93 protein-coding genes, 1 tRNA gene, 1 pseudogene and 2 riboswitches (2 of these 97 cut by a window edge) are annotated in these 115,343 nt (G+C 66.7%); of the genes and pseudogenes, 45 read left to right on the plus strand and 50 right to left on the minus strand.

Annotated features, from left to right (window positions below):
• On the minus strand, positions 1 to 810 hold the beginning of the coding sequence (locus AC6JAM_RS09875) for an FAD/NAD(P)-binding protein (RefSeq protein ID WP_497934561.1). It extends 1,140 nt beyond the left edge of the window; the window shows 810 of its 1,950 coding nt (coding positions 1-810); it begins with the start codon at positions 808 to 810; the stop codon falls past the left edge of the window.
• A 321-nt stretch (positions 811 to 1,131) separates the two neighbouring features.
• Between AC6JAM_RS09875 and AC6JAM_RS09880 the strand changes: the two genes are divergently transcribed.
• The 7 genes from AC6JAM_RS09880 to AC6JAM_RS09910 are packed head-to-tail and all read left to right on the plus strand — an operon-like array spanning position 1,132 to position 7,508.
• Positions 1,132 to 2,166: an amino acid ABC transporter permease gene (locus tag AC6JAM_RS09880; protein ID WP_497935949.1), complete on the plus strand. Its 1,035-nt coding sequence runs from the start codon at positions 1,132 to 1,134 to the stop codon at positions 2,164 to 2,166.
• The gene (locus tag AC6JAM_RS09885; RefSeq protein WP_018772070.1) at positions 2,166 to 2,975 is read left to right on the plus strand and encodes an amino acid ABC transporter ATP-binding protein; all 810 of its coding nucleotides are present in this window, start codon (positions 2,166 to 2,168) and stop codon (positions 2,973 to 2,975) included. Before AC6JAM_RS09880 ends, AC6JAM_RS09885 begins: the two co-directional genes overlap by 1 nt.
• A gap of 10 nt (positions 2,976 to 2,985) precedes the next feature.
• Positions 2,986 to 4,047, plus strand: coding sequence for a transporter substrate-binding domain-containing protein (locus AC6JAM_RS09890; RefSeq protein ID WP_497934563.1), 1,062 nt, complete (start codon positions 2,986 to 2,988; stop codon positions 4,045 to 4,047).
• Positions 4,044 to 4,880, plus strand: a complete 837-nt coding sequence (locus tag AC6JAM_RS09895; RefSeq protein WP_497934564.1) for a DUF1684 domain-containing protein — start codon at positions 4,044 to 4,046, stop codon at positions 4,878 to 4,880. The genes AC6JAM_RS09890 and AC6JAM_RS09895 overlap by 4 nt, the downstream gene beginning before the upstream one ends.
• The gene (locus AC6JAM_RS09900; protein WP_497934565.1) at positions 4,877 to 5,968 is read left to right on the plus strand and encodes an LLM class flavin-dependent oxidoreductase; all 1,092 of its coding nucleotides are present in this window, start codon (positions 4,877 to 4,879) and stop codon (positions 5,966 to 5,968) included. Before AC6JAM_RS09895 ends, AC6JAM_RS09900 begins: the two co-directional genes overlap by 4 nt.
• Positions 5,969 to 5,979: 11 nt before the next feature.
• Positions 5,980 to 7,353, plus strand: a complete 1,374-nt coding sequence (locus tag AC6JAM_RS09905; RefSeq protein ID WP_497934567.1) for an NtaA/DmoA family FMN-dependent monooxygenase — start codon at positions 5,980 to 5,982, stop codon at positions 7,351 to 7,353.
• Entirely contained in the window at positions 7,350 to 7,508 is a 159-nt protein-coding gene (locus AC6JAM_RS09910) for a hypothetical protein (protein WP_166673101.1), read from the plus strand. Before AC6JAM_RS09905 ends, AC6JAM_RS09910 begins: the two co-directional genes overlap by 4 nt.
• 256 nt (positions 7,509 to 7,764) lie before the next feature.
• Here AC6JAM_RS09910 and dctA read toward each other — a convergent pair whose 3' ends face one another.
• Positions 7,765 to 9,075, minus strand: coding sequence for a C4-dicarboxylate transporter DctA (gene dctA, locus AC6JAM_RS09915; protein ID WP_134164971.1), 1,311 nt, complete (start codon positions 9,073 to 9,075; stop codon positions 7,765 to 7,767).
• A 56-nt stretch (positions 9,076 to 9,131) separates the two neighbouring features.
• Entirely contained in the window at positions 9,132 to 10,274 is a 1,143-nt protein-coding gene (locus AC6JAM_RS09920) for a PrpF domain-containing protein (protein WP_497934568.1), read from the minus strand.
• A gap of 128 nt (positions 10,275 to 10,402) precedes the next feature.
• Here AC6JAM_RS09920 and AC6JAM_RS09925 point away from each other — a divergent pair, with 128 nt between their 5' ends.
• Positions 10,403 to 11,308 (plus strand): LysR family transcriptional regulator, encoded by a 906-nt coding sequence (locus AC6JAM_RS09925; protein WP_056392023.1) that lies wholly within the window; start codon positions 10,403 to 10,405, stop codon positions 11,306 to 11,308.
• A 41-nt stretch (positions 11,309 to 11,349) separates the two neighbouring features.
• On the opposite strand, the gene AC6JAM_RS09930 is transcribed toward AC6JAM_RS09925, so the two are convergent.
• The 5 genes from AC6JAM_RS09930 to AC6JAM_RS09950 form a co-directional block, all read right to left on the minus strand.
• Positions 11,350 to 12,321 carry a serine hydrolase domain-containing protein gene (locus tag AC6JAM_RS09930; protein WP_497934569.1) on the minus strand — a complete coding sequence of 324 codons (972 nt, stop codon included), beginning with the start codon at positions 12,319 to 12,321 and terminating at the stop codon, positions 11,350 to 11,352.
• A 78-nt stretch (positions 12,322 to 12,399) separates the two neighbouring features.
• The gene (locus AC6JAM_RS09935; RefSeq protein WP_056392020.1) at positions 12,400 to 13,518 is read right to left on the minus strand and encodes an ABC transporter substrate-binding protein; all 1,119 of its coding nucleotides are present in this window, start codon (positions 13,516 to 13,518) and stop codon (positions 12,400 to 12,402) included.
• A 30-nt stretch (positions 13,519 to 13,548) separates the two neighbouring features.
• Positions 13,549 to 15,333, minus strand: coding sequence for an ABC transporter permease (locus AC6JAM_RS09940; protein ID WP_134164973.1), 1,785 nt, complete (start codon positions 15,331 to 15,333; stop codon positions 13,549 to 13,551).
• Positions 15,330 to 16,427 carry an ABC transporter ATP-binding protein gene (locus tag AC6JAM_RS09945; RefSeq protein WP_134164974.1) on the minus strand — a complete coding sequence of 366 codons (1,098 nt, stop codon included), beginning with the start codon at positions 16,425 to 16,427 and terminating at the stop codon, positions 15,330 to 15,332. The genes AC6JAM_RS09940 and AC6JAM_RS09945 overlap by 4 nt, the downstream gene beginning before the upstream one ends.
• A 39-nt stretch (positions 16,428 to 16,466) precedes the next feature.
• Positions 16,467 to 17,558, minus strand: a complete 1,092-nt coding sequence (locus AC6JAM_RS09950; RefSeq protein WP_497934570.1) for a PrpF domain-containing protein — start codon at positions 17,556 to 17,558, stop codon at positions 16,467 to 16,469.
• Between the two features lie 321 nt (positions 17,559 to 17,879).
• On the opposite strand from AC6JAM_RS09950, the gene AC6JAM_RS09955 reads away from it, so the two are divergent.
• The 5 genes from AC6JAM_RS09955 to AC6JAM_RS09975 all read left to right on the plus strand — a co-directional run bounded on the left by AC6JAM_RS09955 (position 17,880) and on the right by AC6JAM_RS09975 (position 23,625).
• Entirely contained in the window at positions 17,880 to 18,548 is a 669-nt protein-coding gene (locus tag AC6JAM_RS09955; protein WP_223992974.1) for a GntR family transcriptional regulator, read from the plus strand.
• Between the two features lie 120 nt (positions 18,549 to 18,668).
• Positions 18,669 to 20,132 carry an FAD-dependent tricarballylate dehydrogenase TcuA gene (tcuA, locus tag AC6JAM_RS09960; RefSeq protein ID WP_497934571.1) on the plus strand — a complete coding sequence of 488 codons (1,464 nt, stop codon included), beginning with the start codon at positions 18,669 to 18,671 and terminating at the stop codon, positions 20,130 to 20,132.
• A gap of 40 nt (positions 20,133 to 20,172) precedes the next feature.
• Entirely contained in the window at positions 20,173 to 20,808 is a 636-nt protein-coding gene (locus AC6JAM_RS09965) for a GntR family transcriptional regulator (protein WP_488315443.1), read from the plus strand.
• A gap of 328 nt (positions 20,809 to 21,136) precedes the next feature.
• Entirely contained in the window at positions 21,137 to 22,048 is a 912-nt protein-coding gene (locus AC6JAM_RS09970; RefSeq protein WP_497934572.1) for an intradiol ring-cleavage dioxygenase, read from the plus strand.
• A gap of 275 nt (positions 22,049 to 22,323) precedes the next feature.
• Positions 22,324 to 23,625 carry a polysaccharide deacetylase family protein gene (locus tag AC6JAM_RS09975; RefSeq protein WP_497934573.1) on the plus strand — a complete coding sequence of 434 codons (1,302 nt, stop codon included), beginning with the start codon at positions 22,324 to 22,326 and terminating at the stop codon, positions 23,623 to 23,625.
• 344 nt (positions 23,626 to 23,969) lie between these two features.
• Here AC6JAM_RS09975 and AC6JAM_RS09980 read toward each other — a convergent pair whose 3' ends face one another.
• Positions 23,970 to 25,073: a LacI family DNA-binding transcriptional regulator gene (locus AC6JAM_RS09980; RefSeq protein WP_223995313.1), complete on the minus strand. Its 1,104-nt coding sequence runs from the start codon at positions 25,071 to 25,073 to the stop codon at positions 23,970 to 23,972.
• 167 nt (positions 25,074 to 25,240) lie between these two features.
• On the opposite strand from AC6JAM_RS09980, the gene AC6JAM_RS09985 reads away from it, so the two are divergent.
• The 6 genes from AC6JAM_RS09985 to AC6JAM_RS10010 all read left to right on the plus strand — a co-directional run bounded on the left by AC6JAM_RS09985 (position 25,241) and on the right by AC6JAM_RS10010 (position 31,422).
• Positions 25,241 to 26,593: an NAD(P)H-dependent oxidoreductase gene (locus AC6JAM_RS09985; protein WP_018769920.1), complete on the plus strand. Its 1,353-nt coding sequence runs from the start codon at positions 25,241 to 25,243 to the stop codon at positions 26,591 to 26,593.
• Positions 26,594 to 26,633: 40 nt separating this feature from the next.
• Positions 26,634 to 27,665 carry a DctP family TRAP transporter solute-binding subunit gene (locus tag AC6JAM_RS09990; protein ID WP_497934574.1) on the plus strand — a complete coding sequence of 344 codons (1,032 nt, stop codon included), beginning with the start codon at positions 26,634 to 26,636 and terminating at the stop codon, positions 27,663 to 27,665.
• A gap of 96 nt (positions 27,666 to 27,761) precedes the next feature.
• Complete coding sequence (locus AC6JAM_RS09995; RefSeq protein WP_018769922.1) at positions 27,762 to 29,681, plus strand: TRAP transporter large permease; 1,920 nt, start codon at positions 27,762 to 27,764, stop codon at positions 29,679 to 29,681.
• A 3-nt stretch (positions 29,682 to 29,684) separates the two neighbouring features.
• Positions 29,685 to 30,608, plus strand: a complete 924-nt coding sequence (locus AC6JAM_RS10000; RefSeq protein ID WP_497934575.1) for an NAD(P)-dependent oxidoreductase — start codon at positions 29,685 to 29,687, stop codon at positions 30,606 to 30,608.
• Complete coding sequence (locus AC6JAM_RS10005; RefSeq protein WP_497934576.1) at positions 30,605 to 30,916, plus strand: putative quinol monooxygenase; 312 nt, start codon at positions 30,605 to 30,607, stop codon at positions 30,914 to 30,916. The genes AC6JAM_RS10000 and AC6JAM_RS10005 overlap by 4 nt, the downstream gene beginning before the upstream one ends.
• Entirely contained in the window at positions 30,916 to 31,422 is a 507-nt protein-coding gene (locus tag AC6JAM_RS10010) for a gluconokinase (protein ID WP_497934577.1), read from the plus strand. Before AC6JAM_RS10005 ends, AC6JAM_RS10010 begins: the two co-directional genes overlap by 1 nt.
• Positions 31,423 to 31,507: 85 nt before the next feature.
• Here AC6JAM_RS10010 and AC6JAM_RS10015 read toward each other — a convergent pair whose 3' ends face one another.
• Positions 31,508 to 32,482, minus strand: a complete 975-nt coding sequence (locus AC6JAM_RS10015; RefSeq protein WP_497934579.1) for an alpha/beta fold hydrolase — start codon at positions 32,480 to 32,482, stop codon at positions 31,508 to 31,510.
• A 143-nt stretch (positions 32,483 to 32,625) separates the two neighbouring features.
• Between AC6JAM_RS10015 and AC6JAM_RS10020 the strand changes: the two genes are divergently transcribed.
• Positions 32,626 to 33,675 (plus strand): LLM class flavin-dependent oxidoreductase, encoded by a 1,050-nt coding sequence (locus AC6JAM_RS10020; RefSeq protein WP_497934580.1) that lies wholly within the window; start codon positions 32,626 to 32,628, stop codon positions 33,673 to 33,675.
• Positions 33,676 to 33,935: 260 nt separating this feature from the next.
• Here the strand turns inward: AC6JAM_RS10020 and AC6JAM_RS10025 are convergent, their stop codons facing one another.
• Positions 33,936 to 35,474, minus strand: a complete 1,539-nt coding sequence (locus AC6JAM_RS10025; RefSeq protein WP_497934581.1) for an ATP-dependent nuclease — start codon at positions 35,472 to 35,474, stop codon at positions 33,936 to 33,938.
• 486 nt (positions 35,475 to 35,960) lie between these two features.
• On the opposite strand from AC6JAM_RS10025, the gene metH reads away from it, so the two are divergent.
• Complete coding sequence (metH, locus tag AC6JAM_RS10030; RefSeq protein ID WP_497934582.1) at positions 35,961 to 39,605, plus strand: methionine synthase; 3,645 nt, start codon at positions 35,961 to 35,963, stop codon at positions 39,603 to 39,605.
• A 29-nt stretch (positions 39,606 to 39,634) separates the two neighbouring features.
• Here the strand turns inward: metH and AC6JAM_RS10035 are convergent, their stop codons facing one another.
• The 8 genes from AC6JAM_RS10035 to AC6JAM_RS10070 form a co-directional block, all read right to left on the minus strand.
• On the minus strand, positions 39,635 to 41,254 hold the full coding sequence (locus tag AC6JAM_RS10035; protein ID WP_497934583.1) for an ABC-F family ATP-binding cassette domain-containing protein: 1,620 nt from the start codon (positions 41,252 to 41,254) through the stop codon (positions 39,635 to 39,637).
• A 366-nt stretch (positions 41,255 to 41,620) separates the two neighbouring features.
• Positions 41,621 to 44,497 (minus strand): ATP-binding cassette domain-containing protein, encoded by a 2,877-nt coding sequence (locus AC6JAM_RS10040; protein ID WP_497934584.1) that lies wholly within the window; start codon positions 44,495 to 44,497, stop codon positions 41,621 to 41,623.
• Positions 44,494 to 45,054 (minus strand): hypothetical protein, encoded by a 561-nt coding sequence (locus tag AC6JAM_RS10045; RefSeq protein WP_051081384.1) that lies wholly within the window; start codon positions 45,052 to 45,054, stop codon positions 44,494 to 44,496. Before AC6JAM_RS10045 ends, AC6JAM_RS10040 begins: the two co-directional genes overlap by 4 nt.
• 180 nt (positions 45,055 to 45,234) lie before the next feature.
• Positions 45,235 to 46,797: an APC family permease gene (locus AC6JAM_RS10050; protein ID WP_268003448.1), complete on the minus strand. Its 1,563-nt coding sequence runs from the start codon at positions 46,795 to 46,797 to the stop codon at positions 45,235 to 45,237.
• Positions 46,798 to 46,943: 146 nt separating this feature from the next.
• Positions 46,944 to 48,584 (minus strand): GMC family oxidoreductase, encoded by a 1,641-nt coding sequence (locus tag AC6JAM_RS10055; protein ID WP_497934585.1) that lies wholly within the window; start codon positions 48,582 to 48,584, stop codon positions 46,944 to 46,946.
• Positions 48,585 to 50,123, minus strand: a complete 1,539-nt coding sequence (locus tag AC6JAM_RS10060) for an aldehyde dehydrogenase family protein (RefSeq protein WP_497934586.1) — start codon at positions 50,121 to 50,123, stop codon at positions 48,585 to 48,587.
• Positions 50,124 to 50,220: 97 nt separating this feature from the next.
• On the minus strand, positions 50,221 to 50,847 hold the full coding sequence (locus AC6JAM_RS10065) for a TetR/AcrR family transcriptional regulator (RefSeq protein WP_056391959.1): 627 nt from the start codon (positions 50,845 to 50,847) through the stop codon (positions 50,221 to 50,223).
• Between the two features lie 115 nt (positions 50,848 to 50,962).
• Positions 50,963 to 51,940, minus strand: a complete 978-nt coding sequence (locus tag AC6JAM_RS10070) for an ABC transporter substrate-binding protein (RefSeq protein WP_018769948.1) — start codon at positions 51,938 to 51,940, stop codon at positions 50,963 to 50,965.
• 436 nt (positions 51,941 to 52,376) lie between these two features.
• Here AC6JAM_RS10070 and AC6JAM_RS10075 point away from each other — a divergent pair, with 436 nt between their 5' ends.
• Positions 52,377 to 54,797: a PxKF domain-containing protein gene (locus AC6JAM_RS10075; RefSeq protein ID WP_497934587.1), complete on the plus strand. Its 2,421-nt coding sequence runs from the start codon at positions 52,377 to 52,379 to the stop codon at positions 54,795 to 54,797.
• 96 nt (positions 54,798 to 54,893) lie between these two features.
• On the opposite strand, the gene AC6JAM_RS10080 is transcribed toward AC6JAM_RS10075, so the two are convergent.
• Both AC6JAM_RS10080 and AC6JAM_RS10085 read right to left on the minus strand, forming a co-directional pair.
• On the minus strand, positions 54,894 to 55,592 hold the full coding sequence (locus AC6JAM_RS10080) for a type 1 glutamine amidotransferase domain-containing protein (RefSeq protein ID WP_497934588.1): 699 nt from the start codon (positions 55,590 to 55,592) through the stop codon (positions 54,894 to 54,896).
• A gap of 24 nt (positions 55,593 to 55,616) precedes the next feature.
• A complete protein-coding gene (locus tag AC6JAM_RS10085) occupies positions 55,617 to 56,489 on the minus strand; it encodes an aldo/keto reductase (RefSeq protein ID WP_018769950.1) in 873 nt (290 codons plus the stop codon).
• A 143-nt stretch (positions 56,490 to 56,632) separates the two neighbouring features.
• Here AC6JAM_RS10085 and AC6JAM_RS10090 point away from each other — a divergent pair.
• From AC6JAM_RS10090 to AC6JAM_RS10100, 3 genes and pseudogenes are all read left to right on the plus strand, one after another.
• A pseudogene (locus AC6JAM_RS10090) lies at positions 56,633 to 57,623 on the plus strand (LLM class flavin-dependent oxidoreductase).
• Positions 57,624 to 57,842: 219 nt separating this feature from the next.
• Entirely contained in the window at positions 57,843 to 60,473 is a 2,631-nt protein-coding gene (locus AC6JAM_RS10095) for a trehalase-like domain-containing protein (protein ID WP_497934589.1), read from the plus strand.
• A gap of 64 nt (positions 60,474 to 60,537) precedes the next feature.
• Positions 60,538 to 62,040, plus strand: a complete 1,503-nt coding sequence (locus AC6JAM_RS10100; protein WP_495634955.1) for an MFS transporter — start codon at positions 60,538 to 60,540, stop codon at positions 62,038 to 62,040.
• 37 nt (positions 62,041 to 62,077) lie between these two features.
• On the opposite strand, the gene AC6JAM_RS10105 is transcribed toward AC6JAM_RS10100, so the two are convergent.
• The 4 genes from AC6JAM_RS10105 to AC6JAM_RS10120 all read right to left on the minus strand — a co-directional run bounded on the left by AC6JAM_RS10105 (position 62,078) and on the right by AC6JAM_RS10120 (position 65,751).
• Complete coding sequence (locus tag AC6JAM_RS10105) at positions 62,078 to 63,223, minus strand: FAD-dependent oxidoreductase (protein WP_497934591.1); 1,146 nt, start codon at positions 63,221 to 63,223, stop codon at positions 62,078 to 62,080.
• A 42-nt stretch (positions 63,224 to 63,265) separates the two neighbouring features.
• Positions 63,266 to 64,192, minus strand: a complete 927-nt coding sequence (locus AC6JAM_RS10110; RefSeq protein WP_026265877.1) for an AEC family transporter — start codon at positions 64,190 to 64,192, stop codon at positions 63,266 to 63,268.
• Between the two features lie 51 nt (positions 64,193 to 64,243).
• A complete protein-coding gene (gene panD, locus AC6JAM_RS10115) occupies positions 64,244 to 64,669 on the minus strand; it encodes an aspartate 1-decarboxylase (RefSeq protein WP_026265878.1) in 426 nt (141 codons plus the stop codon).
• 167 nt (positions 64,670 to 64,836) lie between these two features.
• The gene (locus AC6JAM_RS10120; protein WP_018769957.1) at positions 64,837 to 65,751 is read right to left on the minus strand and encodes a LysR substrate-binding domain-containing protein; all 915 of its coding nucleotides are present in this window, start codon (positions 65,749 to 65,751) and stop codon (positions 64,837 to 64,839) included.
• Positions 65,752 to 65,906: 155 nt separating this feature from the next.
• Here AC6JAM_RS10120 and AC6JAM_RS10125 point away from each other — a divergent pair, with 155 nt between their 5' ends.
• Entirely contained in the window at positions 65,907 to 67,370 is a 1,464-nt protein-coding gene (locus AC6JAM_RS10125; RefSeq protein WP_026265879.1) for an amino acid permease, read from the plus strand.
• A gap of 272 nt (positions 67,371 to 67,642) precedes the next feature.
• Positions 67,643 to 71,149: a bifunctional proline dehydrogenase/L-glutamate gamma-semialdehyde dehydrogenase gene (locus AC6JAM_RS10130; protein ID WP_134165001.1), complete on the plus strand. Its 3,507-nt coding sequence runs from the start codon at positions 67,643 to 67,645 to the stop codon at positions 71,147 to 71,149.
• A gap of 156 nt (positions 71,150 to 71,305) precedes the next feature.
• On the opposite strand, the gene AC6JAM_RS10135 is transcribed toward AC6JAM_RS10130, so the two are convergent.
• Together AC6JAM_RS10135 and AC6JAM_RS10140 are read right to left on the minus strand one after the other, a co-directional pair.
• On the minus strand, positions 71,306 to 71,620 hold the full coding sequence (locus AC6JAM_RS10135) for a hypothetical protein (RefSeq protein WP_018769960.1): 315 nt from the start codon (positions 71,618 to 71,620) through the stop codon (positions 71,306 to 71,308).
• A gap of 167 nt (positions 71,621 to 71,787) precedes the next feature.
• The gene (locus tag AC6JAM_RS10140) at positions 71,788 to 72,642 is read right to left on the minus strand and encodes a LysR substrate-binding domain-containing protein (RefSeq protein WP_134165003.1); all 855 of its coding nucleotides are present in this window, start codon (positions 72,640 to 72,642) and stop codon (positions 71,788 to 71,790) included.
• Between the two features lie 140 nt (positions 72,643 to 72,782).
• Here AC6JAM_RS10140 and AC6JAM_RS10145 point away from each other — a divergent pair, with 140 nt between their 5' ends.
• Complete coding sequence (locus AC6JAM_RS10145; protein WP_134165004.1) at positions 72,783 to 74,162, plus strand: MFS transporter; 1,380 nt, start codon at positions 72,783 to 72,785, stop codon at positions 74,160 to 74,162.
• Here the strand turns inward: AC6JAM_RS10145 and AC6JAM_RS10150 are convergent.
• The 4 genes from AC6JAM_RS10150 to AC6JAM_RS10165 form a co-directional block, all read right to left on the minus strand.
• The gene (locus AC6JAM_RS10150; RefSeq protein ID WP_497934593.1) at positions 74,159 to 75,340 is read right to left on the minus strand and encodes a N(5)-(carboxyethyl)ornithine synthase; all 1,182 of its coding nucleotides are present in this window, start codon (positions 75,338 to 75,340) and stop codon (positions 74,159 to 74,161) included. The two genes, AC6JAM_RS10145 and AC6JAM_RS10150, sit on opposite strands and share 4 nt — an antisense overlap.
• A complete protein-coding gene (locus tag AC6JAM_RS10155) occupies positions 75,337 to 75,477 on the minus strand; it encodes a hypothetical protein (RefSeq protein WP_497934594.1) in 141 nt (46 codons plus the stop codon). The genes AC6JAM_RS10150 and AC6JAM_RS10155 overlap by 4 nt, the downstream gene beginning before the upstream one ends.
• A gap of 93 nt (positions 75,478 to 75,570) precedes the next feature.
• On the minus strand, positions 75,571 to 76,770 hold the full coding sequence (locus AC6JAM_RS10160) for an IS110 family RNA-guided transposase (protein WP_497934595.1): 1,200 nt from the start codon (positions 76,768 to 76,770) through the stop codon (positions 75,571 to 75,573).
• Positions 76,771 to 77,032: 262 nt separating this feature from the next.
• Positions 77,033 to 77,103: transfer RNA gene (locus AC6JAM_RS10165), tRNA-Gly, on the minus strand.
• Positions 77,104 to 77,342: 239 nt separating this feature from the next.
• Between AC6JAM_RS10165 and AC6JAM_RS10170 the strand changes: the two genes are divergently transcribed.
• Positions 77,343 to 77,804: an SRPBCC family protein gene (locus tag AC6JAM_RS10170; RefSeq protein WP_018769965.1), complete on the plus strand. Its 462-nt coding sequence runs from the start codon at positions 77,343 to 77,345 to the stop codon at positions 77,802 to 77,804.
• A gap of 21 nt (positions 77,805 to 77,825) precedes the next feature.
• Here the strand turns inward: AC6JAM_RS10170 and AC6JAM_RS10175 are convergent, their stop codons facing one another.
• On the minus strand, positions 77,826 to 79,556 hold the full coding sequence (locus AC6JAM_RS10175) for a CAP domain-containing protein (RefSeq protein WP_497934597.1): 1,731 nt from the start codon (positions 79,554 to 79,556) through the stop codon (positions 77,826 to 77,828).
• Positions 79,557 to 79,681: 125 nt separating this feature from the next.
• Between AC6JAM_RS10175 and dcd the strand changes: the two genes are divergently transcribed.
• Complete coding sequence (dcd, locus tag AC6JAM_RS10180) at positions 79,682 to 80,257, plus strand: dCTP deaminase (protein WP_018769967.1); 576 nt, start codon at positions 79,682 to 79,684, stop codon at positions 80,255 to 80,257.
• Positions 80,258 to 80,324: 67 nt separating this feature from the next.
• Here dcd and AC6JAM_RS10185 read toward each other — a convergent pair whose 3' ends face one another.
• From AC6JAM_RS10185 to AC6JAM_RS10195, 3 genes are all read right to left on the minus strand, one after another.
• Positions 80,325 to 81,506: a cation:proton antiporter gene (locus AC6JAM_RS10185; protein ID WP_026265881.1), complete on the minus strand. Its 1,182-nt coding sequence runs from the start codon at positions 81,504 to 81,506 to the stop codon at positions 80,325 to 80,327.
• A 5-nt stretch (positions 81,507 to 81,511) separates the two neighbouring features.
• Positions 81,512 to 81,994 carry a cation:proton antiporter regulatory subunit gene (locus AC6JAM_RS10190; protein WP_018769969.1) on the minus strand — a complete coding sequence of 161 codons (483 nt, stop codon included), beginning with the start codon at positions 81,992 to 81,994 and terminating at the stop codon, positions 81,512 to 81,514.
• A 64-nt stretch (positions 81,995 to 82,058) separates the two neighbouring features.
• Complete coding sequence (locus tag AC6JAM_RS10195) at positions 82,059 to 83,462, minus strand: MFS transporter (protein WP_497934599.1); 1,404 nt, start codon at positions 83,460 to 83,462, stop codon at positions 82,059 to 82,061.
• Between the two features lie 194 nt (positions 83,463 to 83,656).
• Here AC6JAM_RS10195 and AC6JAM_RS10200 point away from each other — a divergent pair, with 194 nt between their 5' ends.
• The 6 genes from AC6JAM_RS10200 to mnhG are packed head-to-tail and all read left to right on the plus strand — an operon-like array spanning position 83,657 to position 90,154.
• Positions 83,657 to 86,743, plus strand: coding sequence for a Na+/H+ antiporter subunit A (locus AC6JAM_RS10200; RefSeq protein WP_497934601.1), 3,087 nt, complete (start codon positions 83,657 to 83,659; stop codon positions 86,741 to 86,743).
• Positions 86,740 to 87,345, plus strand: coding sequence for a Na(+)/H(+) antiporter subunit C (locus tag AC6JAM_RS10205; protein ID WP_018769972.1), 606 nt, complete (start codon positions 86,740 to 86,742; stop codon positions 87,343 to 87,345). Before AC6JAM_RS10200 ends, AC6JAM_RS10205 begins: the two co-directional genes overlap by 4 nt.
• On the plus strand, positions 87,342 to 88,943 hold the full coding sequence (locus AC6JAM_RS10210; protein WP_018769973.1) for a Na+/H+ antiporter subunit D: 1,602 nt from the start codon (positions 87,342 to 87,344) through the stop codon (positions 88,941 to 88,943). The genes AC6JAM_RS10205 and AC6JAM_RS10210 overlap by 4 nt, the downstream gene beginning before the upstream one ends.
• On the plus strand, positions 88,940 to 89,485 hold the full coding sequence (locus tag AC6JAM_RS10215; RefSeq protein WP_268002121.1) for a Na+/H+ antiporter subunit E: 546 nt from the start codon (positions 88,940 to 88,942) through the stop codon (positions 89,483 to 89,485). The genes AC6JAM_RS10210 and AC6JAM_RS10215 overlap by 4 nt, the downstream gene beginning before the upstream one ends.
• Complete coding sequence (locus AC6JAM_RS10220) at positions 89,485 to 89,760, plus strand: MrpF/PhaF family protein (protein WP_018769975.1); 276 nt, start codon at positions 89,485 to 89,487, stop codon at positions 89,758 to 89,760. Before AC6JAM_RS10215 ends, AC6JAM_RS10220 begins: the two co-directional genes overlap by 1 nt.
• A complete protein-coding gene (mnhG, locus tag AC6JAM_RS10225; RefSeq protein WP_018769976.1) occupies positions 89,750 to 90,154 on the plus strand; it encodes a monovalent cation/H(+) antiporter subunit G in 405 nt (134 codons plus the stop codon). Before AC6JAM_RS10220 ends, mnhG begins: the two co-directional genes overlap by 11 nt.
• A gap of 9 nt (positions 90,155 to 90,163) precedes the next feature.
• Here mnhG and AC6JAM_RS10230 read toward each other — a convergent pair whose 3' ends face one another.
• From AC6JAM_RS10230 to AC6JAM_RS10245, 4 genes are all read right to left on the minus strand, one after another.
• Entirely contained in the window at positions 90,164 to 90,427 is a 264-nt protein-coding gene (locus tag AC6JAM_RS10230) for a DUF4235 domain-containing protein (RefSeq protein WP_018769977.1), read from the minus strand.
• A 119-nt stretch (positions 90,428 to 90,546) separates the two neighbouring features.
• Positions 90,547 to 90,762: a CDGSH iron-sulfur domain-containing protein gene (locus AC6JAM_RS10235; RefSeq protein WP_056391927.1), complete on the minus strand. Its 216-nt coding sequence runs from the start codon at positions 90,760 to 90,762 to the stop codon at positions 90,547 to 90,549.
• A 55-nt stretch (positions 90,763 to 90,817) separates the two neighbouring features.
• Entirely contained in the window at positions 90,818 to 91,870 is a 1,053-nt protein-coding gene (locus AC6JAM_RS10240; protein WP_497934602.1) for an iron-containing redox enzyme family protein, read from the minus strand.
• Between the two features lie 159 nt (positions 91,871 to 92,029).
• Positions 92,030 to 92,572: a heme-degrading domain-containing protein gene (locus tag AC6JAM_RS10245; protein ID WP_497934603.1), complete on the minus strand. Its 543-nt coding sequence runs from the start codon at positions 92,570 to 92,572 to the stop codon at positions 92,030 to 92,032.
• An 85-nt stretch (positions 92,573 to 92,657) separates the two neighbouring features.
• Positions 92,658 to 92,798, plus strand: a riboswitch (TPP riboswitch).
• Positions 92,799 to 92,864: 66 nt separating this feature from the next.
• On the opposite strand from AC6JAM_RS10245, the gene AC6JAM_RS10250 reads away from it, so the two are divergent.
• From AC6JAM_RS10250 to AC6JAM_RS10270, 5 genes are all read left to right on the plus strand, one after another.
• On the plus strand, positions 92,865 to 93,488 hold the full coding sequence (locus tag AC6JAM_RS10250) for an ECF transporter S component (RefSeq protein WP_018769981.1): 624 nt from the start codon (positions 92,865 to 92,867) through the stop codon (positions 93,486 to 93,488).
• Positions 93,488 to 95,038 (plus strand): ABC transporter ATP-binding protein, encoded by a 1,551-nt coding sequence (locus tag AC6JAM_RS10255; RefSeq protein ID WP_497934604.1) that lies wholly within the window; start codon positions 93,488 to 93,490, stop codon positions 95,036 to 95,038. Before AC6JAM_RS10250 ends, AC6JAM_RS10255 begins: the two co-directional genes overlap by 1 nt.
• Positions 95,035 to 95,835: an energy-coupling factor transporter transmembrane component T family protein gene (locus AC6JAM_RS10260; RefSeq protein WP_018769983.1), complete on the plus strand. Its 801-nt coding sequence runs from the start codon at positions 95,035 to 95,037 to the stop codon at positions 95,833 to 95,835. Before AC6JAM_RS10255 ends, AC6JAM_RS10260 begins: the two co-directional genes overlap by 4 nt.
• 117 nt (positions 95,836 to 95,952) lie before the next feature.
• The gene (locus AC6JAM_RS10265) at positions 95,953 to 97,476 is read left to right on the plus strand and encodes a UDP-N-acetylglucosamine 1-carboxyvinyltransferase (protein WP_142070475.1); all 1,524 of its coding nucleotides are present in this window, start codon (positions 95,953 to 95,955) and stop codon (positions 97,474 to 97,476) included.
• A gap of 66 nt (positions 97,477 to 97,542) precedes the next feature.
• A complete protein-coding gene (locus AC6JAM_RS10270) occupies positions 97,543 to 98,769 on the plus strand; it encodes a glutamate--cysteine ligase 2 (protein ID WP_056391918.1) in 1,227 nt (408 codons plus the stop codon).
• A gap of 135 nt (positions 98,770 to 98,904) precedes the next feature.
• Here AC6JAM_RS10270 and AC6JAM_RS10275 read toward each other — a convergent pair whose 3' ends face one another.
• The 3 genes from AC6JAM_RS10275 to AC6JAM_RS10285 are packed head-to-tail and all read right to left on the minus strand — an operon-like array spanning position 98,905 to position 100,796.
• Positions 98,905 to 100,113, minus strand: coding sequence for an O-succinylhomoserine sulfhydrylase (locus AC6JAM_RS10275; protein WP_497934605.1), 1,209 nt, complete (start codon positions 100,111 to 100,113; stop codon positions 98,905 to 98,907).
• Entirely contained in the window at positions 100,114 to 100,524 is a 411-nt protein-coding gene (locus AC6JAM_RS10280; protein WP_018769987.1) for a rhodanese-like domain-containing protein, read from the minus strand.
• Complete coding sequence (locus tag AC6JAM_RS10285; protein WP_018769988.1) at positions 100,521 to 100,796, minus strand: DUF1737 domain-containing protein; 276 nt, start codon at positions 100,794 to 100,796, stop codon at positions 100,521 to 100,523. Before AC6JAM_RS10285 ends, AC6JAM_RS10280 begins: the two co-directional genes overlap by 4 nt.
• 13 nt (positions 100,797 to 100,809) lie before the next feature.
• Positions 100,810 to 100,925: riboswitch (SAM riboswitch) on the minus strand.
• A gap of 225 nt (positions 100,926 to 101,150) precedes the next feature.
• Here AC6JAM_RS10285 and opgC point away from each other — a divergent pair.
• Entirely contained in the window at positions 101,151 to 103,616 is a 2,466-nt protein-coding gene (gene opgC, locus AC6JAM_RS10290) for an OpgC domain-containing protein (protein WP_497934606.1), read from the plus strand.
• Positions 103,617 to 103,710: 94 nt separating this feature from the next.
• Here opgC and AC6JAM_RS10295 read toward each other — a convergent pair whose 3' ends face one another.
• Positions 103,711 to 103,965, minus strand: a complete 255-nt coding sequence (locus AC6JAM_RS10295; protein WP_018769990.1) for a hypothetical protein — start codon at positions 103,963 to 103,965, stop codon at positions 103,711 to 103,713.
• 224 nt (positions 103,966 to 104,189) lie between these two features.
• Here AC6JAM_RS10295 and AC6JAM_RS10300 point away from each other — a divergent pair, with 224 nt between their 5' ends.
• Positions 104,190 to 104,894, plus strand: coding sequence for a TetR/AcrR family transcriptional regulator C-terminal domain-containing protein (locus AC6JAM_RS10300; RefSeq protein WP_056391914.1), 705 nt, complete (start codon positions 104,190 to 104,192; stop codon positions 104,892 to 104,894).
• A 38-nt stretch (positions 104,895 to 104,932) separates the two neighbouring features.
• On the opposite strand, the gene AC6JAM_RS10305 is transcribed toward AC6JAM_RS10300, so the two are convergent.
• Both AC6JAM_RS10305 and AC6JAM_RS10310 read right to left on the minus strand, forming a co-directional pair.
• The gene (locus tag AC6JAM_RS10305; protein ID WP_018769992.1) at positions 104,933 to 105,397 is read right to left on the minus strand and encodes a pyridoxamine 5'-phosphate oxidase family protein; all 465 of its coding nucleotides are present in this window, start codon (positions 105,395 to 105,397) and stop codon (positions 104,933 to 104,935) included.
• Positions 105,398 to 105,456: 59 nt separating this feature from the next.
• Entirely contained in the window at positions 105,457 to 106,386 is a 930-nt protein-coding gene (locus AC6JAM_RS10310) for an aminodeoxychorismate lyase (RefSeq protein WP_056391913.1), read from the minus strand.
• A gap of 94 nt (positions 106,387 to 106,480) precedes the next feature.
• Here AC6JAM_RS10310 and cls point away from each other — a divergent pair, with 94 nt between their 5' ends.
• A complete protein-coding gene (gene cls / locus AC6JAM_RS10315) occupies positions 106,481 to 107,956 on the plus strand; it encodes a cardiolipin synthase (protein ID WP_026265885.1) in 1,476 nt (491 codons plus the stop codon).
• 26 nt (positions 107,957 to 107,982) lie between these two features.
• On the opposite strand, the gene pabB is transcribed toward cls, so the two are convergent.
• From pabB to AC6JAM_RS10335, 4 genes are all read right to left on the minus strand, one after another.
• Positions 107,983 to 110,052 carry an aminodeoxychorismate synthase component I gene (gene pabB / locus AC6JAM_RS10320; RefSeq protein WP_497934607.1) on the minus strand — a complete coding sequence of 690 codons (2,070 nt, stop codon included), beginning with the start codon at positions 110,050 to 110,052 and terminating at the stop codon, positions 107,983 to 107,985.
• A gap of 341 nt (positions 110,053 to 110,393) precedes the next feature.
• Positions 110,394 to 110,927 (minus strand): arsenate reductase/protein-tyrosine-phosphatase family protein, encoded by a 534-nt coding sequence (locus tag AC6JAM_RS10325; protein WP_495634945.1) that lies wholly within the window; start codon positions 110,925 to 110,927, stop codon positions 110,394 to 110,396.
• 135 nt (positions 110,928 to 111,062) lie between these two features.
• Entirely contained in the window at positions 111,063 to 111,686 is a 624-nt protein-coding gene (locus AC6JAM_RS10330) for a LysE family transporter (protein ID WP_018769997.1), read from the minus strand.
• 70 nt (positions 111,687 to 111,756) lie between these two features.
• The gene (locus AC6JAM_RS10335; protein WP_018769998.1) at positions 111,757 to 112,575 is read right to left on the minus strand and encodes a methyltransferase domain-containing protein; all 819 of its coding nucleotides are present in this window, start codon (positions 112,573 to 112,575) and stop codon (positions 111,757 to 111,759) included.
• Positions 112,576 to 112,803: 228 nt separating this feature from the next.
• Here AC6JAM_RS10335 and AC6JAM_RS10340 point away from each other — a divergent pair, with 228 nt between their 5' ends.
• Positions 112,804 to 114,837 (plus strand): phytase, encoded by a 2,034-nt coding sequence (locus AC6JAM_RS10340; RefSeq protein ID WP_488315485.1) that lies wholly within the window; start codon positions 112,804 to 112,806, stop codon positions 114,835 to 114,837.
• A 90-nt stretch (positions 114,838 to 114,927) separates the two neighbouring features.
• On the opposite strand, the gene AC6JAM_RS10345 is transcribed toward AC6JAM_RS10340, so the two are convergent.
• Positions 114,928 to 115,343 carry the 3' portion of a MarR family winged helix-turn-helix transcriptional regulator gene (locus tag AC6JAM_RS10345; RefSeq protein ID WP_488315486.1) on the minus strand. It continues 97 nt past the right edge of the window, so the window shows 416 of its 513 coding nt (coding positions 98-513); the start codon falls outside the window, past its right edge; it ends in the stop codon at positions 114,928 to 114,930.

Here is a 115,343-nt window from a genome sequence, read left to right on the forward strand (position 1 = left end):
TTCCCGTCCGGACGGAAGGTAGCGCAGCCCGCCGTCGGACGTTTCCTGGAACCTGCCGCCGCGCCCTTCCATCAGGAGGACCAGCAGGTCCACGAACGCCAGGCCCATCCCGGCGACGATGACGTCCTGTCCGGGGGCAATGGGGGAGTAGTCGACGTCGGTGGTGTAGCTGGGTGCCGCGTGGCAGCCGCCGTGCCGGGCGGCGAAGTCCGTGAAGCCGGCGGACACGGCGTCCGGGAGGGAATCGGTGTGGCCCAGGGCGGTCACCACGATGTCCGCGTGCAGGGTCCGGCCGTTGGCCAGCCCAACCTGGTGGCCGCCGCCTTTCAGTTCCGTAATGCCCACTGCGGTGGTCCGGTGGACCGTGACGCTGCGGCCCAGGGACCTGGCGGCGCGGCGGAAGAACCACTCCAGGTACTGGCTCTGCAGCTGGCGGGTGGGAAAGGTGGTGCCGGTCAGGGACCGCAGCTGGTCCCACAGCGGCTGGGGAAAATCCGGGACGTCGATGATGGAGGCGTCCAGGACGCCGGCGGCCCATTCGGCCAGCGCCGGACCCGGCGCGGCGGGGCCCTGGCAGTCCACCGACTGGTCCGTGAACATGGTGATGTCCGCGGCCATGGAGTTGAGGAGGAGCCCGGGGTCCTGGTCGTACCGCCAGACGCGGCCCGAGCCCGGGATGTGCGGCTCCACCACGTGGATCTGCAGCGGCCCGGCGAAGACGTCCGGCCGGTTGGCGGCGATCCGTTCCAGCACACCTGCCGTGCGCGGCCCGCCGCCGATGAAGACGATGGCCGGGATGGTGGCTGGCATGGGCTCTCCTGACGGCGAGTGGGTGCGGGGACGGCGCGGAAGTGGCCGTCGGAGTGCCCATGCTAGGCAGCCGTGACGACGGCGGTCGAGCGCTTGGTCACGGCCGTTAACTCCGCGTCACGGCGCGTTAAGGGACGCAAAAAACCGACTCATGACGCCGTGCGAAGCCCCGTGAAGTATTGCAACCATGCGCCTTGCTGGCCCGTTCCGGCCGGTCCTAGATTTGCAGCCAGCACCCGGGGCGAGCCGCCCCGACGCCGGGCAGTCCGGCTCCAGTCCAGGAATGAGAAGTGAGGTGGCCCCGTGAGTTCAGCAACCAGGGTGGCGCAGTCAAAGCAGCCGCAACCGGCACAGCCGCAACAGGAACAGCCCGCGGCAGCGTCACCGGCGGTGCCACCGGCAGCGCGACCGGGCAGGGCCGGCGTCCCGGAACGGGTCCCCGCGGACTATTCGTCGTACCGCGTGGTGGCCGCCAAGCATCCGTGGCGCTGGGTGGGGACTGCCGTCGTCGCCCTGGGTGTCCTGGCCGTGGCATGGTCGCTGGCCACCAACCCGCGCTGGGAGTGGGGTGTGGTGGCGCAGTGGTTCACCGCCCAGTCCGTGGTCAACGGCCTGCTGGAAACGCTGAAGCTGACCGCCATCTCCGGCGTCCTGGGGTTCGTGCTCGGCTTCATCCTGGCGCTCATGCGGCTCTCCGCGTCGCCGCTGCTGGTCTCCGTGTCCTGGACGTTCTCCTGGATCTTCCGGTCCACGCCGCTGCTGGTGCAGATGCTCCTTTGGTACAACCTGGGCTACCTGTACGAGAAGATCAGCCTGGGGATCCCCTTCACGGACGTCCGGTTCTTCGAGGTCCAGACCACCACACTGATCAGCCAGTTTGCGGCAGCAGTGCTGGGCCTGACCCTGAACCAGGCCGCCTACTCGGCTGAGATCATCCGCGGCGGCATCCTGTCCGTGGACCAGGGACAGCTGGAGGCCGCAGCCGCCCTGGGCATCCCGGCCTGGCGCCGCTCCACGCGGATCGTGCTGCCGCAGGCCATGCGCGCCATCCTGCCCACCGCGTTCAACGAGATCATCGGCCTGGTCAAGGGCACCTCGATCGTCTACGTGCTGGCCTACTCGGAGCTGTTCTACACCGTCCAGGTCATCTACAACCGCACCCAGCAGGTCCTGCCGCTGCTGCTGGTGGCCACGCTCTGGTACATCGTGATCACCTCCGTGCTGAGCGTCTTCCAGTACTACATCGAACGGCACTACTCCAGGGGCGCGGTGCGGAGCCTGCCGCTGACGCCCCTGCAGAAGGCCCGTAAATTCTTCGCCACCCACGCGGCAGTGCCCACCCGGAGGAACCCCTGATGACTGAGACCCTTACCGCCCCCACAGCCACCCGCGGCCTGGTGGAAATCACCGGCGTCCGCAAATCCTTCGGCGCCACCGAAGTCCTCAAAGGTGTCAGCCTCACCGTGGAACCGGGCGGGGTGGCCGTGATCGTGGGCCCCTCCGGCTCCGGAAAATCCACCCTGCTGCGCACCATCAACCACCTGGAAAAGGTGGACGGCGGCCACATCACCATCGACGGACAGCTGGTGGGCTACAGACTCCGCGGCGACCGCCTGCACGAGCTGCGGGAAAAGGAGATCCTGAAACAGCGCACCGACATCGGCATGGTGTTCCAGAACTTCAACCTGTTCCCGCACCTCACTGCCCTGGAGAACGTGGCGGAAGCACCCGTCGTGGCCCAGGGGCGGTCCAGGGAGGAGGCCCGCCGCCGCGGCCTGGAACTGCTGGACCGGGTGGGGCTCAAGGACCGGGCCGACGCCTACCCCCGCCAGCTCTCCGGCGGCCAGCAGCAGCGCGTCGCCATCGCCCGGGCCCTGGCCCTGGACCCCAAGATCCTGCTGTTCGACGAGCCCACCTCCGCCCTGGATCCCGAGCTGGTCAACGAAGTGCTGGACGTGATCCGCGAACTGGCCACGTCCGGCACCACGCTGATCATCGTCACGCACGAGATGGGCTTTGCCCGCGACGTGGCGGACACCGTGGTGTTCATGGACCAGGGCCAGATCGTGGAACAGGGCACCCCCAAGGAAATTTTCAGCAACCCCCAGGAACCGCGCACCCGGAGCTTCTTCTCCAAGGTGCTGGAACCGGCCTTCAACATCTAAGGACCACCCCATGGCTTTCCCCACCCGCGGCCTCCGCCGCAGCCGCGCCCTCGCGGCGCGTCCCGCCGTCGTACTCCTCGGCACCGCACTCCTTGGCACCGCCGCGCTCGCCGGCTGCGCCGACCCCGGCGCCTCCGCCGCCGGCAACCCCAGCGGAGGAGCGCAGACGACGGCGGCACGCAACGGCGTGGTCTACAACACCTCACCGGACCAGCAGCGGATCCGGGGCGAGAAGGACGCGGCGCTCGCCGCCAAGGTCCCCGGGCTGATCGGCAGGGACGGCAAGCTGACGGTGGCCACCACCGCCGGGTCCATCCCGCTGTCCTTCCACGCCACCGACGACAAGACGCCGATCGGCTCCGAACTGGACATCGCCCAGCTGGTGGCGGACAAGCTGGGCCTGGAGCTGGACGTGCAGGTGACGTCCTGGGAGAACTGGCCGCTGAAGACCCAGTCCGGCGACTTTGAGGCTGTGTTCTCCAACGTGGGCGTGAACAAGGACCGGGTGAAGCTGTTCGACTTCGCCAGCTACCGGGCCGCGTACATGGGTTTCGAGGCCAAAAAGTCCGCCACGTACAGCATCAAGGGGGCGGACGACATCTCCGGCCTGAAGATCTCCGTGGGGTCCGGGACCAACCAGGAGAAGATCCTGCTGGCGTGGAACAAGGAGCTCGAGGGCAAGGGCAAGGCGCCGGCCACGCTGCAGTACTACTCCTCCGATGCGGACACCATCCTGGCGCTGTCCTCCGGCCGGACGGACCTGAACATCGCCCCCTACCCGTCCACCGTGTACCGCGAGAACACCCGGGACGACGTGAAGGTGGTGGGCAAGGTCAACGCCGGCTGGCCCTCCGAGACCTTGGTGGCCGCCACCACCCTCCGCGGCAACGGGCTGGCACCGGTCATTTCCGAGGCCCTCAATGCCGTCATCAAGGACGGCTCCTACGGCAAGGTGCTGGAGCGCTGGGGCCTGTCCGAGGAAGCGCTGCCGGAATCCAAGACCATCACCGAAGAGAACTTCGCGGCCACGCAGGCATCGGCCGGCGCGGCCCCGTCAGGGAAGGCATCATGACCGCACAATCCACCGGAACCGCCCTCGAATCCTTCGACGCCGACTGGCAGGAATGGCACGCCGCCCACGAACAGCACCGCGCCCACCCGCACGGCTTCCTGGCGGTGACCCACCTGCACTGGCTGGGCAGCGAACCCGCCCGGCTGGAAGGCGCCCCGGGCACCTGGAGCGTGGCGGCCGACGTCGTCCGCGTCCTTTTGGAGCCGGGCGACAGCCTGCAGCAGGACGGCAGGGAGCTGAACACTGCGTCCGGGGCCACCGTTGAGCTTGGCCCCATCGAGGAGCGCGGCGGCATCAACCTGGTGTCCGGCGAGACCGTCATTGAGCTGGCCAAGCGCGGCGGCGAATACATCGTCCGGCCCCGTCATCCGGAAAACCCGCTGTTGCAGGCCTACCAGGGCACGCCCGCCTACTCGAACGATGCCGCGTATGCCGTGCGCGGAACCTATGTGCCGTTCGAAGCGCCGAGGTCCACCACGGTGGGCGCCGCCGTCGAGGGCATCCAGCATGTGTATGAGGCGCCGGGCGAGATCCGCTTCAAGCTGGCCGGCCGGGAGCTGGCGCTGACCGCATTCAACGGCCACGCCCCCGGCGCCCTGTCCGTGCTGTTCACAGACCAGACCTCCGGCAAGACCACTTATGCCGCCAACCGCTCGCTGTCCGTGGTGCCGGCCGCAGACGGGTCCGTGCTGCTGGACTTCAACCGGGCCGTGAACCTGCCGTGCGCGTACACGGACCTGGCCACCTGCCCGCTGCCGCCGGCGGAGAACCGGCTGCCGGTGGCCATCGAGGCCGGCGAAAAGATTCCCTACGAACGTCAGGACCAGCAGTGAGCATCTCTTCAACCCGCCAGGGAGGGTTCCTTGCCCTTGAGCTCGACGGCGCCGGCTGGGACGGCGCGCACCTCACCCGGGCCGTGCTGGCAGCAGAGTCCGCGGGCTTCCATGCAGCAACCTTCACCGACGCACCCGCTCCGGGCCGCGCCAACGCGCTGCAGCGGGCGGCCTTCGCCGGGCCCGCCACCCGGACCATCGCCCTGGTACCCGAGGTGGACACCGTCTACACCGAGCCGTTCCACATCTCCACCCAGCTGGCCAGCCTGGACTACGTGTCCGGCGGCCGGGCCGGGTGGATCGTGACGGCAGCCGAATCGCCGGAGGCTGCTGCCGCCGTCGGACGCCCGTCCGTGACCGGCGCTGCACTGGGTCAGGAGGCCGCGGCGTCCATCGAGGTGTCCCGGCGGCTGTGGGATTCGTGGGAGGACGACGCCGTGATCCGCGACGTGGCCACCGGCCGGTACATCGACGTGGACAAGCTGCACTATGTCGATTTTAATACGGCGGTCGATTTCGAGACTCGTGCCGATTTTGCCGGCGCCGGCTATTCCGTGAAGGGACCGTCCATCATTCCGCGGCCGCTGCAGGGGCAGCTGCCCGTGCTGGCGCCCGCGTCCCTGCTGGGGGAGGTTCCCGCGGACGCCGTGGATGCCGTCCTGGTGTCCGCACCTGCCGCCGAACTGCTGGCGGCAGAGGTCCGCGATGTGCGGTCTCGGGTGGGGGCATCCGTTGCGGTGGTCGCCGAGCTCGACGTCGTCCTGGACTCCCGCGGGCAGGCCGCGGCGGGGCGGGTGGCTGGCTTTGGCTCCGGCCGTGCTAACTACGCCGGTTCCGCCGCCGGTCTCACGGACTTCCTCACGGAACTCCTGAAGGAGGCCGACGGCGTGCGCCTGCACCCGGCGTCGCTCTTTGTCGACCTGGAGGAACTGGGCCGCCTGGTCCTGCCGGAACTGCGCCGCCGCGGAGTCCTCCGCCCGCTGGTGCAGGACGGCACCTTCCGCGACCTGCTGGGGCTTTCACGCCCGGTGAGCCGCTACGCCACCGCCGCATCCAACGCCGCTGCGCCCGCCGGCGCGGGAAAGTAAGGGGAACCACCGTGACACAGCACAACCGTGCTAAATCCGATGTCTTTGTGCCGTCGGGCCAGATCCAGTTTGGGGTCTTCTTCCAGGGCGTGAACTCCGGCACCATCTGGAAGGCCGCCGAATCGGGCTCGCAGACGGACTTCGAATCGTTCCGCCGCATCGCCCACACCGCCGAGCGGGGGCTGTTCGCCGCGTTCTTCCTGGGCGAGGGGCTCCGCCTCCGTGAACACCTGGGCCGCCCGCACGCGCTGGACGTGGTGGGCCGGCCGGACGCGCAGACCATGCTGGCCGCGCTGGCCTCGGTGACCACAAACATCGGGCTGGTGGCCACCCAGAACACCACGTACAACGATCCCGCCGACCTGGCGCACCGGCTCGCGTCGCTGGACCTGATCTCGGGCGGGCGTGCCGCGTGGAACATCGTGACCACTGACAACGCCTGGACCGGGGCCAACTTCCGCCGCGGGGGATACCTTGACCACGCTGACCGGTACAAGCACGCCGAGGCGTTCGTGGAGACGGCCAAGCGGATCTGGGATTCGTGGGAAACCCCGGACGGTCCTGCTCGGCGGGTGGTGCACCAGGGCCAGCACTACACGGTGGACGTGACGCCGCGGCTGCCGCGGAGCGCCCAGTACCGCCCGGTGCTGTTCCAGGCCGGCGACTCGCCCGAGGGCCGCAACTTTGCCGCCCGGCAGGCTGATGTGATTTTCTCCGCGCACCCCAAGTTCGACGACGCCGTGGAGTTCCGCAAGGACCTCGTGGAGCGGTCCCTGGCCGCTGGCCGGGGTGCCAACGCCGTGCAGATCATGCCGGCCAGTGAGTTCATCCTGGCGCCCACCGCTGCGGAGGCGGCGGAGAAGAAGGAGTGGGTGCGGAGCCTGCAGATCGGCCCGCAGCAGGCCATCGCCTACCTGGAGCAGTTCTGGGGCCGCGAGCTGTCGTCGTACGATCCGGACGGACCGCTGCCGGAGATCGATCCGGTGGTGGAGGAAACGTCCGAGACCCGCGGCAGCGGCTTCCACGGCGCCAAGGCGCGGCAGCTGGCGGACCAGTGGCGGGCCGAGGCCAAGGACAAGGGGCTGTCCATCCGGCAGTTCGTCACCTCCCGCACTGCACGGGTGGATTCCACCTTCACGGGTTCGTATGTTGAGGTGGCGGACCAGCTGGCCGAGTTCGCGCGGGTGGGGGCGGTGGACGGATTCAACATCTCGCCGTGGCTCATTCCCTCCGGCCTGGACGACATCGTCAACCACCTGGTGCCGGAGCTGCAGGAACGCGGGGTGTACCCCACGGAGTACCGCGGGAACACCCTGCGGGAAAACCTTGGGCTGGAGACGCCCGTGCGTTCTTCGGATGCGGCTGCTGAGGCGGTCCGGGCGTGATGCGGCTGATGCGGCTGGCTGTTTTTGCTGGAAGGGACGACGACGGCGGCAACGTGGGTGCCGTCGTCGACCCTTCCGCGGGGGCCGGTTCCGTTGTGGCTGGTTCGTCCGGGACCGTCAGCCTGCAGCTGACGCTGTGGGAGCAGTGGGTCTAGGGCCTGTTGCCGCCCTGCCTCGCAATGCCCAGGCTGACGGCGTGGCCCGAGGGCTGGGGCGCTAGTCGGTTTCCGGGCTCTGGCAGTAGAAGCAGGTGCCGGCGTCGCAGTCTTCTGCAGTTTCCTGTTCCGTTTGGCGCTCACTCATTTCGGGTCCTTTCCGTGCGGATTGTGAAGTAGTACCCCTTGCAGGGGTTTGCCCGGGACCCCTGCTGGGATCCCGGGCAAACGCTGGTGGTGGTGGCCTGGCGGCCGGTTAGTGGGCCAGGGCCGGTTCGGCCAGCTGAACCTTCTCCGCCTCGGTGGGCACGAAGCCCGCCTGGAGCTCGGAGCGGAGCTTGACCATGTCCAGCTCACCCTGCCACTTGGCGATTGCCACGCAGGAGACGATGTTGCAGACCGTGCTGGTGAGGGCACGGGCCTCGCTCATGAAGCGGTCGATGCCCACGATGAGGGCCACGCCGGCCACCGGCAGGGTGGGCATGACCGTCAGCGTCGCCACCAGGGCCACGAAACCACTTCCGGTGACGCCCGCCGCGCCCTTGGAGGTCAGCAGCATCATGCCGAGCATCAGCAGGATCTGGCCCCAGCTGAGGTGGATGTCGCAGGCCTGGGCGATGAACATGGAGGCGAGGGTGAGGTAGATGGCCGTTCCGGTCAGGTTGAAGGAGTAGCCGGTGGGGACCACCAGGCCCACAACGCTGCGGTCGCAGCCGATCCGTTCGAGCTTGGACAGCAGGCGCGGCAGGACCGGTTCGCTGGAGGACGTCGCGAGGACGATCAGGAATTCATCCTTGAAGTAGCGCAGGATCTGCCACAGGCTGAAGCCGGTCACCTTGGCCAGGATGCCCAGGCCGACCACCACGAAGACGATGCAGGCGGCGTAGAAGGCAAGGATCAGCATGCCGAGGTTTCCGATGGAGTGGGCGCCGTACTTGCCCACCGTGAAGGCCATGGCCCCAAAGGCTCCCAGCGGAGCCACCTTCATGATGTAGCCGAACATGATGAAAAGCAGCTTGTTGAAGCTGTTGACCACGTTCAGGGCCAGCTGGCCCGGTGCGCCGAGCTTGCTGAAGGCGAAGCCGCACAGCATTGCAATGACCAGCACGGGCAGGACCTCACCGTCGGCGAAGGCGCCAACGAAGGTGGTGGGGATGATGCTGAGGATGAAGTCCACGGGGTTGCTGCTGGGCAGTTGCGTGGTGTACTTCTGCGCCACCGAGGAGTCCAGGTGCGTGGGATCGATGTGCATCCCGGCGCCGGGCTGGAACAGCGTCACCGCGGCCAGGCCCAGGGCCAGGGCGAGTGCCGTCAGCGCGTAGAAGAGGCCAAGCGAACGGATCAGGGTGGGGCCCACCTTCTTGGTGTCCCGCAGCGAGGTGATGCCTCCGACGATGGTGCAGAAGACGATGGGGGCGATCATGAACTTCACGAGTTTCACGAAGCCGTCGCCGATGGGCTTGAGGGACGAACCGAGGTCGGGCCACAGTGCGCCCACAACGACGCCGAGGGCGACTCCGATGAGTACCTGGACATACAGGTGTCCGAGGATGGATTTGATCTTCATTGAACAACTTCCTGGTTGGTGCGGCCCCTTAATGATGGGGCAAAGAGATAGGGGTGTTAGGCAGACAGCTCGGCGGCCGGGGCCACGTCGATATCTGCGGTGGCGATGTGGCGGGCTGCCCGGTGGAGGGCCACTTCGCTGACGGCGCCGGTGTCATCGGTGATGATTTCGGCGGTGATCACGCCGGCGGGCGTCCCGACCCGCAGCAAGCGGGGAGTTCCGGTGCCGGTGGAGGGTGATTGCCCTGTTGCGTTGGCTACGACCGATGACTGCAGCGAGGATGCAAGGGCAACTGCCACGGCTGAGGTCAGGCCGATGGCCGGGTGGGGTGCGAGCATGGACAGCATCCGCACCCGCACGTCGTGGCTGCCGGCGGTGATGGTTGTTCCGTCCGCGGCGATGTAGTCGCCGGCTGGCGCCACAACCCCGACTTTCGGGACAGCGTTCTGCGGCGGATCCTCAGGCTTCCGCAGCCCCATGATGAGGCCGGCTGATGCCCGTGCCGCGATGAGGTCCGGCAGCTGGGCAGTGAGGTTGTCCGTCATTGAGGAAAGATCGACGCCGGCCTGGTCGGCTGCGAGGAGCACGGCAGGGGCCCCGGCGTCCACCATCGTTGCGCCCAGCGTCCTGCCGTTGACCTGGAGTTGGTCCACGGTGTTGCCGGTAGGCAGGAGTGCACCGGTGTTCTGGCCCCAGGGGCCGTGGAACGAGAGGCTGACGGGAACACCGGCGGCGCTGCTGCCCGGAACCCGTGCCAGGCCGGACTTGGGAATGTGGCCGCCGGGAGTTGGAACCGCTCCGCTGAGCACGGCGCCGGAAGTGACGTGGCGCATGCGGACCTTGGTCATGCCGTCCCGGGCGGGAACGATGCCCGTCTGGACGGCGAACAGGGCAATGGCGGTGGCGCAGTTGCCGCAGTTGGAACCCAGCTCAACGGTGGGGTCACCGATCCCCACCTGGGCGAAAAGGTAGTCGAGGTCTGCCTCGGCACCAGGGGTTGCCCAGATGACCGCAGCCTTTGACGTGGTGGACGTTCCGCCCCCGACGCCGTCCAGCTGCCGCGCATCCGCTGCGCCGAAAGCGGCTGACAGCAGTGCGGGGATTTCCTCGCGGGCGGGGGCGTGGAGGGCCACGTCCCTGGCATCGAAGAGCCAGCACTTGCTGGTGCCGCCCCGGTACCAATGTCCTTTGAGTCCCACTGTATTTCTCCCTCGTAACTTGCAGGTGCTCTACTTCACAGCACCTTGTACTTCTACGATCCGGGATGGGAGCCTTCAGCACAATCGCAAATAAATGGACGACTATCTACTTTTGCTAAACTCAGCGCATGGCAATCCTCGATCTCCACCGGCTCCATGTGCTCCGTGAGGTGGGCCGTTCCGGCTCCCTGACCTCGGCTGCTGCCGCCCTTTCCTTCACCACCTCGGCGGTGTCGCAGCAGATAGCCAAACTCGAGCAGGAGATGGGCGTGGTCCTCATCGAGCGCCATCCCCGGGGCGTGGTCCTGACCGAGGCGGGGCACGCCCTGCTGCACTACGCCGACGACATCGACAGGACCGTTGAAGCCGCCCGTGCCGAAATGGGGGAGTTCGCGGGCCTTCGGCGGGGCCAGCTCCGGCTTGGAACCTTTCCCACCGGCGGGGCCTCCCTGATGCCCGACGTTGTGCTTGCGTTCCGCGCCCGCCACCCGGAGGTGGCAGTGACGGTTGTCAGTGCCCGCCGGGACGGCCTGCTGGAACGGCTGCGGCGGCGGGAAATCGAACTGACGCTGCTGTGGGACTATCCCTGGCAGCAGATCGAGGACCCTGACCTGGCCCTGGTCAGGCTGATGAACGATCCAACAGTGCTGCTGGTACCGCGGGAGCACCCCATTGCGAAACTGGGCTCGGTCCGCATCGGCGCCTTGAGCGACCAGGAATGGGTGGTGCGCGACGAGCACCCCGTGGCCGACGTCCTCAGCCGGGTATGCCGCGACGCCGGGTTCGAACCGCGGATCGCCTTCGCCGCCAACGATTACCAGGAGACACAGGGCATGGTGGCGGCCGGTATCGGGATCGCCCTGGCACCCAGGCTGGCGCTGACGGCCCTGCGGCCCGACGTCGTGGCGGTCCCGCTCGCCGGATCGCCGAAGCGCCGGATCCTCCTGGCCCACCTGGCAAACCGGCGGCTCAGCCCCGCGGCGCAGCAGGCAACCAAGGTGTTCCGTTCCATCGCCAAGGGCGCAGCTTCCTGACAAAGGAGGGTGCCGCCGTCGTACGGTGCCTTTCCTGACGCCTACCGGGCCAGGGGCCTGGCAACCAGCGCCCGGGCAAGGTCCATGAATTCGGCGTGGGTCACCGGAGCGGGGCCTGCCGTCGAGGCAGCTGCCGTGTGGGTGTTCCGGGCGACGGCGAAGCTGTCGCTGACGAAGCGCCGGTGCACAATGACGCTCCCGATCGCCGGCAGGACCAGCAGGAACTGGCCGTAGTTGCCCTCCGCCAGGAACGCCCCCTCCCACTGCGGGCCGGATTCCCGGGGGAGCCACCACAGGTAGCCGTAGTCGCAGTTGCCAAAACCGGTGGCCGGCGCCATGTCTGCGCGCCTGACATAGGTGGCCACGCTGTCCCGGACCCACTCCCGGGGGACATGCTGCCGTCCCTCCCACTGGCCGCCGGCAGCCATCAGCATCCCGATCTTGGCCAGGTCCCGGGCGGAGAGGAAGAGGTGGTAGGCAGGGAAGGCGGACTTTCCGGCGTCCCCGAGCATTCGCTGGCGTGTGGGGTCGTAGTCGTCGAACCCCAGCGGACCGGCCAGGTGCTTCTGGAACGCTTCGAAGACGGTCAGGCCGCTGGCCTTCTCGAAGATCGCGCCGGCGGCGTTGAAATCCCAGTTGTTGTAGAGGAAATACTGCCCCGGTGCTTTTGTGCCGCGTGAAGGGAAGACATCCTCGTCACTGCCCGGGCTGGAGGGCGGATGGTAGACGCCCGAACGCGACGTCAGCAGGTCACGGAGCCGGGCCGTCCGCTCGATGGGCAGCAGGCCGCCAACATCATCAACACCGAACTCATCGAGTGTGGCGTCGAGGCTGACCGTGCCGGCGTCCACCTGGATTCCGAACAGGATCGAGAGCAGGCTTTTGCGCACGGAGGCGACGTAACTGGCGCGGGTGGTGTCGCCGAGTTCAAGGATGGTCCTGCCGTCCTGGCGGACCAGCAGGGACGAGGTGTTCCGGGGCACCGGAAGTGCGGGGACGTGGACGGCGGTCACGGGGCTCCTGGTGGCGGGTGAATGAAAAAAGCCTGGGGACCCGGCGGAGGCCGGGTCCCCAGGCACGGGATTGCGGGGTTACTTGGTGTAGCCGAAGACCTGGTTCCACTTGGCAAGGTCGTCCTTGCCGTAGGTCACGGCGTCGGTGTTCTGCATGCGGTAGACCTTGCCGGAATCGACGGCGGGGAGCGTCACGCCCATGATGGTGGGCGGTGCCACGTCGGTGCGGACCGGGTATTCACCGATCTGCGCAAAGACCTGCTGGCCCTGCTTGGAAAGGTTGTAGTTCATGAAGACCTTCGCGGCTTCCACGTTCGTGGCGGTGCCCGTCATGCCCAGGTAATAGTCGTACGAGACGAGTCCTTCCTCGGGGACGATGAACTTGACCGGGGCCTTGTCCTGGACGGCCGAGATGTTGGTGCCGCTGATGGTGACCGTGCCCACGGCCACTTCACCGCGGGCCAGCGCCGTGGCCTCAGCACCCAGGGAGTCGTAGATCTTGGGCTTCTGCGCAGCGTACTTGGCGAAGTAGTCGCCGCCCATCTTGGTTTCCATGAACCTGTTCAGCGCAGCGGTGCTGCCGCCCGAGCCGCCCTGGACGATGCCCAGCTTGCCCTGCCACTTGCCGCCGACGGCATCCGCCCAGGACTTGGGGGCATCGGCTTCCTTCACCAGCTGGGTGTTGTAGCCCAGGGTGTAGACGGAGTTGAACATGCGGGTGAACTGGCCGCCGTCCACGGAAACGTCCTTGAGGGCCGAGGCGCCGGGTACGTCATAGGCCTTCCAGACCTTGGCGTCCTCCATGGACTTGGCAATCCGGTAGTCGGAGGTGCGGATGACGTCGGCGCTGAGCTTGCCGGCGCCCTGTTCGGAGAGAACGCGTTCGGAGAGCTTGTTCGGGGTGAGCCGGACGACGTTGACCTTGATGCCGGTGTCCTTGGTGAAGGCGTCAACCAGCGCGCTTTCAGAGGAATCGGTGTAGCCGGAGTAGAGGGACAGGGTCTGGGTCTTGGCCTTCTCGTAGGTGTCCTTGTCCGCGATGGATTCGCCGTTGATCACCAGTCCGTTGTCGGTGTTCACAGCTGCGGTGGCAGTGACCACGCCGGCACTCTGGGCGGGGCTTCCGCACCCGGCCAGGCTGAGGGCGAGCAGCACTCCGGCTGCGGTGAAGGCGGGAAGTTTGGACGCTAACTTCATTGTGGGTGTCCCTTTCAAAGGTGGGTGAGGTCAGTTCTTGGTCTTGCGTTCGCCGCCGACTTTTTGGGCGATGACGGCGAGGATTCCGATGACGAGGCAGTACAGGACGCTGACGGCGGCAGCTGCCTGGCTCTGGCCGTTGTCGAAGTTGTCGAACACGAGGATGGACAGGATCCGGGTGTTCGAGGTGAAGAGGAAGATGGAGGCGCTGAGCTCACGCATGGACAGCATGAGGAACAGCAGGAACGAGGACATGATGCCGACGCGCATCAGGGGCAGGGTGACGTCCAGGACGGACCGGGTCCGTCCGGCGCCAAGCATGACCGCGCTGTCCTCGAGGTCCTGGTCCATCTGGAGCATCGATGCGGAGACGCCGCGGTAGCCCTGGGGCATGAACACTGCAACGCAGGCGACGGCGAGGATCGCCAGGGTGCCGTAGATGGGCAGGGGCAGCAGCAGCCAGGTCCAGAGCAGTCCGATGCCCATCACGATGGCGGGGACGGCAAGGGGGGTCATGGCGACCAGTTCGATCAGCCGTCCCACCTTGGACTTGGTGCGGTAGCGGATGTACGAGGCGATGAAGCTGAGGGTGGTGCCGGCGAATGCCGCGATCAGGGCCACCAGGACACTGTTCTTGAGGGCGAGCTGGAAATCGTTGGATCCGAGGACTTCGATCAGCTTGGCGAAGCTGAGGGAATTGGCCTCCAGCAGCTGCGACATCGAGGACACGAAGGGGGTGGCCTGCATGGACGCGGCGAGCAGTGCGAGCATGGGCAGGACGACGGACACCGCGAAGTAGGCCAGTGCCAGGATGGTGAAGGGCCAGCGCATCTTGCGCAGCGGCACCTGCCGGGGACGGTTGCCCTTGCCGGTCATGGTGGTGAATTTGCGCTTGTTGATGATGCGCTGCTGGATGAGGGTCACGGCCATCAGCGCAACGGTCAGGATCACGGCGACGCTGGCAGCCTGGTTGCTCTTGGCCGGAGTGGCACTCATGAGGCGGTAGATATAGGTGGGCAGCGTGTCCACGCCGGCGGGGTTGCCGATGACCTGGGCCACGGGGAAGTTTTCCATCGTCAGCGCGAAGACCAGGACGGCGGAGCCCAGGATGGCCGGCAGGGCCAGGGGCAGGGTGACGGTCCGCAGCATGGTGCGGAGCGGAGCCCCGTGGACGGTGGCAGCCTCCTCGAGGTCGGCGTTCATCATCGACAGCGAGCTGTGCAGCAGCAGGAAGGCGTACGGGGCGTAGAAGATTCCCAGCACGAACACCAGGCCCGGGAGGCTGTAGATGTTGATGGCGGCGTCAATGCCCAGGTCGCGGAGGAAGATGTTGATGTAGCCGGCGCTGGGCGAGCAGAGCAGGGACCAGGCCAGGGCGCCCACCAGGGCGGGGATGAACATCGGCGCCATGCCGATGAAGAAGATGAACTTCCGCCACGGCGCATCGGAGCGGGCGCACACGAAGGCCAGGAATGCGCCGATCAGCAGGGCGATGAGTGCCGAGCCTGCGCCGACCATGAGCGAGTTGACCAGGGCCCCGAGTGCTTCCGGGGTGGCCAGCAGCGCCAGGTTGGACAGCGTCAGGCCGCCCAGGGAGATGCTGCCCGGCCGGGGAACGCTGTCCGAGAACGCGGCGAGCAGGACCAGGGCAAGGGGGAGGACGATGAGGACGCCGAGGATGACCAGGACGATCAGGCCCGACGTGTTCTTCCGGAGGCCGGCAAGGGTCCGGGCAGAGCGGTAGTTCCGGGGTTCGGGCTTCGGTGCCAGGCGGGCCTCGACGCGGCTGGCCGCCTCGGTGGTCTTGAGGCTCATGCGAGGACCTCAGCCGGCAGGATCTGGACTTCGCGGGGGTTGACGGTGACCCACACGCGGTCCCCCACCTTGTGCTGTTCGCCGCGCCTCAGCCCGCCCAGTGCGTCCAGTTCGGGCCCGGATTCCAGCTGGATCGCGTACCGGATGTCGTTCCCCTGGAAGCCCGCCACGCGTACCGTCCCCGGCCACGAGTTGGGGTGTTCGGTGGGCATGGCAGTGATCTGCAGGTCCTCGGCCCGGATGCAGACCTTGGGGGATGCGCCCGCATCACTGGCCTGCTGCGCCGACTGGATGGTGAGCTCACTGTTGGCGATGCGTGCCGTGGTGGCGCCGGTGGCCGTGCCCTCCGGGGTGCAGTCCATGATGTTGGAAACACCCAGGAAGTGGGCGATCGAGGCGCTGGCGGGTGCCTCGTACATGTGCTGCGGGGCGCCCATCTGCACAATCCGGCCGCCCTGGAGCAAGGCGATGCGGTCTGCCAGGGCGAAGGCTTCGTGCTGGTCGTGGGTGACGTACACGCAGGTGAGCCCCAACTGGAGCTGGATCTCACGCAGTTCAACCCGGAGCCGGTCACGCAGGCGGGCGTCAAGGTTGGAGAGCGGTTCGTCGAGCATGAGCACGCTGGGCCGCATGACCAGGCTGCGTGCCAGGGCCACGCGCTGCATCTGGCCACCGCTGAGCAGGCTGGCGCCGCGGTCGGCGTAGGGCTCCAGGCCGACCAGCGTGAGCGCCTCCATGACGCGCTCATCGATTTCGCTCTTGGAGAGTTTCTTCTGCTTGAGCGAATAGGCAACGTTCTGGGCAACCGTCATGTGCGGCCATACCGCGTAGGACTGGAAGACCATGCCGACGTTGCGCTTGTTCGGGGGCAGGTTGATGCCCTTTTCGGAGTCGAAGACCACAACGTCGTCGATGATGATCCGCCCCGAGGTGGGCTCCTCCAGGCCAGCGATGCAGCGCATCGTGCTGGTCTTGCCGCAGCCCGACTGGCCCAGGAGGACCAGTGCCTCGCCGTCTTCAATGTCGAGGTTGAGGTTTTCGATGGCAGTGAAGCTTCCGTACTTCAGCTGCAGGTTTTGAATGCTGATTTTCATGGCTGATTCCTTGGGCTGGCTTTTCCTGTAGGGGTTTCTTCAGTCACTTGGCACCAGGATGGTGCTTTCGCTGATGACGCGGGCCGAGCGTTGAAAGGAGACTTCAGCGGGATCGGCTGCATCCAATGCCAGCGCCGTCTTGCCTTTCAGTAAGTGGATAAAGAGTCCGGCCTCCGCCGCCGGAACCACGTTGCGCTGCACCACGCTGCCTGCGGTCCCCGAAGCAGCCGCGACGGCGACCGCGCTGGTGAGGCCGATGGCGGGGTGCAACGCGCTCATCGAGATCATCCGGACCGAAACGCCGGTTGCGCCTGCGGGCGGAGGCCCCACGACGCCAACCTTCGGAATGGAGCTGAGGTTCTGCGGCAGCCCCATCCGGCGTGCGGCCGCAGCGCGCAACTGCGGAGCGATCCGGACCAGTGCCTCCAAGGCTTCCTCGCTGGCGGTTGCGTCCAGCCCCAGGTCCTGTGCGGCAAAGAGTGCAGCCGGGGCGCCCGCGTCGATCAGTGTCGCCTGGTACCGCTTCCCGTCGACCTCGATGTCATCCGTGGGGTTGCCTGTGGGGAACTGTGCACCGTAGCTGGACCAGGAGGACTTCTGGAAGATGACGTCGATGGGGACGCCGGGGTAGTGCTGGCCGTCGAGGCGCCGCCCGCCGTAGGCCGGTACCTGCGCCCCCGGTGTGGGGATCTCGCAAACGAGGCGCAGCCCGGTCACGGTGTTCAGGATGGGGACCCGGGTGACTTCCCCGGTGGGAGCGACCAGCCCGGCATGGAGCGCGTAGAGGCCCAGCGCTGTTGCGCAGTTGCCGCAGTTGCTGGCCCACTCGACTGCCGGCTTGTCGATGGCCACCTGGGCGAACCGGTAGCGGACCGTTCCGTCCCGGTCGGTGCCGGCCACGGTGATCGCCTTGCTGGTGGTCGACGAGGCGCCGCCTACTCCGTCGATCTGGCGGAGATCCGGCGAACCGAAGGTGCGGATGAGGAGACGGTCCGTCTCCAGGGCGTCAGCCGGAAGGTCCTCGTCCCGGAATATCCAGCACTTGCTGGTGCCGCCACGGACGAGGGTGGCCGGCACCGGGGTGACCGGGAGGGTGCCGGCGTGCGGCTCTTCCCTGAATAGAAGCGTCATTGGTTCTCCTGAAAAACCCCGGGCTACCGTGTGCAGTTGCCGGGTAAATGTTGAAAGCGGGGCCAACCGGAATCCGGGTTTCGGCCTGCTGTATGGCGTTGGTCACAAACGGTATACCGTTCATATGACTTAAGCAACAGTCTTCAAAAGATGAATACAGGAAGGGCATTATGGGTGCCTGGCGCTTTTCGGGAGAGTGTGCGGAATATCGGCACGGTGTTCACAGCCCGCCGGAACGGTATGCAGTGCGCTAGAATTGCGGCTAAAGGTATGGCGCCGGCGCGTCCTGCCGCTTGTTTGCATGAAGACCGGAGGCCGCCCGTGGCGTCGCAACCAGAGACAAGCCCCTACCTGATGATCAGGAACGCCATCATCTCGCAGGAGCTGCCTCCCCGTGCCCAGCTCGTTGAAAGCGCCCTGGCCAAGAAGTACAACGTCTCCCGGACGCCCATCAGGGAAGCCTTGCGGCGCCTCGAAACCGAGGGGCTCGTGGAGCGCTACGGTTCACGCATGCAGGTGCGGGAGTACCGCCCGGAGGAGATGCTGGACCTCTATGAGGTGCGGACCTTCCTGGAGGAGGCGGCCGCAAAAACTGCGGCTCTCCGGCACACGGACATGGACCTGATGCTGATCGACCGCGCGCACCAGGCCATGGTCACCCTTGATTTCGATGCTGCCACTCCGGCTGAACTGGCCGCCGCCAACCGCACCTTCCATGAGCGCATCTGGGCCGCCAGCCACAGCGCCGCCCTCCTTGACCTGCTCGACCGGATCCTGGTCCACTTCATCCGCTACCCCGGCACCACGCTCTCCACCAAGGAGCGCTGGGACCGCGTGCTGAAGGAGCACGAGGAGCTGCTGGTTGCCATCCGCGCACGGAACGCGGAGGAGGCCGGCCGCATCGCCAGCGCCCACATGGACGAAGCAAAGAACATCCGCATCCAGATGTACATCGACGCCCAGGAAATCAGCCACCCGCGCCTGGGGTAGCCACCACCTCCGGCACTCACCCTCTCCTGCCATGCCCCCAAGGCATGTGCCGCCACCCCATTGCATGCGACGGCATACTTATGTATACAATCGTGTACAGCGATGGAGCTGAGGAGATTGATGATGATCAAGAGCGACGTTTTGGTAGTGGGCGGCGGCAACGCCGGATTTGCGGCAGCACTTGCAGCCGCCGAGCGTGGACGCAAAGTTGTCCTGCTGGAAAAGGCGCGGAAAGCCGCCTCGGGAGGCAACAGCTTCTACACCGCCGGTGCCACGCGCATCTCCCACGACGGGCTCCAGGAGCTCATCGAATTCGTGGAACCGGATGAGCGGCACGCCGCCAGCGAAGTCCCCGCGTACACCGCTGCCGAATACCTTGCCGATCTGTCCAAGGTCGCTGAAGGGCGCAACGACCCCGAACTGTCCGCTGTCCTGGTCAACGAAAGCAACCCGACCTTGCGCTGGCTTCAGGGCATGGGACTCAAATACCGCCTGATGTATGAGCGCCAGGCGTACCGGACCCAGGACGGCGGGTATCTGTTCTGGGGCGGACTGCACGTGGGCAACGTGGGCGGCGGCAAGGGACTCATGGCCGACCACCGCGCCGCCGCGGAGCGCATGGGCGTGGAGGTCATCTACGACTGCGCAGCCACCGGCCTCATCCAGGAGGACGGCCGCGTGCGCGGCGTCCGGTACCGCACGTCAACCGGGGAAGGCGAGCTCCGGGCCGAGTCGGTCATCCTCGCCTCGGGAGGGTTCGAAGCCTCGCCTGAACTGCGCCGCCGGCACCTGGGGGAGGGCTGGCAGAACGCGAAGGTACGCGGCACGCCGGGCAACACGGGGGAGATGATCCTCGCTGCGCTGGACGCCGGGGCGGCCAGGGGCGGCGATTGGTCCACCTGCCACAGCGTGGCCTGGGACGCCTGGCACCCGGAGAACGAGAGCAACCTGGCGCTTACCAACCAGCTCACCCGCGGGGGGTACCCGCTGGGCATCGTGGTGAACAGCGACGGCAAGCGGTTCGTGGACGAGGGCGCCGACTACCGCAACTACACCTACGCGAAGTACGGCCGGGACATCCTTGCCCAGCCGGGCTCGGCCGCCTTCCAGATCTTTGACGCTTCTTCCCGCCCCATGCTGCGGGCCGAGGAGTACGACATGCCGGGCGTCTCGGTGGTCACCGCTCCAACCCTCGCCGAGCTGGCCCAAAAGGCCGGTATCAGCCCCGAGGGTTTGGAGGAGACGGTGCACAACTTCAATGCTTCGATCACCGGCAGCTCGCCCTTCGACCCCAACGTCAAGGACGGACGCCGGGCCGACACCCAGCCGCCGAAGAGCAACTGGGCCCGCAGCATCGCCACCGGCCCGTTCTACGCTTTCCCGGTGACCTGCGGCATCACCTTCACCTTCGGTGGCCTCAAGACGGACACCTGGGGCCGCGTGCTCACCGAAGACGCGGAGCCGCTCGAAGGGCTGTATGCCTGCGGGGAAGCGCTGGGCGGACTGTTCAGCGGAAACTACCCCGGCGGCTCCGGGCTTGCGGCGGGCGCCGTCTTCGGCCGCCGGGCCGGCTCCATCGCCTAAGCAACCCAGCAGCCCCACCAGCAACGGAAAAGAGGAAAAAGTGGCCAGTCCCATCCATCAGCGGCTCCGCGAGGACGTTCTCGCGAGCGTCTTTGCCCCTGACGAGCCGCTCACGGAGGCCAAGCTCACCGAGCGCTACGGGGCTTCCCGGACGCCCGTGCGGGAGGCGCTGCAGCGGCTGGAGCAGGACGGGCTGGTGGAACGGCGCGGCAAGGCGGTGGTGGTCCGCACGCATTCGGCCGAGGAGATCATCGACATCTACGAGTCGAGGATCATCCTGGAGCAGGCCGCGGCTGCCAAGGCCGCCGTCAAGGCAACCGCCCTGGACCGCCAGCTGCTCGCGGGGCTGCTGACGCAGATGCAGCAGCTGGACCCCAGCGACGGCCGGGCGCTCGCCGAAACCAACCGCGCCTTCCACGCCCAGCTGTGGCACGCCACCCACAGCCCGTCGCTGATCGGACTGCTGGAACGCCTTGACCAGCAGGTGCGCCGGTACACCCTCACCACCCTGACCTACCCGGGAAGGTGGCCGGTGGTGCTGGCGGACTACGCCGAGCTGCTGGACGCCATCGGGGAAGGCGACTCCGAGCGCGCGGGTGAGATCGCCGCCCGCCACATGTCCGACGCCTTGAACATCAGGCTGAAGATGTACGCCGACGATCCCAGGACGCTCTAGGCCGCCGGCGACCGCGGGCGGCCGCACCAGACCCGCCGGCAGATGTTCCTGCATACTCCATCGCAACAGGAAACCCGAAAGTCGGGCGCAGGGCGTCAGCCGGTGCAAAGAGGCGGGGCAGGCTCCAATGGGCCTGCCCCGCCTCGCTTTTCCGGCGCCTTATGCGCCGGGCCGGCTTCGCTGGAACGGACGACGACGGCGCCGGGCGAGTGCCGCCGTCGTACTATCTGCGGGGCTGGTTTCGTGCGGGGAAGCGCGCGTCCGGACGCACAGGAACGGCACAGCAGCAACCGGCCCACGGCATAGCCCCGTGCGGTTTCCTTGCATCATGACCACTTCACGCACACCCCGCCAGCCCGACCTTGACCAGCCGCACCCCGACCACGACCGGGGGCTGGAGTTCGACTTGAACACCCTGGTAAGCCGCAGGTCCCTGGGACTGTTCCTGGGCGCAGGCGGTGCTGTGGCCGCGCTCGCCGCCTGCACGCCGGCCGGAACCTCTGGCTCTGTCTCCCCGGCATCAAGCACGGCGGCGGCCGCCACATCCTCCGCGTCTGCCACGACCACTGACTCCGCCGTCACTCCGACGCTGACCCGGGCCATTGCCGAGTGCGGCGTGGAAATCCCGCAGGAGACCGCAGGCCCCTATCCGGGGGATGGCTCCAACGGGCCGAATGTCCTGGAGGCATCCGGGGTGGTGCGGAAGGACATCACGTCGAGCTTCGGGACTGCCTCCGCAAAGGCGGAGGGCGTTCCGCTGACCTTCATCCTGACCCTCCTGGACAACGCCAAGGGCTGCACCCCGATGGCCGGTGCCGCGGTGTACGCCTGGCACTGCGACCGGGACGGAAAATACTCGATGTACGACTCGAGCCTGAAGAACGAGAACTACCTGCGCGGCGTGCAGGAAGCCGACGCCAACGGGCAGGTCACGTTCACGTCGATCTTCCCGGCCGCCTACTCCGGGCGCTGGCCGCACATCCACTTCGAAGTGTTTGAGTCCATGAACAATGCCACCGCCGCCGGGCAGGTATTGGCCGTCTCCCAGATCGCGCTGCCGCAGGCGGCCTGCGACGACGTGTACGCCACCCCCGGGTACGAGCGCAGCGTCGCGAACATGACCCGCACAACGCTCAAGTCGGACAACGTGTTCGGGAACGACGGCGGCATCTACCAGCTGGCAACGATGACCGGTTCCGCCGCTGCCGGCTACACAGCGGGACTCAACGTGACAATCTAGGCTGCCGCAGCTCCCCGGTTCCAGGCAACTGCCTCCGGTTTCGTCATGTGGGCCTGGTAGTAAGGGACAATCGAGAGGTCAACACCTGAGGAGCGTGCGGATCGATGGGGCTGGGTATGGGGCGCACCCGCGGGAGCGTGGCTGTTGCCTGCCTGCGTTTGTTAGTTGCCTCGCTCTGCGCAGCGGCGGTGTTGGCCAGCGGTGCTGGCAGTGCGGTGGCCCCTTCCCTGCTGCAGCCCCATGACCGGGTTTCCAGCCAGCCGCGGGTGGTGCCGATGCCACCGCCATTGTCGGACGTGCTGGATCAGCCGGCCGCTGTCCCGGGTGGCTACCCGATGGCCTTGACGGCCCAGGTGGGAAACCACCACGTCCACGCGTCCTGGACCTACGTTGACGGGCTGCCCGCCTTCAACGCCCAGATTGACTCGTGGCTGCTGGGACTCCTGGATGCGGCGGCTCCGGCGGGTGGCCGCTACCGGCCCGCGATGGCACTGAATGCCGGCCAGCACCAGGGCCGGGAAATGGTCATTTCGGCCAAACCCGTCCAAGCCAAGGGCAATGAGCTTGTGGTCCGTCAAAGAGTGTCGGACACCGGGCCGGAGGGAGTCAGCGCGATGGCGTCCGCCACCGTTTATGTCGACCTGGCCTCCGGCGCGGTCCGGAGCGGAACCGACCTGCTGAGGCCTGAGTCCATCCCCGCCATCCAGGCACGCGCGACGGGCATCCCTGCCGACATCGCCGCCCGCGCCCCTCAAGGAATCCCGACCGACCTTGTCCTCAGTCCGGAAGGCGAACTAACCGTCTCCGCAGGGCAGCCCGGCATGCCCGGCCGGGAGGTGACGGCCACGATGAATGCCGCAGACACGGCGGCTGCCCTCAGCGATTACGGCCGCCAAGTGCTGGGGCAGCTGAACGCCGCCGCAGCACCGCGCCCGGCAAGCGCCCCGGCCCACAGGCACGTGAACTGCGATATTGTCCCCTGCGCTGCACTGACCTACGACGACGGGCCCGACCCCCGCACCACGCCCCAGTTACTGGACATCCTGAAGGCCAACGACGCGCAGGCCACGTTCTTCATGACCGGGTCCAACACCACCGCCAACCCGGCCACCGCCAGGCAGGTTGCCGAGACCGGGTACGCAATCGGCAACCACACCTTCAGCCACCCCTACCTGACCAAGCTGTCACCGCCCGCGATCAGGAAAGAGATGGACCGGACGGATGCCGCGATCCTGGCCGCCACGGGTTCCACGCCGGCCCTGATGCGTCCGCCGTACGGCGCGGCCGATGCAGCGGTCCAGGCGGCAGTGGGCAAACCATTGATGATCTGGGCAGTGGACTCGCTGGACTGGCAGAGCAAGAATCCGGCGGCCTTCGTGCCCAAGGTGCTGAAGGAGATCACGCCCGGCGCGATGGTGCTCATGCATGACGTCCAGCCCTCGACAATATCCGGGCAGCAGGAACTGATTGCGGGCCTGCAGGGGCAGGGCTACAAGCTGGTGTCCGTCCCCCAGCTCTTCGAGGGGATTCCGCTGCTGCCCGGGCACGTTTACCGGTCCCGGCCGCCGCGGCCGTAGGGCTGCGGCGGCCGGGCTGGCTGCTCAAGCCGGCTTTTGCCGCGAACCACCGGTGGGCGATGGCGCGCGGTCAGGAGGCGCTGGCCCTGGAACTGCGCCGACGCCGGCCAGGCGCCGACCCAGCCAAAATCCCGCCGCCCACTGGGCCCACGTTCGCACGCCTGTCCCGCTGGTGGCGGAAGGCGACACAGGCCTGACGTACCGGGCTGCCTTTGCTGGAAGGTTCGACGACGGCAGCGGGTGATTTCCGCCGTCGACCATTGCTGCGGGTGCTTTTCTCCGGGGCCATCAGCCTGCAGCTGACGGTACGGGGGAGTCCTTCCAGGGCTGGACCCTGCAGGCCTTTAGCGCGCGACCGGGGCGGTAACGGGCGCGCAGCTGTTGCGCGGCAGGTAGTCCGCTTTGACTTCGATGCGGCGGGCACCCTCCGGGAGCTTCCCCTGCATCCGTCCGAGCACCAGCTCGATGGCGTGAACGGCGAGCATGTCGAGCGGCTGGCGGATGACGCTCAGCGGGGGAGAGGTGAGCTCAGTCCAGGGATTGTCGTCAAAGACAATGAGCGAAAGCTGATCGGGGATGTCAGTGCCCATCTGGACGAGCCTGCGGACTGAACTTTGCACCTGTGCCGTGTTGGCAACGATGAGTGCTGTTGGCGGCTGGCGCATCGCAAGCAGCGATCCTACGGCGTCCCCGCCCGCGTCCCCGCGAAAAGGTACGTCACGTATCAGCGTGGGGTCTACTGGCAGGGAGGCGTTCCGGTGTGCAGCCCTGTAGCCGTTCAACCTCGCACTCCCGGTGGAGGTGGTTAGCGGGCCCGTGATCAGCCCGATCCGGGTATGGCCCAGGCTGATGAGATGCTCGGTTGAGCGTTGTCCCGAGTCAAAGTTTTCGATGCTGACAACATCGACATCTTCGAGTTCTTCGATGGCACGGTCGATGAAGACGACATTGACGCCGAGGTCGCGCAGGCGCCTCCATTTTTCGATGTTGCCCCCGGTGGGAGTGGCAATGACGCCACTGACCGACCGGTCCAGCAACGTATCCAGGGAGTCCGCCTCCAGGTGCGGATCCTCCTGCGTGGTCATCAACACCACCTGCACGCCATGGCTGCGCGCCTCCCAGACGATCCTGTCCGCCAGGCGGGCGAAGAACGGGTTGGACAGATCGGTGACCACCAGGCCGATGGTGAGTGCATGCCCGGCGCTGAGTTCACGCGCTGCCGCCCTGGGCCGGTAACCCAGTTCATCGATGACCCTCAAGACCTCTTGCCTCTTTGCGGGTGCGACCGGTCCCGACTCCGGGTTCAGTACCCGTGAGACCACAGAGACGGATACTCCTGCAGCAGACGCTACGTCGCGAATGGTAGGCGCTTTGCGCACCGCTCCTCCTTGAGACACAAGACCTTCGTGGTTATGACCTACGCGATTTCTTTCAGCCGTTTGCTTCATGACGCCGGGCTGGAAGGTGATCGTTGACACAGCTTATCAGCAGCTGGTACAAAAGTGGAACCGGTTCCACTCCGGACGGTTTTCCCATAAAAAGCGACAAAGAAGTTGTGCCATCCGGCGAGCCGGAGGTGCTTTTCTTTGGCCAAGCACCCCCTAGAGAGATTCCCGTGAACCTTCATAAACTCCTCAGCGAGCGTGAGCAGCAGTCCCGTCCCATCCGCGTTGGACTGATCGGCGCCGGCCGCTACGGGACCATGTACCTGGCGCAGGCCAACAACATCCCCGGCATCCACGTTGTTGCCATTGCCGACATCAACGTCAAGCGGGCGCAGGGGGCCTTCGAGCTGGTGGACTGGCCTGCCTCCCAGGTAGCTCCCGATATCGCTACGGCGCTGAAGGACCGCTCCACCGCCATCGTCGCCAACGCTGACGAACTGTTCGACGTGGACATCGACGTCATTGTCGAAGCCACCGGTAACCCGATCGTCGGCATCAAGCACGCCCTGAAGGCAATCGAAACCAAGAAGCACATCATCATGGTGACCGTCGAAGCTGATGCCCTTGCCGGCCCTGCGCTGGCCAAGCGGGCCGAGGAAGCAGGCGTGGTCTACTCCATGGCCTACGGGGACCAGCCGGCCCTCATCATGGAACTCGTCGACTGGGCCCGCACCAGCGGCTTTGATGTGGTTTGCGCCGGCAAGGGCGCAAAATACCTGGAGCACTACCACGAGATGAACCCGGACAACGTCTGGGAGAACTGGGAGTTCTCCAAGGAATTGACCGACTCCGGCCAGCTCAACCCCTACATGCACACCTCGTTCCGCGACGGCACCAAGGCCGCCATCGAAATGGCGGCGGTGGCCAACGGCGCGGGGCTGGCCCCCTCCGATTCCGGCCTGAGCTTCACACCGGGCAACGTTGAAGAGATCGCCACCATCTGCCGCCCGGCCGCCGTCGGCGGTTCCCTCGCCCACGAAGGAAGCGTTGACGTCATGTCCAGCGTCAACCGCGACGGCAGCTGGATCAGCCACAACACCCAGGAGGGCGTCTTCGTCGTCGTCAAGGCAACCAACAATTACGTTTCCGGCTGCTTCAACGAATACCCCTGGCACCCGGACCCCACCGGCCAGTACGCCGCCCTGTACCGCCCCTACCACTACGTAGGCCTCGAACTGAACATGTCCATCGCCAACGCAGCCCTCCGCGGCATCCCCACCGGCGGGCCCGTCGGCTTCTATGGCGATGTGGTCGCTACCGCCAAGAAAGACCTCAAGGCCGGTGAATTCCTCGACGGCGAAGGCGGCTTCACGGTGTGGGGCAAGCTGGTTTCCGCCAAGCACTCGGTCTCCACCGGCGCCCTCCCCGTCGCCCTGGCCCACCACGTGGAGCTGCGTAACGATGTGCCCAAGGGAGCGATCGTTGGTTGGGACGATGTCATCATTGATGACTCCCTGTCCCAAGCGCTGGAACTCCGCCGCGAAACCGAAGCGCTGATTTCCGCCCCCGTCACCGTCTCCTGAACCAGTACCACCGCATCCTTCCAATGAAGAAAGGCATCGAATGAACCTCAAGACCCGCGCCATCACCGGGGTACTGGCAACCAGCCTGGCCGCCGCCCTGCTGTCCGGCTGTGCAGGCGGAACCCCCGCCGGCCAAAGCGCCCCGGTGGCCAAGATCCAGCTCTCCATCCCCGATCCCCTGACGTCCTCCGTCGGCGTCACCGCCCAGCACTTCGCCGACCAGGTCAAGAAGACCTCCAACGGTTCCGTCCAGGTCACCGTGGTACCCAACGGCACGAGCTTCAGCGGGGACCAGAATGCCGCCGTGACCCGGCTGCAGGGCGGATCACTCGACGGACTCATCCTGTCCACCTCCGTCTACGCCTCGGTGGTGCCGGAAATGAACGGCATCAGCATCCCCTACCTCTTCTCGGACACCAAGGAAGAGGCAAAGTTCCTGGCTGGAGAACCTGGAAAGGTCCTGAAGGACAAGCTGGCGGCAAAGGACACCGTGGCACTCGCCTTCCTGACCCGGACCGGCCGCGAGATCACCAACTCAGTGCGCCCGATTGAACAGCCTTCCGACCTGAAGGGGCTGAAGATCCGGGTGCCGGGCAACACCCTGTGGACCGACTTCTTCGGCAAGCTGGGCGCAAGCCCCACCACCATGGCCTTCTCGGAAGTCTTTACCGGCCTGCAGACCGGAACGATCGACGGCCAGGAAAACCCGATTGAGGTCCCTTGGACGAACAAGTTCTCCGAGGTGCAGAAATACGTCTCAATGACCAACCACATCAACGACGCCTGGGTGCTGGCACTGTCATCGAAGAAGTGGGATTCCCTCACGGATGACCAGAAGAAGGCACTCACCGCCGCTTCAGAGGAAACGGCAACCTTCAAAACCGGTTATGACGAGGAACAGTCCAAGAAGCAGCTGGATGAACTGGCAGCCAAGGGCATGAAGGCCAACGAGCTCAGCGCGTCCGGGCTCGCCGAATTCAAGGCCACCTCCCAAAGCCTCTACCCGGAGTTCTCCAAGCTCATCGGCAAGGAATTCTTCGACCAGGCCATCGCCTTCGCCGGCAAGAAGTAGCAAGGACGGGTGGGAGCCCACAAGGCGGCTCCCACCCGTGCCAACACCCCACTCCCCACACACATCCCGCTATCAATGTCGACAGTCTGGAAAACCATGAAACCCACCGTTGCTCCCCAGGACTACGAGGAAGTCCTTCCCCTCGAAGCGGAGGAAATCCTTCACCACGACCACGTGCCAGACCGCTGGAGCGGCGCAGCTTGGCTCGACAAGACGCTCGAAGGGATTGTGGGAGCGGCGATTCTCGCGGAACTCGTGGTCATCCTCCTGAACATCACCGTCCGCCTCATTACCGGTGATTCGGTGCTCTGGACACAGGAAGTGTCCGAGATTGCCCTGCTGACCATTGCCTTCATCGGCGGCGCCATCGCCTACCCGAAAGGCGCACACATGTCCGTCCAGGCGCTCATCATGCGCCTGCCCGCAACCTGGAAGCCGTACCTCGCCGCGCTGGTCGACTGGCTCGTCTTTGTCATGAGCGCCGGCGCGCTCGCCCTGTTCGTGCCCACCCTCGTCCAGCAGGTCGAGGAAAAGACACCGATCCTTCAACTCCCCGTGTTCTGGGTCAACCTGCCCTTCTCGGTGGGCATGGTCCTCATCGCCTGGTTTGCCCTGGTCAAACTTCGGCGCCAGGCCTGGCGACCCGCCGTCGTCGGTGCCGGAATCGCAGCCGCCCTCGTCGCCGTCGTCCTGATCTCCCCGCCGCTGTTCTACTACGCCTCACCGAACGTCCTGCTCGTGGTGGTCCTCGTGGCCCTGTTCGGCCTGCTGTTCCTGGGACTGCCCATTGCGTTTGTCCTGGCCCTCGCCTCCGGCATCTACCTGTACCTCGGCGGCATTTCCGACGTAAGCGCCATCCCCATCGGCATGGCATCCGGAGCCAAGGGATTCGTCCTGCTGGCCATCCCGTTCTTCATCCTGGCCGGCACGGTCATGAACTCGGCCGGCCTTACCCTGCCGCTGGCCAAGCTCGTCGATGCGCTGATCGGGCATCTCCGCGGCGGCCTGCTGCAGGTGGTGGTGGTGACGATGTACATCTTCTCCGGTATCTCCGGCTCCAAGGTCGCCGATGTCGCAGCAGTGGGCACCACCATGCGCGGCATGCTCGAAGAGCGTAAGTACCCGCGTGGAGAAGTGGTCGCCGTGCTGTCGGCGTCGGCCATTATGGGCGAAACCATCCCGCCCAGCATCGTCCTGCTCATCCTGGGCTCCATCACCACCATCTCAACCACCACCCTGTTCCTTGCAGGCTTCGTGCCGGCAGCCTTCCTCGCCCTAGTGGTCATGGCACTGGTGTTCCTGAGGGCGCGCAAGCAGGGAGGCGTGCCAAGCGCCAAGGCCACGTGGCGGGCCCGGGGCTCCGCCACTTTCTTCGCCCTGCCGACGCTCCTGCTGCCCGTAGGCATGGTGGTGGGAATCCTCAGCGGATTCGCCACCCCCACGGAAGTTTCCTCGGTCGCCGTCGCCTACGCCTTCGTGCTCGCGGCAGCCTACCGCCGCGGCAGCAGGCGCCTTCTGGGCGACACCTTGCGTGAAACAACCACGACGGCGGGCATGGTGCTGTTCATCATCGCCGCGGCGTCGCCCCTGGCGCAGACTCTCGCCCTGGCCGGCGTCTCACAGCAGATCCACGACCTGATGTCCGGGCTGGGCGATTCCCCCATCCTGTTCATGCTCTTCACGGTGGTGCTGCTGATCATCATGGGCCAGCTCCTCGAAGGCCTCCCAGCGGTGCTCATCTTCGCGCCCCTGCTGCTGCCGATCGCCACCGACTTCGGCGTCAACCCCGTGCAGTACGCCATGGTCCTCATCATCTCCATGGGCATCGGATCCTTCGCCCCGCCGGCAGGGGTTGGCTTCTACGTCGCCTGCGCCACCGCCCGCGAAACCGTGGAAAACAGCCTCAAACACTTCTGGCCCTACCTGGTGGCGGTGTTCGTCGGCCTCCTCGTCCTCGCCGCCGTGCCCTGGTTCAGCACCTTCCTTCCCGCCCTCGCCGGCCTGATCCCCTTCTAACCCATGACAGAAACCAGACGTCCCTCAGCGCTCGATCCCGGTGTCTCCGTCTCGCTGCTCGGCACCGGCCCCATGGGAGCCCCCATCGCCCGGAACATTATCAACGCCGGGGTACCCCTGACGCTCTGGAACCGCACGCTCCAGAAAGCCGAAGCCATTGAAGGGGGGACAGTAGCGCTCCGGCCGGCGGAGGCCGCGGCGGATGTTGTCCTCACCGTTCTGCCGGACCTGCCCCAGGTCGAAGCACTCCTGGCGGGCGAGGACGGCCTGCTCGCGGGGTGGGCGCGGGCAGGCGTGGCTGAACCTGTCCTGGTCATCCACGGCACCGTGTCCCCCACCGCCGTCGCCGCCTTCGCAGCCCACTGCAAGTCCCGTTACGGGGTGGTGGTCATCGACGCACCGCTCAGCGGCGGGACCATCGGAGCGGAGCAGGGGCGGCTGAGCATCATGACCGGCGGCCCCCGGAGTTCGGTCGAGTGGCTGACGCCGCTTTTCAAGCTCTACGGCTCCACGGTCATGTGGTTCGGGGAGGCCGGCGCCGGGGCCATCGTGAAAGCCTGCAACCAGATCGTGGTGGCCGCCACGGTCACCGCCCTGTCGGAATCCATGGCGCTGGCGAAGGCATCCGGCCTCGACCTGGACCAGGTCCAGGCCATCCTCAAAGGCGGGCTGGCCAACTCCGAAGTCCTCCGGCAAAAAGGCGGCCGCTGGATCTCTGGGGACTTCCACGGCGGCGGTTCGGCCAAAAACCAACTCAAAGACCTGCGCTTTGTCACGGAGGCGGCCGCGGATGCCGGACTCGCACTGCCCGTCGCCAACACCCTGACCTCGGCATTCCAGGCAATGGTCACCGAGGGGCTTGGGGACCTTGACCACACAGGCATTTATCTGAGCATCACCAGCAATCGAGTAAAGGAACCATCATGACCATCGTCGTCACTGCAGTCTTCACGCCCAACGACGGCGCCCGCGACCAGGTTGCCGCGGCCCTCAAGCCCGCCATCGCCGAGGTCCACGAGGAAACCGGATGCCTCCTGTACGCCATCCACGATGCGCCGAACGGCCAGATCGTCATGATTGAGAAATGGGAGAGCGCCGAGCTGCTCGACGCCCACGGAGTGGGGGACGCCGTCAAGCGGCTCAACGCATCCCTCGAAGGACTCCTGGCCGAACCCGTCGAGGTCACCCGCCTGACGCCCATTCCCGCCGGCACCGCACACCAGGGCGCCCTGTAATGCCCCAGAGCATCGTGGTGATGGGGGTCTCCGGTGCAGGGAAATCCTCCGTGGGCCAGGCGCTCGCCACCCGGCTCGGCGCCAGCTTCATCGATGGCGACACCCTGCATCCGGAAGCAAACGTCAAGAAAATGGCTTCGGGCGTTCCCCTCACGGATGAGGACCGCTGGCCGTGGCTGCACCTGGTGGGTACCCAGCTGTCCGCCAACACCGAAAAACCAACCATTGTTGCCTGCTCAGCTCTGAAACGAAGCTACCGGGACGCCATCCGGACGGCCGCGCCTGCCACCACGTTCATCCTGCTGAAAGCCGACAGGCCGGCACTGCAGGACCGCCTCACCCAACGCCCCGGACACTTCATGCCGGCCTCGCTGCTCACGTCCCAGCTGGAAACCCTGGAGGAGCTGCAGACCGACGAATCCGGCCTGATGGTCGAGTCAACAGGGGGCATCGACCCAACCGTCGAACGCATCCGACGGCTGCTGGAGCAATCAGCAGCGGACTGAGCCTCCCCTTGCTGGAAGGTACGACGACGGCGGCGGGTGAGTGCCGCCGTCGAACCTTCCAGCGGGGTGCTTTTCTCGGGGACCGTCAGCCTGCAGCTGACGGTTTGGGGGAGTCCTGCCGCTGGGTGACACGCTGGATGAACTCGACCGTCTCGCGCTCTGTCTCTGCGCGGGTGGTGGGTTCGTTGTGCACCTCATGCCGGACGCCGGGGAAGACGCGGGTGCGGACGTCCGCGTGGCCTGAATCGGCAAGGCGGTTTGCCACGTGGTATGCGCCTTCGCCGTAGTTGGTCACGGGGTCCTGGTCGCCGGCGAGGATCAGCACGGGGAGGTCCGCGGGGAGCTGTTTGTACCAGTCGTCCGAGGTGACCTGGTCGTAGAGGTCCACGAAGCCCTGCAGGAACCGTGCGCTCAGGGGTGCGCCGAAGTTGTTGAAGGGGTCCCTCCCGTGGTCGGTGACGACGTCGGCGTCCAGCGCCACCCAGGCGGTGGGGCCGGCGTCTTCTCCCAGGCGGCCCAGGAAACCGTCGAACAACTGGCCCACCAGTTCCTCAGGCGCGGGCTCCGCGGCGCGCTCGCCGGAGGCAAGCCGTGCCAATTCCGGCCGGTTGATGCTTTTCTCGATGCCACGCATTTGGGCGGCGATTCCGCAGAGGATCAGGCCGGAAAGCTGCGCACCTGGATTGACGGCCATGCCGCGGGCGATCATGGAGCCCCAGCTGTGGCCGAACACCACGTAGGGGAGTTGGGGGAGCGCCTCTTTGGCCTTGGCCTGGAGGGTGACCTCGTCGGCAACCACCACGCTGGCGGCGTCCTCGCCGGCGTCGCCCCACGTGCCCTGCTGCATCGCGGTGCGCCCGTGCCCGGAATGGTCGCCTGCCACCACGATGAATCCCGCGTCCACGAGGGTGGAGATGAGGTGGAGGTAGCGGCGGGAGTGCTCGCCGAGCCCGTGGATCAACTGCACGATCGCCTTGGACTGCCCGATGGGTTCGTAGACCCAGGCCTGGATGGTGTCACGGCCGTTGGCGGACGTGAATTCGATTTCCTGCAGTGACATGTATTCCTCCCCTTGCCTGCGCCGTCGCTGGCTCGTGGTGAGCCTAACCACAAGGCCGTCATGTGCGTCAATGCTTGCTGGTTCATTTAACGGGCTTCCGCCTAGTCTGAAACCAGCCCCGTCCGCCGCTTTGAAGGAAGCCGATGCCGCACCCCAACCGTCCCCTGCGCAAGCTGGGCTTTCTGACCATTGGTTTGTTCGATCCGGCAAACCCGGCTGCGGGCCACGAGTCCACGTTGCAGATCATTGAGCTTGGCGAGCGGCTGGGGTTCGACAGCGCCTGGCTGCGTCACCGGCACCTGCAGTTCGGGATTTCTTCCCCTGTTGCCGTGATGGCGGCGGCCAGCCAACGGACCTCGCACATTGAGCTTGGCACTGCCGTGACGCCGCTGGGCTGGGAAAACCCGCTGCGCCTGGCCGAGGACCTGGCCACCGTGGACCTGCTGGCAGGTGGACGCATCAACCCAGGCGTAAGCGTGGGGGAGCCGATGCAGTACGACACGGTGAAGCACGAGCTGTACCCGGACACGGCGGATGTGGAGGACTTCAGCTACGCCCGGGTGGAGCGGTTTGCGCGCTTGGTTGCCGGGGAACCGGTGCGGGAGTCTTCCGGTAAGCAGGGTGTGGTGGAGGAGTTCTCCAACCGGGTGGAGCCGCATTCGCCCGGCCTGCGGGACCGGCTTTGGTATGGGGCCGGGAGTACGAAATCCGCGGTGTGGGCGGGGTCCAACGGCTTCAACCTGCTGTCCAGCAGCGTAATCTTTCCGGACAAGGACCAGGAACCGGACTTCGCTTTGGTCCAGCAGTCGCAGATCCGGGCCTTCCGGGAGGCTGCTTTGGCCTCGGGGCATGCTCAGGCGCGGGTTTCGCAGGGGCTGGTGGTGATCCCTACTGATTCGGCGTCGGCCGCCCAGCGGGAGAAGTACCAGCGGTATGTTGACGAACGCACTCCGCGCACGGCTTCTCCGCAGGGGCCGCGGGGAATGATGTTCGCCGCTGATCTGATCGGCAACAGCGAGGAGATCGCTGAACAGCTGTACGCGCATGCAGGGTTCCAGGAAGTGGATGAGGTGGCCTTCGCACTCCCCTTCAGCTTCGACCACGAGGACTACGTCCAGATTTTGACGGACATGGCGGGGAAGCTGGGGCCGGCTTTGGGGTGGGGGCCGGGAAACGCCAAAGTGCTTTTGTAGAACTACCTGAACACTTCCGCTACAGAACAACCAAGAGCCGTATGAGGCGAGCTTTCCGCGCCCCGTCTAAATAACGGGCTCATGTAGTCTGCCATGCCGTTCAATGACCCCCGACGCCGACCCCATCTTGGTGATGGAAGCCGATCGCATGGTGGATTAGGACATTCAAGCATCGGTCCTGGCCGCTGGGCGCCCGAAGTAGGATTGCTGAAACCGGCTGCTCAAACTGGACAGCTGTTGGTCGAGCGGCGAGGAGTTGTTCAGCTGGCAACTTCTTCCTCGCAAATTCGGACACCCGGCATCATATGAGCGACGGGTTCAAAGAGTTGCCGAACCTCCTCTGGATGGCTTTCGGCCCAGAGTGAGAGGAAAGTCCGTTCCACCGTCAAGCCGGCTGTGAAGTCCAAATCCTCACCAATCTGCTCGAAAACAGTATGGCTATCGTGGTTTGTGGTCATCCGATTCTTGACGACAGTTTTGACGCGCTCTTGGTAGGACGAGGGAAGGCCCAGGCCGACGGCGAGCTTGGCAGCAAGAGAATCCAACTTCCCGAAGACAGCCTGAGCAACGTGTGCTTCTGGATCACCATCACCAGGAAAAGCAATTACTGCCTTCTGAGGGTCAACAAGGTCTCGCATATCACCATCTAGAATGGCCACTGCGTCAAACTTAATGGACGGATTCTCATTATGTGATTTCGCGAGCTTGGCGGCGTTGCCGTGCCCACCAACGCCATGGATTGCTACGCCAATAAGATCTGCTCCGGCGTCGCGGTGGTACTGCCGCAGCGCGGCCAGTGCCATCTCTTCGCCAAAGCGGTCTTCAACAAAGATTGCTAGTGACGCTTTGACTTCTCCGGTTAACGTTCGTAGAGCGGCCACATCGAGCTTCCCCTGGGACAGGGTGCCATTATTGCAAGCCCAAACGGCATCATCGGGAAGCGGAGCAAGGGCATCATTTGAGTGAGTTGTGAAAATGATTTGGCACGATTTCCGCTGCGCAACAGCTATTAGGTACTCAACCAGCCTTCGCGTTGCAACGGGGTGGAGCCCATTTTCAATCTCCTCAATCAAGATCAGAGATTCGTCGGGGCTCTTTTCTACATCGGCAACAATCCGTATCACGGACGCTTCGCCAGCGCCGAAGTGAAACTCCGAATAGGCTTCGCCTTGGTCCGTTCGCGCGGCATAGAGTTTCTTATCGCCTTTACGAGAGGCATCCACCTGCAAGTATCTTTCGGCTTCCTTACCCAGGATTCGCTCTACAGCGGTCTTCGTTCCATCAGTAAGGACAGCTTCGCTATACCCTTTGAACGAGCCGCCGATGAACGGGTACAGATCCCGTCGTTCTGCCGCAGGAATTGTTCGAGTGACACCAAAGACCAAGACTGGACGTTTAATCGCAGTTCTATTCCATTTGGATTTCAAATAACTCGCAGTGCGACTCACCGTTGTATTACTGGTTTTGCTTTTGGCATCCTTCTCGAGTAGCTCATATTCGACCTTCCAGTCGACCATGCTGGCATCATACTCGCCACTTTTGGCGAAGAAACGACGAGGAGGTATGGCCTCGCATATGAGGCCGACGGCACCTAGAACAGTTGTCTTCCCGCCGCCGTTAGGACCAACAAGCGCGGTTACTGGAAAGTCAAATCGGATATATGCATCTCGATATGCTCGCAGATTGACGAGATTCATGGCCAGCGTATAGCTGTTATAAGTACGCTTTGAGACTCGTTTGCTCAATTTTGATAGTTCTGAGTCCCGAACTTCGCTTTTCTCATGCATCCCCAAGGCCATATGTGTGATTCTATAGGAGTCGAGTTGGTTTGGAATCACGACACGACGTGGCAGTTAAAGCACAGGCATTCATCGAGCTCCGGACAGGTTGTTTAATCCGAAATGTGGCCTCTCAGCTACTCGTTGGCTGAGGCCTGTGGAACTCGGCCGGGCCCGTGCCCGTGCGAGTAGTCATTTCTGCGCTCGCTAGCTTCAGTCGTCAGCCAAGAAGAGGCCGAAAGACTACTTTGACCCGGGATGCTTCCCTCTGTCGACCTTGCACCCCGGACGGCCCCGCCTTACTCACAATCAAAGACTCGTGCCTCTGCTAACACTGCCTGTCCGCTGACGATGATGGGGCCGCCCGTTCAAACAAAGGCGTAACGACAAAGCACCGCCGCCGGCAACAGCGACGTTGCAACGCTGCGTTCGACTAAGTCCGCTCTCCCCGCCGTAGCATCCAGACACACAGCGCAACGTTGGCGCCCCCACACGTAACCTGATTAAATGCCTCGTTTCGCACTGGACATCGAGTCCGTTCCCCGCCCCGCCCGTTCCCAGGAGCTCCTGGACGCCGTGAACCACCGCGTGGTCATCGCCGACGGCGCCATGGGCACGATGCTCCAGGGCCGGGACCTGCAGCTCGAAACCGACTTCCAGAACCTCGAGGGCTGCAACGAGATCCTCAACGACACCCGCCCGGACGTCATCGCGGACATCCACGACGCCTACTTCGCCACCGGCATCGACGCCGTCGAGACCAACACCTTCGGCGCCAACTGGTCCAACCTGTCTGACTACGGCATCGACGACCGGATCGAGGAACTGGCAAGAAAAGGCGCACGCATCGCCCGGGAACGCGCGGAAGCGGCGGAAGAAACAGACGGCCGCATGCGCTGGGTCCTCGGCTCCATGGGCCCCGGCACCAAGCTCCCCAGCCTCGGCCACACCAGCTACGACTACCTCAAGCAGACCTTCGCCCTGCAGGCCGAGGGCCTCATCGACGGCGGCGCGGACGCGTTCCTCATCGAGACCAGCCAGGACCTCCTGCAGACCAAAGCCGCCGTCAACGGCTGCAAGCAGGCCATCGTCACCCGCGGCGTCCGGCTCCCCATCTTCGTTGAGGTGACGGTCGAAACCACCGGAACCATGCTCATGGGCTCCGAAATCGGCGCCGCCCTCACCGCCCTCGAACCGCTCGGCGTCGACGCCATCGGCCTGAACTGCGCCACCGGCCCCGACGAGATGAGCGAGCACCTCCGCCACCTCTCCAAGCAGTCCTCCGTCGCCATCGCCTGCATGCCCAACGCCGGCCTGCCCATCCTCGGCGCCAACGGCGCGCACTACCCGCTCACCCCCACCGAACTCGCCACCGCGCACGAGCAGTTCGTGCGCGAATTCGGCCTGGGCCTGGTGGGCGGCTGCTGCGGCACGACGCCGGAGCACATGGCCGCCGTCGTCGAACGCCTTGCCCCCTTCCGCGCCAAAGCCGTGGAGACCAAGGAAGACAACGCGCCGGCGAGAATCCCCGAAGAACGCGAGGCCGGCGTCGCCTCCCTCTACCAGCACGTCAACTTCGACCAGGAGTCCGCGTATCTGGCCATCGGCGAACGTACCAACGCGAACGGCTCCAAGGCCTTCCGCCAGGCCATGCTCGAGGAACGCTGGGACGACTGCGTGGATATCGCCCGCGAACAGATCCGCGTCGGCGCCCACCTGCTGGACGTCTGCGTCGACTACGTGGGCCGCGACGGCGTCGCGGACATCAAAGAGGTCGTCAGCCGCTTCGCCTCCGCCTCCACCCTTCCGCTGGTCATCGACTCCACCGAGCCGCCCGTCCTGCAGGCCGGCCTGGAACTTATCGGCGGCCGCCCCGTGGTCAACTCCGTCAACTACGAGGACGGCGACGGACCCAACAGCCGCTTCGCCCGCATCATGCCCCTGGTCAAGGAACACGGCACCGCCGTCATCGCCCTGACCATCAACGAAGAGGGCCAGGCCCGCACCACCGAAGGCAAGGTGGCCATCGCCTCCCGCCTCGTCGACTCCCTGGTGGGCGAGTGGGGAATGCGCGTCGAGGACATCATCGTCGACTGCCTCACCTTCCCCGTGGCCACCGGCCAGGAGGAAACCCGCCGCGACGGCATCGAAACCATCGAGGCCATCCGCCAGATCACCGCCAAATACCCCGGCATCAACACCACCCTCGGCGTCTCCAACGTCTCCTTCGGCCTGAACCCCGCCGCGCGCATCGTCCTGAACTCCGTGTTCCTGCACGAAGCCGTCCAGGCCGGCCTGACCAGCGGCATCATCGACGCCGCCAAGATCGTCCCGCTCGCCTCGCTCCCGGAAGAGCAGCGCAAGGTGGCCCTGGACCTGGTCTGGGACCGCCGCGAATACGACGCCGACGGCAACGTCACGTACGACCCCCTGGCCAGCATGCTGGACCTCTTCGCCGGCGTCGACACCGCAGCGCTCAAGGACCAGCGCGCCGCCGAACTCGCCGCGCTGCCCACCGGCGCGCGCCTGGAGCGGCGCATCATCGACGGCGAAGGCAAGGGCCTCGAAGAGGACCTGGACCTGGCCCGCAGCGAGGGCATGACCCCGCTGGGCATCATCAACGACCACCTGCTCGAGGGCATGAAGGTGGTGGGCGAGCGCTTCGGCGCCGGCGAGATGCAGCTGCCGTTCGTACTGCAGTCCGCCGAGGTGATGAAGAACGCCGTCGCCCTGCTCGAACCGCACATGGAGAAATCGGACTCCTCCGGCAAGGGCACCATGGTGATCGCCACCGTCCGCGGTGACGTGCACGACATCGGCAAGAACCTGGTGGACATCATCCTCACCAACAACGGCTACAAGGTCATCAACATCGGCATCAAGCAGGGCATCGCCGAGATCATCGCCGCAGCCGAGCAGCACAACGCCGACGTGATCGGCATGTCCGGCCTGCTGGTGAAGTCCACCGTGGTGATGAAGGAAAACCTCGCCGAGCTGCAGTCCCGCGGCCTGGCCAAGAAATGGCCGGTCATCCTGGGCGGCGCAGCCCTCACCCGCGCCTACGTGGAGCAGGACCTGGCGGAGCAGTTCGACGGCGTGGTCCGCTACGCCAAGGACGCCTTCGAAGGACTGTCCCTCATGGAGCCGCTGGTGCGCGTGGCCCGCGGTGAATCACCGGACGACGTCGGGCTGCCGCCTTTGAAGAAGCGCATCCACAAGGGCGGGGCGAAGTTCACAATCACCGAGCCCGAAGCCATGCCCGGCCGGTCCGACGTCGCCACCGACAACCCAGTCCCCGTGCCGCCGTTCTGGGGCACCCGCATTGTCCGCGGCGTCTCGCTCCACGAGTACGCCGCGTTCCTCGACGAGCGCGCCACCTTCATGGGGCAGTGGGGCCTCAAGCCCGGTCGCGGCGAGGACGGCGCCTCCTACGAGGAACTCGTGGAACGCGAGGGCCGCCCGCGCCTGCGCTACTGGCTGGACCGCATCCTGGGCGAGGGCATGCTGGACGCGTCCGTCGCCTACGGCTACTTCCCCGTGGTCTCCGAAGGGGAGCAGGTAGTGGTGCTTCACCACGGCGAGGATCCCGACGGCGTCCTGGGCACCGCGGGCCTGCTCGCCCCGGACGGTGGTTCAGGCGGTCCCATCGGCACCGACCGCCTGCGGTTCGACTTCCCGCGCCAGCGCCGCGACCGGCACCTGTGCCTGGCCGACTTCGTGAAGTCCCGCGAATCGGGACAGATCGACGTGCTGCCCGTACAGCTGGTCACCGCCGGCTCCAAGATCGAGGAGTTCACGTCCAAGATGTTCGCGGCCAACCAGTACCGCGACTATTACGAGCTCAACGGCCTGGTCATGCAGCTCACCGAGGCGCTGGCCGAGTTCTGGCATGCCCGGATCCGGAAGGAGCTGGGCTTCGCGTCCGAGGAGCCCAAGGACACGGCAGGATACTTCAAGCTGGACTACCGCGGTGCCCGGTTCTCGCTGGGCTACCCCGCCTGCCCTGACATGGAGGACCGCCGCAAGGTCACCGAGCTGCTGAAGCCCGAGCGCATGGGCGTTGTGCTCAGCGATGAGTTGATGCTGCACCCCGAACAGTCCACCGACGCGTTCGTGTTCCACCACCCGGAGGCAAAGTACTTCAAGGTGTGAGGTCGGCGGCTGCCGGCCACGGCCTCCTGTCATTCCGCGCCAGGGAGCGAGGCCAGCTCGGTCAACGACCCGTCGCGTCCCATGCCGAGGATGAGGTCCAGGTCCAGCCGGTTCAGGAACGCGTCATCGTGGCTGACCACGATGACGGCGCCGCCGTAGGCCCCGAGCGACTCCACCAGCTGGTCAACGCTCCGGATGTCCAGGTTGTTGGTTGGCTCATCCAGGATCAGGACTTGAGGCGGCGGGTCGGCGAAAAGCAGCCGGGCCAGGGAAACCCTGAACCGCTCACCGCCTGAGAGTGTGTGCACCGGCCGGTTCACGCTGTCGCCGCGGAGGAGGAACCGGGCCAGCTGGTTGCGGATATCGCCCGCAGGCACGTCCGGCGCGGCGTCCTGCACGTTTTCGAGGGTTGTTGCCTCTTCCCGCAGCCCGTCGAGCCGTTGACGCAGGTAGCCGGCGCGGTCCGTCAGCAGGCTTCCACAGGCTTCGCCCTCGATGCACGGGACACCGCCCATCAAGCGTTCCAGGAGTGTGGTCTTGCCGGCCCCGTTGGGTCCGGTGATGGCCACCTTCTCCGGGCCTTGCACCACGAAGGAGCGGTTGGTGCCCCGCAGTTCCGCGATCCGCCGGCCGCGCGGAACGTCCGGGTCGGGAAGGTTCAGGGATATCCGCTCCTGGTCCCGCACCCTCGCTGCGGCGGCGTCCAGGGCCGCTTGCGCGGCCTGCACTTTGGCGTCCATGCCGGAACGCATTCGTCCGGCTGAGACCTGGGCATCAGAGGCCCGCTGGTTCATCAGGATCTTGGATCCCTTCTTATTGTCGTAGCTGTCCTGGCCCGTCCTGGCCCGTTGGGCGAGCTTCGATTCGGCCTCCTGCTTTTGCCGCTTTTCCTTCTTCACCAGTTGCTCAGCGGCACGGGTTGCCTGCGCGGCTGCGGCTTGCTGGCTGTCCAGGTACGCCTGCCACTCGCTGTAGGGGCCGCCGAACACCGTGAGCCCTCCCTCATACAGTTCGGCCGTGCTGTCCATGAGTTCCAGCAGTGCCAGGTCGTGGCTGACCACCACCAGGCTGCCCGGCCAGTCGGCCAGCATGCGTCCGAGCGCCGAGCGTGCCCGGCGGTCCAGGTTGTTCGTCGGTTCATCCAGCAAGGTGATGGGGGTGCGCCGGATCCGGAGCCCGGAGATGGCGGCCAGCATGGCTTCCCCGCCGGACAGTTCGCCCACGCGCCGGTCCAGCCCGACACCGGTCAGGCCGATCCCCTCCAGCGCCTCGTCCGCACGGGCCTCGATGTCCCAGTCGTCGCCCAACGCATCGAAGTGTTCCACGGCTGCGTCACCGGATTCGATAGCCCGCAGGGCACGGACTTTGTCCTTGATCCCGAGCAGCTCCATCAGGGTGGCATCGTTGTGCAGTGTCAGGGTCTGCGGAAGGTAGCCGGCGTCGGCTCCCGTGGTGATACTGCCGGCCGTCGGTGTGAGGGTTCCCGCCACGAGTCGCAGCAGCGTTGACTTCCCGGAGCCATTCGTTCCGACGAGCCCGGTTTTCCCGGGCCCGAAGCTGCCGGAGATCCCGGACAACGCCGGCGAGCCGTCCGGCCACCGGAAATGCACGTCCGTGAGGACGATGGATGGATTTTTTGTTGCAGGCATGGTGCTCCCAAGACAGGATGTTGGGCGGCTGGGCCGCGGTTCGCCAAGGTCAGGTCCGTAGGGCGCGGGTCCTAAGGCGGACGGGACGTGGCGGTGGGCGGCCACGGCGGCCCGGAGAATGGGCAGGCGTATGCTGCGGGGCAGGAAATCAGTGCAGGGGAAAGAAAGCCGTGGATCGGCATCGGGCTCCGGGTGGTTTCAGCGGGTGAAGCGCTGAACTTGCCGGCCCTTGGGGCATCAGGGAAGTGTCAGCGCGCGGGCTGCGTCGCGAAACCTGAAATGCCCGTCAAGACATTGCCTAACACTGGGGAACAGAGGACAACAGTGTCACAAATTCGTCTGCTGGAGGCAACCCGCCGGCCTGCGTCAAGGTGTGAGCTGGCGCCGGTCCCGGGCGGGTGGGGACGGTGTATGGGCCCGGTGGCCGGCCGCGCCGGAACCCGCGCCGGAGACCGGCTTCACGCGCCGCAGCGAGGCGAGAATGGCGCGGCCCACCACGGCGATCCCGATCACCGTGGTGACGGCGCGCAGGGTGTCCCAGCCCGCCGTCGACGTCAACAGCGAGTAGAGCAGGAAGCTGCTGAGGTTGGTGGCCAGCGGCGCGCCGGGCACGTAGGAGATGCCGGTGCCGGTGCCCACCGCGAAGGGCCAGAACCACAGGTTGGTCAGCAGGCCGAACACATAGGACGCCACCACGCCGTAGCCTGCCAGCATCCACAGCTCGGCCCTGCCCCGCACCCGGCGGGGGAGCAGCCCGGCCCCGGCGCCCACCCAGGCGCAGGCGAAGATCTGGAAGGGCGTCCACGGCCCAACGCCACCCCACAGCACACTGGAGACTGCGATGGTGGCCGCGCCGAGGAGCAGGCCAAACCGGGCGCCGAACGCCCGTCCGGCCAGGATCAGCAGGATGAAGACCGCCTCCACGCCGCCGACGCCGGTGCTCGCCACCCGGACAGCGGAACCGACCGCGGCCAGCACGCCCAGCAGTGCCACCGTGTGTGCCGAGCGGACCGACCCGTCCAGGGACACCACGACGGCGACCGCGGCCACGGGTGCGATGGCCAGCGCAGCGTAGGGGAGGGCGGCGGTGGCATCCTGCGGCACGGCGGCGGCGAGCAGCGGCCAGCAGAAGGCCGCGAGGGCCAGCAGGTTTGCAGCCGCGAGGACTGCCAGCTCGAGCGCCCGCGGCATCCGGGGGCGCCGGGGCTTTACAGCGTCCCGTGGGCCAGCCTGCTCGTTGAGGGTCGCTGGCTGTGGCCTCGTTGCTGCCGGCCGCGATGGGAGGACAAGCGGTTCGGGGCTGATGGCTGCTTTGGCTGCAGGCGCCACGCCGTCCCGCATCGGCAGGATCCGGGCGCCCAGGCCGCGGGCAAACTCAAGGTCGTGGGTGGCAATCAGGACTGCGGCGCCGTCATCCGCCGCCGCCCGCAAAGCCGCCGAGACAGCCGTCCGCGCCGCGGGATCCAGGCCGCGCGTGGGCTCATCGATCAGGAGGACCTGCGGGCTGTCCATGGTCTGCAGCGCGATGGCGAGGATCCTGCGCTCACCGGCAGAGAGGTCCCGGGGATGCTCGTGGCCAATGGGAATCTGCACGCCTCCCCGCAGCCGGGCCAGGCGTGCCGCCGCAAAGCCGGGGGCGGGCTGTCCGCCCTTCTTCCCACGGGCACCACTCTTCCCACGAGCGCCACTCCTTCCACGGGCCAGGCGCCGCTCGGCCGCACGGAGCTCTCCGGACACGGTGTCGCTGGTGAAGAGGTCGTCCGAGGCGTCCGGCACCAGGGCCACCCGGCCGCCGTCGAGCACTCCTTCGTCAGCAGCTCCCTCACCCAGGGTCAGCGCCACCAGGAGGGAGGACTTGCCGGCTCCGTTCGGCCCCACCAGTGCCACCACTTCACCGGGGTGGAGGGCCAGGGACGCGTCGCGCACCAGCGGCGTACCTTTGTGGTGCACGGCGAGGTGGGCCGCCGTCAGCACCGGCACGGAGCCGGCCACCTCCCGCGCCGGACTGTCACCGGAAGGCACCGGCGCCGCGGGCGGCGCAGAACCCTGCACCAGCGCGCCACCATCAATGGTCCACCATGCATCGGCGACGGGGGCGAGTGCTGACGCCCGGTGCTCCGCCACGATGACGCAGACGCCGTCGCCGGCGAGTGCGTTGAGCACTGCGATGACGCGTGCGCGGGCTGCCGTATCAAAATCCGCCAGGGGCTCGTCCGCCAGGAGAAGCTTTGGATGGTCCACGACGGCGGCGGCGATGGCCACCAGCGTCGCCTCACCGGCCGAGAGGGTGCTGACATTCCGGTCCAGCAGTGCCGGGATTCCGATCCGCCCGGCCACCTCCAGCACCCGCGCCTGCGCAGCGGCGGTCGGCACGCCGCGCAGCTCAAGGGCCAGGGCAATTTCATCCCGGACCCGGGTGGTGGCGAAGGCCGCCCGGGGATTCTGGAGCACGGTGCCGATGAGGCGGGCGGTGTCCCGCGGCGGTGTGGCGGCGCGGTCCAGTCCGCCGGCGAGAACGGTGCCGGAAACCGCTCCGCCGTCAACGTGGGAGAGCAGGCCGGCGATGCCCCGCAGGATGGTGGACTTTCCGGAACCCGTGGGCCCGGTGATCACGGTGACGGAGCCGGGCATCGGCGCGAACCCGTCAACCCTTACGCAGGTGTCCCCAATCCGGAACTGTGCGTTCCGGACGATAAGCGGCGGGCCGCCGTCGAGCCCTGGCTGGTGCGCTGCCCGGCTCCCGAAACCGCGCAGCTCCAAAGCTGCGGCAACCCGCCCGGCGTGCTCCAGGGTGCGCTCCAGTATGGGGACCAGGGCGCGGGGGCCGAAGCGTTCGCCCCGCAGCCGGAACGCCAGGCGCACGGAGGCGACGGCGTCGGACAGGGCGGGGAGGGCCGCCCATGCCACCACCAGCATCCGGGCCACGCCCTGCAGCGGGCCGCCGCGGGCCAGCCGCACGAAGCCGCGGGACACATCAACCCACGCGTTGAGCAGGCCGAAGCCGAGGATGGTCGCCGCAATGGGCAGGGCGGACAGCACCGCCTGCCAGAGGCCCGGCGCGGTGACCGGACCGAGGAAGACTACATGGGCATACGGGGCGGGAAGCCGCAGCGGCGGAAGGTCGAGCAGGACCGGGCTGCCGGTGCCCGCCCCATTGAAAAGGACGCGGTAAATGACCCGCGCCGCGATGAACACAGCGGCGAGGACTGCCGCTGCGCGCAACGGCGCGGGCCGGAAGGTCATGCCGCGGGCGCGGCCGGCTCGCCGTCGACCGTGAAGAGCAGTTCCAGGCTCTCGCCGGGGCTCACCTTCAAGGTGGCGAGGCCTTCCTGTGCGTAGGCCCATTCACCGGAGGCGGGCTTGACCCAGAGACCCCAGTAGGCGAAAGCGGCGGGCATGCCCTTGCACTCTTCGCGGTAGGTGCCGTCCTTGTGCTTGATGTCGAAGTCGGCGGCGGGCACGCCGTTCACGCGGCACACGATTTCGTTGGGGTACTGGGTGGTGCCCTCGGTCTTGACCTTTGCCTCGTCGAGCACCTTGGACGCCACGGTGGGTCCGTCCACGGACACGCAGGTGGAGGTGTCCGCAGCGGCCTGCTTCAGGGCGCCGGAATCGACGATGACCTTAACCCCGGCGCAGGGGCCGGCTGTGGTGGACGCGGCGCTGGCAGAAGCTGGGGAAGCGGGCGCAGAGGCGCTTGGCTGGGTGGCGGCCGGGGTGGAACAGCCGGCGAGGGTCAACAGGAGACCGGCGGCGGCGAGGGAGCCCGCGGCGGCGGTACGAATCTTAGTCAAAGTCACCTGTCAAGGGTAGGGCGTTGCCGCTCCGGATCAGGAGGCCGCTTCCTTGTGTGACGACGGGCCTCAACATGGCGGTGGCCGGAGGCGCAGAAAAGGCCGACGACGGCACTCACGTGAGTGCCGCCGTCGGCCCCTTTCTTTGTATGCACTGCTGCAGCGGACCCTGCTGCAGCAGCAGCCCTATTGGACCTGCACGTCCACCAGCTGGTGCTCCCCGGAAGCGGCGCGTGTGGCGCTCGACGACGGGTGGGCGGCCACGGCTGCGGCGTGCTCGGCCAGTACCCCTGTCTGGTGGCGGATCTTCAGGCGGTAGAGGAGGGTCCCGCCGATGATGACGGCGGCCACGAACATCACGCCGCCCCACTGCAGGTACCACTCGAACGGCGGCACCGAGTTGTAGATTTCCGGGCGGGGCCACACCAGGTTCACCGTCATGGCAGCGCCCCACAGGACGGCCAGGATGTTCACGGGAACGCCCCACTTGCCCATGCAGAACCCGGGCTCGGAAACGTCATCGGCCAGCGGCCATTTCCTCAGGAACCGCTTGCGCAGCAGCGGAACCGTGACCAGGAGGTAGGACAGGTAGATCAGCACGATGCTGATGCTGGACAGGATGGTGAAGATGGCCGGTTGCATCACGTTGACCAGCAGCGGGATGACGGCCATGATTCCGATGACGATGGCGGCGACAGTGGGGGTCCGGCGGACCGGATCCACCTTGCTGAGCTGCCGGCTGAAGGGCAGGTTGTTGTCGCGGGCCATGGCGAACATCATGCGGATGGCGGCGGCGTGGACGGCCAGGGTGCAGACCACCACGGCCACCACGATGCAGGCCAGGAAGGCCTTGCCGAACGGGCCGCCCAGGACGGAGAGCACGATGTGCTGCAGCCCGCCGTCGGCCGCCCCCACCTGGGGGTCGCCGAGGTCCGGCGCGGCCAGGATGCCGAAGAGCAGGATTCCCCCGCCCAGCAGGAACGATGCCGTAACGGCGCGCAGGATGGCCTTGGGAGCGGTCTTCTTGGGATCCTTGGTTTCCTCGCCCAGCGAACTGGCAGTGTCGAAGCCGTACATGACGTAGCCGGAGGCCATGGCGCCGATCAGGAAGACGCCGAAGAAGCCCAGGTCGTGGCCTTCGCCGAAGCCGTTGGTCTGGAAGAAGACCTCCGGGCCGCGCACCACATGCCAGCCAAGCGCGAGGATCAGCAGCACGGCCGCGATCAGCTCCACGAAGACACCGATGCTGTTGATCCTGGTCATCAGCTTCACGCCGAACGCGTTGATGAGGGTGGAGATGGTGATCATGATGGTGGCCAGCACCACGCCGTTCATGGCGAAGTCGTAGGGGCCCGTGCCGTCACCCACGAACTGGAAGCCGGACCAGAGCTGGGGCAGGGTGATCTGCAGGGCCAGTGCCACGGAGCCCAGCGCCATGATGGAGGACAACAGCAGCAGCCAGCCGGCCAGCCAGGACGAGGTCCCGGACGCCAGGCGCTTGGCCCAGTTGTAGACCGAACCCGCCACGGGGTAGCGGCCGGCCAGTTCGGCAAAACACAGGGCCACCATCAGCTGGCCGACGAACACGATGGGCCAGGACCAGGCGTACGCCGGGCCGGCCATGGAAAAACCAAAGTAGAACAGTTGGAAAACACCGGTGAGGATGGAGATATAGCTGACACCTGCGGCGAAGCTGGCAAACTTGCCGATGCTCCGGTCAAGGGTCTGGGTGTAGCCGAATTCATCCATGCCGCTTGAATCAATACTCTTGCTGGGTTCCAATATGGACTCCTAGATCAGAAAAGCACGATGGGACCGGCCGCCCTGGGGTGCGGCGGAATAACGAGGGTGGGGCCGCCGCTGTTGGGGAAGTGCGGCCCCCTAAGACCTGCCGCTCAGGCGAGGGACGTGGTGAGCTCCTTTTCTTCCATGGCGTCTTCGACCGTGCGGTCCGCGCGGATCAGATCGGCACAGCGCTCGCCGATCATCATGACGGTGATGTTGGGGTTGACGGTGACGTGTTCGGGCATGACGGACGCATCGGCGACGCGGAGGCCGGTGACGCCCTTGACCCGCAGCCCGGGGTCCAGCGGCGACATGTCGTCGTCGGCCGCTCCCATGCGGACGGTGCCCACGGGGTGGTAGACGGTGTTGTGGGTCTTGCGGATGTAGTCCTGCAGTTCCTCGTCCGTCTGCGCCTCGACGCCCGGCGAGAGCTCCCGGCCGGTCCATTCCGCCATGGCGGGCTGGCCGGCGATCTCGCGGGCCTTGCGGATGCCGGCCACCATGACGCGCATGTCGTGGCCGTCGGGGTCCGTGAAGTAGCGGGGGTCCACCATCGGCTTGTCGCGGAAGTCGCGGCTGCGCAGCCGGACGGTGCCGCGGGAGCGGGCGTGCGTGACGTTGGGGGTGAGGCTGAAGCCGTTCTCCGTGGTGGGGTAGCCGTGCCGCAGCGTGTTCATGTCGAACGGGACGGAACCGTAGTGCATCATCAGGTCGGGGCGGTCCAGGCCGTCCTCGGTGGGGGTGAAGATTCCGATCTCCCACCACTGCGTTGAGGTCTGCACCATGGGCTGTTTTGCCTCGAACTGGACTAAGCCCTCGGGGTGGTCCTGCAGGTGCTCGCCCACGCCGGGGGAGTCCACCAGGACGTCGATGCCGTGCTGTTCAAGGTGTGCTGCCGGTCCGATGCCGGAGAGCATGAGCAGTTTGGGGGAGTCGATGGCGCCGGTGGACAGGACCACCTCGCGATGTGCGGAGAGCCGGTGGGTGCGGCCGAAGGCCGAGTCCACCACGTCCACGCCGGTGCAGCGCTTGGCCGCATCGAACACCAGCTGGCGGGCGCGGAGGCCGGTCAGCAGGGTGAAGTTGGGCCGGTCGATGATGGGGTGGATGTAGGAGACGGAACTGGAGGCGCGCGTGCCGTCCGCCCGGCGGTTGATCTGGAAGAAGTTGGCGCCGTTGACCACGGTGGTGCCGGTGTTGAACTTCGCACGGGGAATTCCCGCCTGCTCGCAGGCGTCCAGAAGAGCGACGCCGGCAGGATCCGCCGGGGGCACGTTCATCAGGTGCACGGGGCCGGAGTCCCCGTGGTGGGGTGCGTCCGGGCCGGCGTCCTCGTTGGTTTCCAGCCGCTTGTACAGCGGCCAGGCCGCGTCGGCATTCCAGCCGGCGGCGCCGTACTTGGACTCCCACTCGTCCAGGTCCTCCCGTGGCGCCCAGAAGGCGATGCACGAGTTGTGGCTGGAACAGCCGCCCATCACCTTGGCACGGGCGTGGCGCATGAAGGAGTTGCCGTTTTCCTGCGGTTCCACCGGGTAGTCCCAGTCGTAGCCGGATTCCAGCAGCTCCATCCAGCGGTCCAGCTGCAGGATCTCGGGGATGTTGCGGTCGTCCGGGCCGGCCTCCACGAGGGCCACGGTCACGTCCGGGTCCTCGCTCAGGCGGGCGGCAACCGCGGCGCCGGCGGATCCGCCGCCGATGACGATGTAATCGAACGAGCGCTCGCTGAGGTCCTCGATGTTGTCGAAGTGCATCTAGTTCTCCTTGCCGTGGTCAGCGAACCAGCCGGTGACCTGCGGGCTTGTGTTCTGGTAGATGTGCTTGGCTTCCTGGTACTCCGCCAGGCCCGTGGGGCCCAGCTCGCGGCCGACGCCGGACTGGCCGAAGCCGCCCCACTCGGCCTGGGGGAGGTAGGGGTGGTAGTCGTTGATCCAGATGGTGCCGTGCCGCAGCCGTGACGCCACGCGCTGCGCCTTGCCGGCGTCCTGGGTCCAGACGGCGCCGGCCAGGCCGTAGATGGTGTCGTTGGCGGTGGCCACGGCTTCGTCCTCGGTGCGGAAGGTTTCCACTGTCACCACGGGGCCGAACGCCTCGTCGGTGACCACGGACATGCCGCGCTGCACCTGGTCCAGGATGGTCGGCTGGTAGTAGAACCCGCCGTCGTACTTCTCCCCGGAAGGTGCCGCGCCGCCGGTGCGGAGCCGAGCGCCCTCCTGGATTCCGCGCTGGACGTACGCGTGCACCTTGTCCCGGTGGGCGGCGGAGATCAGCGGGCCGGTCTCGGCGGCGTCGTCAAAGGGGCCGCCGAGCCGGATGCCCCGGGCGCGGCGGACCAGCTCGTCCACGAAGCGTTCGGCGATGGATTCCTCCACCAGCAGCCGGGCGCCTGCCGAGCAGACCTGCCCGGAGTGGACGAAGGCACCGTTGAGGGCGTTGTCCACGGCGGCGTCGAAGTCCGCGTCGGCAAAGACCACGTTGGGGTTCTTGCCGCCCAGCTCCAGCGCCACCTTCTTGACGGTGGCTGCGGCGGCGGCGGCGATCCGCTTGCCGGTTTCCAGGCCGCCGGTGAAGGAAACGAGGTCGACGGCGGGGTGTTCCGAGAGCGGTGCGCCCGCCTCGGCGCCGGGTCCGGTGACGAGGTTGGCCACGCCGGCCGGCAGGCCAAGGTCCTTCAACAGCTGCATGGCCATGATGCTGGTGGAAGGGGTCAGCTCGGACGGCTTAAGGACGAAGGTGCAGCCGGCGGCCAGCGCGGGGGCGATCTTCCACGCCGCCTGGAGCAGGGGGTAGTTCCATGGTGTGATCAGGCCGCAGACGCCAACGGGTTCGTAGACGATCCTGCTCACGACGCCGGGGTCCCCGGCGTCCACCACCCGGCCGGCCTGCTGCCCGGCGAGCCTGCCGAAGTATTCAAAGCAGGCGGCGATGTCGTCCATGTCGATGCGGCTCTCGACCATGCGCTTTCCGGTGTCAAGGGACTCGGCCCGGGCGAACTCTTCCCGCCGTTCCCGCAGGCCGGCAGCGACCTTGAGGAGGAAGGACCCGCGCTCGGGTGCCGGGACGGAGGACCAGGCGCCGGAGTCGAAGGCGGCGCGGGCCGCGGCAATGGCGCGTTCGGCGTCTTCCCGGCCGGCCTCGGAGACCGTGGCCACCAGCTCGCCGTCTGCCGGGTTGCGGATCTGGCGCACGGCGCCGGATGCCGCCGGCTCCCATGCGCCGTTGATGAACAGGGAGGACGCTGCGTCCGTTGTGGTGCTCTCGACGGCGTCCAGGGTTGGTGTGGCGTAAGTCATAGGAAGGACAGTAATGCACACTGAACGAGTGTTCAATACTTTTTTGAACACTCGTTCAATGTTACTTTCGGGCCGTCTGCGCCCGGGAGCAGGCGGGTTAGCGCGGGCTGGGCTCCTGCCCGCCGGCCCCTTCATCCTGGACCGGCGCGAAGGCAATCTGTTCCGTGCGCTGGATACTTCGCTGGATGGCGGCCTTGTCCACCCCGAGCAGTGCGGTCAGCCACATGCCGTTCTGGATGACCACTATGTCCGATGCCCGCTCCCGGCATGCCTCCCAGGAGAGCCCTGGCCTGGCGCTGGATACCAGTGCTGCGAGCCCGTCGATGTAGCGGTCGAAGGCGGCGGCGTTGATCTGGGCGTAGTCCTCGTCGGCCTGGGCGAGGGCCCAAAGGTGCAGGCGCAGGGACAGGTAGCGCGTGGTCAGCAGGTCGGCGCCGGCAACCCGCCGCAGGGCCTTGCGCAGCTGTTCATCCGGGGGCGTGGACGGATCGGGGGCGACGAGCAGAAGGTCATGCTCATCCACCCGGCGCAGGGCTGCCCGGATCAGGGTGGTTTTGTCGTCGTAGTAATAATTGACCAGGCCCAGCGCCACGCCGGCTTCCCGCGCCACGGACCGCATGCTCACTCCGGAAATGCCGTGCCGGGACAGCAGGTCCATGGCCGCCTCGAGTATGCGCGTCTGCCTGTCCACTTGTTCGCCGGAGTTAACGGCACTGGTCCCCATCTGGCCAGACTATTGCCTAACCGGCCGGGAGCGCACTTTCGCGGATCCGCACTCAAACAGAAGAATCCCCGTCCTGCTGCCGGCAGGGCGGGGATTCCTTCGTCGGCAGGCTGCCTTATTTCTTGGGCAGCCCCGCCGGGTTCAGCTCGGACTTCTGGATGGCCTCGGAGGAGAGGCCCCAGCGGTCCAGGATTTTGGCGTAGGTGCCGTCCTCGATCAGGTGGTTCAGCGCAGCCTGGGCGGCCACCGCCAGGCCGTTGCCCTTCTTGGTGGTGAAGGCGATCTGTGCCGTCAGCGGCCAGCCGCCGTTCAACGTGCCCACCTGCTTGGTCTTTCCGTCCTGCGCTGCCTTGTAGGCGGCAGCCGCGTTGGGGCCGAACGTCAGGTCCGCACGGCCCGACTGAAGGGCCAGGCTCGAGGCGGAGTCGTCGTCGTAATACTGGAACTGGACCGGCGCCAGGCCGTTCTTCTTGTTCTCCTCGTCCCAGCGCACCAGGATGGCTTCCTGGTTGGTGCCGGAGCCCACGATGATCCTCTTGCCGGCCACGTCCTTGGCTTCCTTGATTTCACCGATGCCGGAATCGCTCTTGGCGTAGAAGCCCAGCAGGTCATTGCGGTAGGTGGCGAAATCGAACTTCTCCTTCCGCGCCTCGGTGACGGTCACGTTGGAAAGCACGGCCTCGTACTTGGCAGACTCCACGCCCAGCGGCCAGTCTGCCCACGCCACAGGCAGGACCTCCACGTCCAGGCCCAGCGCCTCGCCCACCGCGTAGGCGATGTCCACCTCGCTGCCAATCAGGGTCTTGTTGTCCGTGGCGAACAGGCTGAGCGGCGCCGCCCCGCCGGTGGTCACTACGGTCAGCTTGCCGTCCGCTTTGATGGCCTCCGGCACCAGGGCCGCCGCGGACGGGTCTTTGGTCGCTGTGATGCGGTTCTGATCCGGGGACAGGTTGAAGGTCTTGCCACTGGCGTTGGTGGCGGACGACGACGGTGCCGTCGCCGCCGAGGCGCCGGGATCGGAGCAGGCAGCCAGTCCCAGCAGGGCTGAGACGGCCAGGGCAACGACGGCGGCCGGCTTGGGCTTGATGGCCATGATTCCTCCTTGGAAAGGGGGTGGAGATGCAACGGAATGTGCGCGTTGCAGCAACTATCCGGCAGCCGCCGACAGCGAATCAAAGCCCCCGAAACGCTGGGATACAGGAAGTAACGGCGGTTAACCGGAGGACCGCGGCGGTCACATTTCAGCCCAGCCCGGGCCACTACCCCCATGGCGCGTCACAGATCCATCAGAAAACGAGTACCCGGCCGGAAAAGACAGGTGGTGACTACGCGTGTTCTCCGCCCGTGCCCCAACTTACGGTGAGATACGCTGCGGCCCGGATGGGCTGCGGGCAAATGAGGGAGGCACAAACATGAATCATTCGCCGGGTGGGAAGACTGCAACTGGGGGGACGGGCCTGCTTAGGCGAACCAGCACCAGGACAGCGGCGGCAGTAGCTGCGGGAAGCATGCTGCTTGCGGGCGGTGGGGTGGCTTACGCCGATGACATTTTCAACAACCTTGACGGCACGGTTGACTCAGTGGCAGAGCTGATGCCGCTCAACGTCGGCGGTGCCAACGGCAGCACTACGCTGGCAGTGGCGCCTACGGGCAGCGATGGCAAGAGCGGCTGCAACCTGACAGGTGCAACCACGCTCACGCTGAACCTCAGCTCCAGCAACCCTGCCGTCGCCACGGTGTCCCCGTCGTCGGTGACCTTCACGTCATGCGGTGACACGAAGTCCTTGACCGTCACCCCGGTCAGCGCCGGTTCTGCCACCGTGAGTGCAAGCCAGGCAAGCAACAACAGTGGCGGAACCTTCAACCTTGCCCCAGCCACGTTCACGGTGAACGTGGTTGCCCCCGCGCCGTCCAACACGGCGCCCAAGCTCAATATCACCGGCGTCACCGCTGGCGCCTCGTATCCGAAGGGCGCCGTTCCTGCCGCAACCTGCAGCGTGACTGACGTTGAGGACGGCAACAGCTCCTTCCCGGCAACCTTCGGTGCCGTCTCGGGCGCCGACGGAGCCGGCGGTGTCGGCACGCAGGAAGCCAGCTGCAGCTACACGGACAAGGGCGGACTCACCGTAGCCAGCTCCGTTACCTACGGGATCACTGACGGGTCGGCTCCCGTCATTTCCTATACCCTGTCGCCCACTACGCCGGATGGCTCGAACGACTGGTACAAGAGCGCTGTCGCCCTGCATTGGACGGTGACAGAAAGCGATTCTTTGAGCACCCTCAGCAAGACGGGGTGCCAGGACCAGACCATCGCCGCGGACCAGGTGGCTACCGACTTCAGCTGTTCCGCCTCCAGCTCCGGTGGGACTGCGGCCACTCAAACCGTCAACCTGAAGAAGGACGGCACCGCCCCCACGGTTGGTTTCACAGACGCAACGGGAACCGCCGGCACCAACGGCTGGTACACGTCCGACGTGGATGCCACATTTACCGGATCGGATGCCACTTCGGGATTGCTGACCTCATCACAGAAGGTGACCTCCTCCGGCGAAGGACCGGCAGTCCAGGTAAACAGCCCGTCTTTCACTGACATTGCGGGCAACACCGCCGCGGAGGGCGCGGCTTCACACACCTTCAAGATCGACAAGACGGCTCCGGAGGTAAGCTACGCCGATGAAACCGGAACCGCCGGCACCAACGGCTGGTACACCTCCGATGTCCAGACGGACTTCAGCGCCACGGACCTGATCTCCGGACCGCTCACCGCAACGCAAACTGTAACCTCTGCCGGGGAAGGCGAGGCGGTGACGGTCCAGAGTCCGGCGTTCACCGACAACGCGGGCAATACCACCGCCGCTGGTGCCGTTTCCCGGTCATACAAAATCGACAAGACCGCACCGGATGTCAGCTACGCCGACGTTGCGTTCGGCACCCTGGGCCTGAACGATTGGTACGTATCGGACGTCGAGGCCCGCTTTACAGCCACGGACAAGACATCGGGGCTGGCTGTCTCCTCCCAGACGGCAACCTCCAGCGGTGAGGGCTTGGACGTGTTGGTACCGAGCCCTGCCTTCGTCGACAACGCCGGCAACACCACACCCACCGGGGCCACCACCAAGTCGTTCAGGATTGACAAGACCGCGCCGAAGGTCGCCTACAGCGGGGCCACGACGCAGGCCAACAGCAACGGCTGGTACAACACAGACGTCACTGCCACCTTTACAGGAACTGACGACGTGTCAGGTCCTGCCTCCGCAACCCAGTCACGGACCACCACCGGCGAGGGTGGGACGGTGACCGTGAACAGCCCGGCCTTCACGGATGGCGCCGGCAACACCACTCCTGAAGGCGCCACCTCGGCCACCTTCAAGGTCGACAAGACGGCGCCCGCCGTTTCCTTCGACTCGATCGTGGGGGACAGCTTCTTTGGCTCCACCGCCGCCAAACCCACCTGCACGGCAACGGACAGCGGCGGTTCGGGCCTCTCGGGCAGCTGCGCGGTCACCGGCTATGACACCAAGAACGGGACGCACACGCTCAAGGCAACGGCAACCGACCTGGCCGGTAACACCACAACGGTGGAGCAGACCTACACGGTCAAGGCCTGGACGCTGAAGGGGTTCTACCAGCCGGTGGACATGAACGGTGTCCTGAACACGGTGAAGAACGGCAGCACGGTTCCGGCGAAGTTCGAGATCTTCGCCGGTGCTACCGAGCTGACTGATCCGGCACTTGCCAAGTTCACCACCAAGCAAGTGGCCTGCTCGCTCCTGAGCCCGATCGACGACATCGAAACCACAGCCACCGGCAACACCTCGCTGCGGTACGACGCCACGTCAGGACAGTTCATCTACAACTGGAAGACGCCCGCCACGGCCGGCAGCTGCTACACGCTGACCATGACGGCGAACGACGGCAGCTTCATCAGTGCGAACTTCAAGCTGAAGTAGCACTGCCGGGCCGGCGCCCAATGACGCGCGCCGCAAGGAGGGGACCAGTTCATTGCGAACTGGTCCCCTCTTTTATGGCCGTTTGTGCTTGCTGAACTAGCTCAGGGCAGCCAGGACTTCCTTGGCCACGTCCTCGCTGGACTGCGGGTTCTGCCCGGTGATGAGGTTGCCGTCGCGGACCACGTTGGAGGACCAGGCGGCACCGTTTTCGATCACCGCGCCCTTCTCCTTCAGCGCATCCTCCACCAGCCACGGGGTGTTCTCCCCGGTCCCGCCGCCCAGCTCCTCCTCGTTGGTGAAGACCGTCAAACGCCGGCCCTTGAAAGCGAACCCGCCGTCGTCGTCCGTTGCACTCAGCAGCCCCGCCGGACCGTGGCAGAACGGCGCAATGATCTTGCCGTCCCTGTTGGCTGACACCAGCAGGCGTCCCAGGTCGGCGTCCTGGTACAGGTCCGCCATGGGGCCGTGGCCGCCGGGCATCACCACGGCGTCATACGCTGCGGCGTCGACGGCGGCCAGCACCAGCGGGTGCGCCAGCTCGCCGTCGATCTTTTCCAGGTAGTCCCGGAAGCCCTGTGCCCGGTCCTCGCCACCGGCCGATTCGGCAGCCAGGCTGACTTGGTCCACGGTGGGCTTCCGGCCGCCGGGGGTTGCGATGTGGACGGTGTTGCCGGCCTGCGTCAGGGTCTGGTGGGCCACCACCAGTTCCTCTGCCCAGTAGCCGGTGGGGTGCTCGCTGCCGTCCTTCATGGTGAGGGAATCCGCGGCCGAGACGACCATCAAAATGTTTGCCATGGTGTTTCTCCTGTCTCTGATGCTCTACTTGCCGGCCGCTTCAAGCTCCGCGTACGTATCGTCATCGAGCGTGATGCCTGCGGCGGCCATGTTCTCTTCGAGGTGCTGCACGGAGCCGGTGCCGGGGATGGGCATCATCACGGGGGAGCGGCGCAGCAGCCAGGCCAGGGCCACCTGGGAGGTGGTGGCGCCAAGGCGCTTGGCGGCCTCATCCAGCGGTCCGCCGGGCCGGGCGAGCTCGCCGGCGGAGATCGGCGCCCACGGGATGAAGCCGATTCCGTTCTCCTCGGAGTAGCGCAGCACGTCCTCGGAGCTGCGGTCCGTCAGGTTGTAGCGGTTCTGGACGGTGGACACCGTGAAGTGCTTTCCGGCGGCTTCGAGTTCGGCCACGCCCACCTGGGACAGGCCCAGGGCGCGGACCTTGCCTTCGTCCTGGAGCTCCCGCAGCACGCCGAACTGCTCCTCGGCGTCCACCTTGGGATCGATGCGGTGCAGCTGCAGCAGGTCCAGTGTGTCCACCTTCAGCTTGCGCAGGCTCAGTTCCGTCTGCTGGCGCAGGTATTCCGGCCGGCCAACGGGAACCCATTTGTTGGGCCCCGTGCGTGTGAAGCCCACCTTCGTGGCGATCTTCAGCCCCTCCTTGTAGGGGTGGAGGGCCTCGGCAATGATTTCCTCGCTGATGTTGGGGCCGTACGAGTCGGCGGTGTCAATGAAATCCACGCCGAGTTCGACGGCGCGGCGCACCACGGCCACGGCGGCCTGCCGGTCTGCGGGCTCACCCCAGACGCCGTCACCCACAATGCGCATGGCACCAAAACCCAGCCGGTGCACGGTTCCCAGGTCCTTGAGGTCGATCGTTGCGGACAGTTCCAGCTGCTTCGTTGAATCATGGCTCATAGGGGCGGCAACCTCATCAGTATGCTGAGTATTCCCCAGCTCACAGAAATAAGGCGGGGCCCGCCGTCGTTATGCATCACGTGCCCGCCGCAATCCGGCCGGCACCCCCCCCTACGAAACATTTTGAAAGGCCGGCACCTGACGTGACTCTTCCCCTCTCCATCCTTGACCTGGCAACCATTGGCAAAGGCCAGACGGCGGCGGAGAGTTTCGCAGGCAGCGTGGCCATGGCGCAGAGCGCCGAGAAGCTGGGCTACCGGCGCGTCTGGTACGCCGAGCACCACAACATGTCCTCCATCGCCTCCTCCGCCACCAGCGTGCTGATCGCCCATGTGGCGGCGCACACCGAAAGCATCCGGCTGGGCGCCGGCGGCGTCATGCTGCCCAACCATTCCCCGCTGACCATCGCAGAGCAGTTCGGCACCCTGGAAACGCTGCACCCCGGACGGATCGACCTGGGCCTGGGCCGGGCCCCGGGCAGTGACCAGAACACCATGCGGGCGCTGCGCCGGGACCCGATGTCCGCCGACAGCTTCCCGCAGGACGTCCTTGAACTGCAGGGCTACCTGACCGGCCCCACCCGCATCGAGGGCGTCGAGGCCACCCCGGGCAAGGGGACCAACGTGCCGCTGTACATCCTGGGCTCGTCCCTGTTCGGCGCCCGCCTGGCCGCGCAGCTGGGCCTGCCCTACGCCTTCGCCTCGCACTTCGCCCCCGCCGCTTTGCAGGACGCGGTGGCCATCTACCGCAGCGAGTTCAAACCGTCCGCCCAGCTGGACGCGCCGCACGTGATCGCCGGCGTCAACGTCATCGCCGCCGACTCCGCGTCCGAGGCGCAGGCCATGTTCCAGGCCACCAAGCGCGCCCGCGTCTCCCTGTTTTTCGGCGGCGGCCGCGAATTTCACCGACGACGAGGCGGACATGATCCTGGACTCGCCGCAGGGACGCCACATGGCACAAATGATGACGTACTCCGCAGTGGGGACGCCCGACGTCGTCATTGACTACCTGGACAGCTTTGGAAAGCACGCCGATGCAGACGAACTCATCGTGGCGCACCAGAGCCCGGGGACGGAGGCGCGCCTGCGGTCCGTGGAACTCCTGGCCGACGCGGCCGGGCTGGTCCGGGTGTAGCCGCTGTGGTTTGCCGGCCGGTGCGCAACATGCAACGCCACTCGGTCGGTCGGACTTTTACACATACGCAATGAAGGGGACTTCCGGGGGTAACTGCCCGGGCTGAGGATGGGATGTGCCCCGGGTCATCCACCCGGAACCCCGGGGCGCCAACCGGTAGCCCGCGGACCGTCCGTGCGGCTGTGTTCCCGGCCTGGCCGTGCCTCAAAGGGGTTTTGGATGCCGACGCCATTGAACCAGAGCGTGGCGGATTCCGCGCTGCTCACCCGGTCCCTTCCGCTGGACATGCTGCGCGCCTTCATCCAGTCCGATGCGGCGGACAACGGGCTGACCCCCGCCCTGCTCACGGAACTCAAGGTGCTGGCCCGCGTCCCCAGCCTCCTGGTGGCCTGCAATTACGGCGGAACGCTGTGCGACGCCGAAGGCATTTCCACCGAGACGCTCCCGCTGGGCAGCGCGGCCATTGCGCTTCGTGCGCTGGCAGCGCTGCCCAATACCCATGCGGCGATCATCTCGGGCCGCTCACTGCGTGACCTGGCAGCGGTGTCACGGCTGCCCGCGGAGGTGCACCTCATCGGTTCGCACGGCGCCGAAGCGGACATGGGGTTCGCCCACGCGCAGACCCTGGCCACCGAGTCCGTCCTGCAAAAGGTCAATGCCGCCCTCAACGAGGCCGTCGGCTTCCACGAGGGCATCTGGATCGAACGCAAACCGGTGGCAGTTTCGGTGCACACCCGGCCGGCCCGGCCGGACGTGGTGGCGACCGTGACGGAAATTTCCCGGCAGATCGCTGCTGCCCACGGGCTGTTCTTCATTGTGGACGGCTCCGTGCTGGACCTGTCCGTGGTGGAACCGTCCAAGGGCGAGGCCTTGGAGACCCTCAGGTCCCGGCTGGGGGCCAGCGCGGCCATGTTCGCCGGGGACGCCGCCAGCGACGAACTGGCCATCGCCACCCTGCGCGGGCCCGACCTCGGGCTGCACGTGGGCCCGGGCGAGACGGCAGCACCGCACCGCCTCCGCGACCCCCAATCCTTCGCCCGCGTCCTGGCGTTCCTCTTCGAACTGCGGCGGGCGTGGCTGTTCGGGGAGGACGCGGTTGGCCTTGAACGCCACTCGATGATCGGCAACGGCTCCTCCACCGCGCTGCTGACGCCCGACGCGAAGATCTGCTGGATGAGCCACCCTCTGCCGGACTCCGGTTCACTGTTCGCCCACATTTTGGGCGGCGATGACGCCGGGCACTTCTCGGTGGAACCGGTCAAAGCCTCCCAGGTGCTGGGACAGCGCTACGTGGACAGCACCATGATTGTCGAAACCCGCTGGGCGGACGTCACGGTCACCGACTACCTGGAGCCCGCACCGGAAGGCATCACCAGCCTGGTCCGGGTGCTGACGGGCCACGGCGCAGCCAGGATCACGTTTGCTCCGCGGCCGGACTACGCCAACGCCCCGTTCAGCATGGAGGTGCGGGGCGGGGAACTGCATGTGCTGGGCACCTCGGAGCCCATCATCCTGTTCGCGCCGGGCGCCGCGTTCAGCATCACCTCGGACGGCCGCCATGCCACGGCAACGGCATCCGTCAACCTCCAGGACGGGCCCGTGGTACTCAACCTCCGCTGCGGGGACACCGAACCGCAGTCCGCGGACCCCGGCGGGGAGACGGAACGGCGGGCCCGGGTGGCGCTCCATGCCCGGCAGTGGGTGCAGAACCTTTCCCTGCCATCGGTCAAGCCCTCGCTGGTACGGCGGTCGGCGCTGGTGCTCCGCGCCCTGGTGCATGAACCCACGGGCGCCGTACTCGCGGCCCCCACCACTTCCCTGCCCGAGGGAATCGGCGGGACCAGGAACTGGGATTACCGGTACTGCTGGCTGCGGGATGCCTCCATGACCGTCAATGCGCTGGTGGACCTGGGCTCCACGGCGGAGGCGGCCGGATTCCTGGGCTGGCTGGGCCGGATCCTCGAACACGCACCCGGCCCCGAATGGCTGCACCCCCTTTACTCGGTGACGGGCGCGCCGCTGTCCACGGAAGCCGTGGTCGACAGCCTTCCCGGGTACGCGGGCTCCCGTCCGGTGCGGATCGGAAACGCGGCGGACCACCAGGTCCAGCTGGACGTCTTTGGGCCGGTGGCCGAACTCATCCACTCGCTGAGTGAAAGCGAGGGCGCGCTCGCCGACGACCACTGGGAGCTGATGATCCAGATGGCCTCGGCGGTCCTGGCCCGCTGGCATGAGCCGGACCACGGGATCTGGGAAGCCCGGCGGGCGGCACGGCATCACGTGTATTCAAAGGTGATGTGCTGGGTGACCCTGGACCGCGCTCTGCGGACCGCGGCGCGGCACGGCCGGGAGCCGGACCCGGCCTGGGCGCCGGCGGCAGCCACGATCCGTGCGGAAGTGCTTCGTGAGGGCTGGGACGAGTCCGCGAAGTCCTACACTGTTGCCTACGACAGCCCGGACCTGGATGCCGCCGTCCTTCACATCGGTCTCTCCGGCCTGCTGGACGTCACGGACCAGCGTTTCCTGGACACCGTCACCGCTGTGGAGCGGGAGCTGCGGGTGGGGCCAACGGTCTTCCGCTACAGGTACGACGACGGGCTGCCGGGCCTGGAGGGCGGGTTCCACATCTGCACCACCTGGCTGATCGAGGCGTACGTGGCCGTGGGCCGCATCGATGAGGCCTGGGACCTTTTTGACCAGCTGGTGAACCTTTTCGGCCCCACCGGGCTGCTCCCCGAGGAATACGACCCCGGCACCGAGACCCACCTGGGCAACCATCCGCAGGCCTACTCGCACCTGGGTTTCATCCGCTGTGCCCGGCTGCTGGACGAACACCAGGACAGGAGATAGTCGGCTCCCGTCGTGGGTACGTAGAGTGGAGGTAACAGGGACCCACATTACTGAAACGAGACTGATGACGACCGCCCGCGCCCAGGGAGTGGGGTTCCGGTCCGAACGCGGACCCATCCTCATCGCACTGATGCTGTCCACGGGACTCGTGGCCATCGACTCCACCATCGTGGCCACGGCCGTGCCGTCGATCGTCCGTGACGTGGGCGGCTTTTCGTCCTTCCCCTGGCTGTTCTCCGCCTACCTGCTGGCGCAGGCAGTCACGGTACCCATCTACGGGAAACTTTCGGACATGGCGGGCCGCAAGCCCATCATCCTGACCGGCATTGGCCTGTTCCTGCTGGGCTCCGTGCTGTGCGGCTTCGCCTGGAGCATGCCGTCGCTGATCGCCTTCCGGGCCCTGCAGGGACTGGGCGCCGGCGCGGTGCTTCCGGTGTCCATCACCATCGCGGGCGACATCTACACCCTGCAGGAGCGCGCCAAGGTCCAGGGCTACCTGGCCAGCGTGTGGGCTGTTTCCTCGGTGGTTGGCCCCAGCCTGGGCGGCATTTTCTCCGCGCTGGGCATCTGGCGCGGCATCTTCCTGGTCAACGTCCCGCTCTGCCTGCTGGCCGGGTGGATGCTGGTCCGCACGCTCCACGAAAACGTGGAACGTGCCAAGCACAAGGTGGACTACGCCGGCGCCGTGCTCCTGGCCGGCTCCCTTGGCCTGCTGATCCTCGGCGCCCTCCAGGGCGGCCAGGCCTGGGCCTGGAATTCGCCCATCAGCATTGGCGTCTTCGTGGTGGGCGCAGTCCTGCTGGCCGCGTTCCTCCTGGTGGAGCGGCGCGCGGCCGAACCCATCCTGCCCTCCTGGGTGGTATCGCGGCGCCTGCTGGCCACCACCGCCCTGGTGTCCTTCGGGGTTGGCACGGTGATGATCGGCCTCACCTCCTACGTGCCCACCTTCCTGGAGGGAGCACTGTCTTCCTCGCCCCTGGTGGCCGGCCTGGCCCTGGCAGCCCTGACCCTCGGCTGGCCGCTCAGCGCTTCGCAGGCCGGCAGGTTCTACCTGCGCATCGGCTTCAAGTCCACGGCCCTGATCGGCATCGCCATTTCCGTGGCGGGCCTGCTGATCCTGTCACTGACCGCCGGCGCGCCCAACGTGGCGCTGATCGCCGTCAGCTGCTTCGTCGTCGGGCTCGGCCTGGGCCTGCTGGCCACGCCAACCCTGATCGCCGCCCAGTCCAGCGTCCCCTGGCATGAACGCGGCGTGGTGACCAGCACCAACATGTTTGCCCGCTCCATCGGCAGTGCGCTGGGCGTGGCCGTGTTCGGTGCCGTGGCCAACGCCATCTACGGCCGCAGCAGCGGCGGCGAGGGGGACCCCGCCACGGTGGTGGCCGCGTCCGGGGCTGTGTTCCTGGCCGCGCTGGTGGCCGGGTTGCTGACCGTCGCGGCGGTGCTGGCCATGCCCGCCGTCAAGGCCGAAACAGCGGAGCCTGCCGCAGAACCTGTGGAGGAACCTGTCGATCCGGAACCCGTGTCCAGCCCCGAAGGCGGCTCCAGCCATGGCCGCGCCGTCTAGTGGAATGCCGGCTGGCGCGATGCCCGCCGGGGGATGACTACCGGGAGGCTCGGAAGATCGACGGCGCGGGCCGGGCCCCGGTGGCAAGGTCGGCCAGGATCCGTCCGATGACGGGGGTGAACTTGAAGCCGTGCCCGGAGAAGCCGGCGCCGATCACCACAGGCCCCACCCGGTCCAGGATGAAGTCCTCGTCCGGGGTGGTGGTGTACGTGCAGCTGATGGCCTCGAGGTCATCGGGGTCGACGCCGGGGAGCCACTGCCGCGCGTAGTCCTGCAGCGCTGCCAGCTGCGTCGGTTCGGGCCGGAAGTCGCGGTGGTCCGGGTCCACCACGGGTCCCACCCCATGCCAGCCGGCCTTGATGCCCTCGCCCGGAGTCTGCATGCCATAGACAGGGGAGTACCAGCCCCGGTAGTCCAGGCCCGGATAGTGGTTGAAGCCGGGCCACACGGCGCCGGCGTCCGCCACCCGGAAATGCGCAGGCTGCTCCTGCGTCACCCGGAGCCGGGGTAGGCGGATCCCGCCAGCGTCCACGCCTGACGCGTTGCCGGAGAGAATATCCAGCAGCTTCCCGGTCCAGCCGCCTGCCGTCACCACTGCCTGCGCTGCCGTAACCACCTCGGTGCCCGCAGCCGATTCGAGCGTCAGCCGCACGCCGTCGTCGAGCACCACAAAGTCCACCACCTTGGTGTGGTGCCTGATCTCGGCGCCCCGGGCGGTGGCCAGCCGCTGGAAGGCGGCCAACGCGGCTTCCGGGTTGAGCTGGCCGCCGTCGGGCATGTGCAGGACCTGCTGGTCGAAGCGGATGCCGCGCCACCGTTCATGCGCCTCGGCAGGGTCCAGGAACTCGGCCCGGATCCCGGCAGCGGTGAGGGCAGCCGAAACCTTTTGGAGGTCCCCGCCGGGGCCGTGGTTGACGATCCCGGTGCGCGCCAGCAGCTGTGTGCCGCTTTCCTGCTCCAGCTCGTCCCACAGGGCCAGCCCCTCGGCCAGCATGTCCACGTACTCGGGCCGGTGGTAGCCCGGGTTCAGGTTCCGTGTTGCCCCGTGGGATGCGCCGATCCTGTGCCCGGGACCGAACTGCTCCACCAGCGTTACCTGCCGGCCGCGGCGGGACAACGCCCACGCGGCGGCGGAGCCCATGGCGCCGCCGCCGATCACCACGGTGTCAAGAACAGTGTTCATCAGCCCTCCAAGCTGGGTGTGCGGTTCAACAGATTCACAGGCTTATGCCAACAAAAGCGCGACGCCGATCATCGCCGGCACTGCCACCACGGTGGTGATTAGCACGGTGTCCTTCGCCACGGTGAGCCCCGTCTGGTACCTGCTGGCGGCCACGAACACGTTCTGCGCGGTGGGCAGGGCCGACGTGACCACCACCGCGAACAGGGCATGGCCGTCCATCCCCAGCGCGAAGCGCGCGAAAACATAGGCAAGGGCCGGCTGGACCACCAGCTTGAAGCCGCTCGCCAGCAGGGTGTCCACGCGCCGCCCGGCCGAAGCCTGCAGCGGGCGGGTGCCGTTCAGGCTCATCCCGAAAGCGATCAGCATGGCGGGAATCGCCGCGCCGCCAATGAGGTGGATGGGTTCCATCACCAGCGCCGGAACCTGGAATCCGGTACCGGCCACCAGCAGCCCCAGGCCGGAGCCCACAATCATGGGGTTCCGCAGGATCATCAGGAGGAAGCCCAGGGCAGTGGTGCGGTGCGTGCTGGTGCTCGAGTCGAGGATCATCAGGAACATCGGGGTGAAGAACGCCAGCTGGAAGATCAGCAGCGGGGCCACGTAGCTGGCATCGCCCAGGACATATACCGCGATGGGAATACCCAGGTTCGCCGAGTTGGCCAGCGATGCTGACATGGCGGACATCAGCGATTCGGGGAGCGCCCGCTTCAGCCAGAACCTGGCGAGGGCGAAGAAGATGCCGGCGGTGGTGATGGCCGCCGCCGCGGTAACCAGCAGCGGTTCGGCGAATACTTCCTGCAGCCGGGCCTTGCTGAGGGTTTCGAAGAGCAGCGCCGGGCTGGCGACGAAGAAGGTGAGGCCGCTGAGTACGGGCCGGGCGTTGTCGCCCAGGATCCTCCGCCGGCCCACGAACCATCCCACCAGGATGATGCACCAGACCACGAAGAACCCGGCCAGCACCCCTAGCAAGGATCAGCCTTTTGGGCGCACTGGAGTAAAGGACCGGGTTGCACGCTCCGGTTACAGGGTGGCGTTGTTAAGCGCGAAAGGGGGGCGCATCATCCCGGGGGTGAGGCCCTCTGCGGGATCGTTGCCCAGCTGGATCATCCGGTTGTTTTCATCCACATGGACCACGCGGGGCTCGTAGGCCTTGGCCTCTTCGGTGGTCATCTGGGCGTAGGTGATGAGGATGACAATGTCGTTCTCGTGCATGAGGTGCGCCGCTGCACCATTGATGCCGATCACGCCGGAGCCGCGCTCACCGGCGATGGTGTAGGTCTCAAGCCGCGCGCCGTTGGTGACGTCCACAATGGACACCAGCTCGCCGGGGAGGATGTCGGCGGCCTCGAGCAGGTCAAGGTCCACGGTGACCGACCCAACGTAGTGCAGGTCGGCGTGCGTGACGGTGGCCCGGTGGATTTTGGACTTGAACATTGTTCGATTCATAACGGCTCCAGTCTAGACCTGCGGCCTTCTGCCCGCAGTGACGCAGGAAACACAAGAGTCACGTACGCTGCTGCGCAGTGATGCCGGGGATCGCTGCGCAGGGTGCGCACCTGCGCAACGACGTGCTGTGTGGCGGCGCAGGGAAGGGTGCGTACGACGGCGACCGGTCACCCGGCGTCGTCCCTTGCCACTGCGGCGGCGGCCGCAGCCAGGGTCTCCCGGGCGGCCAGGATGGCCGGGCGCTGGGCGCTGGAGCGGCGGACCGAGGTGAAGATGGTGCGGTGCGGCTTGCCGGGAAGCTCCAGCAGCTGGGCCGTGGTGCCGCGGCCGGTCCACACCAGGTCCGGCATCAGGGCGACGGCATTGCCGGACTCGATCAGGCGTGCCTGGGCCTGCAGGTCTGCGGTCTCAAAGCGGACATCGGGCTCGAAGCCGGCGCTGCGGCAGGCCTGTTCCGCCCAATGGCGCGATGCGGCACCCCTCGGTTCCATGACCCAGGCGAGGTGCGCCGTGTCCTCGATTCCGCGAATGGCCGGGCCGCCGTCGGACGCCGGGGGGACCGCCAGCCGGATGGCGTCGGTGGTCAGCTTTACCCGGTCCAGCTCCGGATAGCGCGGGGCGGCGTGCCCGGGGTATTGCTCGGCGATGACCAGGTCGAAGTCGCGCGCCCATGTCTCATGCAGCGCGGTCTCGGGCTCGCGCTGGATCATCTCGATCCGGACCTCGGGGTAGGCGGTGGCCATGCGGGTGAGGGTGTCCGGCATCAGGGCCAGCGCCGCGGACTGGAACACGGCGATCCGCACCGTCCCCGTGACTGTGGTCAGGGACGCGGCCAGGTCCGCTTCGGCCTGCTCCATGGTTTCCAGCAGCTGCGCCGTGTGCGCCACGAGCACCTCCGCCTGGGGTGTGAGCTGCACCCGCCGCCCGGTCTTCCGGAGCAGTTCCACGCCCACTTCCTTCTCCAGCAGGGCCAGCTGCTGGGATACCGACGACGGGCTGTACTGCAGTGCCTCAGCCACCTCTGCCAGCGTCCCCCGGATGCTTAACTCGCGGAGCAGCCGAAGCCTGCGGACGTCAAGCATGATGGATTCCTAACTGAAACTAATGAATATAGGTTAGAAGTAGTCACTTTATCTAACGCAACCGCGCACGCATACTGTTGAAACCGAGTTACCCCCGTCACAGCCAGTTTCCTTGGCGTGCCGCGGCGGGGTCGCACCCCAAGCAGGAGTTCCTGATGAGCAGTAAAGATATGAGCCAATCGATCATGCGGCGCAAGCCAATTGATGACATCGAAGAAGAAAACAAGCACAGCGGACTGTTCAAGTCCCTTGGCCTGTGGCAGCTCACCGCCATCGGCGTTGGCGGAATCATCGGCGTCGGCATCTTTTCCCTCGCGGGACTGGTGGCCGCCGGCAGCGAAGGAACACCCGGGGTGGGGCCCGCGGTACTGATTTCCTTCCTGATCGCAGGCCTGGCCTCAGCGGCCGCAGCCCTGTCCTACGCGGAGTTCGCGGGCATGATCCCGCGCGCCGGCTCCGCCTACACCTATGGCTACGTAGCGCTCGGCGAGGTGATCGGCTGGTTCATCGGCTGGGACCTGCTGCTGGAATACATTGCCATTGTGGCGGTAGTGGCCATCGGCATCTCCGGCTACCTTGACGCCTTCCTCGCCGGCATCGGCATCCATTTGCCCACCTGGATGACCTCCACCGCAGACGAGGGCAAGGGCGGCATCGTCAACATTCCCGCCATCCTGGTCTGCCTGCTGGTGACCTGGATCCTCTCCCGCGGCACCAAGGCGTTCGGCCGGTTCGAACTCGTGGCCGTGGCCATCAAGGTCATCCTGATCCTCTTCATCATCGGGCTGGGCATCTTCTACATCGACACCAACAACTACAACCCGTTCATGCCCAGCGGCTTCGGTCCCGTGGTGGCAGGCTCCGCCACTGTCTTCTTCGCCGTGTTCGGCTACGACGCCATGAGCACCGCGGCAGAGGAAGCCAAGGACGGCAAGAAGCACATGCCCAAGGCCATCGTGCTTTCGCTCATCATCGCCATGCTGCTTTACGTTGCCGCCACCCTGGTCCTCACCGGCATGCAGAACTACAAGGACATCGACCCCAAGGCGGGCTTCGCCTCGGCCTTCACCTCCGTGGGGCTCCCGGTCATCGCCACCATCATCTCTGTGTTCGCCGTGCTGTCCATCCTCACCGTGATGCTGACGTTCCTCCTGGGCGTTACCCGTGTCTGGTTCTCCATGAGCCGCGACGGCCTGCTCCCCGGCTGGTTCTCCAAGACCGACCGCCACGGCACCCCGCAGCGCGTCACCTGGATCGGCGGCATCGCGTCTGCTTTCCTTGCCGGCGTGTTCCCCATCAAGGCGGTCGCTGACCTGACCAACATCGGCATCCTGGCCGCGTTCGTCGTCGTCTGCCTGTCCGTGATCATCTTCCGCTACAAGCGCCCCGACGCCCCACGCACGTTCCGCCTGCCGCTGATGCCCCTGGTTCCGGCCTTCGGCGTCCTTGCCTCGGCCTTCCTGATGCTGCAGCTGCACTGGGAGACCTGGCTGCGGTTCGTGGTGTGGCTGATCATCGGCCTGGCCATCTACTTCGGCTACGGCCGCAAGCACTCGCTGATGAACCCCAACAGCCCGCGCCATGAGGAGCTCGTGGAGCTGCACCGCCCCCTCGCCTAGCCCACCTCCGGGACGCCCGCTCACATCCGGCGGGTTTTCCGGGAACCCCCGCTCACCCAGTGAGCGGGGGTTCGCTGTTTGTTGCCGGAAGTGAGCGGGCGTTGAGGTTTCGGGCGTCAAAGGTGAGCGGGCGTGCGGGGGCGGAACCAGGGCGGCAAAACATCGGTTTTCCTAACCTGTATTGGTTGGAAAAGATCGCTTTATCTTATGTGAGTAGAAGCTCATACTGGTGGAAAGACCTTCTCCCACGGCAAGAAAGATCGGGAAAAATCATGACCCACGTTGCAATGGAACCAGCAACTTCAGCCGGTACCGCACCGCAGACCGTCGACGTCGACGTCCCCCAGGCAAAGGCCCTCGCCAATGAGTCAGTCGCCTTGGTCCGCCGCTGGCTCACCGAGGCCTCCAAGGTCCCCGTGGACGCCTCCGCCGAGCAGCTGGCCGGCGTGCTGAAGGACCCCAACGGCCTGGACTTCACCGTGGGCTTCGTGGACGGCGTGGTCCGTCCCGAGGACCTGAACGTGGCCGCCCGCAACCTGGCCAAGCTCGCCCCCAAGGTTCCGGCCTTCCTGCCCTGGTACATGCGCAGCGCCGTGGCCCTCGGCGGCACCATGGCCCCCGTCATGCCGCAGGTGGTCATCCCCATCGCCCGCAGGGTGCTCCGTGAAATGGTGGGCCACCTGATCGTTGACGCCACCGACGCCAAGCTGGGCCCGGCCATCGCCAAGATCCGCAAGGACGGCATCAAGCTCAACGTCAACCTCCTCGGCGAGGCAGTCCTGGGGGAGCACGAGGCATCCCGCCGGCTCGAGGGCACGCACACGCTGCTGGCCCGTCCCGACGTCGACTACGTTTCCATCAAGGTCTCCTCCACCGTGGCCCCGCACTCCGCCTGGGCGTTCGATGAAGCCGTGGAACACGTCGTCGAAAAGCTCACCCCGCTCTTCCAGCGTGCAAACTCCTTCGCCGGCCCGGGAAAGAAGGCAAAGTTCATCAACCTGGACATGGAGGAGTACAAGGACCTGGACATGACCATCGCGGTCTTCACCAGGATCCTGGACAAGCCCGAGTTCAAGGACCTCGAGGCCGGCATCGTGCTCCAGGCCTACCTCCCGGACGCGCTTTCCGCCATGATCCGCCTGCAGGACTGGGCCGCCGAGCGCCGCGCCAAGGGCGGCGCGGGCATCAAGGTCCGCGTGGTCAAGGGTGCCAATCTGCCCATGGAGCAGGTGGAGGCCTCCCTGCATGACTGGCCGCTGGCCACCTGGGGCACCAAGCAGGACTCGGACACGAGCTACAAGCGGGTCATCAACTACGCGCTGCACCCGGACCGGATCCAGAACATCCGGATCGGCGTGGCCGGCCACAACCTGTTCGACATCGCCTTCGCCTGGCTCCTGGCCAAGCAGCGCGGCGTGGAGTCCGGCATCGAGTTCGAGATGCTGCTGGGCATGGCGCAGGGCCAGGCAGAGGCCGTCAAGAAGGACGTGGGCTCCCTGCTGCTCTACACCCCCGTGGTGCACCCCTCCGAGTTCGACGTCGCCATCGCCTACCTGATCCGCCGCCTGGAAGAAGGTGCCAGCCAGGAAAACTTCATGTCCGCCGTCTTCGAACTCAGCGAGAACGAAGGCCTCTTCGAGCGCGAAAAGCAGCGCTTCCTGTCCTCGCTCGACGCCCTGGACAACAGCGTGCCGCTGCCCAACCGGCGCCAGGACCGCAACCTTCCGCCGGAGCCCATGCCGCACGCCGGTTTCAAGAACACCCCGGACACCGATCCCGCGCTGCCGGCCAACCGCACCTGGGGCCGCGCCATCCTGGAACGCGTCCCGGCCTCCACCCTGGGCAACGCGTCGGTCAAGGCCGCGTTCATCAACGACGAAGCAACCCTCAACACGGCCATCGCCAACGCCGTGGAAAAGGGCAAGGCCTGGGGTGAACTCTCCGGCAACGAACGCGCCGAGATCCTGCACCGGGCCGGGGAGATCCTGGAAGCCCGCCGGGCCGACCTCCTGGAGGTCATGGCCAGCGAGACCGGCAAGACGATCGACCAGGGCGACCCCGAAGTCAGCGAAGCCGTGGACTTCGCCCACTACTACGCCGAGTCCGCGCGGAAGCTGGACACGGTCGACGGCGCCACGTTCGTCCCAGCCAAGCTCACCGTTGTCACGCCGCCCTGGAACTTCCCGGTCGCCATCCCCGCAGGGTCCACCCTCGCGGCACTCGCCGCCGGCTCCGCCGTCGTCATCAAGCCTGCCAAGCAGGCCGCACGCAGCGGCGCCGTGATGATCGAAGCCCTGTGGGAAGCCGGCGTGCCCAAGGGCGTGCTGACCATGGTGCAGCTGGGGGAGCGGGAACTGGGCCGGCAGCTGATCAGCCACCCGTCCGTGGACCGCGTGATCCTCACCGGCGGCTACGAAACCGCCGAGCTGTTCCGCTCCTTCCGCAAGGACCTGCCGCTGCTTGCTGAAACGAGCGGCAAGAACGCCATCATCGTCACGCCCAGCGCAGACCTGGACCTGGCGGCCAAGGACGTGGCCTACTCCGCGTTCGGCCATGCCGGCCAGAAGTGCTCGGCGGCCTCGCTGGTGATCCTTGTGGGCTCGGTGGCCAAGTCCAAGCGCTTCCACAACCAGCTGATTGACGCCGTGACGTCCCTGAAGGTGGGCTACCCGCAGGACCCCACCAGCCAGATGGGCCCCATCATCGAGCCCGCCAACGGCAAACTCCTCAACGCCCTGACCACCCTGGGCGACGGCGAGAACTGGGCCGTGGAACCGCGGAAGCTGGATGACACCGGGCGGCTGTGGAGCCCCGGCGTGCGGTACGGCGTCAAGCGCGGCTCCTACTTCCACCTGACCGAGTTCTTCGGCCCGGTCCTGGGTGTGATGACCGCTGACACGCTGGAAGAGGCCATCGCCATCCAGAACCAGATCGAGTACGGCCTCACCGCAGGCCTGCACTCGCTGAACTCCGAGGAGCTGGGCATCTGGCTGGACACCATCCAGGCCGGCAACCTCTATGTGAACCGCGGCATCACCGGCGCGATCGTGCAGCGCCAGCCGTTCGGCGGCTGGAAGAAGTCCGCCGTCGGCGCCGGAACCAAGGCCGGCGGCCCCAACTACCTGGCCGGGCTCGGCGATTGGGCGCCGGGTACGGCCTCGGCGAATGCCGCTGTCACCCACCCCGGCGTGCGGCGCATCGTCAACGCCGCCGGCCCCGCCCTGCAGCCCGCCGAGCTCGAGTCCGTCCAGCGCGCCCTGGCCTCCGACGCCGAAGCGTGGGCCGAGGAGTTCGGCACCGCCAAGGACGTCTCCGGACTCAGCGCCGAGCGCAACATCTTCCGCTACCGGAGCCTGCCGGTCACTGTCCGGCTCTCCGAAGGCGCTCCGCTGGCGCACCTCGTCCGGACTGTGGCGGCTGGCGTGCAGGCGGGTTCGGCAGTCACCGTGTCCACCGCCGTCGAACTTCCCGCCCAGCTGCGCTCCGTGCTCACCGCCCTTGATATCGACGTAGTGGTGGAGTCCGACGCCGGCTGGCTGGCTTCGGCGGCAGGCCTCGCCTCCGCGGGCAAACTGTCCGGTGCGCGCATCCGCCTGATCGGCGGCGACGCTTCCGCGCTCGCCGATGCGACCGGCGGCCGGCCGGACGTGGCCATCTATGCCCACGCCGTCACAGAGGCCGGGCGCGTGGAACTGCTTCCGTTCCTGCACGAGCAGGCCGTCAGCATCACGGCACACCGGTTCGGCACCCCGAACCACCTGTCGGACGCGCTGATCTGAGCCATTGAGGCTCTGATCCCTTGAAACCCGCGCGCCGGAGCCAGGCGCAAGGAATGGCCGGGCAGCCACCGAACGGTGGCTGCCCGGCCGTGTCTCTTTAGGGCCGTGTTTCTTTAGGGCCGTGTCTCTTTAGAGCAGTGTGTTTAGCCGGTCTCGCTAGCCCAGATACCAGCCCGGTGGTGTCCAGGTGGCCGGGACGCTGTGGGCCGAGAATTCCTCGCAGCGGGTGCAGGTGTACGCCACTTCGCCAAGAGTGGCTACGGTTCCGTCACGCCGGTAGGTGGGCGGAATATACGATTCGAGGTAGACGAACTCGTCGGTACGGCATTTGTCGCAGGTGGGTTTTCCCACGTAGCCGGAGTCCACGGAGGCGTGTCCGGTTCCGAGGGTGTTCTGGCGGGTGGACGGCCGTGCGGTGTTGTACGGGCGCGCGTGCGCTGAACCGAGATGGATGTTCCTGGCTGTCGTCATTGGCTGCCTGTCCCAAGCGCGGCTTTCCGGCATGCGGATGCGCGCTTGTTTTAGTGAACCGGCCTGCTGCTTGACCTTGGTAATTGAGCATAGGGGATGGCACCTCCCCTATCAATGGACACGGGCCCCTAACTCCCCTAAATGCAGGAATTTGTGCCGGTAGGGAGTTAAGTTTGGCGGTTAATGGTCCTTCCGACGATCGATTGGGTGAGGGCGTCGATCACCTCGGCGTTGGCCAACGGGTTGCGGATCAGCGTGAAATCCACATCCCCCACCGCCGGAAGATCGAACCGGCGCGTGATGATTTTCAGGTCCTCGGGCACCAGCGACGTCGGCATCACGGCCACGCCGATGCCGGCCCGGACTGCCGCAAGCACGCCGCTGATCTGGCGGGTGGTGCAGGTGATCCGCCAGGTCCTGCCATGGGCTTCCAGCGCATCGATGGCCAGCTTCCGGCTGAGGCTGGGGGCAGGGTAGGCGATCAGGGGCACGGGCGTCCCAGGCTCCAGCACCGTCTGCTCCAGCCCCACCCAGGAGAAGGAATCGTGCTGGACCACGGTGCCGTCCTTTGCGCCGGCAACCCATTTCACGAACACCAGGTCCAGCTGTCCGGCGTTGAGCTTCCGGTACAGCTGGTCGCTTTGCCCAACGGTCAGTTCCAGGTTGATCTGCGGGTAGATCTGCCGGAATTCACGCAGGATCCGGGGCAGCCCGGTGATGGCGAGGTCGTCCGCGGTGCCGAACCTCAGGCGGCCGCGCATTGCCGAGCCGGAGAAGTAGCGCGCGGCGGCGTCGTGCGCGGACAGGATGTTGCGGGCAAAACCCGCCATGGCGTCGCCGTTGTCCGTGAGCCTGACGTCCCGGGTATCCCGGGCAATCAGGCTGCGTTTGGCGGCCGCTTCAAGTTTTCGGATGTGCTGGCTGATGGTGGGCTGGGCCAGGCCCAGGCGCTCGGCGGCCTTGGTGAAACTCAGGGTGTCCGCCACCGCGAGGAAGGAACGCAGCTGGGCTGGTTCAAACATTGTGGGTTCCCGGGCCTTCCACTCTGGATGGGTTATTGCGTTTCGCAATACGAGTTATAGGGACCATACGCCTCCATAATCTGCTCCGCCAGCCTAGCGTTAAGGACATCCCAGACCGCCCGCAATTTGAGGACACTCCTGTGGCACCCCCACCGCCTTCGTCGGCCTCCGTCTCCCAGCCAGTCATCGACGCCGCGGGCACACCGCCGCCGGACAACCAGACCCAGCCGCTCGCCGTCGTCGCCGAAAAGCTTCCCTGGAAGCACACCTTCATCTCGTTGAAGGTGCCCAACTTCAGGATCTTCGCCGTGGGCCACTTCATCGCCGTCATTGCCATCTGGATGCAGCGCATCGCCCAGGACTGGCTGGTGCTGCAGCTCTCGGGATCGGTGACGGCCGTCGGGTTCACCGTGGCCCTGCAGTTCATGCCCTCCCTGCTGCTTGGCCCGTGGGGCGGCATGATCGCCGACCGGTTCGCCAAGCGGAAAATCCTCATCCTGTGCCAGGCTATGGCCGCCATCCTGGCTGCATCACTGGCCCTGCTGGCGCTCACCGGCGTCATCATGGTCTGGCATGTCTATGTCATCGCCTGCGTCCTGGGCCTGGTGACCGTCCTTGACCAGCCCGCACGGCAGGTGTTCGTCAATGAACTCGTCGGCCCCAAGTATCTGCGGAACGCCATCAGCGTCAATTCCACCACCTTCCAGCTGGGCGGGCTGATCGGCCCTGCGATCGCGGGCCTGCTCCTGACGGCAGTAGGGGCGGGCTGGGCGTTCGCGGCGAACGCCCTGGCCTGCTGCTCAACGGTGACCATGCTCCTGCTCCTGCGCAAGGACCAGCTGTACGTCAGCGCCCCGACGCCCAAGAGCAAGGGCATGCTCCGGGAAGGGCTGCGCTACGCCCTGAGCAAGCCCACCATCTACTGGCCGTGGCTCATGGCAGGGTTCATCTCGGTCTTCGCCATGAGCCTGCCGGTGCTGCTTGCCGCCTACGCGGACCACATCTTCCAGGTGGGCGCCGGCGGGTACGGACTCCTCAACGCCCTGGTGGCACTGGGTGCCCTGTCCGGCGCCGTGGCGTCCACCCGCCGTCGGCAGCTCCGCCTCCGGTCCGTGGTGTTCTGCGCGGGGATGTACGGCCTGATGCTCTGCCTCGCAACCCTCGCCCCGTCCATGGTGTGGTTCGGGGCCGTGATGGTCCTGTCCGGGTTCTGGTGCCTGATGTTCCTTACCGGCTCAAACCAGCTGGTGCAGGTCAGTTCCAACATGGCCATCCGCGGCCGCGTGATGAGCCTGTACATCATGGTGCTGATCGGGGGCCAGGCCCTGGGCGGCCCCATGCTGGGCTGGATCGCCGAACATGCCGATCCCCACGTTGCCCTGCTGGTATCCGGCGGTGTTCCCGCGCTGGCGGCCATGACGGTGGCGGTGGTCCTGGCGCGCAAGGGTGGATTGAAGCTCCGGATGGACCTGAAAGGCGGCCACCCGGTGAGGATCGTCAGCCGCCACGCAGGTGCCTAGGACTGCGCCAGCCGGTCCGCCATGTGAAGAACCTGGTGCGGATACTCCGGGGAGCGCTCCTGGAACTGGAGCACGGCTTCATTGCGGATGACCCCGTCACGGATCTCGATGGCCCGCGCGATGGTGTCATTGCCTTCCCAGGCGTCAGGACCGGCCATCACGGTTTCGAGGAACGGCTGCAGGGCCTGGCTGATCTCCCAGCTGGAGGAGTTCCAGAGGTAGGAGGGGCTGTGGTCCACCGCGTAGTAGTTGATGTGGTCCCCGACCGTAAACATCGGATCGGCAAACGTAGTGGAGCGGGCCCAGCTGAATCCCATGCCCTCATCACAGGAGACATCGATGATGAGGCTGCCCGGGCGGAATCCCGCCAGGTCCTCTGGCCGCAGGTACGTCAGGGGGTTGTTGGGGTCCTGCAGCGTGCAGTTGACCACGATGTCGCTTTCGGCGAGGAACGGGGCCAGCGGAACCCGGCCCCGCTCGGTGATGACCTGGCTCAGGAAGGGGGCCTCGGCGTCGTGGTCAAACTGCACGATGTTCACCGAATGGATAGGGGCACCCACCGCAGCCACACCGCGGTTGGTGAGCACCTGGACGTCGTGGACGCCGTGCGCGTTCAGTGCCGTCACAGCCCCGCGGGCGGTGGCGCCGAAACCGATCACCACGGCACTGAGGCGGCGCCCGTAGTCCCCGGTGGAACCGGTCAGGGCCAGCGCGTGCAGGACCGAACAGTAGCCGGCAAGTTCGTTGTTCTTGTGGAACACGTGCAGGCCGAACCCACCGTCGCTGGCCCAGTGGTTCATCGCCTCAAAGGCGATGAGGGTGAGCTTCTTGTCAATGGCGAGTTGGGTGATGGCACGGTCCTGGACGCAGTGCGGCCACCCCCAGAGGACCTGCCCATCGCGCATGTCGGCAACGTCTTCCGGCTGGGGTTTGGGCAGGAGCACGACGTCGGCCGCGGCCAGCAGCTCTTCCCTGTCCGCCATTCTTCCCACCAAGGTGGAGAGGTGGCTGTCCGGAACACCGAAGCGCTCGCCGTAGCCCTGTTCCAGGATGATGCGTCCGCGGAGTTCGGGGTCGATCCGCTCAAAATGCAGGGGATGGATGGGAACCCGGCGCTCGTCCGGTTTCCGCGTAGTGGCCAGGACGCCCAGGCTCAGCTGGGCCTGTTGGCCTGTCACTTCTTCTTAGCGGCCTTGCTGGATGTGATGTCCAGGGAGCTGGCCGGCGCAGCGGCGGCCTTCTTGTCTGCGCGCTTTTCCTTGAGGGACTTGCCGGTTTTTTTTGATGCCGTTTGACGCGGGGACTTGTCAGCCATGATTGCTCCTGTAGCGGAACCGAAAAGGTTCCTGACTACCGACCCTACACCCCTGTACCTAATACGCGCCGGGGGGTGTCCCTATGCTTTTCGTCAAGCGGCTTGGGCGGGTTTTTCTTCGTAGAAGGTGCCGTGTCTGAGCATGGAGTAGATGACGTCGCAGCGGCGCCGGGCTAGGCAAGTCACGGCGGCGTTGTGCTTCTTTCCCTGGGACCGTTTCCGTTGGTAGTAGGCCTTCGACGCCGGGTGGTGGCAGCTGGCGATCCAGGCGGATCTGAAGAGCGCGTTCTTGAGCTGTTTGTTCCCTGAGCGTGCAGGGAATTCACCGCGGATCGAGGTTCCGGAGCGTCGTGTTACCGGGGCGATGCCGGCATAGGCGGCCAGGTGTCCTGCGGAGGTGAAGGTGCCGGCGTCGCCGATGGTCAGGAGTATCGTCGCTGCGGTCTTGATGCCGACTCCCGGCATGGACATCAAGACCTGGGAATGAGGGAAGTCATCGAGAAGCTTTTCGACTTCCTCGGCCACGATGCCGCGTTGGTGTTTGAGCTCCTTGATCTGTGCCGCGACGCGGGGGATGACCAGCTCGACGGCTTCGGTGCCGATCACGGTAACCGTCTGCTCGCCCAGTGCCGTGAAGATGGCGTCAACCAGGTTCACCGGGTCCTTGCGGCTGTGGTTCCTGGCCCACCGCAGGACGTTGCCCCGCCCCGCGGCGCGCAGCCCAGTGGGCCCGGCGTACTTGATGAACAGCTCCAGCACCAGGGACCGGGTCAGCACGGTTCCGGGGAAGACTCGCTCCAGGGCAGGGAAAATCTGCAGCAGCAGGGACCGCAGGCGGTTGATGGCCCTGGTGCATTCGTGGGTCAGATCGGCGTCGAAACCGGAGAGCACCTTCAACGCCGCGAGCACCTCGCTGTCCCGGTCAACGGCCCGCAGCGTGTGCGGCATTGCACGTGCCGTCTCGGCGATGATGAACGCGTCTCTCGCGTCCGTCTTGGATTTTCCGGGGTACAGGTCGGCGGCTTTGCGCATCGCCAAGCCCGGCAGGTAAGCCACGGTGCAGCCGCAGTCCCTGGCCACGGCTATCGGCAGCGCCCCGATGGTGTTGGGCTGGTCAACGATCACCAGCACCCGCCCGTGCTGCTGCAGGCCTGTGAACAGCTCGCGCAGCCGCGCCTCGTCCTGCGGCAAAGGCTTATCAAAGACGCGTTCGCCCGCGGCATTCAAAGCGGCGGCGTGATGTTCGGATTTGCCGACATCGAGTCCGCAGTAGACCGCGTATCCTTCGTCCATCCGGCGCTCCTTTGCACCCCTCATGGCCGCAGTCACGACACCCGATGCTGGCACCCACGTTACAAAGAGACCTGGCCCCACCGGAAGGAGCCGGCCGTGTCCCTATCAGCAGTCAACGCGTGCCTCCGAACCCGGCGACAACACCCCCCGGATCATCAAAGACAGGGCAAGAAAGTCATACCGGACCCAGCGACCAAATCCCCGACCCTCGGGGACCCAATAAATGTAACGGGTTGCAAAGCTGTGGGAAGAGGGAAAACAGAGCGGCTGACGGGAATCGAACCCGCGTATCAAGCTTGGGAAGCTAGCGCTCTACCATTGAGCTACAGCCGCATGCCGCCACTCGCGCGGGGCAGAACTTAGCTTAGCGCAGATCTGCGGGCTCCCCGCCAACCCCGAAGCTGCGCGGCTTCCGTGTCCTGAACGCGGGACGTCATCCAGTAACTCTTCAATAACGTCGGCGCTGTCGGCTGGGTCTGGGCGCCGGGCGCTGGCTAACCTGATCCGGGTAGCGGCCGCGTTGGGGGAGGCAGCTATTGCGGCAGCCCACGTCAACCACAGGAACTATCTTCATGGCAATCGCAGAGTACGAGGTCCTCATAGAACGCGACGCCATGGCCGTCTACCAGTACCTCCTCGACGCCACCAATCTTCCCTCCTGGCGCAACGATGTCCGCAGCGTGAAGCTCGTGCAGGGGCCGGCCGAGGCCGCGGGTGCTGTCTACCGGAAAATGGTGGCGGGCCGTTCGGGCCTGAGCATTCCCGCGGACCTGGAAATCACCAACGTGCGCCCCGGCGCAGAAATCCAGTTCCACGTTGTGTCCGGGCCGGCAACCCGCTGGGGCGGCTATTACCTGAGCACCGAAGACGCGGGAACCCGCGTCCGGTTCGCCATGGAAGCCAAACGCGAGGGGCGCTTCGGTTTCTTCAGCAGGTTCGGCTTCCTGGACGGTATGCTGCAGCGCCGTGTCAGCGCGGATGTGGCCCAACTGGACCGGCTGAAGCACGTGCTGGAGCTCCAACCGGCCATCTGAGCCCATGCAGGCAGTCCCGGCCTACTGGGCCAGCCGCTGCCCGGTCCAGGGTCCGGCAAGGTTCGACGGCGAGGCAAGGCTTCCCGCGGTCAGGTCCCAGTACTGCACGGTGTCATTGGCGCGGCGGAGCGCCACGCCCGTGGAGTTCAGCCCGGTGACGTTGCGCAGCGCCCGGATTCCCGTAACGTCCGTCCAGCCGGTGGCCACGGTGGGCCGCGTCTCTGCACGGAGTGCGGTGGTGCCCCACCCGCGGTAGAGCTGCACGCTGCCGTCCGCTTTCAGCGCCAGCACGTCCTGGAAGCCATCGGCGTCGTAGTCCACCATCGAAAGCCGGGAAGCGTAAACACCGGTGGCAACGGTGGCCCGCTCCGCGATGTCGCCGGTGCCCTTGTTGGCGTAGAGGAACAGGTTCCCGGCCCCGTCCAGGGCCAGGATCTGGGGCATCCGGTTGTTGGCGCACCAGCCGCCCACGGCCAGGGTCAGCGTGTTCCAGCCGCCCTTACCGAGAGTGATGGCGGCCTGGAACCCACCCCCGGCGATGCCCCGGTGCAGTGTGAGGTCGCCGCCGGTCCACTGGGTGAGGACGTCATATGTGCCGTCACGGTCCCAGTCCGTGACAAAGACTTCCTTCGCTCCGCTGAACCCTGCGCCGATCACCCTGGCCGGAGCATAGGTGCGGGGTCCGGTGGATGCCCTGTCCAGCAGCTGCCCTGCGGAGTCGACGGACACGATGTCGGCCGGGCCTGTGATCGCGGCGGCGGCGAGATTAAGCGTGGGCGGCATGTGCTTGGCGGGTGCATCGCACAGGCTAGGCGCCGGCGGCGGGAAAGCGTCCCCTGATCCCCGGCCGCCCGGGGAATCCAGGGTCCCCGCCGGCAGCGTGGTGTAGCCGAAGAAGTTCACCACGCCCCAGATCTGGTAGGTGGAGTTGGTGTAGGAAATGCCGGCACCCATCACGTTGAACCGTGGATCGAGGAGCATGGCGTTGTGGCCCGGCGACCCCTTCCACCATTCCACCAGCTGGGCGGCGTCGCGGTCGGTACGGATGGCGATCACCTCGCCGGCGCCGTTGTTGGGGCTGAGGGCGCGGGGATCGGTCCAGAAACTTGCCCGGTGCTCGATCACGTCACGGCCGGCGATGCTGTCCGACCATTCCTGCGACATGCCCGCCACCGTGGGGTGGTACTTGACCTTGTTCAGGCCGTTGGCCACCCGGTATTCGTTGATCCTGGTGAACACGGTGAGGATGGCTGCAGCATTCGAGTCCGGGACCAGTGCCTCCGTGGAGGGAAGCGCGGTGCCGGACTCAGGGGTGGCCAGCCGGGTGGCCGGCGGCGAAGCCAGTTCCTGGTCCGGCGCCCACAACGGAGGGACGGACACCGTCTGGGCTGCGGACTCCGCCGGAACGGCAGTTGGTGATGCCACCGGTGACGTTTCCGTGGAAGGCACAAGCGCAGTTGTTGCAGGAGCGGCTGTCACGGGCGCGGACGCCGCAGTTGGCGTGGCTGTGGCCGCCGGCAGGGGCGCGGCCACCCGGATGTCCGGGTCCACGGCAGGGGTGAGGCGTCCTGCGGAACCGTCACCATCGACGGATGTTCCGCCCCGAACCACGGGAGCCGCCAGCGAGATGCCAGCCGAATCCGCCTGGCTGGACGGCAGCGGCGCGGGAGGCACTGCTGCCGACGAAGAGACCAGTGCCCACGCACAGAGCACGCCAATAAAAGAGGGTGCCACCAATTTATTCACAAACATCCCCAGCCCTGTTACGCCATCCGGGAGACCATTCCGGCGGCTTTCATTCGCAACATTAGCCCCACGAGGCCACAGCAACAACGGGAAAGTGCGGCTGTGGATAACCGATACGGTAATTTGGGACGGTGCTGATCTCTGACCGCGACATTCGTGCCGAAATTGATTCCCAGCGGATCGTGCTGGAACCGTTCGATCCTGCGATGGTCCAGCCGTCGTCCGTGGATGTCCGGATCGACAAGTTCTTCCGCCTGTTCGACAACCACAAGTACGCGCACATCGATCCCGCGCAGGAGCAGCCTGAGCTGACGAGGTTGGTGGAAGTGGAGCAGGACGAGGCGTTTATCCTGCACCCGGGGGAGTTCGTCCTGGGTTCCACCTATGAAACCGTGACGCTGCCCGACGACATCGCGGCCCGCCTGGAAGGCAAATCATCCCTGGGCCGCCTGGGCCTGCTCACGCACTCCACCGCAGGTTTCATCGACCCCGGATTTTCCGGCCACGTCACCCTGGAGCTGTCCAACATGGCCACGCTGCCCATCAAGCTGTGGCCTGGGATGAAGATCGGGCAGCTGTGCTTCTTCCGGCTCAGCTCGGCCGCGGAATACCCCTACGGCCAGGGCGAATACGGCAACCGGTACCAGGGCCAGCGCGGCCCGACCGCAAGCCGCAGCCACCTCAACTTCCACCGCACCAGCATTTAGCCGCACCAGCGTTCAGCTGCGGCAGTGTCCGGCAGAACCGGCACGGCCGCCGGCGCGCCCCCAACGCCTAGAGCTGCGGGGCGACGGCCGGCCTCCGGATAAACGGCCTGGCCAGCGGTTCCACGTAACGTGCGGCCAGCGGGCCCAGCACCGCCATCAGCAGCACGTAGGCCGTAGCCAGCGCCGCCAGCTCGCGCGGGACCACTCCCGATGCAACGGCCAGGCCGGCGATCACGATGGAGAATTCGCCGCGGGCCACGAGCGCGGCGCCGGCGCGGAACCGGCCGGGCCTGGCGATGCCGGCGCGTTTGGCGGCCCAAATCCCGGTGGCCATCTTGGTGGCGGTGGTGGCCGCAGCAAGGACCAGGGCCCAGCCAAGGACCGGGGGAATGGATGACGGGTCCGTGTTGAGTCCGAACGCCACAAAGAAGATGGCGGCAAACAGGTCGCGCAGGGGTTCAAGGATCCGGGTGGCGTTGTGGGCCGTGGAACCCGAGATCGCGATGCCCAGCATGAAGGCCCCCACGGCGGCGGAGACCTGCATTGCCGATGCCGCCCCCGCCACCAGCAGGGCGGCCCCCAGGACGTTGAGCAGGAAGACTTCGGAATTCTCGCTGTGCACTGCCTTGGAAACATGGTGCCCGTGCCGCAGCGCCACCATGAGGACCATGGTGACCACCGCCAGGGCGATGCCCACCGCGGTGAGCCCGCCCAGGAAACTTACTCCCGCGAGCGTTGCCGTGAGGATGGGCAGGTAGACGGCCATGGCCAGGTCCTCGAACACCAGGATGGACAGCACCACTGGTGTCTCGCGGTTTCCCAGCCGGCCGAGGTCGGTGATGACCTTGGCGGCGATGCCGGATGAGGATATGTACGTGACGCCGCCCATGACCATGGCGCCCACGCCGCCCCAGCCCAGGAGCAGGGCCAGCCCCGCGCCGGGCAGGAAGTTAAGGACCAGGTCCAGGACGCCGGCCTGCCACGAGCGCCGCAGGCCGGTGAAGAGCTCAGACGCCGTATATTCCAGTCCGAGCATAAGCAGCAGCAGGATGACGCCGATCTCGCCGGAGAGATGCGCGAACTCGTGCATGCCTTCCAGCTTGACGATGCCGCCCGCACCAAAAGCCAATCCGCCCAGCAGGTAGAGCGGGATGGGCGACATTCCGATCCGTCCGGCCAGCCTGGCCAACAGCCCCAGGCAGAACACAACGGCCCCCAGTTCAATGAGGGTCAGGGCCAACGGGTCCATAGGGCTTAGCCGTGGCGCAGGATATCGGCCGCTGAGTCGAGGCCTTCCTGGGTACCCACAGCCACCAGCAGGTCGCCGGGGTGCAGCACGACGTCGGGACCCGGCGACGGCAGCACCTCGCCCTCGCGCATGATGGCTACGATCGACACGCCGCAGCGGGTGCGGATGCAGGCCTTGCCCATGGGCTGGTTCTGGAACGGGGAGTCCGCGGCGATGGAGAACTGCCGGGTGACAATCCCGGGAACGTCCTTGTGCTCTTCCGCGAGCTTCATTGCCAGGTGCGTGCCGCCGAGGAGGTTGCCCAGGGTGGCGGCTTCGTCGCTGGTGAGCGGAATGGAAGCCTGGCAGGTGTCGGGGTCGTCCCAGGTGGAAACGATGAGTTCCGTCTGGCCTTCCCGCCGCTCCACCACACCGATGCGGCGTCCGGAGGCGGTCATGAAATCCTTCCGGCGGCCCAGGCCGGGAAGGTTGGTTTCGTCCACGTTCATAGGTCAAGCCTAGTCTGCCTGGCAACACTTGGCCGGGGCCTGGAACGTTGCCCGGAAGGTGTTTTCAGGCGGCGGGGACCACGGCGATGGGCGCCTTGGCCGGCGACTTCACCGGCAGCAGCACCAGGAGCCCTGCCAGGAGGACCACCATGATGCCCAGGATCCCCCAGCGCTGTGCCTGCCCGGCCGGCACCAGCGGGGTGGCCACGGTGATGCAGAGGGTGAACAGCGCCGGCGCCAGGAAGCTGACGGCCCGTCCGGTGGTGGCGTAAAGGCCGAACAGCTCCCCGGATTCGCCGTGCGGCGCGAGCCGGGCCAGGTATGCGCGGGATGAGGACTGGGCAGGCCCGACGAACAGGCAGAGGAAGAGCCCGAATACCCAGAACGTGGTGGTCCCGGCCCACTGCATCCCGAAGAAGACATAGTCCCCGTTGCCCAGGGCCAGGATCGCCGACCCGGCGACCAGGAGGCCCGCCAGGGACCCGGTGATGACAGCTTTGGGGCCCACCTTGTCGTCCAGGAATCCGCCAATGACCGCCCCGACGGCAGCCACCACGTTTCCGAAAATGGCGAAGAAGATCACTTGGGACAGGGCAAAGCCGAAGGTACCGGCAGCGATGATGCCGCCAAACGTGAAGACGGCGGCCAGTCCGTCACGGAACACGGCACTGGCCAGCAGGAAGTAGATGGTGTGCGGGCTGGTGGCATAGATCGCCTTGATGCGCCGGAACAGCAGCCCGTAGCTGGCAAAAAAGCCCAGGCGGCCCGCCTGTGCGGACCGGGGCAGTTCGGGGACGGCAAACAGGACGGGGAGGGCGAAGACGAAGAACCACAGGGCGGAGAAGACGGCAACGAGCCTGATGTTGAGGCTGTCCCGGGTGGACGCGCCGAACCAGTCAAAGGCCGGCTGGACGAACAGCTGCAGGACGATCAGGAGTGCCACGATGCCGCCAAGATAGCCGGCTGCCCAACCCAGGCCGCTGACCTTTCCGATGTTTTGCGGCGTGGAGACCTGGGCCAGCATGGCGTTGTAGTTCACGCCTGCAAATTCAAAGAACACGTTGCCCAGGGCGATCAGCGATACCCCGAGGAGCAGGAATTCCGGGCGGGGGAATACGAAGAAGCACAGGGCCGTCAGGATGGCGACGGCGGCCGAATTGACTCCCAGCCACAGCTTCCGCCGGCCCCCCGCGTCCGAACGCTGGCCCGTGACGGGCGCCAGCAGGGCGATGGCGAACCCGGCAACGGCAAGTGCGGCGCCCAGGACCGCAGAGGCACTGTCCTCGCCGCCGAAAGCGTTGGACGTCAGGTAGACGGTGAAGACAAAGGTGGTCATCACTGCGTTGAAGGCCGCCGAGCCCCAGTCCCAGGAAGCCCAGGCCAGTACGCGGCCCTTGCTGGAGTTCCGGGTTCCGGCTTCGAGTTCCGAGGCAGGCTGCATTGCTCCCGGAGCGCTGGCGCTGTTCATACGATGCATCGTATCCGCCGGTGGCGAACACCCTTGGGACCACGGGCCTTTGACGGCGGGGTTCCGCCGTCGGTGGCGCCGCTGACGGGGGAAGACACCCGACGGGCCTTGATAAACTGAGCCCTCCCGGACCTTACTTTTTGCCGCCTGCTCCAACTTTTGACAATCGAATTCCTGACGTTGCGGAGAATACAGTGATCACAGTCCTTGCCGTGCACTTTTCGGTGGCTGTCCTCGCGCCCTTCCTCTTCAGGCTCTGGGGCCGCAACGCCTTTTACGCGCTGGCTGCCGTTCCGGCTGCTTCCTTCGGCTGGCTGGTGTTCCAGCACGGTCCCGTCTACTCAGGGTCAGGGTCAGGAGCCGTCACCGAGGCCTGGGACTGGATCCCCTGCCTCCACCTGGAATTCGCCTTCCGCATGGACGCACTGGCTTGGGTGATGTCACTGCTGGTGCTTGGCGTCGGCGCCCTGGTGCTGGTTTATTGCGCCCGGTACTTCAAACGGAAAGACCAGGACCTCGGCCCGTTCGGCGCCCAGCTGCTGGCCTTCGCCGGTGCCATGTTCGGGCTGGTCACCGCCGATGACCTGCTGCTGCTGTTCATCTTCTGGGAACTGACCACCATCCTGTCCTACCTGCTGATCGGCTTCGCCCGGACCAGGCTTGCCGCCCGCCGGTCCGCCCTCCAGGCACTGATGGTCACCACTGCCGGCGGCCTGGCCATGCTGGTGGGCCTGATCATGCTGGGCTACACCGCCGGCACGTACCGTATCTCCAGCATCCTGGAGCAGGCTTCCACACTGGCGTCCGGACCGTCCGGCGCCGTGGTGGGTGCCGCCGTCGTGCTCATCCTGGTGGGTGCCATCACCAAGTCCGCGCTGGTCCCGTTCCACTTCTGGCTCCCCGGCGCCATGGCCGCGCCCACCCCCGTCAGCGCCTACCTGCATGCCGCCGCCATGGTGAAGGCCGGCATCTACCTGGTGGCGCGCCTCGCTCCGGGATTCTCCGCGACGGCCTACTGGCAGCCCGTGGTCCTGGGCCTGGGCCTGGCCACCATGCTGGTGGGCGGCTACCGGGCACTGCGGCAGACCGACATCAAGCTGATCCTCGCGTACGGCACCGTCAGCCAGCTGGGCTTCCTCACCATGACGGTGGGCCTGGGAACGCCCGACGCCGCGCTGTCGGGCCTTGCCATGCTGCTGGCCCACGGCCTCTTCAAGGCCACGCTCTTCCTGGTGGTGGGCATCATCGATCACCAGTCCGGAACCCGCGACGTGCGCAAGCTGTCAGGGGTCTTCCGTTCCTCCCGTGCGCTGGGCATCGTGGCCGGCATCGGTGCCGCGTCCATGGCGGGCGTTCCGCTGCTGGCCGGCTTCGTCGCCAAGGAATCCGTGCTGGAGGCGTTCGTGCACCACGCCGCGGACCCGCACTCCGGACCGTGGGGCACGGTGGTCCTGGCTGGGCTGGTGGTGGGGTCAATCCTCACGTTCGCCTACAGCGCCCGCTTCATGTGGGGTGCCTTCGCGGTCAAACCCGGCGTGGACCCCATCCCCTTCAAAGCCATCCGGCCCTCCTTCCTCGCCGCCCCTGCCGTCCTCAGCGTCCTGACCATCGTGTACGGGCTCTGGCCCGTGCCGGTGGAGGCCTGGATCCAGCCGTACGCGGCGCTGTTCGCTTCCACAGCGCCCGACGCCGGCACTCCGGCCGCGCAGGCGGGCCACCTTGCGCTGTGGCACGGACTGACCCCGGCGCTTGGGCTGACGGCCGTCACCTTCGTGCTTGGCGCGGCCATGTATCTTGGCCGCAACGCGGTGGCCCGCGTCCAGTCCCTGGTCCCGGCCTGGGTGGACGGCGACCGTGCCTACCAGCTGACCATCGGCGCCCTGGACGACGTGGCCGTCTGGATCACCGGCCGGACCCAGCGCGGCTCACTGTACTTCTACCTTGCCGTGATCCTCAGCGTGGCGTTCGTCCTGCCGCTCACGGCCATCCTCCTGGGTGGCAACCCCCTGCCGCAGAACGTCTACCTGGTGGATCCCAACTCCCCGCTGCAGCTTGTGGCCGGGGTGGGCATCGTGATCGGCGCCCTGGCCGCCGTCAAGGCGAACAAACGCTTCCTCGCTGTGCTGATGGTCTCCGTGACCGGGTACGGCATCGCCCTGGTGTTCGCCCTGCAGGGCGCTCCGGACCTGGCGCTGACCCAGATGCTGGTGGAGACCATCATCCTGGTGGCGTTCGTCCTTGCCATGCGCAGCCTCCCGCCGGAACTGCGGGACCGCACAGGCGGCAAATACCGGGTGGTGCGCGTCATCATCGGTTTGGGTTTCGGCGCCACCATGGTGTTCGCGGCCATTTTCGCCATGGGCGCCCGGACCGCCCTGCCCGTATCACTGCAGTTCCCGCAGCTTGCCTACGAGGGCGGCGGCGGCCTGAACGTGGTCAACGTGACCCTGGTGGATATCCGCGCCTGGGACACCTTCGGCGAGATCAGCGTCCTTGCGCTTGCCGCCACCGGCGTCGCCAGCCTGATCTTCGTACGCGGGCGCGGCGACCGGCTGCAGCGGTCCGCATCCGTTGCCGAGGGCACGGTGGGACGGTCCCACGGCGTGGATCCCGGCTCCCGCGACGGCGCGGCACTGGCCATCAGCCGCAGGTTCGCAGCCGCAGCCCGCGATCCCTGGATCGTCGCGGGCCGCACCCTGGCCCCCGAACGGCGCTCCATCATCTTCGAAGTGGTCACCCGGCTGCTCTTCCACTCGATGATCATCTTCTCGCTCTACCTGCTGCTGGCCGGCCACAACCTGCCGGGCGGCGGTTTCGCCGGCGGCCTCACCGCCGGCCTGGCGCTGACCATCCGCTACCTGGCAGGCGGACGCTTCGAACTGCGGGAGGCGGCGCCACTGAGCGCCGGCGCGCTGCTGGGCACCGGCCTGGCCCTGGCCGCCGTGTCCGGCGTGGTGCCCCTGCTGCTGGGCGGCCAGGTGTTCCAGTCCGCCATCATCCAGGTGTGGCTGCCCGTCTTCGGGGACATCAAATTCGTCACCTCCACGATCTTCGATATCGGGGTGTACATCGTGGTGGTGGGGCTGGTGCTTGACGTGCTGCGCAGCCTCGGGGCCGAAATTGACGAGCACATGGAGGAACGATCGGCGGCCGCCCCACACCAGGACGAGCCGGACATCGACCGTCCCGGGCAGCCGGAACTGGAGGCTGAACGGGACCTGGAACCCCCGCTGGAGCCCGACACCGTCCCCGCCGAGACCACCGCAAAGGGCCACGCATGAGCGTCAACCTGACCCTGCTGATCGTCATGGGCGCCCTGTATGCCTGCGGCATCTACCTCATCCTGGAACGCAGCCTCACCCGGGTGCTGCTGGGGCTGATGCTCCTGGCCAACGCCACCAACCTGCTGATCCTGGCCACCGGGGGCTATGCAGGACTGGCGCCGCTGTTCGCCAAGGACACCCCGGCACAGGACTACAGCGACCCGCTCCCGCAGGCCCTGATCCTGACCTCGATCGTCATCTCCTTCGCCGTCACGGCGTTCATGCTCGGCATCATCTACCGCACCTGGCTGCTGGCGCGCCAGGACGACATCCAGGACGACCTGGAAGACCGCCGCGTGGCGGCGACCCCCAGCTTCGACGCGGAGGACGACGCCGAAGTTCCGGCGGAAACCTCCGAGTTCCCGCTCACCATGCTGGGATCGGACGGCCGGGACGTCTCAAACCATGCAGCGTCCAACAACAACGCAGATCTGCAAACGGACCAGCCGGTGGCCACGCTTGTGGCCGGCGGCCGGGAGATGCCCGCCGAACACGCTGCCGCGGAGGAAAAGCCCGGCTCACTCAACGTCGACTCCGGCCCGGAAGGAGGCGGAAAGTGAACATCGCAAGCTTTGCCCCGCTCGCCGTCGTACTTCCCATCCTGGGCGCTGCCCTGACCTTCCTGCTGATCCGGCATACCCGGGCCCAGCGCGCGGTGAGCATCGCCCTGCTCTCGCTGACGCTGGCGCTCGAATGCCTCCTGCTGGCATCGGCGTGGAACGGCGGGACCGCTGCCGTGGCCATCGGCGGCTGGCTGCCGCCGTGGGGCATCGTGATGGTGGTGGACCAGTTCTCGTCCCTGATGCTGGTGGTGTCCTCCGCCGTGAGCCTGGCCGTGCTGGTGTATGCCACCGGGCAGGGCATGGCCGACGGCGACCAGGACGCCCCGGTCTCGATCTTCCACCCCACCTACCTGATCCTGGTGGCGGGGGTGTCCAACGCGTTCCTGTCCGGGGACCTTTTCAACCTATACGTGGGCTTCGAGATCCTGCTCACGGCAAGCTACGTCCTGATGACGCTGGGCGGCACCGGGCCGCGCATCCGCGCCGGCGTCACCTACGTGGTGGTGTCCGTGGTGTCCTCGGTGCTGTTCCTGATCTCCATAGCCATGGTCTACGGCGCCACCGGAACGGTGAACATGGCGGATCTGGCCATCAAGCTCGGGGACCTGGACCAGGGCACCAGGACCCTGCTGCACGTCATGCTGCTGGTGGCCTTCGGCATCAAGGCCGCCGTCTTCCCCCTGTCCTTCTGGCTCCCTGACTCCTACCCCACGGCGCCGGCCCCCGTCACCGCCGTGTTCGCCGGGCTGCTCACCAAGGTGGGTGTGTACGCGATGGTCCGGACCGAGACCTTGCTGTTCCCCGGGGACACCCTCAACACCCCCCTGATGGTGGCGGCGCTGCTGACCATGGTGGTGGGCATCCTTGGTGCCCTGGCCCAAAGCGACATCAAGCGGCTCCTGTCGTTCACCCTGGTCAGCCACATCGGGTACATGGTGTTCGGCCTGGCCATGTCCTCCGTTGCCGGGCTGGCCGCAGCGGTTTTCTACGTGGCCCACCACATCACCATCCAGACCAGCCTCTTCCTGGTCACCGGCCTGATCGAACGGCGGGGCGGGAGTTCCTCCGTGGACCGGCTGGCCGGCCTGGCCAAACTGTCGCCCATGCTGGCGATGCTGTTCTTCGTTCCGGCCATGAACCTCGCTGGCATCCCGCCCTTCTCGGGGTTCCTCGGCAAGGTGGGCCTGATGCAGGCCGGCGTTGAGCTGGGCACGCCACTGGCCTACGCCCTGGTGATCGGCGGGGTGGTGACGAGCCTCCTGACCCTGCTGGCCGTTGCCAGGGTCTGGAACCGCGCGTTCTGGCGCAGGCCCACCGACGCTGAGCATCCGGATCCGGTGCTCCTTGCCAGCCCGGCCCGGGTGTCGGGACCGGGCGCCAAGCTGAACACCGTGACCCTCCTGCCGCGCACCATGGTGGGCCCCACCCTGGGCCTGGTGGCGCTGGGCGTTGCCCTGACCGTCTTTGCCGGGCCGCTGTTCGGGCTCTCGGACCGGGCAGCGCGGGACATGCTGGACCGGACCCCGTACATCCAGTCAGTCCTGGGCCCTGATGTCCCGGTTCCCGCCACGCCTGCCGTGGGAGGTATGCGATGAGCCGCAAACGTATCTCCCTGCGCCAGGAACTGCCTCTCCTGGTCTGGCTGGTGATTGTCTGGGGCGCCCTGTGGCAGGACTTCAGCCCCGGGAACCTCCTCTTCGGTGCCCTGCTGGCAGTGGGCGTGGCCCGGCTGTTCTACCTTCCGCCGGTGGAGCTCAGCGGCCGGTTCAACATCCTTTACGCGGTTCCCTTCGCGCTTGCCTTCGTGGGCAAAGTGGTGGTGGCCAGCGCCCAGGTGCTGTACCTGGCCACGGTCCGCGGCCCCAAGGTGACCAACGCCGTCGTTGCGGTGGGGCTGCGCAGCCACCAGGACCTGATCGTCACCGCCACCGGCCACGTGATCTCCCTGATCCCGGGGTCCCTGGTGGTCGAGGTGGACCGCTCCACATCCACCCTCTACCTGCACGCGCTCAACATCGCCTCCAAGCAGGACGTGGAGGGCCTGCGGAACGAAGTCCGGTCCATCGAGGCCGGCCTGATCCGCATCATGGGCAGCCCGGAGGAACTCGAAGCCGTCCGAATGGAGGCCGCCACGTGATGCATGTTGTCCTGGCTGTTACAGCCGTCATCTTCTCGCTTGCTGCGGCCGGTGCCATCATGCGGATCGCCCGCGGCCCGTCATTGCTGGACCGGGTGCTGGCGGCCGACGTCCTCCTGGCCATCCTGGCCGGAGCCCTGTGCATCGACATGGCCGTGAACCGGCACCTGAACAACCTCATGCTGGTGGTGGCCATTTCCATCATCGGCTTCATTGGGTCCGTCACCGTGGCCCGTTTTGTGGCGGACCGAAGGGTGAAGCCCGATGAATCCTGACTTGTCCGGTCCCGACGGCTGGATCGACGCCGTCTCGGCAGTATTCATGGTGGTGGGGGCGCTCATGTCCCTGGGCGCCGCCATCGGCCTGCTCCGCTTCCCCGACCTGCTGAGCCGCATGCACGCGGCCACCAAACCGCAGGTCCTGGGCCTGTTCCTGCTGCTGGCGGCCATTGGACTGCAGATGCGGACATGGTGGGTATGGCCTGTCCTGGTGGTTGCCTGGATCTTCCAGCTGCTCACCGTACCGGTGTCCGCGCACATGGTGGGCCGCGCCGGGTACCGCACCAAGCACCTGCACCGGGAGCTGCTCACGGCCGACGAGCTGGAGGCCGTGGTGCAAAAAGCCGCCGCCGAGGCTGCCCGGAAAGACAGCCCCGACGGCGGCGGGTAATGCCGGGAGCTAGACGATGTCCTGCGACTTGGCGAAGCGGGTGATGGCGCGCTGGGTGCCGCGGTTGGCCAGCACCTGGATGATGGCGCTGACGGACGCCGAGATCAGCGCGAAGGTCAACGCCGAACGCAGGCTGGTGGGGACATCCTCGTTCTTGCCGGTGGGGGCTTTCTGCCCGGTGGTCTTCTCCCAGATGGTGTTGACCAGCTTGGTGCCGGCCAGGCCTGCGCCGAGGCTCACCCCGGTTCCGAGCAGCTTGATGAAAAGGTTCATTCCTATTACTCCTTGCGGGCGGAAAACGGACTGCCTCCAGCCTAGCCGTACGCCCGTGCCGGTCCGGGCAAGGCCGTGGCGTGCTGCAGGCGGGTTGTTGGACTAAATGGCTTGTTGGACTACTTCGCGGGCGGCTCGGTGCGGAACTTGATCATCTTGTGCGTGCCGTCGCAGTAGGGCTTGATGGCCGAGGCGCCGCAGCGGCACAACGCAACGGTCCTGCGGTCGCGGGGCACCGCGTCCCCGGATGGGGTGACGATCTCGAAATCACCCCTGACGATCAGGGGCCCGTCCGGGCAGACCACGATGGAGCCCGCGGCGGATTCGTGGTCCATGTCCGATCCTGTTCCATGCTGTCCGGGTTTCATGCCTGCACCGCTTTCGTCGTAGTCATGCTGCGGCCGGCACGGCCGCCCGCAGCGATGATGCGCCGGCTTCCCATGAGGACATCAGATGGGCGGACAGCCGGCCGTCGAGGGCCATGGCGGCAGTGGCCCCAAACAGGACGTCCGCGAGGAGTTCCGGTTCGGCTTCGACGAGGCCGCCGGCGAGGTCCCGGCCTGCGATCTGCTCGTGGACGGCGTCGGCCTCCACATGCTCATCGAAGTAGTGGGTGATGTCCGCGCCGAAACCGTGCCGGCGGAATCCGTTGCCGTAGAACCGGTTGGGCTGGGAGGAGGTCATCTCGTAGATCGCCAGGTGGCCGGTGATGGCACCCCGGAGCCGCCGGTTCAGGCCGCACAGCGACATGAGGTTGACGGACGCGAGGGAGACAGCGGGGACGGCATCCACGTACGCGCCGTAGCTGACGTCGAGGCCCAAACCGCGCATGGTCCGGGCGAACAGCGCGCTGTGCATGCGCTCGGGGCGGCCGCCGCCGTATTCGTCCGCCTGGATTTCCACCAGGGCCGCTTTGGGCCGTCCGCTGAGCCGCGGAATGGCCCACGTGTGCGGGTCGGCTTCCTTCAGCTGGTACATCGACTTGTGGATCAGGAACTCCCGGAGCTGGTCCAGGCCCGCCTTCCTGGCGACGTAGCGGGAGACGCTGGGCCCGGTGTCCGTGGCTGCGAGGCCGAACAGGACGTCGGCTACCTGGTCGCTGGTCAGGGCACCGGCAGGCAGTTCGAAGTCTGCGGCGGCCTGGTGCGCGGCGGTACGGAGGGCTGCCTCAAACGGTGCCTCGACCAGCTGCCGGACCCGGATTAACGCCGGCTCCCACTCCCAGTCGTCGGAGACGCCGGCCAGGCCGGAATAGTGGAGCTCGTAGAGGCAGAAGAGGGCCAGCTGGATGTCCTCGTCGCCGATGATGTCACTAGTGCCGGCCACCTGCCGTGCCGCCAGGTGGTACAGCCCGTCCAGCCCCGTCCCGGCTTCGGCCGGAGCCTGCGCAAGGAGTGCGAACAGGGCGTTGCTGAGGGGGCCTCTGGATTCCGGGATTCTCATGGTGCTCCTTGGTCTGCCGCGCTGGTGACGGGAACGAACGCGGGACCGCCCATGGTGACTCCCATGCCCTGTCCTCCTCGAAACCCGCGAACCAATATAGTAAGCATGATTACTAATAAAAGCTAAGCAGGCTTCCTGTTGGCGGCAGGTCCCCGGCGCCTAATCCCGCAGCGACGACCCCAGGATGTCGCGCAGCGCCTCAACCACCAGGTCATGGTCCTGCAGCTGCGGCAACCCGGAGACGGTCACCGTGGCCACGGCGCCAACGCCGGTGACGTAGATCGGAAAGGCGCCGCCATGGGCTGCATACCGGGATTGGTCGAACCAGGCGTTGTCCTCGATCCGGCCGCCGCCCAGCCGGCCCCGCAGCCCCACTAAAAGTGACGGCACCTCGTACCGGGCGGCAGTGCGCTGCTTGGCGCGGGTCCAGTGCCCGTTGTCCGGCGTGGCGCCCGGGAGCGCGACGTGGAACAGGACCTGCTCGCCCTTGGTGATGTCGATGGCGATGGGAAGGGACCGCTCCTTGCCCAGCTCCACCAGGAGCAGGCCCAGGTTCAACGCGTCATCCAGCGAAAAGCCGGGGAACTGGAGCTCCCGGACCTCCGCCTCGATGCGGGCAATCGACGCTTCCAGCGACCCCTCCAGCTGGGCGTCGGCGGAATCGGGATCGAATCCGGTCACATCCGGTGGAATGGCGCTCATGGCCCTCAATCTACCCCCGCCAGGTGTAAACTTGACCACGCCCGGAAGGGCAGTTCAAAAAGCCTTACCCATCCAAAAGCACCACTAATAACGACAGGGGAGCGCCGCCGTCGGACATCCTGGCACAAGCCGGGCACCGCAGGTGGGCGCTGAGAGTGCGGACAGCCGCAGACCCTCGAACCTGATCCGGTTAGTACCGGCGCAAGGGAGTCGAGTTCTCAAAGTGCCGCGGCTGCACGGCAACAGCCGTCAGCCGGGTCCACTTTCCCCTCCTGTTTCCCAGGAGGATCACATGAGTACTGCAGCAATCAAGAAGACCACCAGTAAGTCCTGGCGCGTCGTGGACATCGTGGTCGCCGCGCTGGTGGCCATCGCGGGCGGCGTCATTTTCTGGGCGTGGGACCAGGGAGCAGCCGCGCTTTCTGCCCCCATGAATGCCGCCTACCCGCCCCTGACCGGGCTGCTGGCGGGCGGCTGGATGATTCCCGGCGTGCTGGGAATGCTCATCATCCGCAAGCCCGGAGCCGCCCTGTTCTGTGAAACCGTGGCCGCCACCGGGGAACTCCTCATGGGGTCCCAGTACGGTGCCTCGGTCCTCTTCTCCGGCTTCATCCAGGGCCTCGGCGCGGAAATCATCTTCGCCATCTTCGTCTACCGCAAGTTCAACCTGCCTGTCTCCCTGCTGGCAGGCGCCGCGGCTGGATTCTTCTGCGGACTGAATGACTCGTTCGCACCGTGGGGCTGGAACATCGCCTACTCCGGTGCGGACAAGCTGGCGTACATCGTGCTGACCACCCTCTCCGGCGCCATTCTCGCCGGCGCCCTGTCGTGGCTGGCCACGCGCGGCCTGGCGCGTACGGGCGTGCTGAGCTCCTTCGCTTCGCGCAAGGCCGCCACGGAGCCTGTCTTCTCCTGATGGCACCAGCCCAGCGTGACGGCGGCACCGTCCGCCCTGCCGCCGTCACAGCCCGGGGCTGGGGGTGGCGGCACGCCGGCAGGGCCAAGCCTGCCGTCCATGCGCTTGACCTGGACATCAGCCCGGGGGAGCGGGTGCTCCTGCTCGGCCCCTCGGGTGCCGGGAAGTCCACGCTCCTGCATGCGCTCGCAGGGGTGCTGGGGGACATTAACGACGACGGCGGCGAGGCGGGGGACGCCGACGAGTCGGGTTCGCTGCTGGTTGACGGCGCCGTGCCCCGCGCCCAGCGCGGGCGCGCCGGACTTATGCAGCAGGACCCCGAGACGCAGGTGGTCCTGTCGCGGGTGGGGGACGACGTCGCCTTCGGTGCCGAAAACCTTGCCGTCCCACGGGAAGCAATCTGGGCGCGCGTGCACGAGGCGCTTGCCGACGTCGGACTGTCCCACCTGCCGCTGGACCACCCGACGTCGGCCCTGTCCGGCGGGCAAAAGCAGCGCCTGGCGCTGGCCGGCATCCTGGCCATGCGCCCGGGCCTGATCCTCCTGGATGAGCCAACCGCCAACCTGGACCCGGACGGCGTGCTGGAGGTCCGCGATGCCGTGGCGCGGTGCCTGGACAAGACCGGGGCCACGCTGGTGGTGGTGGAGCACCGGGTGTCCGTGTGGAAGGACCTGGTGGACCGGATCGTGGTCCTGCAGCCGGGCTCCGCCGCGGATCCCGCCGTACTCCTGGACGGGCCGCCGGCCCGGGTGCTCACGGAGGCGCGGGCCATGCTGGCCGCCGCCGGTGTGTGGGTCCCCGGCTACGTCCCGGCAACCCGTGCCCGGGCGGTGGTCCCGGCCCCCGGCACGGGAAACCTCCTGCTCGCGGCCGAACAGTTGGGAGTCGCCCGCGAACGTCCCCGACGCAAGGGCTTAAGGAAGATTCCGCCGTCACCGGTCCAGGAAGGCCTGGCCGCGCAGGTGCGCGCCGGGCAGGCGCTCGCCGTGACGGGTCCCAACGGCGCCGGCAAGTCCACTTTCGCCCTGACCCTGGCAGGGCTGCTGGAACCGGTGTCCGGAAAGGTCTCCGCCACCATGGACCTGAGCCGCGGTGCCGGCATTGACCCGTACCGGTGGAAGGCGGATCAGTTGATTTCCCGAGTGGGGACGGTGTTCCAGGAGCCGGAGCACCAGTTCGTGACCGGCAAGGTGCTTGACGAACTGCTGTTCGGCCCCCGGCACCTGGGCCACGGCGAGGATCGGGTGGACGAACTGCTGGAGCGGCTGCGGCTCACCGCGCTGGTGGACGCCAACCCCTACACGCTCTCCGGTGGCGAGAAGCGGCGGCTGTCCGTGGCCACCGTCCTTGCCGCCAGCCCGCAGGTCCTGGTCCTGGATGAACCCACGTTCGGGCAGGACGCCAACACTTGGGCCGAGCTGGCGTCCTTCCTGTCCGAGCTCCTGGATGCCGGCACTGCCGTGGTGTCCGTGACCCATGACGCCGAATTCACCCAGGCCTTGGGCGGGGCCGAACTGCGGATGGCCGCGGCGGAAGCGGTGGCGCCATGAGGCAGCAACTCACCCTGGGCGGCAACCATGCCCTTCTGGTCCGCGCCAATCCACTAAGCAAGTTCGCTGCCGTCCTGCTGATCACCGCCGTCCTGGCGCTGTCCATCGACTGGGTTTCGGCGTCCGTGGCCCTGGTCTTTGAACTTCTGCTCTTTCCCCTGGCCGGGCTCACCCTGTCCCTGCTGTGGCAGCGCGGCTGGCCGCTGATCCTTGCCGCTGCCGTGGGTGGCTGGAGCACCTCCATCCTGGCCCCGGACAGCGGCCGGATCCTGCTCGACGCCGGGATCTGGTCCATGAGCGAAGGTTCCCTGCAGCTGGGCATCGGCTTCCTCCTGCGCGGCTTTGCGATCGCCCTTCCGGCCGTGCTCCTGATGAGCTGCACCGATCCCACGGACCTTGCCGACGCGCTGGCGCAGAAGGCGCGCCTGCCGCACCGCTTTGTCCTGGGAACGCTCGCCGCGATGCGCCTGGTGGGGCTCATGGCTGAAGAATGGCAGACCATCGGGATGGCCCGGCGTGCGCGCGGCGTGGGTTCGCGCGGCAGCGTGGCCCAGCGGGTGAAGGCCACGCTGGGCCAGAGTTTCGGGCTGCTGGTACAGGCCATCCGCCGCGCGTCCCGGCTTGCTGTGACCATGGAAGCCCGCGGTTTCGGCGGCGGCAACCGGACCTGGGCCCGGGAATCCACGTTCAGCGCGCTGGACCTTGGGGTGGTGGCCGGCGGTGTCCTGGTGGCCGGCCTCGCGCTATTTGCTGCCCTGGCCGCCGGGACCTGGAACATGGTGTGGCTGGGCAGTTGATGTTGGCGGTCCGGCGCAGGTGATTCCTATCGCATGCAGTGGGTAGAGGCTTCCCCGATGCCCCGTACCAGTGCCCGATCAAGGCCCGCCTAACTCATTTATGATATATTTGCGGGTATGACGCAGGAGACCGCTGAGCACGTTGCCGCCATGTTGAGGGATGCCCGGAGCGAGAAGGGCTGGACCCAGGGCCAGTTGGCCGCCGAGCTCGGCACCAGCCAGAGCGCCGTTGCCCGGATGGAGCAGGGCAAGCAGAACCTGAGCCTGAAGATGATCCAGAGGCTGGAGAAGATCTTCGACCGCAGCATCGTCAACGTCGGCAAGCCGCAGATGACGCACCTGCGGGTGGAGGGCGGCCGTACCCTCTCCGGTGCCGTGGATGTCAACAGCAGCAAGAACGCCGGCGTCGCCCTGCTGTGCGCCAGCCTGATCAACCGTGGCACCACCGTGCTCCGCCGGCTGGCACGGATCGAGGAAGTCAACCGCATTGTCGAAGTGCTGACCAGCATCGGCGTCGAGTGCACCTGGCTTAACGACACTGACCTGCGTCTTCGCCGTCCCGCCGTCCTGGACCTGGAAGCCATGGACGTTGACGCGGCGCGCAGGACCCGCAGCGTCATCATGCTGCTGGGTCCCCTTCTGGATGAGTCGCGGGAGTACCGGCTGCCCTACGCCGGCGGCTGCGACCTCGGCACCCGCACCGTGGAACCGCACATGCAGGCGTTGCGCCAGTTTGGCCTTGCCGTGGAAGCCACGGCCGGTTTCTACACGGTCCAGGCTCCGCCGGCGGACGCGCAGGACCGCTCCTTCGTCCTCACCGAACGCGGGGACACCGTCACCGAGAACGCCATCATGGCCGCGGCGCACCGGCCGGGAACCACCGTGATCCGCAACGCCAGCCCCAATTACATGGTGCAGGACCTGTGCTTCTACCTGCAGATGCTGGGCGTCACCATCGAGGGCGTGGGCACCACCACCCTGAAGATCACGGGCCGGCCCGACATTGACGCGGAGATCGAGTACTTCCCCTCCGAGGATCCCATCGAGGCGATGAGCCTCATCACGGCCGGCATCGTCACCAATTCCGAGGTCACGGTGCGGCGGGTGCCCATCGAGTTCATGGAAATCGAGTTGGCCACCTTGGGCCAGATGGGGCAGAAGCTGGAAATTTCGGGCGAGTACATGGCCCGCAACGGCCGCACCCGGCTGGTGGACGTGACCACCAAGCCCTCCGAGCTGCATGCCCCGGAGGACAAGATCCATCCGATGCCGTTCCCCGGGCTGAACATCGACAACCTGCCGTTCTTTGCCGTCATTGCCGCGAACGCCGATGGCCAGACCATGATCCACGACTGGGTCTACGAGAACCGGGCCATTTACCTGACAGAGCTGAACAGGCTTGGGGCGCAGGTGCAGCTGCTGGATCCGCACCGGATCTACGTCAACGGGCCCACCAAGTGGCGCGCCGCCGAGGTGGGCTGCCCGCCGGCGCTTCGTCCGGCCGCCTGCCTGCTGCTGGCCATGCTCGCCGCCCGGGGCGTGTCCGAACTGCGGAACATCTACGTGATCGAGCGTGGCTACGAGGACCTGGCGGAACGCCTGAACACCATTGGCGCCAAGGTGGAGTACTTCCAGGACTAGCATTCACGGTTCGTCATGAATCGCCGGGGCCCCTCGAATGCCGGACAAGTATCGCAGAATGTTCGTATGCGTACTTTTGGCGTAGAGGAGGAACTCCTGATCGTTGATCCGGAGTCCGGGGAACCCCTTGCCCTGGCCGACGCCCTCCTGGCCGGCCACCGCGTTGCGGCTGACGATCTTCCCGTGGACCCGGAGGTCCATCACTCCGGAAAACAGGCGGATTACGACGACGAGATGGGCTTGAGTGCCGAGCTGAAGCTTGAGCAGATCGAGACCCAGACCCGTCCGTGCCTCGAATACGGGAGCCTGCTCGAACAGATCCGCGCGGGCCGCGCCCTGGCGGACCAGGCCGCCAGGAAGCATGGCGCCCGGGTGGCGGCCCTCGCCACCTCGCCCTTGGCCTCCACCACCCACACGACGCCCGACCCCCGGTACGCCAAAATGCTGGAGCGCTTCGGCCTCACCGCCCAGGAGCAGCTGACCTGCGGCTTCCATGTGCACACGTTCATCGAATCGCCCGAAGAGGGCGTGGCGGTCCTGGACCGGATCCGCGACAAGCTGGCGGTGCTGACGGCCCTGAGCGCCAATTCACCCTTCTGGAACGGCGTTCCAACCGGGTTTGAAAGCTACCGCACCCAGGCCTGGAACCGGTGGCCCACGGCGGGCCCGGCCGGTATTTACGGGACGTACCCTGCCTACCGGCGCGTGGTGACGCGGCTGCTGGAAAGCGGCGTCATGCTCGATGAGGGCATGCTGTACTTCGACGCCCGGCTGTCCCGCAACCACCCCACCGTCGAGGTTCGCGTGGCGGACGTCTGCCTTCGTGCCGAGGATGCAGCGCTCATTGCCGTGCTGGTCCGGGCGCTGGTGGAATCCGCCAGCAGGGAATGGCAGGCCGACGTGGATCCTGCGCCGGTTCCCACCGTCCTCCTCCGGATGGCCTCGTGGCAGGCCAGCAGCGCCGGGCTGAGCGGTGAACTCCTGGATTTTGGGAATTTCCGGCCCGCACCGGCCGCGGACGTGGTCCGGTCCCTGGTGGATTACCTGGCTCCCGTCCTGTCCGAACAGGGGGAGCTGGCACTGGCACGGCAGGGGGTGGAGGACATCATCGCCCGCGGAACAGGAGCCGCCGAACAGCGCCGCGCCCGGGACAAGGCGCTGGCGGGACCGCCCCCGGAGGACATGGGGTTCGGCGCCGTGGTGCGGCAGGCCGTCAATGTGACCATGCGGGATGCCCTGGATCTAGCTGACGTGGAGGGCACGCCCGAGCTGCTGCGGGTCCGCCAGAGCTGACCTTCGACGCGCATATCCATTCCCGACGCGCAGATTCCTCCTCGCGGCCCATATTTGGTGCGCGCCAGGGAATCTGCGCATCGAGAGTGAGGAAGCGCGTCGCCCGGACCCAGAGGAGCTAGGCTTCCCGCGCGGCTAGATCTGCTTGAGTGCCTGTTCCAGGTCGCGGAGGAGGTCCTCCGGGTCCTCGAGCCCTACCGAGAGCCGCACCACGCCGTCACTGAGCCCAATGGCGGCTCGCCCTTCCGGCCCCATGGCGCGGTGCGTGGTGGTGGCGGGGTGCGTGATCAGGGACTTCGAATCACCAAGGTTGTTGGAGATGTCGATGATGCGCAGCCCGTCCAGCAGTGCGAAGGCCGCTTCCTTGCCGGAGCGCCCGCCGGAGGGAGCCAGCTCAAGCGTGAGGACCGTACCGCCGGCGCTCATCTGCCGTGCCGCCAGGTCGTACTGCGGGTGGGACTTGAGCAGCGGGTACCTCACCCAGCTCACGGCGGGCTGTTCTTCCAGCCACTCTGCGAGCCGGAGCGCCGTGGCGGAGGAATGGTTCACGCGCAGGCTCATGGTCTCCAGGCCCTTGGTCAGGACCCAGGCGTTGAACGCCGAGAGTGCGGGCCCGGTGTGGCGCATGAGCTGTTTTACGGGACCGTCGATGAACTCCTTGGTGCCCAGGATGGCGCCGCCCATGACCCTGCCCTGGCCGTCGATGTGCTTGGTGCCGGAGTAGACGATGACGTCGGCGCCCAGGTCACCGCAGCGCTGCAGCAGGGGAGTGGCGAAGACGTTGTCCGCCACCACCTTGGCGCCGGCGGCATGCGCAAGTTCGCTGACCGCGGCGATGTCCACGATCTCCTGCATCGGGTTGGACGGGGATTCGAAGAAGACGGCGGTGGTGGGCTCGGAGAGGGCCTCGCGCCACTGGTCCAGGTCCGGCCCGTCCACGAAGACGGTCTCCACGCCCCACCGGGGAAGGATCTCGTTCAAAATCACGAAGCACGAACCGAACAGCGACCGGGCGGCCACCACCCGGTCGCCGGCAGCCAGCAGGGCACCAAGCGCGGTGAATACCGCGGACATTCCCGACGCCGTCGCGAAGCAGGCTTCGGTGCCTTCCAGCAGCCGGAGCCGCTCCTGGAAGGTGGCCACGGACGGGTTGCCGTAGCGGGAGTAGACAAAGCGTTCGTCCTCGCCGGTGAAGGCGCGTTCAGCTGCTGCCGCGGATTCGTAGACGAAGCCGGAGTTCAGGAAGATGGCCTCGGACGTTTCCTGGAAGTTGGTGCGGTCCAGCCCGCCACGGACAGCCTGGGTGTCGGGGTTCCAGCCGGGGGCGTCTTGGTTGAAGGTCACTTAGTTCTTTCCGAGGTTGGTGGGAAGGCCGCGGTTTTTCCAGCCGTTGACGGTGCGTTCGCCATAGCGGTCCGGCTCGCCTTCAAAGCCCTCCAGCACGTTGTAGGAGGTGAAGCCGGCCCGGGTGGCCGCGATGGCTGCCGCGATGGACCGCTGGCCGGAGCGGCACAGGAACACCAGTTCGGTTGAACGGTCCTCGGGCGCCTGCTGGCTGAGGTCGTTGATGAAGTCGGGGTTGGGGATGCCGCCGGGGAAGGTCCACTGGATGAAGAGGGGGTCGTTGTCCGTGGCCTTGGTGTCCGGAATGCCGATGTGGGCCCATTCGCCCTCGGTGCGGACGTCCACCAGGATGGCGCCCTGTTCCAGCTTCTCCCATGCTTCCTGGGGCGTGAGGTCTCCCGCGTAGCTCATGCGTGGCCCTCGCCGTCGAACTCGCCTTCAAATTCGGCGTCCAGTTCATCCACTGCGGTGGCAACCGCGGCATCGGCCGAGGCGATTGCCGCCGGAAGGACCACTGCCTGCGCCACGATCACGCTGGTGCCGTTGAAGGTGGCTGCCGGGCTGCCGTGCAGCACATAGCCGTCGGCCAGGGCCGTGGAGATCCGCTCGCAGAATGAACGGTCATCCGGGCCGGTGATCAGGCGGTAGGACAATTTTTCGTCAGGGGCAGGTGCGTCAGACACGACGGATCTCCTTCTTTCACGCTTGCAGCTCGAATCGGTCGATATGCCGAGTATTCACCTGAGGCACCCCGCCGCGAAAGGGAGGGTTGCCGACCGGCCAGTCAGGGCTTCACACCGGTACTCATTACTCCCCAAAAACGTAACATCTGCCGCGCCAAGCCGCACCGCCGCCGTCGTCATGTTCCGTAATTGAGCAGCGCTGAAGGGAGGCGCGGGGTTGAAGGAAAGCGCGACGGCGGACATCGCCGCAGGTGGGCGGCCCGCCACGTGCCGCCCGGGGCCGCGGGGCCGATAAAGTTCTTACCGGGGCGCCGCCCCGTCGTCACAGCAATGAGCACCGGGGGTCCTGTCAGCATGCGGGCAAACACATCGCGCCACCAGGCCGCCATCCGCGGGACCCGCCGGCCGTCCATCGGTGCGTTCCTGGCCGCGGCCATCGTCAGCCTCCTTGCCCTGCTGGCGGCTGCGCCGGCGCATGCGGCGGACGCTACGCCGGAGAAGGGAAAGCCCTGGCTGGGCGCGGTGCTCGAGTGGGGCGAGGACACCGCCGCAGGCTTCAGCGGCCGGCTTGGTGCCAGTCCGGCCGTCTTCGGCCACGACATCACCATCCCCTACCGCGATTCGGAACGGAACGACCTTGACGGCTTCCTTCAGCAGGCCGCGTCCCTAGGCGCCCACGCCCTGCTCACGGTAAAGCCGTCAGTGCCCCTGGACCAGCTCGGCACTGCGGAAGCGGCAGCATTCGCAGCGCAGGTGCGCGACCTTACGTCCGGGCTCAAGGGGCAGCTGCTGATCCGGTTCGCCCCGGACATGAATGCAAGCTGGGTGGCCTGGGGCCAGCAGCCCGCCGCGTACCGGCAGGCCTTCAGGGCTGTGGCGGCAGCGTTCAAGACGTACGACGGCGGCCGGCCCACCTTGGTGTGGGCGCCTTACCTGGGCAAGGACTACCCCTTTGACCGCAACCGGGATGCCCCGCAGCCCGGAAGCGAAGGCTTTTCCCTCCTGGACACGAACGGCGACGGGGCCTGGAACTCAAGCGACAGCGCCTACGCCCCGTACTACCCGGGTGACGACGCAGTGGACTGGGTGGGGCTGGCCGCCTATCACGACGACACGGCCGGCGGCCCCGCCGTCAACTCCCAGCCGAGGGCCGGCGAGCTCCAGGACATGCTGACGGCCTCCGGCGGCGAAAACTTCTACGGCACCTATTCCGAGGGGCGCAACAAGCCGTTCCTCCTCCAGACCTCTGCTTTCTACAGCCCCGCGTCCGGCGGCGCGCAGGAGGCGGACATCAAGGTGGGCTGGTGGGACCAGGTGGTGGGAACTGCCACTTCCCCAGCTTTTGCCGGGACGGCCGCCGTTGTCTGGGACGAGCGCACCAGCACCAGGGATACCGGCGTGGCGAGCATCAGCTGGCTGCTCACGGGACAGGCGGGCATCGCCAAAGCGGCCCTGGACAGGCTGAAGGCAACGCCAATGGTCACCGGGCCGGTCACCGAAGTGGCATCCGGGAGCACCTACGTCCGGGCCAACACGCTCTCCGGGGCTGCCGCCTGGACTGTTGCCGCCGCCATGGCCATCCTCCTGGTGGCCCTGTGGCGGATACCCCGCCGGATCAACGCAGCCACGGCCTGGGGCTACCAGGATCCCTCCGCCAGGGACTCGCGCATCGATCTGCTGCGCGGGATGGCCATCGTCTTTGTGGTGGTGAACCACCTGGGCATGGCATCGCTGTTCCAGCTGCTCACCCAGGAGGCCGTGGGCTTCGTGTCGGGTGCGGAACTGTTCGTCCTGTTCTCCGGACTGGTGGTGGGCATGGTGTACGGGCCCAAGGCCAGGGAGGACTTCGGGCAGGTGGTCGACCTCACGACCCGCCGCGCCGGCAAGCTCTACCTGACGGCGCTGGCCGTGCTGATCGGCGTCTTCCTTCTGTCCCTGCTCCCGTTCTTCCACACCGAGGCCCTGACCACGTTCGTGGACCAGGGGACCGGTGGCGCCGGGCACAACGGGGCCGGCCGGACCTACGACCTCTATGCGGGCATGTCATCGCTGTTCCAGTTCCCCGTCCCGCCCCAGGTGCTTCCGGCCATCGTGCTGCTGCAGTTCGGTCCCTGGCAGTTCAATGTCATGGGGCTCTATGTGGTGCTGTTGCTGGTCAGCCCGCTGATCCTCGCGGCGCTGAACCGCGGAAAGGCCATCTGGGTCGTGGCGGTATCGGTTGCCGTGTATGCGGCAGGTGCCATGACCAGGTTCCGGATCCTGCCCTCGCAGTTCGAGGACTCCTTCCCGCTGCTGGTGTGGCAGGTGCTTTTCGTGCTTGGGCTGGTTGCGGGCTACCATCGGCGCAGCATCACAGCGTGGCTGTCGCGCCACACGTGGGTGGTGGTTGCCTGCACCACGGCAGCGTTCGCTTTGGCCTTCCTGTCCTGGGGCAACCCCTACCTGGCCAACGCCTATGACGTCCGACTGGCGCTTCTGCCGGATGCGTCCTACCGGGCAATGTATGACGCCTTCTTCGGCCGGACATACCTGGCCCCGGGCCGGCTGCTCAACGTCCTGGTCCTGGTGGTGGCTGCGTACGCATTCCTCAGCGCTTACTGGAAACCGGTGGACCGGGCCCTGGGCTGGTTCCTGGTCCCGCTGGGCCGGGCCACGTTGTACGTCTTCATCATGCACGTGGTGCTGATCGCCGTCGTGGCCAACATCCCGGCCCTGCAGCAGCAAAGCATCCTCCTCAACACCGTGGCCTACGCCGTGGTCCTGGGGCTGCTCTGGGTGATGGTCCGCACCAGGTTCCTCTTCCGGATCATCCCTACCTAGCCCGGGGCATGAAAAATGCTGCGGCACGGGCGTGCCACAGCATTTGATCATGTACCACCCGGCTGCCCGGTGGCCTCTTACGAATCCGGGGGTCTCAGACCAGGCCCGGGTAGCTGGTCATGATGTAGTCCGCAGCGGCAGGACCCTTCATGCGCAGCCCGTTGCGGCGCGGCGGGATCCGGTGCTTCATGGCTGCCCAGAAGGTGGACTCGGTGCCGGCCGGCTGCTGGTTGAGGAAGCACCAGCTGGTGTACAGGCCGTAGAGGCGGTCGCGGTCCATGCTGGAACCAGCGGCGTGGTCGGGGTAGGTGGCTTCGTGGAGAAAAGTATCGAACTGCGAATGTGCCATGATGGCTTCCCTTCGCTAAGTGCTCGGCGCCGCCGTTCGGCTACAGCAGCAAGATTTGATGCCCTGCACATGGCCATCGAATCTATAGGTTGGGTCCCGTGAAAAGCATCTGGGGCCTCAGCGTCGTCAGCGCCTGTCTACGATGTAGACTTTACTCGTAGACTACAAGTAAGGCAACCGTCTCGATTAATCCGGGCCGCCACTTCCACCGCTAGGACAACACCATGAATCCCCCGCACGCTTCCGGCCGCACCCCCGCCAAGGCCAGGCTGAGCAGGGAGGTCGTGCTGGCCAAGGCCCTGGAACTGGTTGATGCCGAAGGACTGGATGCACTGACCATGCGCCGCCTGGGGCAGGAGCTTGGCCGGGACCCGATGAGCCTGTACCGCTACGCCGAGAACCGCGCGGCGCTGCTGGACGGGGTTTCTGAGCTGGTGCTCAACCAGCTTCCGATTCATCCGGAGGACCCGGATTGGAAAGCGCAGCTGCGGAGCATCGCCCACAACCTGCGGATGCTGGCGCTCAAGCATCCCAACGTTGTCCCCCTGCTGGTGACGCGGCCCCTCTCCACGCCGCTGGGCATGCGTCCGCTGGGCACACTGCGGCCATTGGAGCAGATCCTGACCCTGCTGGTGGCAGCAGGATTCGAGCCGGCTGATGCGCTGCACGTCTACCGCGCCTACTACGGCTTCCTCTACGGGCACCTCCTGAACGAACTGCAGGAGTACGTGGTGGACCCGGAAGAGAACGAGGTGCTGCTGCGGTTGGGGCTCCACCGGCTGCCCGCGAAGGAATTCCCCCGGCTGCGTGCGCTGGCGCCGGCGTTGGCTGACTACGACGGCGCCAAGGAGCTTGACCAAGGGCTCACCATCCTGCTGTCCGGGCTGGAAGCCCAGCTTTCACGGCAGGCGGCAGGCTCCAGCGCCTGACGGAGCAGCCGTGTAAAGGCGTGGTCGTTGAGCGGCCGCTATTCGAATGACGCCCGGCGCCGGTCCTGGAGGCGGGTGTTCCAGACGTCCGGGCGGTTCACCTGGAACCTGCGTCCGGTCAGCGCCTTGGCGTTCAGCCTGACATAGTTTGCCTTTTCGCCGGGCTGCCACGGCTCCAGGCCAAGGCTGTCCACCGCATCTTTGACGGCCTGGTCTTCGATGATCCCGGTATTGCCCCGCGCCACCACGCTCCAGGCCAGTTCGGTGGTGGGGTCGTAGCCGTCGATCTCCAGCGCGGCAGGGCGTTCCATTTTCGCGTCCCACAGTTTTGAGCCGGGTGCCGTGCGGAAGACGATGCTGCGCAGGTGGACAACGTAGTTCACGGGGAAGATTTCCGGATGTCCGTCCACCACGATGGCCAGCCTGCCCACCGTGTCGGTGTCAAGGAGTTCCCAGCAGTCGTCAAAGGACAGTTTTTCGATCGGCAGCTTGTGCGAGTCCATGGTGCACACCTTACGGGTGATGCCGGGGCGGGAAAAGGGCCGGCCCTGCCTGTTGCGGGCTAATGGATGCCGGCGAAAAGTCCGCTCAGTTCTGTGGTCAGTTCCTTTTGCACAGACGGGGTGCCGATCTCCCTGCCGTCAATCCGGTTCACGGGCGCCAGCAGGCGGACACTGGAGATCAGCCAGACCGCGTCTGCGTCCAGGAGGTCCTGTGGCACCAGCGGCCCGTAGCCCAGTTCCCAGCCCGCCGCCTTGGCGGCAGCAAAGAGAGCCCCCTGTGACGTTCCAGGCAGGATGCCGCTGTCCAGCTGTGGTGTGATGAGGCGCTTCACTGTTGTGCCGTCGTCGGACTTCTCCACATGCGCCAGCAGCACCGTGGAGGTGGGCCCTTCCAGGACCCGGCCATCGGAGGACGTGAAGATGACGTCGTCGGCGCCCTGTTTATGCGCGTGGCGCAGCGCTGCCATGTTGACGGCGTAGGAGAGCGTCTTGGCGCCCAGAAGCAGCCAGGGTGCCCGTTCGGCCACGTCACTGTCGTAGCCGCGGTCAAGGAGGATGACGTCGACGCCCGTTTCCCGCTGGCGGCGGGCGGCAGCTCCGGCCGGTGAGGCCTGGACCCAGGCGGTGGGGGCGGGCGCGCCTTCCACACCGCGGGTCACCACCAGTTTGACCACCAGTTCATCTGCCGCCGGGTCTGCCGGCGGGTTCTCCGAACGGTGCCGGGCAACGGCAGCGGCAATGGCGCGCCGCCACACATCCTGGTCCGGGATGTCCAGGTCCAGCGCCGCGGCGGATCCGGCAAGCCGGTCCAGGTGGGCCTGCATCTTCCGCACCGTTCCCCCAACGGCCAGCATGGTTTCGAACACGCCGTCACCGCGCGTGACGCCAAGGTCCGTGACCAGCAGCTGGGGCTGGGAGGCATCCGCCACCCTGCCGTCGGGGAAGGCGGGGTCAAGGAAAACGAGAACCACGGGGGCTGGAGAGCTCATGGCACCAGCTTAGTGCGGCACCGCGGATAAGCTGGGCAGAGCGCCCCGGCCGGAAACCGTTCCCCGGGGCCCAACCTCCCCGGGAGTTATTGACGTGTTGTGGCCTTTTTCGCTTGCCGGCACCGCGCCGACGTGGGTTGTGGTGCTCCTGGGCTTCGCCGACCTTGTCATCAGGGTCCTGGCACTGGGCATCATCCCCGGCAACAGGCGGCCCACCACGGCGATGGCCTGGCTCCTGGGCATCTTCTTTATCCCATTCGTGGGCATCGCGCTGTTCCTGCTGTTTGGAAACTTCCAGCTGTCCAGCCGCCGCCGCGCCCAGCAGGAGCAGGTCAACGACCGGGTGCGGGCCGGCATCACCGCCCTCTCGGACGTGGACAGCGACTACCCCGGCCCCGAGTGGGTCAAGTCCGCCGCCGAGCTCAACCGCACCCTGGGTTCGCTGCCCATGGTGGACAACAACTCCGTTGACCTCATCCCCGGCTACCCGGATTCCATCCTGGCCATGACCCACGCGGTGCGGAAGGCGAAGAAGTTCGTCAACGCCGAGTTCTACATCATGAGCTCCGACCACGTCACCAACGACCTGCTCACGGCCATGGAAGAGGCCGCCGAGCGGGGCGTGGAAGTGCGGCTCCTGTTCGACCACATCGGCACGCTGCGCATCAAGGGCTACCGGAAGCTGCTGAAGCGCCTGAGGGCCGGCAAGATCCAGTGGAAGCGGATGCTTCCCCTCCTGCCCATCCATGGCCAGTGGCGCCGGCCGGACCTGCGCAACCACCGCAAGATCATGGTGATCGACGGCGAAATCGCCTTCACGGGGTCGCAGAACCTGATCGAGCCGTCCTACAACAACCCGCGCCACCGCAAGGCCGGCCGCGAGTGGGTGGAGCTGATGGCGTGCCTGCGCGGGCCCATCGTGACCACCCTGAACGTCGTCTTCGCCACCGACTGGCTGAGCGAGACCGACGAATCCCTGGAACACCAGTTGCAGCTCCCCGCGAATCCGGAGCCCGGCCACGTCACGGCCCAGGTGGTGCCCAGCGGTCCCGGGTTCATCACGGAAAACAACCTCCGGCTCTTCAACACGCTCATCTACTCCGCGCAGCACCGGATCTCCATTTGCAGCCCCTATTTCGTTCCGGACGATTCACTGCTGTACGCCATCACCACGGCAGCGCAGCGCGGCGTCGACGTGGAGCTGTTCGTGTCCGAGAAGGGCGACCAGTTCCTGGTCCACCACGCCCAGCGCTCCTACTATGAGGCGCTCCTTGAGGCCGGTGTGCGGATCTACCTCTACAAGGCGCCGTTCGTGCTGCACGCCAAGCACTTCACCATCGACGACGAGGTGGCCGTCCTGGGCTCCAGCAACATGGACATGAGGTCCTTCTCGCTGAACCTCGAGGTCTCCGTGATGCTCCTGGGCGAGGACATCGTGAACAAGATGCGGGCCGTGGAGGACACCTACCGGGACATCTCCCATGAGCTGAAGCTGGCGGACTGGCTGAACCGGCCGCTCGCCGCGCGCTATGTGGACAACGTGGCCCGGCTGACGGCCACGGTGCAGTAGGACGGCCGTACCTCCCTAAACCCGGGTCAGTCTTCGGGAAACTCCGCCCCCAGGGTGGAGAGCACCCCGTAGGCCTTGGTGCGGATCTCCTCATATTCGTCGTCCGGGTCGGAGTCCGAGGTGATGGCACCGCCGACGCCGAGCGACAGTTCCGCGGTTCCGTCGCCAGCCGTGCTGACCACCAGGGTGCGGATGGCGACGGCGAGATCCGCCGCCGCGTTGAGCGAGAAGTAGCCGATGGCGCCTGAATAGATCCCCCGCGGCCCTGCCTCCAGGTTGTCAAGGATGGCCATGGTGCTGATCTTCGGAGCCCCGGTCATGGAGCCGGCCGGGAAGCAGGCCGCCACCGCCTCTGCCCGTGGTGCTCCGGGCAGGAGGTGGGCGTCGATGGTGCTGACCATCTGGTGGACGGTGGCGTAGCTCTCGATGGCGCAAAGCCTGCTGACCGTAACGGAGCCAGGCATGGCAAAGTGGCTGAGGTCGTTGCGCAGCAGGTCCACGATCATGATGTTCTCGGCCCTGTCCTTGACGGAGGTGGCCAGGTCCGTCCGCAGGCGGCTGTCCTCCTGCGGGTCGGCAGCCCGGCGCCGGGTGCCCTTGATCGGTTCGGCGCGCATTCCGCCGTCGGACCCTATCTTCAGGAACCGCTCGGGCGAGGTGCTGGCCACGGCAACGTTTCCCAGCCGGAGGTAACTGGCGAACGGGGCCGGGTTCCTGCTGCGGAGCGACAGGTAGGTGGCCCATGGATCCAGCGAGCCGGCCGGGACAGTGGCTTCGAGGGTGGTGGTCAGGCACACTTCGTAGGTGTTTCCCTGGGCGATCTGATGCTGTGCGGCGGCAATCTTCTCCCGGTACCGTTCCCCGGTGTCCCGGCTGCGGAAAGTGGGCGGTGTGGTGGGACGCACGACGCCGGTGCTGCCGCCGGCTTCCTGCGTTGGGTCCGCGGCGGCTTCCACGGCTGCCCGCGCCTCCACCAGCCACCCGCCGGCGTCCGGTGCCTCCAGGGCCAGGAGCCAGGCCGTGCCTTCGGCGTGGTCCAGGACCACCGCTCGGCCCGCGAAGATCAGGGCTGCGTCCGGCGTGGGCGCGGAAAGATCGCTGCCGCCGGTTTCGCGTTTCAGCTCATACCCCAGGCAGCCCAGCCAGCCCAGGGTGAATTCGCCGGGGTAGCCCTCGGGGGTCCGCACCGCCCGGCGGCCCCAGACGGTGTCGAGCCAGCGGAAGAAGGGGCCGGGAACGTTGGCAGTGGACGAGCCGGCGCTGATCCGGCTCACACCGCCACGGTGCGTGACGCACTGGCCGAATGTGCCGCCGTCGTCCGCCATGATGCTGAACCGGCTGCGCTCTGCGGCAGTCCGCTGTACAGGATCCGTGCTGTCCGGTCCGCTGCCTGTGTTGGAGGAGTCCAGCCAGACGGCGTTGCCAGAGCCGCCATACAGTGAGTGGAACAGGGTGGGTGCGTCCGGGGCGGCTTCAATGCGCTCGGCGTGAAGGCGAAGGCCGCGGCGGGCTGACAACTCGGGGGCGAGGACCGGAGCCAGGGCGGGCAGGTAGGGGAGGAGTTGGAGGAGGTCCGCGGGGGCTGAGCCGTCGGCGAGGTTCCGGACGCGGAGGTCCGCGTGGCCGGGGACGTCGTCGCGGCCCAGCCACTCTTGCTCCTGGGCTGCCCAGAGGTCCCAGTACGGTTCATATGTTGCGCCGTCGCGCTCCAGTGCCCGGGTCCGCCGGACGGCGTCCGGGGATTCCGCCCAGATCACCGCGCCCAGCATGGGGCGGGCGGCCTCGGCGGCGGCCCCCACTCCCTCAACGATGACGATCTCCGCAGGCAGCGTCACCCGGGCGTCGCCGTCGTAGTGGTTAGCCCAGTCCCAGCTGGTCCAGGAGGCCGCCTGCCCCCGGCTCAGCGGGGTGAGGACCGTGGAGACGTAGCGTTCAATGCCCGCCGCCAGTCCGTCCCAGCCCGGGTAGATGTCCTCAAGGTGGAACAGCGAGACCTTGTGGTGCGCCCGGAGCCGGGCCGCGAGCTCGACGGCGAGGGTGGTCTTGCCTGCGCCGGAGCGCCCGTCGATGGCGATGATGACGGGGGCTGGGCTCATGGACTAGAGCGTACCGTTTTCCGTTGCACCCTTTCACCCGCGGGGCAGTTGCTGCGCCGATGCGTGACGGCCGCTGCTCAGGTGGCCGCCCAGGAACCCGCTCACCAGCAGCAGGACAGCCCCTGCCCTCGCCAGGCGGCGTTGGCGCCGGCATGCACGATGCCTGCACGCTTCAGGGCGCGGTCCTTGTCGGGCCATGTCGCCCAGCCGGAGACTCTGCCTCTTCCAGTGTGGCGAGGAGCCATGCGTACTTGCCGGATGTGCTGGGAAGGCCGTCCAGGCAGCAAGAAAATACTCCTGGTGCCGCTGGATTGCACCGTCTTTTGAAGAGTTTTTGGTGCCTAGTGCGGCTGCAGCTGGGTGTTCCGAAGGACCGCGGACCTGATGTGCTGGACCAGGCCGGGCAGGGCTGCATGAATCTGGTGCCAGACGGCGTCGAAATCCGCGTGGCCGCCGTACCAGGGGTCCTCGATGCCCTGATCCAGGCGGTCCCGCTCCGCCATGGTGGGATCGAAGCTGCGGAGCATCCGGATCTTGTCCAGGGATTCCCGGTCCGGCGCCGCCTCGGTGAGCCAGGCGTAGTGGTCGATGTCCAGGGCCAGGATCAGGTCGCGCTCGCGGAACCACCCGGGTTCCCACTCTCGGGCCACGTGGTGGTCCGAGGCCAGCTGGGTTGCGGCGAGCCGGCGGGCGGCGCGGGGATCAATAGGCCGGCCCGCCTCGTAACCGGTGGTGCCGGCGGAGTCCACCTCCACCAGGCCGTCAAGGCCCTCGCGTTCAAGCGCTGCCTTGAGCATGAGCTCGGCCATGGGGGACCGGCAGATATTGCCCGTGCAGACGGTGATGACGCGATATGCGCTCGACGCTGAGTTCATGCCCCTAAGCATGCGCGCTTCCGAACGCTCTTGGCTAGCCGCCTGTTCACAAAGTTTTACGGGTTTGTAAAGATGCATGACTAACGCCCGAATGGGTACGTCACACGCTGGTGCCGAGTTTGGTGGGTACCTGGTTCAGTGGATCAGGGCCAGCAGGATACCCACACCCACGAACAGGACACCGAACACCCTGCTGAGGACCATTTGGCCCTGTTCCGTGTTGGTGAAGCGCTGGAATGACCTGGCAGCCGCCGCAAAGAAGAACCACATCACCAGGATGTCGATGACAACGATTGTTGCCGTCAACACGGCGTACTGGGTGAACAGGGGCAGGTCGGGCCGGATGAACTGGGGAGTGAAGGCGAGGAAGAACACGATCGCCTTCGGGTTCAACAGATTGACCCAGAAGCCGCGCCGGAAAATGGACCACGCGGGTTCGTTGCGAAGGGCAGCTGCCTGCTCCTGGGCCACCGTGGGCTTGCTCAGGAACTGGCGGATGCCCAGGTACACCAGATAGGCCGCGCCCGCGTAACGGATCACGTTGAAGGCAAGGGGGGAACTGGCCACCAGCACCCCGACGCCCAGGGCCACGATCAGGACGTGCACCATCAGCGCAGCCTGCTGGCCCAGGATTCCCCAGATGGACCGGCGGAACCCCGCGTTCAGCGAGTTGCTCATGGTGTTGATGGCCCCGGCGCCCGGGGTGAAGCTGATCAGGGCGCCGGCACCTGCCAGGGCCAGCCAGAGGGAAAATTGCACTGAACAATCCTACGGTGGCAATTGGCTGCCCCTTTTTCAGTCCCTGTGCTGCTGTCTGGGCAACCAGGGATCAGGCCCGGGCGATGACCTCACCGTTTGGGATCAGGAACCATCCGTCGTCCGTGGAGCCCCAGCGGTGCCAGCCTGCAGAGATACGGGCAAGGTCGGCCGGGTTGGCAAACCCGTACTCCAGCGCCTGCTCGGCGAAGGCTGAGTGGAGCACCCGCTCACCCCAGACGCGCGCCTGCCAGCGCCGCTGCTGCGAGGTGGCGTAAAGCCAGTTGCTGCTGGTGGGGGCGACGTCGGTGAATCCCGCAGCCTGTGCCCAGCTGACCAGCCGCCGCCCGGCGTCGGGTTCTGCACCGTTCCGGCGGGCAATCCGCTGGTACAGGTCCATCCACTCGTCCAGTTCCGGAATGGCGGGGTACCAGCTCATGCCGTGGAAGTCGGCGTCGCGCACTGCCACGATGCCGCCGGGCTTGGCCACCCTCCGCATCTCCCTGAGGGCCTCAACGGGATCGGTCAGGTGCTGGAGCACCTGGTGGGCATGGACGACGTCGAACGTTTCGTCGGCGAAGTCGAGGTCGTAGATGTTGCCGGCAACGAATTCAACGTTGGGTACTTCCCGCTCGGTGGCGAGGGCCTGCGCCTGGGCGATGATGTCAGGTGAGCGGTCCAGGCCCGTGACCTTGCCGGGGCTGACCAGGGCGGCGAAGTCGCAGGTGATGGTGCCGGGGCCGCAGCCCACATCGAGCAGCGACTTACCAGGCGTGAGGTGCGGGAGGACAAACGCCGCGGAGTTTTCGGCGGTACGGGCGGCATGGGCGCGGACCACCGATTCGTGGTGGCCGTGCGTGTAAACGTCGTCTTCAGGCTGCTGCGCACTCATAACCAAACGCTACCCCCAACCTGCATTGCGCGAGCGGACGCCCGGTCCGCGTCATGCAGCCCCCGGAAGGCGGGCCCGAAGGTATGGGTGCTATCCCCGTACCCCCCTGCCTGCGGCCGGGAATACGATGGCCCTCCAGCCGGCGCCGGGCTCCTGACCTCGCTGGACGTTCCATGACACCGCCGTTGCCGCCGAACAGGTGCGGCAACCAGTATTGGGGAGGCAAGAGTGACGCTCAAATCGAGGTTGGCTGCCGCATTGACGGTAGGCGGACTGCTGTCCGGACTGCTCGCGGGACTGGGTGCCCCGGCGGCAAACGCGGCCGTGGCACAGGTGAATGCGACGGTGGAAACTGCCCCAATGCACGGAACGGGGGACGCTGCGGACGACGCAGCGATCTGGATCCATCCCACCGACCCGTCGAAGAGCACCATCATCGGCACGGACAAGAGCACGGATGGCCACGGTCTGGTGGTCTATGACCTGTCGGGCCGGGAACTGTTCTATTACCCCGATGGGCGGATGAACAATGTGGACGTCCGCTACAACTTTCCCCTCGGCAGCAGCCGAGTGGGCCTGGTGGGTGTCAGCAACCGGGTCCGGAGCCTTGACTTCTACAAGGTCAACGAGGCCGACCGTTCGCTCACCAAGGTGGGCAGCTTTGCGCCGACCTCCAACATCGCCACACCCCGCGGGTTCTCCTTCTATCACTCGCCGGACACCGGCAAGTACTTTGCCTACGTTACTGACGTTGGCAAGGTCGAGCAGTGGGAGCTTGACGGCTCCACCGGATCGGTCACCGGCAAGCTCGTGCGCAGCTGGACTGTAAGCGGCCCCGCCCACACCGAGGGCCTGGTGGCCGACGACGAGATGAAGCGGCTCTACATTGCGCAGGAGGATATCGGCGGAATCTGGCGGTACGGGGCTGAACCCGGGGATTCAACCGCGGGGACGAAGGTTGTCAGCACCACCGAGAACGGCGGGGACATCGTCCAGGACATCAAGGGCATCAGCATCTACTACGGCAGCGGGGGCGCCGGCTACCTGCTGGCAGCAAGCCAGGGCTCCAACCGGTTCCACGTCTACTCCCGCGACGACAACCGGCCATTGGGGGCCTTCGCCATCCCGGCCGGTAACGGAATCGATGCTGTCACGGGCATGGACGGCATAGACGTCACCAACTTCGGGGTTGGGGGCCCGTTCCCCCAGGGTTTCTTTGTCACCCAGGACACCAGCAACGACACCGGCAAGCAGAACTTCAAGCTCGTACCATGGCAGTCCATCGCAGCCGCCTACGTACCTGCCCTGCTCGTCGATGCGGCCTACGACCCCCGGAAGATCGGGGCCGGCACCTCCACTCCGCCTCCGCCGGGGGACACCACGCCGCCCGAGACAACCATCACTTCCGGACCGCCCGCGACAACGACGTCGACCAGTGCCTCCTTCGCATTCACCTCGAGTGAGGCCAATTCAACCTTCCAGTGCAGCCTGGACGGGGCGGCGCGGACAGCGTGCACCTCGCCACAGACGTACTCAGGACTGGCGGTTGCATCGCATAACTTCAGCGTGTGGGCCACCGACGCCGCCGGCAATACGGACGCCACGGCGGCCACGCAGGCCTGGAGCGTCACCTCCGGCAACACCGGCGGCGGCGGCACCATCGTCCGCGAGTCAGTGAGCCAGGCCGTGAACACCACGGCAACCACCACCCTCAGGATCCCCAAGCCGGCCAATGTCGCCCAGGGCGACCTGCTGGTCAGCTGCGTGTCCCTCACGGGCGGTACCATCGCAACGTCAGGTGTCCCCGCCGGGTGGACAGTGCTGGCATCGGTGACCAATATCGCGAACCCCAAGGTCTACGGCTACTACAAAGTCGCCACCGGGACCGAGCCGGCGGATTATGCCTGGACCACCTCTTCGACGACGAGCGGGGGAGGCATCGCCAGGTATTCCGGCGCCTCAGGGCCCGACACCGCTGCCACGTCCGGCTCGGGCGCGGCGGCATCGTCGGGAACCATTCCAGCGGTGGCCACCACGGCCGCGAACGCGATGCTTGTGGGATGCATGAGCGTCAACTCAAGCTCCGTGACCCTGACTTCGCCGGCCGGGATGTCCCAGGCAGTGGAAACCGGTGCGCGCCGCTTCGAAGTTGCGGATGGCATCCAGGCGGCAGCGGGGCCAAGCGGGGCGAAGACGTGGAACTTCAGTGCGGCCCGCGAGTGGGCCGGGTGGCTGGTGGCGCTTCGACCCAAGGCGCCTTAGTCCCCGGGCGCCGCCCTGATTGGGGGAAGCAGGAAGGGCCGTCTTCGGACATCCGAAACGGCCCTTTCCTGCGCTTTCCGGGAATGTCACCTAGCCATCGGCGGACTCGCTCCGGGCAGCCACCGTGGCCTCCACCATTGCGGTCATGAAGCGTGTGACTGTTTCCAGCTCGTCTTGCGAGAAGTCCGCCATGGCGCTGCCCATGTGCTGGGCCAGGGGAGCGAAGACAGCGCCCCCGTCCTGGAAGGCCTTGGGGGTCATCTTCAGCTGGACCTGGCGCCGGTCCGTGCTGTTCCGCTCGCGCACGATATGCCCCGAGTGGTCCAGTCGGTCGATGAGGGCGGTGGTGGCAGGCGAGCTCAGGTTCAGCTCTTTGCGCAGGACCCCGGGCGTCACCACGCTCCCGGCGGCCGTGTGCCGCATGATGACGGCGAGGGCATTCATGTCCGTGCGGTGCATGTCCTTCCTGCCGCCGGCGACATCCACATAGCGGTTGGCCTCCATGG

The sequence above is a fragment of the Arthrobacter sp. GmRoot5-12 genome (assembly GCF_059739365.1).

Bases quoted from the DNA above. Each gene is read 5' to 3' on its own strand.
- AC6JAM_RS10235 (WP_056391927.1), bottom strand. From the start codon at position 90,762: ATGGACCACGAATCCGCCGCGGGCTCCATCGTGGTCTGCCCGGACGGG.
- AC6JAM_RS10015 (WP_497934579.1), bottom strand. From the start codon at position 32,482: ATGTCACTGCAGGAAATCGAATTCACGTCCGCCAACGGCCGTGACACC.
- AC6JAM_RS09940 (WP_134164973.1), bottom strand. From the start codon at position 15,333: ATGAGCCTCAAGACCACCGAGGCGGCCAGCCGCGTCGAGGCCCGCCTG.
- AC6JAM_RS10055 (WP_497934585.1), bottom strand. From the start codon at position 48,584: ATGCACTTCGACAACATCGAGGACCTCAGCGAGCGCTCGTTCGATTAC.
- opgC (WP_497934606.1), top strand. From the start codon at position 101,151: ATGCGGGCAAACACATCGCGCCACCAGGCCGCCATCCGCGGGACCCGC.
- AC6JAM_RS10205 (WP_018769972.1), top strand. From the start codon at position 86,740: ATGAGCGTCAACCTGACCCTGCTGATCGTCATGGGCGCCCTGTATGCC.
- AC6JAM_RS10260 (WP_018769983.1), top strand. From the start codon at position 95,035: ATGAGGCAGCAACTCACCCTGGGCGGCAACCATGCCCTTCTGGTCCGC.
- AC6JAM_RS10220 (WP_018769975.1), top strand. From the start codon at position 89,485: ATGCATGTTGTCCTGGCTGTTACAGCCGTCATCTTCTCGCTTGCTGCG.
- AC6JAM_RS10265 (WP_142070475.1), top strand. From the start codon at position 95,953: ATGACGCAGGAGACCGCTGAGCACGTTGCCGCCATGTTGAGGGATGCC.
- mnhG (WP_018769976.1), top strand. From the start codon at position 89,750: ATGAATCCTGACTTGTCCGGTCCCGACGGCTGGATCGACGCCGTCTCG.
- AC6JAM_RS10125 (WP_026265879.1), top strand. From the start codon at position 65,907: ATGAGCAGTAAAGATATGAGCCAATCGATCATGCGGCGCAAGCCAATT.
- AC6JAM_RS09935 (WP_056392020.1), bottom strand. From the start codon at position 13,518: ATGAAGTTAGCGTCCAAACTTCCCGCCTTCACCGCAGCCGGAGTGCTG.
- AC6JAM_RS10130 (WP_134165001.1), top strand. From the start codon at position 67,643: ATGACCCACGTTGCAATGGAACCAGCAACTTCAGCCGGTACCGCACCG.
- AC6JAM_RS10160 (WP_497934595.1), bottom strand. From the start codon at position 76,770: ATGGACGAAGGATACGCGGTCTACTGCGGACTCGATGTCGGCAAATCC.
- AC6JAM_RS09980 (WP_223995313.1), bottom strand. From the start codon at position 25,073: ATGAAGCAAACGGCTGAAAGAAATCGCGTAGGTCATAACCACGAAGGT.
- AC6JAM_RS10230 (WP_018769977.1), bottom strand. From the start codon at position 90,427: ATGAACCTTTTCATCAAGCTGCTCGGAACCGGGGTGAGCCTCGGCGCA.
- AC6JAM_RS10170 (WP_018769965.1), top strand. From the start codon at position 77,343: ATGGCAATCGCAGAGTACGAGGTCCTCATAGAACGCGACGCCATGGCC.
- AC6JAM_RS10185 (WP_026265881.1), bottom strand. From the start codon at position 81,506: ATGGACCCGTTGGCCCTGACCCTCATTGAACTGGGGGCCGTTGTGTTC.
- AC6JAM_RS10215 (WP_268002121.1), top strand. From the start codon at position 88,940: ATGAGCCGCAAACGTATCTCCCTGCGCCAGGAACTGCCTCTCCTGGTC.
- AC6JAM_RS09895 (WP_497934564.1), top strand. From the start codon at position 4,044: ATGACCGCACAATCCACCGGAACCGCCCTCGAATCCTTCGACGCCGAC.
- AC6JAM_RS10000 (WP_497934575.1), top strand. From the start codon at position 29,685: ATGACAGAAACCAGACGTCCCTCAGCGCTCGATCCCGGTGTCTCCGTC.
- AC6JAM_RS10025 (WP_497934581.1), bottom strand. From the start codon at position 35,474: ATGGCCTTGGGGATGCATGAGAAAAGCGAAGTTCGGGACTCAGAACTA.
- dctA (WP_134164971.1), bottom strand. From the start codon at position 9,075: ATGAAGATCAAATCCATCCTCGGACACCTGTATGTCCAGGTACTCATC.
- AC6JAM_RS10190 (WP_018769969.1), bottom strand. From the start codon at position 81,994: ATGAACGTGGACGAAACCAACCTTCCCGGCCTGGGCCGCCGGAAGGAT.
- AC6JAM_RS10270 (WP_056391918.1), top strand. From the start codon at position 97,543: ATGCGTACTTTTGGCGTAGAGGAGGAACTCCTGATCGTTGATCCGGAG.
- AC6JAM_RS10010 (WP_497934577.1), top strand. From the start codon at position 30,916: ATGCCCCAGAGCATCGTGGTGATGGGGGTCTCCGGTGCAGGGAAATCC.
- AC6JAM_RS10250 (WP_018769981.1), top strand. From the start codon at position 92,865: ATGAGTACTGCAGCAATCAAGAAGACCACCAGTAAGTCCTGGCGCGTC.
- panD (WP_026265878.1), bottom strand. From the start codon at position 64,669: ATGAATCGAACAATGTTCAAGTCCAAAATCCACCGGGCCACCGTCACG.
- AC6JAM_RS09890 (WP_497934563.1), top strand. From the start codon at position 2,986: ATGGCTTTCCCCACCCGCGGCCTCCGCCGCAGCCGCGCCCTCGCGGCG.
- AC6JAM_RS10100 (WP_495634955.1), top strand. From the start codon at position 60,538: ATGACGACCGCCCGCGCCCAGGGAGTGGGGTTCCGGTCCGAACGCGGA.
- AC6JAM_RS10335 (WP_018769998.1), bottom strand. From the start codon at position 112,575: ATGAGTGCGCAGCAGCCTGAAGACGACGTTTACACGCACGGCCACCAC.
- pabB (WP_497934607.1), bottom strand. From the start codon at position 110,052: ATGAGCCCAGCCCCCGTCATCATCGCCATCGACGGGCGCTCCGGCGCA.
- AC6JAM_RS10295 (WP_018769990.1), bottom strand. From the start codon at position 103,965: ATGGCACATTCGCAGTTCGATACTTTTCTCCACGAAGCCACCTACCCC.
- AC6JAM_RS09950 (WP_497934570.1), bottom strand. From the start codon at position 17,558: ATGACGCTTCTATTCAGGGAAGAGCCGCACGCCGGCACCCTCCCGGTC.
- AC6JAM_RS10105 (WP_497934591.1), bottom strand. From the start codon at position 63,223: ATGAACACTGTTCTTGACACCGTGGTGATCGGCGGCGGCGCCATGGGC.
- AC6JAM_RS10305 (WP_018769992.1), bottom strand. From the start codon at position 105,397: ATGGACTCGCACAAGCTGCCGATCGAAAAACTGTCCTTTGACGACTGC.
- AC6JAM_RS09975 (WP_497934573.1), top strand. From the start codon at position 22,324: ATGCCACCGCCATTGTCGGACGTGCTGGATCAGCCGGCCGCTGTCCCG.
- AC6JAM_RS09925 (WP_056392023.1), top strand. From the start codon at position 10,403: ATGGCAATCCTCGATCTCCACCGGCTCCATGTGCTCCGTGAGGTGGGC.
- AC6JAM_RS10065 (WP_056391959.1), bottom strand. From the start codon at position 50,847: ATGGGGACCAGTGCCGTTAACTCCGGCGAACAAGTGGACAGGCAGACG.
- AC6JAM_RS10140 (WP_134165003.1), bottom strand. From the start codon at position 72,642: ATGTTTGAACCAGCCCAGCTGCGTTCCTTCCTCGCGGTGGCGGACACC.
- AC6JAM_RS10060 (WP_497934586.1), bottom strand. From the start codon at position 50,123: ATGACTTACGCCACACCAACCCTGGACGCCGTCGAGAGCACCACAACG.
- AC6JAM_RS10240 (WP_497934602.1), bottom strand. From the start codon at position 91,870: ATGAGAATCCCGGAATCCAGAGGCCCCCTCAGCAACGCCCTGTTCGCA.
- metH (WP_497934582.1), top strand. From the start codon at position 35,961: ATGCCTCGTTTCGCACTGGACATCGAGTCCGTTCCCCGCCCCGCCCGT.
- AC6JAM_RS10255 (WP_497934604.1), top strand. From the start codon at position 93,488: ATGGCACCAGCCCAGCGTGACGGCGGCACCGTCCGCCCTGCCGCCGTC.
- AC6JAM_RS10085 (WP_018769950.1), bottom strand. From the start codon at position 56,489: ATGAGCCATGATTCAACGAAGCAGCTGGAACTGTCCGCAACGATCGAC.
- AC6JAM_RS10195 (WP_497934599.1), bottom strand. From the start codon at position 83,462: ATGAACAGCGCCAGCGCTCCGGGAGCAATGCAGCCTGCCTCGGAACTC.
- AC6JAM_RS09995 (WP_018769922.1), top strand. From the start codon at position 27,762: ATGAAACCCACCGTTGCTCCCCAGGACTACGAGGAAGTCCTTCCCCTC.
- AC6JAM_RS10135 (WP_018769960.1), bottom strand. From the start codon at position 71,620: ATGACGACAGCCAGGAACATCCATCTCGGTTCAGCGCACGCGCGCCCG.
- tcuA (WP_497934571.1), top strand. From the start codon at position 18,669: ATGATGATCAAGAGCGACGTTTTGGTAGTGGGCGGCGGCAACGCCGGA.
- AC6JAM_RS10020 (WP_497934580.1), top strand. From the start codon at position 32,626: ATGCCGCACCCCAACCGTCCCCTGCGCAAGCTGGGCTTTCTGACCATT.
- AC6JAM_RS10040 (WP_497934584.1), bottom strand. From the start codon at position 44,497: ATGACCTTCCGGCCCGCGCCGTTGCGCGCAGCGGCAGTCCTCGCCGCT.
- AC6JAM_RS09990 (WP_497934574.1), top strand. From the start codon at position 26,634: ATGAACCTCAAGACCCGCGCCATCACCGGGGTACTGGCAACCAGCCTG.
- AC6JAM_RS10070 (WP_018769948.1), bottom strand. From the start codon at position 51,940: ATGGCCATCAAGCCCAAGCCGGCCGCCGTCGTTGCCCTGGCCGTCTCA.
- AC6JAM_RS10300 (WP_056391914.1), top strand. From the start codon at position 104,190: ATGAATCCCCCGCACGCTTCCGGCCGCACCCCCGCCAAGGCCAGGCTG.
- AC6JAM_RS10050 (WP_268003448.1), bottom strand. From the start codon at position 46,797: ATGGATGAATTCGGCTACACCCAGACCCTTGACCGGAGCATCGGCAAG.
- AC6JAM_RS10005 (WP_497934576.1), top strand. From the start codon at position 30,605: ATGACCATCGTCGTCACTGCAGTCTTCACGCCCAACGACGGCGCCCGC.
- AC6JAM_RS10035 (WP_497934583.1), bottom strand. From the start codon at position 41,254: ATGCCTGCAACAAAAAATCCATCCATCGTCCTCACGGACGTGCATTTC.
- AC6JAM_RS09945 (WP_134164974.1), bottom strand. From the start codon at position 16,427: ATGAAAATCAGCATTCAAAACCTGCAGCTGAAGTACGGAAGCTTCACT.
- AC6JAM_RS10280 (WP_018769987.1), bottom strand. From the start codon at position 100,524: ATGAGCTACGCGGGAGACCTCACGCCCCAGGAAGCATGGGAGAAGCTG.
- AC6JAM_RS10175 (WP_497934597.1), bottom strand. From the start codon at position 79,556: ATGTTTGTGAATAAATTGGTGGCACCCTCTTTTATTGGCGTGCTCTGT.
- AC6JAM_RS09970 (WP_497934572.1), top strand. From the start codon at position 21,137: ATGACCACTTCACGCACACCCCGCCAGCCCGACCTTGACCAGCCGCAC.
- AC6JAM_RS10310 (WP_056391913.1), bottom strand. From the start codon at position 106,386: ATGAGCTCTCCAGCCCCCGTGGTTCTCGTTTTCCTTGACCCCGCCTTC.
- AC6JAM_RS09885 (WP_018772070.1), top strand. From the start codon at position 2,166: ATGACTGAGACCCTTACCGCCCCCACAGCCACCCGCGGCCTGGTGGAA.
- AC6JAM_RS10120 (WP_018769957.1), bottom strand. From the start codon at position 65,751: ATGCTTGACGTCCGCAGGCTTCGGCTGCTCCGCGAGTTAAGCATCCGG.
- AC6JAM_RS10095 (WP_497934589.1), top strand. From the start codon at position 57,843: ATGCCGACGCCATTGAACCAGAGCGTGGCGGATTCCGCGCTGCTCACC.
- AC6JAM_RS10080 (WP_497934588.1), bottom strand. From the start codon at position 55,592: ATGGCAAACATTTTGATGGTCGTCTCGGCCGCGGATTCCCTCACCATG.
- AC6JAM_RS10325 (WP_495634945.1), bottom strand. From the start codon at position 110,927: ATGAACTCAGCGTCGAGCGCATATCGCGTCATCACCGTCTGCACGGGC.
- AC6JAM_RS10245 (WP_497934603.1), bottom strand. From the start codon at position 92,572: ATGAGCGCCATTCCACCGGATGTGACCGGATTCGATCCCGATTCCGCC.
- AC6JAM_RS10155 (WP_497934594.1), bottom strand. From the start codon at position 75,477: ATGGCTGACAAGTCCCCGCGTCAAACGGCATCAAAAAAAACCGGCAAG.